Origin of the sequence: Clostridioides sp. ZZV14-6387 (assembly GCF_020657835.1) — a bacterium.
GTDB classification, from domain to species: domain Bacteria; phylum Bacillota; class Clostridia; order Peptostreptococcales; family Peptostreptococcaceae; genus Clostridioides; species Clostridioides difficile_A.
Genome location: NZ_JAGWCW010000008.1, coordinates 57,672 through 157,227, shown reverse-complemented (window position 1 = coordinate 157,227; position 99,556 = coordinate 57,672). Strand labels below are relative to the sequence as shown.

Sequence of the window (99,556 nt, the reverse complement as noted above, 5' to 3'; positions counted from 1 at the left end):
TAAATTTATGGAGTCTATCTTTTATTTATTAAAATTAATAAAAATATAGAAAAGTTTAATTAATAATTTAATTTATATAGAAAAATACTATATACACTTTTGATGATATAGTTATTATCTATTTTACAGATAAATACAAAAGAACTTATAATATAATTGTATATGTAAAAATTTGTATAAAATTTAGGAAAGAATTGGATGGAGGAATAAAAATGAAAGTAGCATATATCTTCAATAGTACTAATGTACATAAAATTTTAGACAAAATGATAATACCACAGTTAGAACAAGGAACTCATGGAGTAGATGTTCTAGGGATGTTTTTCTTTATGGATAATACATTATTCTTATCTAAAGGGAATCCAATAGGAGAAAAACTAAGTGAATTACATAAAAAAACGGATATGATAATAATGGCTTGTGACCAATGTGCTATAGAGAGAGGGATAGAGAATAACTTGGTTGATGGGGCTACGATTGGATGCTTTCCAAACTTATATGCTTGTTTAGGTAGTGCAGGTATAGACCAAGTCATAACATTATAAAACAGTGCGGTATACAATCCATGGGAAAACTTATTTTCTGTGGATTATTTTAAGTCAAGGATAAATTGTTTGAGTAGGGGATGAACAAATGTCTAAAGTTTTAGTTGAATTTATAAATACTTGACCATCTTGTGATGAGCATGGAGTGTTTATAAAAAAAATGTCAGAAAAGTATACTGATAAATTGGAAGTGAAACTGTATCAGGCAGGTAAAGATTTTTCATATGTAAAAAAATATGGAATTATAACAAAAGGAACTTTAATAATAAATCAGAAAAAAAAATATGACAGATTAAATAAAGATACAATTGAAAAGGCGATAGTAGAAGCTATAAATAATAGTTAAAAGTTTAAAATTAGGAGTATCAAAAATGAATATATTAGAAATTGTTTTAAATGGAATTAAAGAGACTATAGTAGCTTCTATAGTTACATTGAATGGAGCATCAGGATGGCTTATGATAAGTTTTATATTAGCAGGTGTACTTCACAATGTTTTAACTCCAAAAAGGTTTCAAAAACAACTTGGAAATAAGAAATTTTCTTCTTTGATTAAAAGCACTATCTCAGGAATGTTTTTACCAATATGTAGCTGTGGAGTAATCCCACTTGGTATAAGTATGTATTATTCCGGAGCATACCTAGGACCAGTGCTTGCTTTTATGACATCAACTCCAATAATAAATCCAATAGCTGTAGTTCTTTGTCTAGGTCTTTTGGGGCCTAAAGTTACAATTATTTATCTAATAGCTGGTTTTTTAGTGCCATTTTTAGTAGGATTTTTAGGAAATTGTTTTGGAAAAGAAGAATTATCTTTGCATAATGATTCAGATGAAGATGTAATAGAATTAGAAGAAGAAAAGAGAAGTTTTATAGAAAATCTGATTGATGGTCTTAAATGGTCTTTTGGAGAGTTAGCTCTTACTATTAGTAAATATGTAGTAATGGGAATGCTTTTTGCAGGTTTTATAACAACAATTTTTCCAAATAGCATAATTCAAAAATATCTAGGTAATCCAGGATTGATATCTCTTGGAAGTATAGCAATACTTGCATGTGTCATGTATGTGTGTGCAGTAGGACATATTCCATTTATAGCTGCCCTTGTTGCAAGTGGAGCTTCTCCTGGGATAGCGATAACGTTTTTAATAGCTGGAGCAGCTACAAACTTACCAGAACTTATAAGTATGTTTAAACTTATTGGGAAAAGAACTGTTATTATATATTCAGTAACTTTGACACTATCCTCAATAATAATTGGATACATAACAAATTTACTTTTAGTAAATGACAATTCAGTAAATTTAGATACAACAAATTCTTCAATACAGTTGGCAAATAAACTAATGTTAAATATACCAGATAGTTTTGAATATGTGTGTACGATTGTAATTATTTTATTTGCATTTAAATCAATAATACCAAAAATGAAAGAGGTCATAGGAAATCATGCTTAAAAAGATAGTTATAATATCCTGTATAGTAGTAGCATTAATAGTTTTATCAAAGATAGTGGATGATAACCTTGAAGAAGATGCCTCTATTCCAAATGTGAATAAAGAAACATTGGAATATTTTAGAAAAAATCATAAAGAAAATATAATAACTTGTGCTGAAGAAGATTTAAATAATGATGGGAAAAAAGATTTAGTAGTTATATATAAAAAAGGTAATAATTCAAATGAAATGGTAGTGGTAGTTTCTGACAAAAACAGTCATTACATAACAAAACCAATACCAGCACCTATAGAGAATCAAACTATAAATTTTAAAAATATTGATGATGAACCACCAATAGAAGTAATTGTGTCCGGTTCTAAGAATGGTAATGTAGGGTATGCAATTTATAGGGTAGAAGGCAACAAGTTTGTTGATTTATTTGGAGAAGATATGGACAAATGTTGCTAAAAATAAAAATAATACACAAAGGTGGGAAATTTAGATGAGAGTATCTAAGAAGATTCAAGCATTAATCTTAGTTAGTGTAATGGGGGCATCTATACTAACAGGCTGTAGTAGTAAACCAAAAGAGAAAGAAGAAGCAAAAGCTGGGAAGGATGATTATACAATAACAGTAGGGTATTATAACTGTGACCATATGACTGCTGGACCAGTAGCAGAAGCAGCTGGAATATATAAAGATTTAGGTCTTAATGTAAAAACTGTTGGAAATGGTAAAGTTCCTGAAGCTATGGCAGCAGGGAAAATGGATGCAGGTTATATAGGAACAAAAGGTCTTGTGGGGGCTATACCTAAAGGTTCACCAATAACAATAGCAGCTAATAATCATACTGGTGGTTCTGAATATTTAATAGTTTCAAAAGATATAAAAGAACCTAAAGATTTACTAGGTAAAAAAATTGCAACAGATATGAGTGATTTCTTATGGACAAGTGATTATGGACCAGAAACAGGTCTACCAACTGACCCATCAAAATATGAAATTGTAAATATGGATTCAGATAAAGATAAATACCTAGCTCTTAAGACTGGAAAAATACAAGCATTTACATCTTGTGACCCTTGGGGTTCTGTAGCTGAAAATGATGGTGCAGGAAAAATAATAGCATCTACTCAATATAAAGAAAAAGCTAATGGTAAAGAATATAACTGTTGTTCATTCTCATTAAACAAAAACTTTATAAAAGAACATCCAGATTTAGCAAAAAAATTGGTTCTAGCCCATACAAAAGCAATAGAATACATATATACAAATCCAGCTGAAGCTGCTAAGATATTTGCAAAATATTATAATGTAGAAGAAGAAGTTGCACTTAGAACTATTTATAAAAAGACAGTTGGAGAAGGTAGAACACTTACTTGGAAAGTTACAGGAGAAGAATATAAAAACAATTTACAAATGTATAAAGATTTAAAAGCACTAGATGATATACCTAAATATGAAGATACAATTGATACAAGTTTATTGGATTCTTGTGGAGCAGATGATTTTGATAAATTTATAAAAGAAAAAGTTAATCCAGAGTTTCCTGAAGGTATGAGTTATGAAGATTGGAAAGCAAAGGTATTATAAATAAATGGAGAATATAAAAAATATAATAATACTTTTTATTATTGTTTTGGGAAGTATATTTATAATATTTTTTAATTTTGAAGATAAAGAAGAAATAGAAGGAAAACTAAGAATAGGGGTATCTGATGATACCTCTGGTTTTGTAATAAATTATATGGTAAATAGAGACTACTTTGAAAATATAAAAGTAAGTGATGTAATGGATACTTTTACAATTAATGATTGTTGAGCAAGTACAATGCAATGGGCTCTGAGTTCAGAGGAAATAGATATAGCAATTATATGTAAAGATGCCGCAAAACAGTATGTAAATGCAACTAGTGGATTTGAAATTGTTGGCACAGTAGTTCAAAATTCAGATGTATTCTTATTAAGTAATAGCAATCCTAAAAAAATTGGAATCATTCAAAACAGAAATTATCAGTCAGAATTAGTGAAGAAATATTATGAAAATGTAGAAATATCTCCTTTATTAGGGACTGCATTAGCATATGGATTAGAAAGCAATCTAGTAGATGGTGTTGTAATAGACTGTATAAAATCAATCGGATTAGAAGGTACAAGAAAATCTACAACTGAATTGGGAGATTATGATACTTATGTTTTAGTTGTAAGCAAAAAATTTAAAAAAAGTAAAGCATATAGTGATTTTATAAAACTTTACAATAAAAGTGTTGATGCTTTAAATAATGAATCTACATTTAAGAATACACTGAAAGAGTACAAGAATATAAGAAATATAGATATGGAGGAAATAAGAAATTGGAAATTAAAGTTTCTAAAGATAAAAGAGATAGATTAACTAAGAAAAAATCTGATAGTAGTATGGATATTCTATACAAGATAATACTCTTAGTCATTATATTTTCAGTTTGGCATTTTGCAGCAAAAGATATAGGAAGCTCTTTATTACTTCCAATGCCAGTAGATGTAATAAAAGGTTTCTTTTATTGTGTAACAGATGTAGAGACAGTTACTAATCTTTTTATAACATTACAGAGAGTACTCAAAGGGTTTATGTATGCGCTATTATTTGGGCTTCCAATAGGGTTTATCATGGGATTTTCTAAAACTTTTGAAAAAGTTTTATCTCCAGTCGTAGATTCTGTAAGACAGGTTCCTATAATGGCATGGGTGCCTCTTACTATAGTATGGTTTGGTATAGGAGATGGTCCAACAATATTTTTAATAGCTTTTTCAGGAGTTTTTCCTATAATCTTAAATACTATTCAAGGTGTAAGAGCAATATCAAAAGATTATTATAATGCAGCTAGAAGTATGGGGGCATCGCCATTTGTAATATTTACAAATGTAATAGTGCCAGCGTCTCTTCCTGATATACTAACTGGTTCAAGAATAGCTATAAGTACAGGATGGATGTCTGTTATCTGAGCGGAGTTTATAGCTACGAGTGCCGGTCTCGGTTACTCAATGGTACAAGCTCAAACATTAATGCATACAGATGTATTAATTGGGCTTATGATATTTGCAGCTTTAATAGGATTTATAATAGATAGAGTATTAAAGTTTATAAATAAAATCCTTTGTAGATGGAGGTTTGCAGATTAATGAAGTTAAGTGTAAGAGATATAAATAAAACATTTGTAAATAATAAAGTACATACAAAGGTTTTAGAAGATATAAGTATGGATATAGAAAATGGTCAATTTGTTTGTCTTTTAGGGCCATCAGGGTGTGGAAAAACGACTCTACTTACTATAATAGGTGGATTTCAAAAATCAGAAAGTGGAGATGTTTTTATAAATGATAAAAAAGTTAAAAAACCAGGTATAGATAGAGCTTTCATATTTCAAAATTATGCTTTATTTCCTTGGAAAACTATAAGAGGAAATGTTCTATTTCCTATGAAACAACAGAAAATACCAAAGGAAAAAAGAGAAGAAATGTTAGAAGAACTTTTAGTTATGTCAGATTTAAAAGGGAAAGAAAAATTGTTTCCTCATCAATTATCTGGAGGGATGAAACAAAGGGTTGCTATGATAAGAGCCTTAGCATGCAATCCAGAAGTATTATTAATGGATGAACCATTGGGAGCAGTTGACTTTCAAATGAGACAAAACTTACAAGAAGAGCTAGAAAGAATATGGACAAAAAAGAAAATAACTGCATTAATGGTAACTCATGATGTTGACGAAGCTGTATATATGAGTGATAGAGTTATTGTAATGTCAAGAGATAAAGGAAGAGTTATTGACGATATAAACATAGATATTCCAAGACCTAGAGTTAGAGGAAGTAAAAAATATGAAGAATATAAGAATAGATTAACTGATACTTTATCGAAGTGTTATGAAGTTTAAAGAGGAGTAGATATGAGTCAAATAGAAAAATACAATAGTTTGGATAACGTACAACAAAAAATAAGACTATCTATTATGGATGTAATAATAGATAAAGGTTCTAGTGTTACACTTCAGGAAGTGATTGAATATATAAGTAAAAATTTGAAGTTAGAAAAGGAATATATAGAAAATACATTACAATATTTTATTGATAAAAATATAATGGTTGTTGATGAAGATAGTATAAATTTTATATATCCTGTATCAGCATTACCAACTAATCATAAAGTAACTTTGAGCGATGGGCGAAGTTTTAGTGCAATGTGTGCTATAGATGCTATAGGAACTTCTTGCACATTTAATCAAGATGTAAGAATAAATTCTATGTGTAGTGTTACAGGGAAAGAAATAGAAATCTTTATAAAAAACGAAAAAATTGAATACGTCAATAACCCACATTTAAGAGTGCTTCATATAAATCTTGATAAATATTCAAACTGGGCAGCAAGTTGCTGAAATATAATGAATTTCTTCTGGACGAAGAATGATTTTGATGCTTGGATAAAAGAATCTGGTTTATCAGATGACGATGATGTATATTGTTTAGATATTAATGAAGCAATAGTAGAATCATATAAAATATTTAAATTGAAACAAAAAGTATTATTCTAGATATACATATATGAAAAACTAAAACAACCTTTAGCTAAAAATATTAGATAATATTTAATCTATATACTTTTATTATCAAGTATATAGATTAAATAGAATTTAAAGCTAAAGATGTATTTTTAGTTTTTTATATGTTTAAATAGCTCTATTAAGTATATATTTATTTATAACCTTTGCAACTCCATTTTCGTTATTGGTATCTGTAACATAATCAGCAATTTCTTTTATACTATCACGTGCATTTCCCATAGCTACACCAAGACCTGCATACTTTATCATATGTTGGTCATTTTCTTCATCACCAACAGCAATAGCTTCTTCTATAGGAATATCTAAATTAGTACACAATGTCTTAAGTGCAGTTCCTTTATTAGTAGTTTTACCTAAAAACTCTAGATAAAAAGGAGCAGACCTTACTATAGTATATTTATTGAATAAATTTTTAGGTAGCTGTTGTATAATTTCTTCTAATCTTTCTGGTTCATCAACTATCATAATTTTACAGATTTTAATAGATTCATCAATTTTATCTTTTTGTATATATTTAACATCTATATCATTTAATTTAGCTTCATGAAGAGTATACTTACCAGGAATTTCGTTTGGTGTAATTAAATTGGTCATTGTATTTATGTGTATTTTGGTATTATATTTTTTACAAACGTTATTATATATAAAATCAAAGTCATCTAAAGTCATTTCCACATCATGTATAATTTCTTCACTCTTGACTTCTTGAATAACGGCTCCATTAAAACATATAACATAATCACCTTCATCTGTTAAGTTTAATTGATTTAGAAGTGCTTTTACACCAGGAAGAGGTCTGCCTGTTGTTATAACAACTTTGGCACCAGCCTTTTTTGCTTCTTGAATAGAATCAAAGACCTCAGGAGTAATCCTTTTTTGTGTGTTTAATATTGTTCCATCAATATCTAATGCGATTAATTTGTACATATCAACCTCCAGTAAATTATATACTCAATTTTCCTGTGAAAACGTTGACACAACTAGTGTTGAACAAAATTTCAGTGGAAAATATGATTAGTTTTGTATACTATTATACCAAGAGATAAGCAATTTAGAAAGTTTAATAATATTAATTTTTTGATAAAAATATTATCTATATAATATGTATATTTAAAAAGTAGATTTTTAATTGTTTTGTAAGTATCAATTATAAAAATGCTATCGTTTGCATTATTATATAAATAGAAGTATTTGTTATAAAAGCTACGGTTTTTATATGAATGTTTTTCTAATAATATACATGGTAGTTGATTTTATATCACAAAATATTGTAATTATATCAATCATATGTTATTATTCAACATGATTACAATGTAAAGAATATTTAATATATATAATAATTTATAAATTAGACTTAGGCAGTATATAAAACTATGTATATCGAAGATATAAAAGTATGATATAAAGATATAAAATAAAGTTGCAAAGGAGCGTTTTAAATGAAGTTTTCACAATTTAAGTATGAAAGACCCAATTATGATAGTATAAAAAAAGAATTTTTGGAGTGTGTAGAAGATATAAAAAAATCCTGTACCTATGAAGAACAACAAGAAAATATACATAAGATTAATTTATTGAGAAATAAAATAGAAACGTTGTCAAATATAGCATCAATAAGATACAGTATAGATACACTTAATAAATTCTATCAAGAGGAAAAAAATTACTGGGATGAATATTTGCCTTTGTATGAAGAGTTAAATTCTTATTTTTATGATGTTGTAATAAATTCAAAGTTTAAATGTGATTTAATAAAAAAATTTGGAAAACAATTTTTCATAATAATAGACTATTCTCTGAAAAGTTTTTCTAAAGATATAATAAGTGAATTGCAAGAAGAAAATAAATTGTGTTCAGAGTATACTAAACTTTTAGCATCAGCACAAATAATGTTCGATGGAGAAGAAAGAAATTTATCTAGTATGGGAAAGTTTATGTACTCTAATTGTAGGAAGACAAGAGAATTGGCCAACAAAGCATATTATAATTTTTTTGAAGAAAACGAATCAAAATTTGATGACATATTTGATAAATTAGTTAAACTTAGAGATAAGATATCTAAAAAATTAGGCTTTGAAGATTTTGTAGAGCTTGGATATATCAGAATGATGAGAAGTGACTATAGAGAAGATATGGTAGAAAATATTAGAAAGCAAGTATTAAAATATGTTGTTCCAATGGCCAATGAGCTTTATAAAAAACAAGCTAAAAGACTTGGTCTAGAAAACTTAAGTTACATAGATGAAGACGTGGAATTTTTAACAGGAAATGCAAGATTAAAAGGTGATTCAAAGTACATAATTCAGAATGGGCAAAGGATGTATAGTGAACTTTCAAAAGAAACAGAGGAATTTTTTAATTTTATGCTAGAAAATGAACTTATGGATTTAGAAACAAAGAAAGGAAAAGGAGCAGGAGGTTATTGTACCTACATACCAGACTACAAGTCACCATTCATTTTTTCTAACTTCAACCAAACTTATGATGACATAGATGTATTAACACATGAAGCAGGACATGCGTTCCAGTTATACATGTCTAGATGGATTGATATGCCAGAGATTAATTTTCCAACACTTGACAGTTGTGAAATTCATTCAATGAGTATGGAATTTATAACATGGCCATGGATGAATCTGTTTTTTAAAGAAGATACAGATAAATATAAATTTACTCACTTGTCAACAGCCGTCAAATTTATACCTTATGGAATAATTGTTGATGAATTTCAGCATTATGTTTATAAAAATCCTAATGAGGATAAAGCAAAAAGAAAAGAAAAATGGAGATATTTAGAGAAAAAATACTTACCTCATAGGAACTATGACAATAATTCTTTTTTAGATAGAGGGTGTTGGTGGTTTAAGCAAGGTCATATATTTAAAAATCCATTTTATTATATAGACTATGTACTAGCTCAACTTTGTGCATTACAATTTTGGAAAAAAATGATTCAAGATAGAGATGCAGGATGGCAAGATTATATAAATATTTGTAGAGTTGGAGGAACAAAATCATTTTTAGATATTGTAAGTGTGGGAAATCTACATTCACCATTTGATAATGACTGTGTTAAGTCTATCATAGGAGAGGTTAAATCTTGGTTTGATGAAGTAAATGATAGCAAATTATAAAAAATTATGAGAATTTTACCATATAAAAAAGAAAAATTAAAGAATATGTAAAAATCAAAGGGATGATACACAAATAGTTATATTTTTAATCAGTTTGAGAAAGTAAACCAAAAAAGGTTTGTACTTAAAAAAAAAAGAAAATACAGGAAATATGCAATATCAACACTTGGAAAAAAAAGTAAAAATGTATACAAAATACATATAAAAAAACTATTGCAAATTTTATAGAATGTTTATATACTTAAGTCAACAGAGATAGAAAAAAGCTATTTGTAGAAAACAAAGGATAAATTGCTTAATTTTCAATTTTCTGACAACTTAATAATCCGGATGAAGAGTATGGGAGACTGCTTTATAAAAAGCGACCGAAGGGACAAATTTAATCCTATTTACCCAAAAGATTAGATGAAATTCTCAGGTAAAAATGACTGTACTTGGACGGGGCTCTGAAAATGATTTTAACAGGGAAGACAAATTGGGAGATTTGTTTTTCCTGTTTTTTATTTATCAAGTAATAAATAAAAGATTGAAAGAGAGTAAAAAAATGATAATAATTACAAATAATCCAAAAGTAAGAGAAGAAGTTCAAGAAAGAGAAGTTTTGTTTAAAGACACAACTTATATTGGTATCTTAGAAGCAAGTAGAGATTTGATACATGAAGGATATGAACTTTTATCTCATCCACTCTATGGGAGTGTAAAACCAAATGAAACACCTTATAGAACTATTATACTAAAGAGAGGAAATCGTTTGGATATAAACTCTTTAACCTTAATTGAAGAAGCAATCATCACTGCAAGTAAATTTCAGAATAATAAAAAGACTCCAAAATGGACAGAAAGTGTTCAAGACGACTTTAGAGTAATTGATTATGATATATTTTATAATACAATACAAAGAATGCAGTATGAATAAAAAAAATTGTTAAAAAGTTATTAAAGCAGCCTAAATATTAAATCTAATTTAATATTAAATAAAATGAGAAATCTAATTGGGGAGGATAAGTCAAAATGGAAAATGTATATGACTTAGTAATAATTGGTTCAGGACCAGCAGGGCTTGCAGCAGGGCTTTATGGGGCAAGAGCAAAGTTGAATACTCTAATCCTAGAAAAAGACAAAACTGGTGGGCAAATTGTAATAACACATGAAATTGCAAATTATCCAGGGTCAGTTCCAAATGCAACAGGACCAAGTTTAATAGCTAGAATGGTTGAACAATGCAAAGAGTTTGGAGCAGAAATTCTAAGAGATAACATTGTGGATACTGAGCTAGATGGAGATATAAAAGTTTTAAAAGGTCAAAAAGCAGAGTATAGAGCTAAAGCAGTAATAATAGGAACAGGAGCAACTCCAAGAAAAATTGGTTGCCCAGGGGAAAAAGAACTTACTGGTAAAGGTGTTTCATATTGTGCAACTTGCGATGCAGATTTCTTTGAAGACTTTGAAGTGTTTGTTGTAGGTGGAGGAGATAGTGCATTAGAAGAAGCAATGTATTTAACTAAATTTGCTAGAAAAGTAACAATTGTACATAGAAGACAAGGATTTAGATGTGCTAAGAGTGTTGAAGAAAAAGCAAAAGCTAATCCAAAGATAGAATTCTTATTAGATACAGTAATAGAAGAAATCAAAGGTGATGGAATATTAGAGTCAGTAGTATTTAAAAACAAGATTACTGGAGAAACTCATGAATATTTTGCAGATGAAGAAGATGGAACAATGGGAGTATTTGTTTTCGTTGGATTAGATGCTCAAACTGATTTATTCAAAGGTAAAGTTGATATGGACGAAAAAGGTTACATAATAACTGATGAAGATATGAAAACTAACATACCAGGTGTATTTGCAGCAGGAGATTGTAGATCTAAAACTCTAAGACAGGTTGTAACTGCAACTAATGATGGAGCAATTGCATCTATAGTAGCTGAGAAATACATTGATGAAAAGTTTGGAAACTAAAAGTCTGTAAATTCAATTTAATAAATAATATTTAAAATAAAATAAAAATTTCAAGGGGGAAAAATAAAATGTTAGATTTAGATAAGGCTACATTTGAAGAAGAAGTTTTAAACGCAGAAGGTTTTGTATTTGTTGATTTCTGGAGTGAAGGTTGTGAGCCTTGTAAAGCTTTAATGCCAGATGTTCATAAATTAGCTGAGACTTATGGGGACAAAATAAAATTCTGTAAGATGGATACAACAAAAGCTAGAAGATTAGCTATAAAACAAAAAGTATTAGGTCTTCCAACTATGGCTATATACAAAGATGGGGAAAAAGTAGACGAAGTTACTAAAGATGATGCTACAGTTCCTAATATAGAAGACATGATTAAAAAATATCTTTAAGATATTGGCGAAATATTAACAATAAAGTAAAAATATGTTTTAGTCTGAAGATAATAAGATAAAAGAGGTTTTTATATTCAAGTTTGTTAAAAAAATAATTTTAAATAAAATAATTTTTTTACAGTAAATATTTTTTAATAATATAACAAATATTTAAGACATAAAAATACTATATTATAAAATTATCTTTAATAAAAGTTATAAAATGATATAATTTTGAGAAAAACTCAAATGCATATACACAAATTAAATAACAGGAGGTGCAAGTATGCGTCTTGAATTAGGGAAAATCTTTATAAAAGATATTCAATTTGGTGATGTAACAGAAGTAAAAGATGGAGTATTATTCATCAATAAGCAAGAGATGCTACAAGAGATTGGTGGAGATGAGCATATAAAATCTATAGATATAGAATTAGCTCGTCCAGGTGAAAGCGTAAGAATAACACCTGTAAAAGATGTTATCGAGCCAAGAGTAAAAGTTGAAGGTAATGGGGGAATATTCCCAGGTATAATGTCTAAAGTTGACACTGTAGGAGAAGGAAAAACTCATGCTTTAAAAGGTGTAGCTGTTGTAACTACTGGAAAAATAGTAGGTTTCCAAGAAGGTATAGTAGACATGACTGGAGAAGGAGCTAAATACACTCCATTTTCTAAATTAAATAATGTTGTAGTAATAGCTGAACCTATTGATGGTTTAAAACAATATGCTCATGAAAAAGCTGTTAGAATGATAGGATTTAAAGCAGCAATGTATTTAGGAGAAGCAGCAAGAAATCTTACTCCAGATGAAGTTTCAGTATATGAAACTAAGCCTCTTCTTGAGTCAATAAAAGAATATCCAGAACTTCCAAAAGTAGGATATGTTTACATGCTTCAAACTCAAGGATTATTACATGATACTTATGTATATGGAGTGGATGCAAAACAAATAGTACCAACTTTATTATATCCAACAGAATTAATGGACGGAGCAATTGTAAGTGGTAACTGTGTTTCTGCGTGTGACAAAAACCCAAGTTATGTTCATATAAACAATGGAGTTGTTGAAGACTTATATGCAAGACATGGTAAAGATATAAACTTTGTAGGTGTAATTATAACTAATGAAAATGTTTACCTAGCAGACAAAGAAAGATCTTCAAACTGGACTTCTAAATTATGTAAATACCTAGGATTAGATGCAGTTATAGTTTCACAAGAAGGTTTTGGAAATCCAGATACTGACCTTATAATGAACTGTAAGAAGATAGAAATGCAAGGTGTAAAAACTGTTATAGTTACAGATGAATATGCTGGACGTGATGGAGGTTCTCAATCACTTGCAGATGCAGATGTAAGAGCTGATGCTGTTGTAACAGGTGGAAATGCTAACCAAGTTGTAGTACTTCCTAAATTAGATAAAGTAATTGGTCATTTAGAAGTAGTAGATGTAATAGCTGGTGGTTCTGATGGAAGCTTAAAGGCTGATGGAACTATTGAAGTTGAAATACAAGCTATAACAGGTGCAACTAATGAAACAGGATTTGGTCATTTAACTGCTAAAGGATATTAAGAAGTATTTTATTAAACGATTGAGTAATGTTAATTAAACATATTATAGATAAATTATAATAAATGTTATAGATATAAAAAAATATATTAGAAATATAATAAGGAGGATTATTATGAGTTTACTTAGTAATAAAAAGGTTCTTATAATAGGTGACCGTGATGGTATACCAGGACCTGCGATAGAAGAATGTGTAAAAACAGTAGAAGGAGCAGAGGTTGTTTTCTCATCTACAGAATGCTTTGTCTGAACTGCTGCTGGGGCTATGGACTTAGAAAATCAAAACAGAGTTAAAGAAGCTGCTGATAAATTCGGAGCTGAAAATGTTGTGATTTTACTAGGTGCTGCTGAAGCCGAAGCTGCAGGTCTTGCAGCCGAAACAGTAACTGCTGGGGATCCAACTTTCGCTGGACCACTTGCTGGAGTTGCTTTAGGATTAAGTGTTTACCATGTTGTAGAAGAACCAATGAAAGCTTTATTTGATGAAACTGTATATGAAGATCAAATAAGTATGATGGAAATGGTTTTAGAAGTTGAAGAAATAGAAGAAGAAATGTCTGGTATAAGAGAAGAATTTTGTAAATTTTAATGCCTAAAAGCAAAAGGGGTGAAACTAAGAGATGGGAAAACTAAAAGCGGTACATTATATTAATCAGTTCTTTGCTGGTATAGGTGGAGAAGAAAAAGCTGATACTAAGCCACATGTGGCAGAAACTTTACCTCCAATAAGTTTACAACTTGATAAATTATTAGGTGAAGATATTGAAATAGTTGGAACAGTAGTATGTGGAGATAGCTACTTCAATGAAAATATAGACAGTGCAAGTGAAGAAGTTTTAGGAATGATAAAAGGTTTTGAACCACAACTTTTCATAGCTGGTCCTGCATTTAATGCTGGTAGATATGGAGTTGCTGCTGGAACAATAACTAAAGTTGTAAAAGATGCTTTAAATATACCAGCCCTAACAGGTATGTATATTGAAAATCCAGGTGCAGATATGTTCAAAAAAGAAGTTTATGTAGTAGAAACTTCTGATTCTGCAGCAGGTATGAGAAAAGCACTTCCTAAAATAGCAAAGCTTGCAGTAAAACTTGCTAATGGAGAAGAAATTGGAACTCCTAAAGATGAAGGATACATAGCTAGAGGAATAAGAGTTAATTATTTCCATGAAGACAGAGGTTCTAAGAGAGCTGTTGACATGTTAGTTAAGAAAATAAAAGGTGAACCATTTGAAACTGAATACCCAATGCCAAACTTTGATAGAGTTGACCCAAGTAACGCTGTAAAAGATTTATCAAAATGCAAAATAGCTTTAGTTACTTCAGGTGGTATAGTTCCAAAAGGAAACCCTGATAGAATAGAGTCTTCTTCAGCTTCTAAATATGGAACTTATTCTATAGCAGGAGTTATGGATTTAACAGAAGAGACTTATGAAACTGCACATGGTGGATATGACCCAGTGTATGCAAATTTAGATGCAGATAGAGTATTACCTGTTGATGTTCTTAGAGATTTAGAAAAAGAAGGTGTGATTGGAAAATTACATGAAACTTTCTACACAACTGTAGGTAATGGTACATCTGTTGCAAACTCTAAAAAATATGCTTCTGAAATTGGAGCAGCATTAGTGGCTGATGGTGTAGATGCAGTAATATTAACTTCTACATGAGGTACTTGTACTCGTTGCGGTGCAACGATGGTAAAAGAAATAGAAAAAACTGGACTTCCAGTAGTTCATATGTGTACAGTAGTACCTATTTCATTAACAGTAGGGGCTAATAGAATAGTTCCAACTATAGCAATACCTCATCCACTTGGAAATCCAGCGCTTGACCCTACAGAAGAAAAAGCCTTAAGAAGAGGCCTTGTAGAAAAAGCATTAAACGCTTTAACTACAGAAGTAGATGGTCAAACAGTATTTGAAAAATAAAAATAACACACACACATATATTATATAGATAAAAATATAAACACACACTAAAAATAAAAAATAACTATACACAAAAAAATAATATAGATTTCATGAATGGGTAAATTGGAGTTATTCATTCATGAAATCTTAAAAAATGCCAAAATACATAAACAATAATAGAATCAAATATACAACAAAACAAAAATAACAACAATTAGAGTCTTTAATTAAATTAAAAAATAAGTGTTCATAAAATTTATGGAGGTGCACAAAATGACTTATCCAGTTTTAAAAGGGGCAGGCTATGTACTTATTCATACTCCAGATATGATAGTGCAAAATGGAAGTACTTGTACAGTTGAAAGAGCAACAAATCCAGATTCAGAATTTTTAAAGGAAGTAAGCAATCATATAAGAAGTTACGAAGATGTAGTTAACTACATGCCAAATCAAGTTTATATAGGAAATAGAAGACCAGAGGAATTAAGAGATTTACCAATGCCATGGTGTGAACAAAAGATTGAGGGAAATAGAAATGGTAAATTTGGAGAAATAATGCCTCAAGATGAGTTCATAGCTTTAATGCAAATAAGTGATGCATTTGATTTAGTAAAATTATCACAAGAATTTATTGATGAAGTAAAACCAAAAATCGAAAACAACTACCCTGAAATTGCTTCATTTGTAGGTAAATTAAAGGGTGATGATATAGAAGAAGGTAAAGAATTAGTAGCAACACACATAGCAGAAGGATTATACCATAATGGAAAATTCATTGGTTATGTAAAAAGAGCACATGATGTAGATGTTAACCTAAATGCTCATACAATGTTTGAAAATTTAGTAGTAAAAGCATCTGGAGTTTTATCTGCTATTCAAATGCTAAGACATAGCAAAATAGACCCTGCTGAAATAGATTATGTTATTGAGTGTTCAGAAGAAGCTTGTGGAGATATAAACCAAAGGGGTGGAGGAAACTTTGCTAAATCAATAGCTGAGATAGCAGGACTTCAAAATGCAACTGGTTCTGACACAAGAGGATTCTGTGCAGCACCAACACATGCATTAATTCAAGCTGCAGCCCTAGTAAAAGCTGGAATACACAAGAATGTAATGGTAGTAGCAGGTGGAGCAAGTGCTAAACTTGGAATGAATGCTAAAGACCATGTTAAAAAAGGACTTCCTGTACTTGAAGATGTTGTTGGAGGATTTGCAGTACTTGTATCTGAAAATGATGGAATAAATCCAGTTATAAGAACTGATTTAACAGGCAAGCATACTGTTGGAACTGGTTCTTCACCTCAAGCAGTTATGACAGCACTTATAACTTCAGGTCTTGATAGAGCTAATTTAAAAATAACAGATGTTGATGTATACTCTGTTGAAATGCAAAACCCAGATATAACTAAGCCAGCAGGAGCAGGAGATGTTCCAGAAGCAAACTATAAAATGATAGGAGCACTTGCTGTTAAGCGTGGAGACTTAGAAAAGAAAGAATTAAAAGACTTTGTTTCTAATAAAGGATTACCAGGATGGGCACCAACTCAAGGACATATACCATCAGGAGCTCCTTATATAGGATTTTTAATAGATGATTTAACTACAGGTGAGAGAAATAGAGCTATGATAGTTGGAAAAGGTAGTTTATTCTTAGGAAGAATGACTAACTTATTTGATGGAGTATCTTTTATAGCTGAAAGAAATACAGGTATTACTGAAGAGACTTCAGGAATTTCTAAGGATGAAATTAAGAAGATAATAGCTGAATCTATGAAAAAACTAGCACTAGACATGTTAGAAGAATAGGGGTGAGGATATGTCAAAAAAAGTAATCGCAGATGTATTCTTAGAAGTAGCTAATGCAATAGAAAGCGGCGAATTTGGCAAAAAAGTAAAAATTGGTGTGACTACACTTGGAAGTGAACATGGTGTAGAGAACATGGTTAATGGTGCACAATTAGCAAAATCTAATTTATTTGATATAGTACTTATTGGACCAAAAGTAGAAACTGACCTTGAAGTAGTTGAAGTTAATGATGAAAAAGAAATGCATTCAAAAATGGAAGAATTATTAGATTCAGGATACATTGATGCTTGTGTTACTATGCACTATAATTTTCCAATAGGTGTATCTACAGTAGGTAGAGTGATAACTCCAGCCAAAGGAAAAGAAATGATACTTGCAACTACAACAGGAACAAGTGCTACTAATAGAATAGAAGCAATGGTGAGAAATGCTATTTATGGTATTGCTACAGCTAAATCAATTGGGAATAAATGCCCAAAGGTTGGAATACTTAATGTAGATGGAGCAAGACAAGTTGAGAAATGTTTAAAAGAATTAAAAGATAATGGATATGACATGGAGTTTGCTGATTCAATTAGAGCAGATGGTGGCTGTGTAATGAGAGGTAATGATTTACTTGTAGGTGCACCTGATGTTATGGTTACTGATACATTATCTGGAAATATATTTATGAAAGTATTTTCTTCATATACTACAGGTGGAGATTATGAGGCTCAAGGCTTTGGATATGGTCCAGGGGTTGGAGAAGACTATGATAGAAGAGTTCTTATAGTATCAAGAGCATCAGGTTCTCCAGTAGTAGCAAATGCACTAAAATACGCCTATGATGTTGTAAAGGGCGATATAAGTAATGTTGCAAGAAGTGAATTTGAAAAAGTTAAAAAAGCAAAATTTGATGATATTATAGCTTCTCTTACTAAAAAAGAAGTTAAAGCTGAAAAAGTAGAAGTTAAAATGCCAGATAAAGAGGTTGTTACTCGTCAAATAGCTGGTGTTGATATAATGGATTTAGAAGATGCAGTATCTGAGTTATGGAAAAATGGAATCTATGCTGAAAGTGGTATGGGTTGTACAGGTCCAATAGTTTTAGTAAATGAAGCTAAAGGTGATTTAGCAGTTGAAACTTTAACTAAAGCTGGATATACTGCAAAATAGGTAGGAGTATATTAAAAGATGTGATTTTCTAATTGATAAGTTGGGAAATGTTTATGTGTACTCTTTGAATATAAATTTATTTTTTAAGTGATAATTAAGTATTTATAAGGTTATGGTTTTAAAAATCATAACCTTATTTTTGTATTTTTTCTAAGAAATATATATCTATTCTTAAACTATTTTTACAAAGCCCTAAGATGTCTTTTTCTGATAAATTGTTTAATTTAAACAGTTCTATAAAAAGTAATTAGAAGTTAGACTATAAAAAGATATCTTGTTGTGGAGGATATTAATTAAGATTTATGTATAAAGAAAAATTATTTAAGTATAGAGCATTTAGTCAAAAAAGAATCAATAAATCATATCAAATAAAATTGATGTGACTGTTGACAAAGCAATATTAATATAGTACGATAGACACATCAAAATATTTTGATATGAGAGGTGAAAAATGATGATTAACTATAAAGATGATGCAAAAATATTTAAAGCCCTTTGTGATGAAAAAAGACTTTTAATTCTCGAACTTTTAAGGAGTGGAGAAAAATGTGCTTGTGTTTTAATTGATAAAATGAATATTGGTCAATCTGCACTATCTTATCACATGAAAATATTGTGTGAATCAGGAATAGTATCACCAAGACAAGATGGAAAATGGACACATTATAGCCTTAGTAAAAAGGGTAGTGAATATGCTAGTAAGCGTTTATTAGAAATCACAACACCTAATACAGATACAGAATCTTGCAAATAAAAGTCATCTACAGATGGCTTTTATTAAAAAAAACATATCAAATAAAATTGATATGAAAAATAGAATGGAGGAATTATTTTGGAAATATTACAAATAGCCATACTGTTTTTTCAAGACCAAATTCTTGGCATGAAATGGCTAAATAGTCTTATTGGCAACACATTATCATTTTTAGGATTAGATAATACTACACGACTAGGTGGTAGTGTTCAATTCTTTTTTTATGATGTTATAAAAATCACTATACTTTTATGTATTTTGATTTTTATTATATCTTATATACAAAGTTATTTTCCACCAGAAAGAAGTAAGAAGATTTTGGGTCGCTTTCATGGTATTGGAGCAAATATTGTTTCTGCTCTATTAGGGACAGTAACTCCATTTTGTTCATGTTCTTCTATACCACTTTTTATAGGTTTTACAAGTGCAGGGCTTCCTTTAGGAGTTACTTTTTCTTTCTTGATTTCATCCCCTATGGTAGATTTAGGTAGCCTTGTACTTCTTATGAGTATATTTGGTGCAAAAGTTGCAATTGCCTATGTGATAGTTGGACTATTAATTGCAGTTATTGGTGGTACTATTATCGAAAAATTGCACATGGAAAAATATGTTGAAGATTTTATACAAAATGCAAGTCATGTAGATATTGACTCACCATCTTTGACACGAAAAGATAGAGTTCAATATGCAAAAGAACAAGTTAGTGAAACATTTAAAAAAGTATTCCCTTATATTTTAGTAGGTGTAGGAATTGGTGCTATAATTCACAACTGGATTCCAGAAACTTGGATAGAAACAATTCTAGGTAGTGACAATCCGTTTGGTGTTATTTTAGCAACATTGGTTGGTGTTCCTATGTATGCAGATATTTTTGGAACAATACCTGTTGCAGAAGCATTGTTAATTAAGGGTGCACAATTAGGAACTGTACTTGCATTTATGATGGCTGTAACAACATTAAGTTTACCATCTATGATTATGCTTAAAAAAGCTGTAAAACCAAAATTACTGGCTTTATTTATAGCTATTTGTACAATTGGTATTATCGTGGTTGGTTATTTGTTCAATGTTTTGCATACATTTTTAATATTATAAAAACTAGGAGGAAATTAAGATGAAATTATTTGGTAAAAAAGAAGAAAAAAAATCATGTTGCTGTAGTGGAGATTGTACATCAGAAACTATGGAACATGCAGAAATGACAAAGAAAGAAGATGGAATCAAGGTTCTAGGCTCTGGTTGTGCAAAATGTATAGCTTTAGAAAATGCAACACGTACAGCAATTTCAGAAATGAATTTAGATTTAAATATTGAGCACATAACTGATTTTACTCAAATTGCTAGCTATGGAGTAATGAGCACTCCTGCACTTGTTATGAATGGCAAGGTTGTATCATATGGTAAGGTATTAACAATTGATGAAGTGAAATCAATTATAGAAAGGGAAAAACATGGTAGCCTATAAACCCAAAGTAGCTTTTATCTGTGTTCATAACTCTTGTCGAAGCCAAATAGCAGAAGCATTAGGAAAGAAACTAGGTTTAGATGTTTTTGAAAGTTATTCAGCAGGTACTGAGGTGAAATCACAAATAAATCAAGATGCTGTACGTTTAATGAAAAAAATTTATAATATAGATATGGAAAAAGAGCAATATTCAAAGTTATTAAAAGACATACCCGAAGTTGATATTGTTATTACAATGGGGTGTAATGTAGAATGTCCATATCTTCCATGTATATATAGAGAAGATTGGGGAATAAATGACCCCACAGGGAAAAGTGATGAAGAATTTATCTTTGTGATAAATGAAATATTAGATAAAATATTGTTACTTTCCAAAAGAATCAAAATGAATAGTACTAATTAAAATATCAACTTCTCTTTTTTATACAATTATTAATCTTGCTTATAAGCAGTAAATTAGTAATATAATATTGAACTAGATTCGTATCAAACACTAAAAAATTAGATAATGTTATTAAAATACCTGAAAATACAATAAATAAAATAGATACGATATTTTATAATAATTTTCAAATTGAAGATATGAAGAAAAAGAAAAATATTTGGAGCAAATATTTCTTAATATAGCAAATATATATTAAATAGGAGAGTTGAAAATGTCTAAAATAGTAGCATTTGTAGGAAGCCCAAGGAAAAATGGTAATGTAGATACAATAATTAATGAAATAATTAAAGGAGCAAACAAAAATAATGTTGATGTAAAAAAGTATTACTTAAATGATATGAATATAAAAGGTTGCCAAGGATGTTTATATTGTAGAAAAAATTATTCATGTTCACTTAAAGATGATATGATTCAAGTATATGAAGATATAAAAAAAGCTGAGTATGTAATTATAGGTTCGCCAGTTTATATATGTCAGGTATCAGCTCAAACCAAGTTATTATTAGATAGACTTTATCCACTTACAACAATAGATAAAGGTAAACATATACCTAGATTTGGAAATAAAAAAATAATCATGGTTTATACTCAAGCAGCACCTTTATCAATATTTTTTAAAAGATATTTTAGATATACAAGTAAGCATCTTAAAGGAATGGGTTTAAATCATTATAAAACTATAATTGCTACTAAAGCATTTGAAAAAAATTCAATTGAAAATAATCCTAAAGTATTAAAAAAAGCTTATAACATTGGATTTAAAATATCAAAGGATATTAATATATAAAATCTACTTCAGATATTAATTGAAAAACGGTAAATATTGTAATAATTCCTTATCTTTCTTATAATTATATTTGTAACTATTTTACTTAAAATTTTCATATAAAAATTTGAATTATCAACATAAACACTCTATTTATGAGCGATTTCATAACCAAAAAACATTCATTTTCAATATAGTCATAAGGAACGAGGTTTTTGTAAGTACTAAATTTTGGTTAATCCACATATATAATGAAAAAAATTCCTCATAAGTATTGACAAAACTTATGAATATATCTTAGATAAAACTAATGAAATCTTAAAATAAAGTTAGAAAGATATGAAAAAATTTTAGAAATAAAGTATCTATTAGATAAAAAAGAACACTAATTAATGATATAATATAACTGAGGTAAAATTTATTATTTGGAGGCAAAATCATGAGCAAAGTAAAAAAAGTAGTTGAATTATTGGAATCCAAAGGTCTTGATGCACTATATTTAACAAAGAAGACTAATGTAAATTATATAAGTGGTTTTCCTGATGAGGAAGCATATGCAGTGATTTGTAAAGATGGTAATTTCTTAGTTACTGATAGTAGATATATGGAACTTGCAGAAAATGTTTGCGAAGGTTTTGAAATTATAAATTGGCATAACTTTGACAGAAGTGTGGCAAAAGCAGTAAAAAGCGTGTGTGACAAAGTAGGTATAAAGAAACTTGGATTTGAAAGAACTAATATAGTGTTTGATAAATACGAGGAACTTAAAAATCTGATTGAGAAAGATAATGGAGAATTAATACCTACAGAAAATATTGTAGAGACATTAAGATATGTAAAAGATGAAGAAGAAATCAAGAATACAAGAAAAGCATGTGAGATAGCAGATAAGGCGTTAGAAGAATTGATTCCACATATAAAAGCTGGAGTTAGTGAAATTGAATTGGCTACAAAATTGGAGTATTTTATGAAGATGAATGGAGCACAAAATATAGGTTTTGAGACTATATTGATATCAGGTGCAAAGACTTCATTACTTCATGGTAAACCTAGTGATAAGGTCATAGAAAAAGGAGATTTTGTACTTATAGACTATGGAGCTATGTATAATGGTTATATATCTGATACAACTAGAACTTTTATAGTTGGAGAAGCTTCTGAAAAGCAATTAGAGGTATATAATTTGGTTAAAGAAGCACAACATGTAGGTGTTGAAAACATGAAAGTTGGTGTACATGCTACAATTCCAGATGCTGAAATAAGAAAAGTTGTTAAAAAATATGAAGATTATTATTATCAAGGTATAGGGCATGGAGTTGGTAGAGATGTTCATGAAGAGCCTTTCATTGGTAATTATGGTGATAAAACTATAGAAGAAGGATGTATAATAACAATGGAACCAGGTATTTATTTCCCTGGATGGGGTGGAGTTAGAATAGAAGATACTGTTCTGATTACCAAAAACGGACCAGAAAGACTTACTAAATTCCCTAAAGATTTGATGATTTTAGACAAATAATTTGTTTTTTATATATATTTTTACATAAAATATAACATAATCTCACCATTAAGCTCTCTTTACATATTATAGTAAAGAGGGCTTAATTTTATTGTGAGAGGTGATAATATCCATGTATAAAAAACGTAAATTTATAAAAAATATAAAAAAAGCCTGGTATAAAATCAAACTAATTGACAGATGTCTAATAATTGTAATGGCAATACTCATGTTTCAATCTATATACACTTTATTTGTCAATGAAGTAAATTCACAAGATACTACAACCATTGATGTAGTAGTAAGAACAACTTCAGCAGCTATATTTGGATACTTTTTAAGTGCTAATTTTATAAAGAGACCTTCAAGAAAATATATAAATACTGATGTATCTTCAAATCTTTTTATAGATGATAATTCATCTAATAAAGGTCAAGAATCAAGTCAAAACAATGTGATGAATGTCAAAAATACCATTGGATTTACTTCAGAGACAGATAATTACGAAAATAAAGTATCTGTTAATAAAATTGAAGGTATTGAAGAAGGAGAAACCAGTGAATTACAAATTATTATAGCTACTGTAATTTGTGTTATAGCATTAATAGTACTTTTTATCGTAAGGAATTTTGCAACTATAGCTCCAGCTTCTTTAGGTACTATTTCACAGATGAGAGATTTTGTATCCGGATGCGTGGGTTTTTTGTTAGGTTGCCCAAGTAGACCTGATTAAAAACATGATTAATAATTAAAAAAAATATTGTTAGAAGTATCAGTATAATAATATTTAGATGCAAATGTATACAATTATAATTTTATAAAAATATATCTTATTTTTATGCTGATACTCTCAAAATATTTATAGTGTTTTACTTAAATTAAATATTGTACTTATATAGTATAATTGAAACTAATTTATATGAATAGATGCCATATATTCAATAAAAAGTCTCATACTATGAGATATGTATTGATTTCTTCTCCAAAGAACACCAATATTTGCAGTAATTGCACGCTCTAATGGAATTGAACATAGATTTTCTGTATTTTGAAATATTTCTTTATACAATATTGTTGAAGCTAAGTTATTTTCTAATAAATAACGTATAGTAGAAAGTTGATTTGAATGCAAAATTATATTTGGTTTAGCTTTTTCAAGCCTTTTTGTTATAATTTTATAATGATAAGAACCTTCAGATAGTATGACAAAAGGTACATTTTTTAACATATAATTTGAAATAATAGGTTGTTTTGCCAATTCATTTTTTGGATTTGTAACTAAATACAATTCTGTTTTGTAGATTGTTTTTGAATCTATATCATCATAAATATCACTATCGATTATGCCAATACAAAAATCGAGTGAAGATTCTTCAATCATTTTAGCTCCAACAAATGTTGGAACTTCAAAGATTTTAAGTTCTATATCTGGATAAATTACATTAAATCTAGGAAGTATTTTTGAAAGTAAAAAAGTACCTAAGACTGTAGGAATGCCTATTTTAAGAGAGGCCTTTCTCTTTTTTCCTAAGTCTAGTGCATCACTTTGAAAATCTTCAAATTGTCTTGTAAAGTTTTTTGATTTGTCTAAAAAAATATTTCCTTCAGGAGTTAATTCTATTTTGTTTCCTATTCTGTAAAAAAGCTCAAAACCAAGTTCTTTTTCTAATTCTTTAATAGCTAATGTTATGGATGGCTGTGAAATATGAATACTTTCAGCAGCTTTGGTCATGTTTTTATATTTACAAACTGTTTGAAAATAATATAAATAATTTATATTCATTGGATATTAATTCCTTTCATTTATGTATTAGTGACAAGTATATAATTAACAACAATATAAGTTTTGTATATTGTTGTAAAAAAATAGAATAGTTTTAAACTATCATATCATAAGTTTTTGATATTTTCAATCTATTAAGAATAGTGATATTATTAAATTAACAAAAGAAAATAGCTGATATACTTTGATGACAATCAATTTGTAATCGAGTTATAGCAACGAATATTAAAAATTTAACTATTTAAAAATAAACAATTATTTTCGAGACGAGATTGTTAATTAAATCCTAAAGAAAAAGATTGATATTAATAAGGGAAAATTTTTTTAATTAGTAATGTTAATTTAATAACAAAATAAAGTTTTGAGGAGAAAGGAGAAATATATTTTTTAGTAATAATTGTTAATTTAATAACGATGAAAGGGAGTGATTTAGTGAAGTTTGAGTTAATGGATTTTTTAATGAATCCTTTTGTCCTTATGTTTGCTGCTGTAATTACAGGAATTTTATTTGGAAAGATTAAATTTGGGAAGTTTAATTTTGGGGTATCAGGAGCATTATTTACAGGATTATTTATTGGGTGGCTTGCATATAGCTTGGGGAATTCAGTAATAGCAAAAGGAGAAACAGCAGCAGGGTATAAGGCAGCAACTGTCATGATGGGAAATGGAATTATTTCTCCTGACTTCTTTGATTTCTTTTTGATAATATTTGTTGCAGCAGTTGGTTTATTAGCTGCAAAAGATATGAAAGCTGTATTAAAGAAGTATGGAGCACGATTTGTAGTTTTAGGAGTTCTTATAACTTTTATAGGAGGTTCTATGACTTATGCAATGACTTTACTGTCAAGTAACAAAGGAAGCAGTGCTTATGAAGTTTCTGGTGTTTATACAGGGGCATTAACAAGTTCACCCGGATTAGCTGCTGCTCTAGAAACAGCTGGTAAACATGCAGAAGATGTATCAAAGGAGTTTGAAAAAGCTTCAATAGAAGATAAGAAAGAAATTTTAAAAGTTGTTGACCCAGAAGGAAAATTAGATGTAAATACAACTACATCACTAACTCAAGAGCAAATAGATAAATATATTGCGTATGCTGAAGCAGGTGTTGGTATAGGGCATGCAGTTGCATATCCTTTTGGAGTTTTAATAGTAATATTAGGTGTAAATTTCCTTCCAAAAATATTTAGGATGGACCTTAAAGAGGAAAGAAGAAAATATGAAAAAGAAATGAAAGAAGCAAGAGATAGCGTTGCAGGTAAAACGATACCAGAAGTTCCATTTAATATAATAACATTTTTCTTAACATGTTTGGCTGGATATTTGGTAGGAGGAATACATGTATTTATGGGACCATTAGGATACTTCACATTAGGAGCTACAGGTGGCTCACTAATTGTATCTCTAGTACTTGGATATGTAGGTAAGATAGGGGCAGTAAATTTCAGAATGGAAGAAAAGGTTTTAAACATTTTAAAGCAAATAGGTCTAGTGTTTTTCTTAGCAATAGTTGGATTAAGATATGGTGGTAAAGTAGTTGATTCAATTATGACATCTGGTATGCATCTGGCTTTTGTAGCAATAGTAGTAGGTGTTACAGCTATGATGATAGGATTCTTAGTTGGTAAATATATATTTAAATTAAACTGGATTTTACTATCTGGAGCTGTCTGTGGTGGTATGACATCAACTCCAGGTCTTGGAGCAGCTGTTGATGCTCTTGACAGTGATGACCCAGCAGCAGGTTATGGAGCCACGTATCCATTTGCATTGTTAACTAAAGTTATATTGGTTATAGTTTTACACAAACTTCCAATGTAAATAAGACTTTATATGGGGGGATATTTATGAATAATGAAGGCGTATTTGAAGAATTAAGAGAAAGATTAAGAAATGAAAAGTTATGTGATTTAATTATGAATGCAGATGAAGCTGCTAAAATTGTAAATGATGGAATGGTTGTTGGACTTAGTGGATTTACACCTTCAGGTTATCCAAAAGCAGTGCCATTAGCAGTTGCAGAAAGGGCTAAAAGAGGAGAAAAGATAAAGTTAACTGTGTATTCAGGTGCATCTTTAGGCCCAGAGGTAGATGGGGCATGGTCAGAAGCAGGTATAATTGAAAGAAGGCTTCCTTATCAGACTAATTCTACACTTAGAAATAACATTAATAAAGGTGTTGTTAATTATATAGATATGCATCTAAGTCATTCTACTCAATTTTTAAACTATGGAACTATACCTAAAGTAGATGTAGCTATAGTAGAAGCACTTGCAATAACCAAAAATGGAGATATTATACCTACCAGTGGTATTGGTAATTCACCTTCTTTTATAAAAAGTGCAGATAAAGTAATAGTTGAAATAAATCTTTCAAAACCAATGGAAATGGAAGGAATGGCAGACATATATATTACAGAAAATCCTCCACATAGAAAGCCAATAGAAATAAATCATCCTAAAGATAGAATTGGAACAACATATATACCTTGTGGCTTAGATAAAATTGCAGGAATCGTAATCACTAATATGCAAGATAAGACACGTCCATTAGGTATTGTAGATGAAGCTTCAAAAAAAATATCAAATAATATTATCGCTTTTCTGAAAGAAGAAGTAAAGTCAGGTAGATTGTCAAAAAATCTACTTCCACTTCAATCTGGTGTAGGAAGTGTAGCCAATGCTGTTTTATATGGATTATGTGAATCTGAATTTGAAAATTTAACTTGCTATACAGAGGTTGTGCAGGATTCTATGTTAGATTTAATAAGAATGGGTAAGGTCACAATGGCGTCTACTACGTCTGTAAGTCCATCACCAGAAGGGTTAATAAAATTTGAAGAAGATATTGATTTATTTAAGGATAAGATTATATTGAGACCTCAAGAGATTAGTAATAATCCAGAAATAGCTAGAAGAATTGGAGTAATTGCAATGAACACTGCAATTGAAGTTGATATTTATGGAAATGTAAATTCTACTCATATTATGGGTTCAAAAATGATGAATGGAATTGGCGGTTCTGGTGATTTTGCTAGAAATGGAGCAATAACTATATTTAGTACTGAGTCAATTGCAAAAAATGGTGATATATCATCAATAGTACCTATGGTATCTCATGTAGACCACACTGAACATGATGTAATGGTAATTGTAACAGAACAGGGATATGCTGATTTAAGAGGTCTTGCGCCTAGAGAAAGAGCTATAAAAATAATAGAAAATTGTGCTCATCCAGATTATAAAGAACAACTTAGAGATTATTTAAATAGAGCCTGTCAAAATGGAGCAAAACAAACTCCTCACATATTGGATGAAGCTTTATCATGGCATAGTAAATTTATGAATACAGGTACAATGAAAAAGTCTGAAACTTTTAAAAGTGCATTATAAAAATATTTAATAAATGGGAGGCAGATTTAAAATGGAAAAAGCAATAGAAAACTTTGAAGATTTAAGTAAAGAATACATTAATGGTTATATTGAGAGAGCTAGAAAAGCTCAAAGAGAGTTTGAATGTTATACTCAAGAGCAAGTAGATAAAATAGTAAAGATAGTTGGGAAAGTAGTGTATTATAATGCTGAATACTTAGCTAAACTTGCTGTAGAAGAAACTGGAATGGGAGTATATGAAGACAAGGTAGCTAAAAATAAAAGTAAAGCAAAGGTTATATATAACAATCTAAAAGATAAAAAATCAGTTGGTATAATTGATATAGATAGAGAAACTGGAATAACAAAGGTAGCTAAACCAATTGGAGTAGTAGCGGCAATAACTCCTTGTACAAATCCAATCGTTACACCTATGAGTAATGCAATGTTTGCCCTTAAAGGAAGAAATGCAATCATTATCACACCACACCATAAAGCAATTGGATGCAGTACTAAAACTGTAGATATGATTAATGAAGAATTAGAAAAAATAGGAGCACCAGCAAATCTAATACAAATACTTGACCAACAATCAAGAGAAAATACAAGAAATTTAATTTCATCAGCAGATGTAGTAATTGCTACTGGTGGAATGGGAATGGTGAAAGCCGCATACTCAAGTGGAAAACCAGCACTTGGAGTAGGTGCAGGAAATGTTCAATGTATTATAGATAGAGATGTAGATATTAAAGAAGCAGTACCTAAAATTATAGCAGGAAGAATATTTGACAATGGTATAATTTGTTCAGGAGAGCAATCAGTGATAGTAGCAGAAGAAATGTTTGATAAAGTAATGGATGAATTTAAAAATAATAAAGGTTTTATAGTTAGAGATAATGCACAGAAAGAAGCTTTTAGAAATGCTATGTTTATAAATAAAGCTATGAATAAAGATGCAGTAGGTCAATCTGTTCATGCAATTGCAAAAATTGCAGGTGTTGAAATTCCAGAAGATACAAAAATAATAGTAATAGAAGCTGATGGTCCAGGAGAAGAGGATATACTTGCAAAAGAAAAGATGTGTCCAGTTATATCTGCATATAAGTATAAAGATTTTGAAGAAGGTGTAGCTATTGCAAAAGCAAATCTAAATGTAGAGGGAAAAGGGCATAGTGTATCTATCCATTCAAATACAGTTAAAAATATAGAATATGCAGGAGAAAATATAGAGGTATCAAGATTCGTTATTAATCAATGTTGTGCTACTAGTGCTGGAGGAAGTTTCTTTAATGGTCTTGCACCTACTAATACTCTAGGTTGTGGCTCTTGGGGAAATAACAGTATTTCTGAAAATCTTGATTATAAGCATTTAATTAATATTTCTAGAATTGCTTATTATATGCCAGAAAATGAAGTTCCTACAGATGAAGAACTTTGGGGATAGGATTTAGAAAAAAATATTAAGAAACAGACATAAGAAGGAAGTATTATAATTAACATAAATAAAAAAATTTATAAAAAAAGGAGTGGTTTTATTATGGCATTAATGACAGGAGCTCAATATATTGAAAGTTTGAGAAAATTAAACACTAAGGTTTATATGTTTGGTGAAGAGGTTAAAAATTGGGTTGACCATCCTATGATTAGACCATCTATAAATTGTGTAGCAGCAACTTATGATTTAGCTCATGACCCAGAATATGCAGACTTAATGACAGTTACTTCAAATATTACAGGCGAAAAAATAAATAGATTTGGGCATCTTCATCAAAGTACTGATGATTTAGTGAAAAAAGTGAAAATGCAAAGACTATGTGGTCAAAAAACAGCTTCTTGTTTCCAAAGATGTGTTGGTATGGACGCATTTAATGCAGTGTATTCAACAACATTTGAATGTGATAAAGCTCATGGAACTAAGTATCATGATAATTTTGTAAAATACTTAACTTATATACAAGAAAACGATTTAGTAGTTGATGGTGCTATGACTGACCCTAAAGGAGATAGAGGATTGTCACCTAGTGCTCAACCTGACCCAGATATGTTTCTTCATATAGTAGAAAGAAGAGAAGATGGTATAGTTGTAAGAGGAGCAAAGGCACACCAAACTGGTTCAATAAATTCACATGAGCATCTTATAATGCCTACTATAAGTATGACAGAAGCAGATAAAGACTATGCTGTATCATTTGCAGTTCCTTCAGATGCTGAGGGTGTGTTCATGATTTATGGAAGACAATCTTGTGATACTAGAAAATTAGAAGAAGGCGCAGATGTTGATTTAGGAAATAAAGAATTTGGTGGTCAGGAAGCTTTAGTAGTATTTGATAATGTATTTGTTCCAAATGATAGAATTTTCTTATGTGGAGAGTGGGATTTCTCTGGTATGTTAGTTGAGAGATTTGCTGGATACCACAGACAAAGTTATGGTGGTTGTAAAGTAGGTGTAGGTGATGTAATAATAGGAGCAGCAGCTTTAGCAGCTGATTATAATGGAGCAAATAAAGCTTCACATATAAAAGATAAGTTAATAGAAATGACTCATCTTAATGAAAGCTTATATTGTTGTGGTATAGCATGTTCATCAGAAGGCCATAAGACAGAAGCTGGAAACTATCAAATAGATTTACTTCTTGCAAATGTATGTAAACAGAATGTAACTAGATTCCCTTATGAAATAGTAAGACTTGCAGAAGATATAGCTGGTGGTCTTATGGTTACTATGCCTTCAGAAAAAGACTTTAAATCAGACCTTAAAGTTGGAACAAGTGGAATGACTATTGGTGAAGTATGTAATAAGTATTTTAAAGCTTCTTCAGTAGCTTCAACAGAAGAAAGAATGAGAATATTAAGATTCTTAGAAAATATATGTCTTGGTTCATCTGCTGTTGGTTATAGAACTGAATCAATGCATGGAGCAGGTTCACCACAAGCCCAAAGAATAATGATTTCAAGACAAGGAAATATAGGTCAGAAAAAAGAGTTAGCTAAGACAATTGCAGGGATAAAAAAAGAGAAAGCTCTAAATTTATAGGAAATTTACAAGTTGATATATAAAAGGGAAAAGTATATCGATTTTAATTAATGAAAAAATATATGGGATAAGAAATAATTATAAAATAGTAGTGGATTGTTAGATAAAGATATTTTTAGAAGGAGAATTTACACGATGACCTGTGGAGTTAGATTTTGTGGGGGCTGTAACCCTAGATACGAAAGAGGGAAGGCTCTTACAATAATCAAAGAGCACTTCGATGGTAGAGTAGATTTTAGTATAGCACAAGAAAATGTGGAATATGATTTGTTACTTATAATTGGAGGATGCGCAACTTTATGCGCATCCTATCAACAATATAAAGTAAAAAATGAGTGTATTAAGATATGGGATTTTAGCCATATAGAAAGAGCTATAAATATAATTGAATCAGCAATTTGTGAAACTTAAAAAAGAGCTAAATGGGGGGATTTCATTGAATTGGCAAGAATTGTATCAAAGTAAATTATGTAGTGCTACAGAGGCCGTAAAGCAGATTAAAAATGGGGATACTGTAGTATTTGCACATTGTGTAGGTGAGCCTCCTGCACTAGTAGAAGCTATGATTGAAAATGCTGAGCAATATAAAGATGTTGAGATTAAACACATGGTAAGCTTAGGTAGTGGTGGATATACTTCTAAGGGGATGGAAGCTCATTTTAGAGTAAATCCAATGTTTGTAAGTGGAAATGTAAGAAAAGCAATTGAGAACGGAGATGGCGACTTTACACCTGCATTCTTCCATGAAGTACCAAAGTTAATTAGGGAAAAAAGATTAAAATGTGATGTTGTGTTAGCACAGGTAACTCCACCAGATGAACATGGATATTGTAGTTTAGGTACATCAGTTGATTATACTTATGAAGCTATTAAAACTGCTAGAACAGTAATTGTTCAAGTGAATGACCAGTTTCCTAGAACTTATGGTGAAGTAGTTCATGTATCAGAGTTTGATTATATAGTGGAAAAATCACAACCTTTATATGAATTACAACCCGCAAAGATTGGAGAAGTAGAAGAAGCAATAGGTAAAAATTGTGCTTCATTAATTGAAGATGGTTCTACTTTACAACTTGGAATTGGTGGAATCCCAGATGCAGTTATGCTATTTTTAACGGATAAAAAAGATTTAGGTATTCATTCAGAAATGATTTCAGACGGAACTTTAGCTCTTTATGAAAAAGGTGTTATAAATGGCAAATATAAAAATTTTGATAAAGAGAAAATGACAGTTACATTCTTAATGGGTACTAAAAAATTATATGACTTTGCACATAATAATCCAGCAGTTGAAGTTAAACCTGTAGACTATGTCAATCATCCAGCAGTTATAATGAAACAGCATAAAATGGTTTCTATAAACTCTGCTATACAAGTTGACCTGATGGGACAAGTGGTTGCAGAAGCAATGGGACTTAGACAATTTAGTGGTGTTGGAGGTCAAGTTGATTTTATACGTGGAGTCTCTATGGGAGAAGATGGAAAAGCAATTATAGCTATGCCTTCAATAACTACAAAAAAGGATGGTACAGTGATTTCAAAAATCGTCTCTATTGTGGATGAAGGTGCACCTATAACAACATCAAGAAATGATGTTGATTACATTGTAACAGAATATGGTATAGCAGAGCTAAAAGGAAAATCTCTTAGAGAAAGAGCAAGAAATTTAATTAATATAGCTCATCCAAGTGTAAGAGAAAGTCTGGCGTTAGAATTTGAAAAAAGATTTAATGAGAAATATTAATAATAGAGGGGTGTTAATAATGGAAGCACTTAGAGTAGTTCCAAAAATATTTTATTTTGATACATTTAAAGAATTCAACGAAGAATTTAAAATAGGAAAAAATGATTTAGTAATTACTAATGAATTTATATATGAGCCATATATGAAGCCTCTTGGAATAGATACAAATCTAATTTTCCAAGAAAAGTTTGGAACAGGTGAACCATCTGATGAAATGATAGATTCTATGACAAAAGAAATGAAAAAGTATAATTTTGATAGAATTATCGCTTTTGGAGGAGGAACAATAGTTGACATATGCAAGATATTAGCACTTGATGTTCCAGAAAAGTCTATTGATTTATTTGAAGGAGACGTAGCACCTAAAAAAATAAAAGAGTTAGTAGTAGTTCCTACAACATGTGGTACAGGTAGTGAAGTAACAAATGTAGCCATTGCAGAATTAAAATCCAAGCATACTAAAAAAGGGCTTGCAGTAGAAGAAACTTATGCAGACTATGCAGTCTTAATTCCAGAGACAGTAAAGGGATTACCTTATAAATTCTTTGTTACAAGTTCAGTAGATGCTCTTATACATGCAATTGAGTCTTATCTTTCTCCAAAAGCAAGTCCATTTACAGAAATGTATTCTTTACAAGCAATAAAAATGATTATGGATGGGTATAAACAAATAGTTGAAAAAGGTGATGAGGAGAGATTTAATCATCTTAAGGATTTTGTTCTTGCATCAAATTATGCAGGAATCGCTTTTGGAAATGCTGGTTGTGCAGCAGTTCATGCTCTATCTTATTCAATTGGAGCAGCTTTCCATGTTGCTCATGGTGAAGCAAATTATCAGTTCTTTACTGAAGTATTTAAGATGTATTCTAGAAAAAATCCTGATGGAAAAATTACGAAATGTACAAAAATTTTAGCAGATGCTCTTGAATGTGACCCTAATTGTGATGTTTATGGAGAATTAGAAAAGTTTTTAAATAAATTAATAACTAAAAAAGCCTTAAGAGAATATGGAATGGTAGAAAGTCAAATAGATGAATTTACAGATAGTACAATAGCTAATCAACAAAGATTACTTGCTAATAACTATGTAGAGCTTAGCAGAGAAGAAATAAGAGAGATATTTGTAAATCTTTATTAATATAAATTTTCATCAATATGTATAGCAAAGATAAACAATGCTAATTATATTTATATAAAAATAAAAATGAGGGAACTTAAATTTAATTAAAGTTAAGTTCTCTTATTTTTATATGGAGTTAAATATAAGTATATTTTTAATTTAAAATATACCTATATTTAAGTCTATTACTTTATTTGAAATAATTTGTAGAAATTCAAATTCCTTGACAGTAATAAGTAAGTAATTGTATAATCAAACTGCAATATATTAATAATATTAATGAAAATGAAAGGATATAAACTATGTATAAATCAGAAAATTTTTCCAAAAAATCTGTGTTGATAAATTCATTTTTAAGTAAATTTTTAAAAATAGTTGGATGGGGTTTAGTAGGTTTATTTACATTATCTGCCTTAGTACTTTCAACTATTTCTATTATAATTGGATGGGCTGTAATACTTCCTATTCAAGTATGTGCAGTGTTTTTAATTATAGGTGGTGTTTGTATTTTTAAAGGAAAGAGATTAGGAGACCAAATTTCTCGTTATAAAAAATATTGTACAATCATAAGTAATAGGAATATTATTCCAGTAGAACTTATTGCAGAAAGTACATCTAAGTCATTAAATTTTATAATAAAAGATGTACAAAAGATGATAGACAAAAACTACTTTATAAATACTTATATTGATAAAAGAAGTAATCAAATTGTGTTGACAAATGAAGATTTTACTCCGCCAAAATATGAAGATGTAGCATATGAAGTTAAAGAAGAAGAAAAAACTGATGAAGTTAATGAAGTTGATAAAATTATAAATACTGGAATGAATTATTTAACACAAATAAAAGAAGCTAATAAAAATATTAAATCGGAATCAATGTGCAATAAAATTGTACAAGTAGAAGATGTTACAAGTAAAATATTTGATGTTGTAAAACATGACCCATCAAAACTTACTCAAATACAAAAATTTATGGACTATTATCTTCCAACTACTTTGAAGTTATTGAATTCATATCATACATTGGAAGAACAAGGTATAGATAGAGAAAATATAACAACAACTATGGAAAGTATTGAAAATACAATGAGTACAATTGTAATAGCTTTTGAAAATCAATTAGATTATCTATTTGAAGATGAAGCAATCGATATATCTACAGATATTACTGTTTTAGAAAACATGTTAGTTCAAGAAGGATTAACAAGTGGTAAATTTTAACTTCAATATAAAAAATATTCTGTTATTTTTGAACAATTAAGTAGTTATAGAGTATGGAATATGCAGTATATAAGTTAATAAGTACTTTATAAAGGAAGAGGAGAGAAAGATATAATGAATAATTTAGATGATATACCAGTTATGCCAACTTTAACACTTGACCCATTTGCAGAGGAATCAAATACAAGTGATATAAATAATTCTGACCTATTAATGAAAAAGGATGAAAAAGACCCAGAAGAAGAAAAGCTATCTGAATCTGAACGTAAGATGGTGAAGGAATTTGCAGAAAAAATAGATATTACAAATACAAATATGATTTTACAATATGGAGCTGGTGCTCAAAAAAAGGTAGCAGGGTTTTCTGAAACAGCTCTAAAGAGTGTTAAGACTAGAGATTTAGGGGAAGTTGGAGATATGCTTACAAATCTAGTTACTGATTTAAAAGCATTTTCAGCAGACGAAAAAGAACAAGGTGGTTTTTTAGGAATCTTTAAAAAGGCAAATAATAAAATCTCAAATCTAAAAACTAAGTATGATAGTGCAGAGGTAAATGTAGACAAAGTAAGTAAAGAACTTCAAAAACATCAGGTTAAAATCTTAAAAGATATAGCTATGCTTGATAAGATGTATGAGCTGAACTTAGCTTACTCAAAAGAACTTACTATGTATATTATAGCAGGAAAACAAAAGCTAAAAGATATGAAAGAATATGAAATGCCAAAATTAAGAGAAAAGGCTAGTTTATCTGGTTCAACAGAAGATGCTCAATCTGTGAATGATATGGTTTCGCTTTGTGACAGATTTGAAAAGAAGATTCACGACTTAGAATTAACTAGAATGGTATCTCTTCAAATGGCTCCACAGATAAGACTAGTTCAAAATAGTAATAATTTAATGGCAGAGAAGATTCAATCAACTATAGTAAATACAATTCCATTATGGAAAAATCAAATAGTACTTGCCCTTGGGATTTCTCACTTAAATCAAGCCATGAAAGCTCAACGTGAAGTTAGCAATATGACAAATGAGCTTTTATTAAAAAATGCAGAAACTCTAAAGATGGGTACAATAGAAACAGCAAAAGAATCAGAAAGAGGAATTGTAGATATAGATACAATTAAGAAAACTAATCAATCTTTAATATCAACTATTGATGAAGTAGTTAAGATACAACATGATGGTAGAATAAAGAGACAAGAAGCAGAAGTTGAACTATCAAAAATAGAAAATGAACTTAAAAGTAAGCTTCTTGAATTTACAGTTAAATAAAAGCTTATATTAAAATAAAAAAGTGTAGCTGATTTTATAATCAACTACACTTTTGTTTATATTATAAATTTCTATTATCTTTTAACATAACATCATGAGCTCCACCTTCAACTATACTAGTAGAAGATACAAGTGTAAGTTTAGCATTCTTTTGAAGCTCAGGTATGCTAAGAGCTCCACAGTTACACATAGTAGAACGAACTTTACTTAAAGAAAGAGTTACATTGTCCTTTAAAGAACCAGCATAAGGTACATAAGAGTCAACACCTTCTTCAAAAGAAAGTTTCTTATCTCCACCAAGGTCATATCTTTGCCAGTTTCTAGCACGTGCAGAACCTTCTCCCCAGTATTCTTTCATGTAACTACCATTTATGTTAACTTTGTTAGTTGGACTCTCATCAAAACGAGAGAAGTATCTACCAAGCATTATGAAATCTGCACCCATAGCTAAAGCTAAAGTTATATGATGGTCATAAACGATACCACCATCAGAGCAAATTGGAATATAAATACCTGTTTTTTCAAAGTACTCATCTCTAGCTTGTGCAACTTCAATTATAGAAGTGGCTTGTCCACGTCCTATACCTTTTTGCTCACGAGTAATACATATAGAACCACCACCAATACCAACTTTAACAAAGTCAGCACCAGCTTCAGCTAAGTAAAGGAATCCTTCACGGTCAACTACATTTCCAGCTCCAACCTTAACTGTATCACCATATTTTTCACGAATAAAATCAAGAGTTATTTTCTGCCATTCAGAAAAACCTTCTGAAGAATCTATACATAAAACATCAGCACCAGCTTCAACTAAAGTAGGAACACGTTCAGCAAAGTCTCTAGTATTGATACCAGCCCCAACTACATATCTTTTAGAAGAATCTAAAAGTTCAAGTGGGTTTTCTTTATGAGAAGAGTAATCTTTACGGAATACCATATAAACAAGATTACCATTGTCATCAAGTACAGGAAGAGAATTAAGTTTGTGGTCCCATATAATGTTGTTTGCTTCTTTTAAAGTAACATCTTTGTTAGCATAAACAATGGATGACATAGGAGTCATAAATTCACTAACTTTAGTATCTAAATCCATACGACTTATACGATAATCACGACTTGCGACAATACCTAATAATTTACCAGTTGAAGTTCCGTCTTCAGTAACAGCAACTGTAGAATGTCCAGTTTTTTCTTTTAATTCAAGTATGTCTTTTAGTGTATTCTCAGGTTTAATATTTGAATCACTTACAACAAAACCAGCTTTGTGAGACTTAACACGTGCTACCATAGCAGCTTCACTTTCAATACTTTGAGAACCGTATATAAATGAAATACCACCTTCTTTAGCAAGTGCAATAGCCATCTTGTCATCAGAAACAGATTGCATAATAGCAGAAGTCAAAGGGATATTCATATAAATATCTGCTTCCTCGCCTTTTTTAAATTTAGTAACAGGTGTTTTTAAACTTACATTAGCAGGTATACAATCAGTAGAAGAGAAACCTGGAACAAGAAGGTATTCACTGAAAGTATGTGATGGTGTATCAAAATAAAACGCCATTTTTTAATCACTCCTTATATTTTTATACTTTTTATAATTGATAGTATTAATTATAACTTATTCTTTAATTTTATTAAAGTATTTTGTCAAATATTGAGATTTTTGAAAAATTTAAACTATTTTAATTGAATTTGTTTAATATATATTGCTTTATAGGGTAAAATTGTATATTAAATAATGTTTAATGTTGTATAGTAGCTAATTAGAAATTAATATCTAATTAGCTATACATTGTACTTATACACCTTATGTTGAGAATATTTATATAGAGCGTACAAATTTCAAAAGCACAGGTCAAATAAGTCTATATTAGTATATCCAAAAGTACCTCTAATAAAATTATTTAATTGAATTATTATTGGTTTTTATATTAAATTTAAATATTTTATAAAAATAGTATTATTTGCAACACTAGATACTCTAAAATACTACATAAATAAAGTTAAACAAAAACTAAAATGACAAATGTCATTATCTTAAGTGACATAGAAACGATTTCTTAAAGTTGTTACTAGAAAATATAAACTCTATAATAAAAGTATAACAAAAGGGAATCATATCGATATAGAATATAATTCAAATGGAGGTAAAATTATGAGCAGTTCTAATCAATCGACAATAAAGACATCTATACAGAGAATAGGAAAATTTTTAAGTGGTATGGTAATGCCAAATATAGGAGCTTTTATAGCATGGGGTCTTATAACAGCATTATTTATACCAACAGGATGGATGCCTAATGAAAAGTTAAGTACTCTAGGTGACCCAATGATAAAATACCTTTTACCATTATTGATAGCTTATACTGGTGGTAAGGCAATCGCTGGACAAAGAGGCGGAGTAATAGGTGCAGCAGCAGCGATGGGTGTAATCGTTGGAGCTGATATACCAATGTTTATCGGAGCTATGATAATGGGACCATTTGCAGGATGGATAATCAAGAAATTCGATAAATTTGTAGATGGTAAAATCCCAACAGGATTTGAAATGTTAGTAAATAACTTTTCAATAGGTATAATAGGTATGCTTCTTGCAATATTAGGATTCTATGCAATAGGGCCAGCAATAGTAGCAGGTACAGCTCTTATAGAATCTGGAGTTCAATTTATAGTTAGCAAAAGTTTATTACCTTTAGTTTCAGCATTTATAGAGCCTGGAAAAGTATTATTCTTAAACAATGCAATAAATCATGGTATATTAGGACCTATAGGTATAGCTGAAGCAAAAGAAGCAGGTAAATCTATAATGTTCTTATTAGAAAGTAATCCTGGGCCAGGTCTAGGAGTTCTATTAGCATACTGGATGTTTAGTAGAGGAAGTGTAAAACAGTCAGCGCCAGGAGCTGTAATAATACATTTCTTTGGTGGTATACATGAAATCTACTTCCCATATATATTAATGAATCCAGTTCTAATATTAGCTACAATGGCAGGTGGAGCAGCAGGAATATTAACTTTCTCAATATTAGGAGCTGGGCTTGTAGCAGCACCATCACCAGGAAGTATATTTGCACTTATGGCACTAGCACCAAAGGGAGGATTACTTCCAGTATTAGCAGGGGTTGCAGTGGCAACAGCTGTATCATTCTTAGTAGCAGCACCATTTGTTAAGAAAGCTTCAGCAAATCAAAGTGAAGAAGAGGGTACTTTAGAAGAAGCTAAAGCAAAAATGAGTGACATGAAATCAGCAAGTAAAAATTCTGATAAAAACATTGATGAAAAACAACTTGAAGTGAATGAAATTAAGAAGATTGTATTTGCATGTGATGCAGGAATGGGTTCTAGTGCAATGGGAGCTTCTAGATTTAAAAATAGAATAAAAAACTTAGATTTAAGTATAGAAATTACAAACTCATCTGTTGATAACCTTCCAGATGATACACAGATAGTAGTAACTCATAATACACTGGTTGAAAGAGTAGCTAAGAATAATTCAAGTGTTGAGATAGTTTCAATAAACAACTTTTTAAATGACCCAAATTTAGATGAATTATTTAAAAGATTAGAGTCTAAATAAAAATAAAAAGTACCACTGATTAGGAGTGGATAATTTGAAAAAAAAGAAGATTACATCTAGACAAAAAAAGATAATACTAATGATAGTAGAAAATTCAAAAAAAAATATTCCAATAACTATCTCTGAGATTGCAGGTGAGTTAGATTTAAGTTCAAGAACTGTGCTTAGAGATATGTCTGGAATTGAAAAATGGTTTGATGAAAATGATTTTAATTTTGTAAAAAAGCCAGGTGTTGGGTTAATCTTAGAAGAAAATATAGAAAATCAAAACTTTATAATTGAGTTATTAGAAGAAGAGAAAATAGAAAAAGAATATAGTAAGGAAGAAAGAAATTTAATTATATTATCAAAGCTACTGATTTCTAACGAGCCAGTAAAATCTTATTATTTTGCCAAAATATTAAAAGTATCAGAAGGGGTACTGAATAATGATTTTGCCTCAGCAAGCAAATGGCTGGAAAGATTTGATGTTGAGCTTGTTAGAAAACCAGGGCTTGGTGTGTACTTAAAAGGTCAAGAAAAAAGCTTTAGAGAAGCTTATGTAAATCTTATATATGATTCATTCAATGAAAAAGAAATATTAGATATGGTCAGAAATATAAGTGAGAACATACAAACGGATAAAGCAATAGAAATTTTAAGTGAAAATAGACTTTTAAACTTAATGGACAGGTGCATAATAAGAAAAGTTGAAAGTACATTAACAAAGAAGCTTTCAGATTTAGATGTAAATTTAGCTGATAGTGCATATATAGGTCTTGTAGTTCATATCTCATTGGCTTTACAGAGAATAAAAAATGGTGAAAACATAACTATGGACCAAGAGTTTCTAAAAGAATTATCTATGACAGAAGAATTTAGATTAGCTCAAGAAATTGTAAAGGGTATGGAAATAGACTTTAATATGGACATACCATTAGATGAGGTTGGATATATAACTATGCATATCAGAGGTGCAAAGCAAAGGTCATCCTCAAATCATAAAGCTTTAAACTTAGATGATATAGAAGTAATGGATATTACAAACAAGATGATAGATTTAGCTGAAGATGAATTTAAAATAAGTCTTAAAAATGATGAAAGATTGTTTAAAGACTTGGCTAATCACTTAGGTCCTTCTATAAATAGATTAAATATGGGCTTAGAAATAAGAAATCCTCTTTTAGAAGAAATAAAAACTAAGTATTCATATGCCTATAATGGTGTTGAAAAAATTTCTAAAATTATAAAAGACAAGTTAAATGTAAATTCAATACCTGAATCTGAAATAGGATATATTGCAATGCATTTTGCATCAGCCATAGAAAAAAACCTAATGATGTATACCAATATAAATATTGTTGTAGCATGTCCAACTGGAATAGGTACTTCAAGGTTCTTATCAACTAAGATTGAAAATAAGTTTCCTAACTTAAACATACTTGAAACCATCTCAGCTATAAACATAGATGAAGAGTATTTAAGGGAAAAAGATGTAGACTTAATTGTGTCCACAGTTGAGTTAAATACAAACTTAGATTATATATGTGTAGGTCCATTTATGAGTTTAGAGGATGAACAGATAATCAAGGAAAAAATAAAATCTATAGCTCAAAATAAACTAATTAATTTAAATGTAAAAACCGATACTAAAAATAAGAATAAAGTTTATGAGCAGATAACAGAAAGTATGAATATAGGAAAAGATATTCTTCAATTTTTAGAGGAAGTTCAATTTGAAAAATTTAAAAGTAAAGATTTAAGTGAGCTTATTGTAGATTCATCAAAGATATTTGCAAAGTCTAGTGAAGATATAATATCTATAAAAGAAGCATTAGAAGAAAGATTAAAAATCTCAATTCCATATATAGAAGAATCAAAAATTTTATTGTTGCATTGTATGAGTGAAAGAATAGATATTATGAAGTTAGCAATAATAAAGTTAGAAAACAAAATCATGCTAGATTCAAATGAAGAAATAGATAATGTAGTCTTTATGTTGCTTCCTAAAAATTCACCTAGCTATCAAAGACAAATAATGAGTGAAATAAGTGGTTCACTAATCGACAATATAGTTTTTACTAATAAAATAAATAAATTTTCTATAGAAGAAATGATATTAGAAGTAAAAGATATAGTTTTTAATTTTTATACAAACAGATTAAAAACATTTATAGATAAATAAAATTAATATTAAAAAAGGAAGGTTGATATTATGAGTAAAGTATTAAATGAGAATAATATATTTTTAGGATTAGATAGTGTTTCAAAGGAAGAAGCGATAACTTTAGCAGGAAGAAAATTAGTTGAAAATGGATATGTAAAAGAAGAATATATACCAGCTATGTTAGAAAGAGAAAAAGTAATGACTACATATATGGGAATGGGTGTTGCTATTCCACATGGTGTAAATGAAGCTAAAAAAGAAATTTTATCTTCAGGAATAGTTATATTACAATTTCCTAATGGCATAGATTTTGATGGAGAAAAAGCTTACTTATTAATAGGAATAGCTGGTGTTGGAGATGAACATTTAGAGATATTATCTAATATAGCAATCGTTTTGGATGATGATTTAACAGAAAGACTAAAAAATTCAAATGACAAACAAGCTTTTATGGAAGCTTTTGCCAACTAATCTTAGGAGGAACTTAAAATGAAAAAGGCAATTCAGTTTGGAGCAGGAAACATTGGAAGAGGATTTATTGGAGGTTTATTAGTTAAATCAGGTTATCATGTAGTATTTGCTGATGTAAATGAAGAAATATTAAATTCGATAAATAAAGATAAAAAATATACTATACACATAAGAGATGTGGAATGTATAGATGAAGTAATTGATAATATAAGTGCAGTTTCATCTATAAAAGAAGAAATAATAGATGAAATTGTAGAAGCTGAAATAATAACTACAGCAGTCGGACCTTTAGTTTTAACTAAAATAGCTTCTACAATTGCAAAAGGTATAAAAACTAGAAAAGAAAAAGGCTTAACAAGTAAATTAAATATAATAGCTTGTGAAAATGCAATATATGCAAGTTCTTCACTAAAAGAGGAAGTTCTTAAGTATTTAAATAAGGAAGAAGTAGACTATTTAGAAATGTATGTTGGTTTTCCAAATTGTTCAGTTGATAGAATAGTTCCTCCAGGCAAAAATGAAAATCCTCTTGATGTAACAGTTGAGAATTTCTATGAATGGAATGTTGAAAAACAAGGATTTAAAGGAGATATACCAAATATAGTTGGAATGAATTTAGCTGAGAATCTTATGGCTTATATAGAACGTAAGTTGTTTACACTAAATACAGGACATGCTATAACAGCTTATATAGGATATTTAAAAGGATATAAGACTATAGAAGAAAGTATAAAAGATGAATACATTTGTAATATAGTTAAAAACGCTATGGTAGAAAGTGGAGAAGGTTTAATTAAAAAATATAACTTTGATTCCAAAGCACACTATAAGTATATTGAAAAGATTCTAAATAGATTCAAAAATCCATATCTTAATGATGATGTAGTTAGAGTTGGAAGAGAGCCACTTAGAAAATTAAGTGACAAAGATAGATTGATTAAACCTTTAATGACAGCAAAGTCATATGGATTATCAGTTGACAATCTGATTCTTGGAATAGGTGCAGCACTTCATTATAATAATAGTGAAGATGCTCAAAGTGTTGAATTACAAGAATTGATAAAGTCTGATGGAGTAAAAAAAGCCATTGCTAAAATAGCTAATATAAATGATGATGAACTTTTAGATAATATTGAAAAAAGCTATGTATCTATGGAAAATTTGTAAATTTGCTTGAAAAAATTGAATTCTTATAAATTATTTATAGGATATTATTCTACACAGTTTGAATTATTTGTTGAATAATAGAGAATTATAATATATAATTAAAAAGAATAAATTAATATATTTACCTGTATATTTTTGATAATATGGTTCAAATGTTTCTACTAAGCTACCATTAATAGCTTGACTACAGGAGTGAAGAAGATATAGTTTATACTTATTTTAAATTATATATTAAGTTAATTACTTTGAATTTTAAGCTCCTGTCTATGATATAGACAGGAGCTTTTTTAGTATTTTAATATAAGATACTGATAATACATAGCAAAATTAAAGCAAATATAATTTTTTGTTAATATAATTTTTAATTTTAGAAAGGGTTAGGTGGGAGTCCAATGAAGGCTTTACAAGAGAAGATATTGAGAGAAGGCAGTGTTTCAGGAAATGATATACTAAAGGTTGATAGCTTTTTAAATCATCAAATTGATGTAGCTTTTTTAAATGAAATAGGAAGAGAGTTCAAAGAGAGATTTAAAGGAGAAAAGGTAGATAAAATATTTACAATAGAGGCTTCAGGAATAGCTATAGCATCAATTGTTTCACAGTATTTTGACAATGCACCTGTAGTATTTGCAAAAAAATCAGAATCTAAAAACTTGGATAAAGATGTATATGAAACTAATGTATATTCATTTACTAAGGCAAAGGAATACTCAGTTAAAGTTTCTAAAAAGTATATAAATAAAGGTGAGAAGATACTAATAGTAGATGATTTCCTTGCAAATGGAAGAGCTGCTCTTGGACTTAAAGATTTAATTGAGCAGGCAGAGGCAAGCCTAGTTGGAGTAGGAATAGTTATTGAAAAAGGCTTCCAAGCTGGGGGGGCGCTTTTAAAGGCTAATAATGTAAGACTGGAGTCTTTGGCAGTAGTTGAATCTATAGATAATGGAACTGTAAAATTTAGGTAATTTATGATATTATATACTTGTGTTTAGCACGTATTTTAATTATGTAATTATGGAGGATTTTTTAATGAGATTTTTTATAGACACAGCCAATATTGAAGAGATAAAAGAAGCAAATGATTTAGGTGTGATATGTGGAGTGACTACTAATCCATCACTAATAGCTAAAGAAGGTAGAGATTTTATAGAGGTAGTTAAAGAAATAAGCGAGATAGTAGATGGACCAATAAGTGCAGAAGTAATAAGTTTAGAGCATAAAGGAATGATAGAAGAAGCAGAAAAGTTATCTAAGATACATAAAAATATAGTTATAAAAATACCTATGACAGCAGAAGGTTTAAAAGCAGTAAAAGTACTATCAAGCAAAGGTATAAAGACTAATGTTACACTTATTTTTTCTGCTGGACAAGCTCTTTTAGCTGCTAGAGCTGGTGCTACATATGTAAGTCCTTTTGTTGGAAGATTAGATGATATATCACAAAATGGTCTTGATTTAATTGAAGAAATCGTTGATATATTTAGTGTAAATAGTATTGAGGCTCAAATAATAGTTGCTAGTGTTAGAAATCCAATACATGTTTTACAAGCTGCGAGAATGGGAGCAGATATAGCAACAGTTCCTCTTAAAGTTATAAACCAAATGATTAAGCATCCTTTGACAGACAAAGGAATAGATAGCTTTATGAAGGATTGGGAAGGTGCGTCTTTAAAATTATAATTACAAAGTGTGATTATGAGTATATTAAAGAGGTTATTATGGAAATTCTAAGTAATAAGGCTAGGCTATTTTGCCTAGTCTTATTTTGGTGTATAATATATTGAAATAGATTAATTTTTTAAGTGAGGAGGCGAAAGATGGATAAAATATTAAGAGAAATAGAAAGAGAAGACAAAAAAAATCCATATACTGACCAAGAACTTGCTGAAATGTTAGATGTAGCTAGGTCTGAAGTTATAGCAGTAAGAAAAAAAAATAATATTTTAGATTCAAGAGAAAGAAGAAAAAAAATCTTAATAAAAGATATATCAAAAATTGTAAGTGAAAACCCTCAGATGTCTGAAAGAAAAATAACCGAGATATTAATAGATAATGGATATAACATATCAAGAAGTGCAGTGTCAAAATTATTAAAAGAAGAAAATTTAAATCAGTCAAAGGGTGGTATTAAAGATAAAGACTTAGCATCATCAGGAAAGTATGTAAAGGTAAGTAAAGTTGTAGAAGAAGATGGATTTGAAGACTTGATAGGTATAAAGGGAAGCCTAAAAGAAAAGGTAAACTTAGCTAAGTCAGCAATAATGTATCCTCCTAATGGTCTTCACACTATAATATATGGAGAAACAGGTGTAGGAAAAAGTGAACTAGCCACATGTATGTATAAATATGCTGTGAAAAATAATATCAAAGAAGAAAATAGCCCATTTATAGTATTTAACTGTGCAGATTATGCAGAAAATCCTAATTTACTGATAGCTCAACTTTTTGGAGTAGTAAAAGGTGCATATACAGGTGCAGATGCAAATAGAGAAGGTCTTGTAGAAAAGGCTGATAATGGAATTTTATTTTTAGATGAAATTCATAGATTGCCTGCTGCTGGGCAAGAGATACTATTTTCATTAATAGATAGAGGTGAATTTAGAAGATTAGGAGAAAGTAGTTCTACTAGAAAGGCAAATGTTCTCATAATAAGTGCTACAACAGAAAATCCAAATTCTAATTTACTTCAGACTTTTAGAAGACGTATACCAATGGTAATAAATTTACCTAATATGAGTGAAAGACCAAAATCTGAAAGATATGAGATAATAATAAAGTTTTTTGAAAGAGAAGCAAAAAGAGTAAACAAGAATTTTATAATAACTAAAGAAGTTATGTGCGCACTAATGAATTATAAGTGTACTGGAAATATAGGTCAGTTAAAGAGTGATATACAAGTAACCTGTGCTAGGGCTTTTAGTAAGTCAATATTTTCTAGTGATAAGGTAATTATAGATTTAGATAGTTTAAGGGATTATATAAAAAGTGGGTATTATGATTGTAATTGTGAAAATGAAAAGTATTCTGAGTTCTCAGTTGAAGATATATATATAGATATTAGTGAATTGGTTAGTGGAAAAAATAGAATTTTATCAGATAATGAAATAAGTGAGATATACAATTATGCAGAAAAAGAACTTAAGGTTCTGGAGAGTAAATGTTTTTCTGAAGAAGAATTAAAAAATGCATTTATAGAAAAGTTGGATAAAAAGTTTAATGCTATTAAAAATAATAAAAACTTGTCTGACAGAAGAAGCAGAATAGACTGGGGTGGACAATTAAAAGAGTCTACACTTGAGATAATGGATAAGGTAATAATATTTATTAAAGAGCAGTTTAAACATGTAAATCAGGGACTATATTTAGCTCTAGCAATTCATATCGAACATGCTATAGGAAGGATAAAAGATGGAAAAACTATAATAAATCCAAGTCTAGATAAAATAAAAGCATCAATGCCAATGGAATATGAGTTATCTAGATATATAATGGGTATAGTAGAAGACTTAACACAAGTAACATTTCCAGAAGATGAACTTGGATATTTAGCTTATTATATAAATAAATTTTGTTATAATGATGAAAGTATAAAAGATAAAGTAAAAGTAGTAATAGTTACACATGGTAAAGTTGGTATTGAAATGTCTAATGTCGTAAATCATATTCTTGGTATAGAGTGTACATTAGGTATAGAAATAGCACTTACAGATTCACCATCAGAAGGGATAGAACATGTATTAGTAGAACTTCAAAAGATAGAAGCTAGGAAAGGGATTCTAGTTCTAATTGATATGGGTTCTTTAGTAATTCTTGGTGATGAGGTTGAAAAAAGACTTGGAATTAGATGTAAAACTGTAAATAGAGTAGATACATTATTGGCAATGGAGGCAGGAAAACTTGCAACTATTGAAGGGAAAAGTTTAGATGGTATAATAGCAGATTTAAAGAAAAATAAAAATTATGCCATGATAAATACAAATAAGTTTAGTTATAGAAAAAATGAATATGGAAAGAAGAATGTAATTATTACATTGTGTTTGAGTGGTGTGGGTACCGCTTTAAACTTAAAGGAGCATATAGAAAAACAAATTAAGGAATATGATACTTCAATTGAAGTGAAGCCAATTGCTTTTTTAAATAATAATTTAGAAGAAGAGTTAAATGATATTGAAGCTGAATACAATATTATTGCTATCTGTGGAACTATTGATATAGATTACAAAAATGTACCTTTTATTTCTTATAATGAAGTACTTGGTAAAAATGGTATTAATAAAGTCTTAGAACACTTAAATAATAAACCGCCAGCTTTAAATAGTGACAATCAATTGAATAACTTAATACATGAAGATTTGATTTTATACAATTTTGAAGGAATTTCAAAGGAGTATATAATTGATACACTTGTTTCAAAGCTTGAAGAAGGTGGCTATGTAGACTCAAAGTATATCTTAAGTGTATATAAAAGAGAGGCTATGGGAAGTGTTGTGATGGGTTCAAAAGTAGCTGTACCACATGGACTTCCAGAAAACGTTATAAAACCTGCAATAGCCATAGCACGGTTAAATAAACCTATTGTATGGGATAATAAATTTATGGTAGATTTAGTAGTATTATTAGCCCTTAAAGAAAATAACAAAAAAGAGATACGAAGCTTGTTTTCAAAAATTAATGACCAGCATACTTTAGAAGTTCTATTAAATACTGAAGATAAAAATGAGATAAAAAAGATATTAAGTTAGCTCTTAATATAAAAATACAAAATAAAAATAATTAATTTTAGTAGGAGTTTGAAAAGAGATTATTCTATTTAATTAATTGTTCAACCTTAAAGTTAATACTATAAAATCAATTTATTTGATTTTATAGTATTAACCTTTTTTTATTTATGGATAACTTCTTATAAAATAATGTTTATTAATAGTGTTGTTATTTTATTTTTATAGTATTGTTATTATCTATTAAAAAATAAATATATTAATAAAATATAGGTAAATTATAAGTTTTTTGGGTATGTTTAGAAATATATGGTACATAGATTTCTAAAAAAATCAAGATATTATTATATATAAATATAAAAAATATCTAAACTATTCCAAAATTAAAATATAGAAGCTATAATAAGGATAGGTTACTATATTAAGAAATTAATGTCTAATTATTTTTAATCATTAATAGAATATTAAACAATCTTTTATAAATTATAAATTAATAAAAATAACTATTAAGCTTTTATTTTCAAAAAATGATTATTATGAGATTAGAAATGAATATATTAAATTCTTGTTTTCTTAAGTAGTATAGTAGAAGATAACGGTTTTTGTATAAATGAAGGTATTTAATTATTAATCTAAACTTGTATTATACAATAAATTACTTACTAAGTTTAAGTTAAATTCGGAAGTCTTTAATTATTAATACATATTTAGATTTATTATTCAAGGGGTATTATATGAGTGTAAAAAGAAAAACGTTAAACAGCACACAAATGGTTAGGACAATAGCGATAGTATTCATAGTTGTATGTTTTTTTATGGGTGTAATATGTTTTAAATACTATTGTAAATTGAGAAACACTGTGCAAGAAGAAAGTAGCAACTATCTTCAAGAAATATCTAATAGAATAGGTAGTAATGTGAGTAAGATTATTGATGACAGCTACTCTATATTAGATACAATAGCATTAATGATAAAAAATACAAATATAGATTCTTTTCAGAAAGCGAAACCTATAATGGATTCTCAAAAAAAATATTGGAATTGCCAAGATATTATGATGATTGATGAAAATGGAGTTGCGTATAATTCTGATGGCGAATCAGTTTCTCTTAGCAGTGATGCATACCTTCAAGATGCTGTCATAAATAAGAAAGAATCTATGTCTGTGTCACAAATGATAGATAATAAAGAATGTATAGTTTTTGCTGTCCCACTAGATAATGTGTCGATTGATAATAAAAATATAGTTGCACTTGCGATAAGTTATTCTCCTGAAGCCTTTGATAAAGTGCTATCTATGACTTCATTTAACAATCAAGCATATTCACATATTATCAATAAAGATGGTACAGTGGTAGTTCGTTCATCATCTCCTATTGCTGAAAAAACAGGGTATAATATACTGAACACTATAAGCCAATCTCAGTTAGATTCTAATAGTGACTTCAGCAAGATGAAAAATGATATAAACAATAATCTTAGTGGGCAAATTGGGTTTAAATTAAATGGTTCACACGAATATATGGTATATATTCCTATTGGACAGGAAAATTGGTATTTGTTAACTTTTGTGCCAGTATCTGTAGTAAATGCAAAATCTAACTTATTGTTAAAGATTACATTATTATTATGTGGTTTTATAACATTAGCATTTGCAATTCTTACAATAGCTTTGATAATATCTTTTTATCGACATAAGAAGAACTTAGAACAGATTGCCTATGTAGATACTGTGACTAAAGGAAATACAATACAGAAATTTTATAATATCTCAGATGACTTATTAAATCAATCTTCTGAACAATATGCACTTGTATATATGAATATTGAAAAGTTTAAAATGCTAAATGACCAGTTTGGAAGAAAAGCAGGAGATTCTATATTACGAGGAGTGTATGATGGTATAACCTCTCTTTTAGCTCCTAATGAATGTATGGGAAGATTGTTTGCAGATAACTTCTGTATACTCATATCATATAGTGAGGACTCTTCTCTTACTAGAAGATTTGAAGATTGGTATGATGCTATTATGAAAAATTCCGGAAAATATGGGTTTGAGTGGGCTTCTCTTTCCATACAATTTGGTGTTTTTATAATTACAGATACTTCTATGGAATTTCCGTACATGGCTGACCGCGCAAAACTTGCATTGCGTGATTCTACAAAAGATTTTAAAAATAATAAGATAAAGTATTCTATTTATAATGAAAAGGTTCGTCAACAATTAGTACGTGAAAAACAGTTAGAGGATATGATGGAAAGTGCCTTAGAAGAAGGAGAATTCCAAGTATATCTACAACCTAAATATATGACTGAAAATGAGAAAATAGGGGGAGCAGAGGCATTAGTTCGTTGGATTAGTAAATCAGAAGGTATGATTTATCCAGACGCATTTATCCCATTGTTTGAGAAAAATGGATTTATTGTAAATGTAGATTTATGGGTATTTGAAAATGTTTGTATGACTTTGCAAAGATGGCTAAATGAAGGTAAAGATTTAGTAAAAATATCTGTAAACTGTTCAAGGATTCAATTAAAAGATGAAAAGTTTTTAGATAAGTATTATGAAATTTTTTCACGTTATAGTGTGCCTTCACAGTATATTGAGATTGAGCTGACAGAAAATATGGTATATGAAGATACTGAACGTTTATCTGCCATTATTGATGAAATTCATTCAATGGGATTTGGATGTTCTATGGATGATTTTGGAAGTGGATATTCTTCACTAAATCTTATACAGGATATACCTGTAGATACATTAAAATTAGATAAGATATTTTTTAGAAATACTAAAAACAACTATGGTCGTACTAAGTCTGTAGTAAGCAGTATCATTGTTATGGCAAAATCACTTTCTATGACTACTGTGGCAGAAGGTGTTGAAGAGTATAATCAAGTAAAAATGCTAAAAGAAATAGGTTGTGACTATATTCAAGGATATGTATTTGCAAAACCAATGCCAATTTCAAATTTTGAAGAACTTTTATTTGGGTTACCAAAAAATGATGAGGAGTGATACTATATGTTACGATGTTTGAAGCTTAAATATTTAAGGCACTTTTATAAAATCAAACTATCTTTGGTATTAATTTTACTTAGTATTTTTGTAACTTTTATAACTTGTGGGTGTACAAAAAATGAAACAGAAGATATTCTAACACAAAAAGTAACCCAAGATAATCGAACTCCTATTACTATTTTGGTTAAGTATGCTTTTTCAATTAATAACTTTGAAAAAGCTGTTGAAAAAAAATTTCCTAATATTGATATTGTTCAAGTTGGGAACTACACAGCCAATACTACTTTAGCAGAGGAATATAAAGCACGTTTAGAGCATGATGATTTAACTGATATAGTTATGACTTGGCCACTAGATGTAGGAGAGGAATACTGGGATGACCGACTTATTGATTTATCTGGTATGACGTTTACCAGTAAGTATAATACATCAATGCTTAAGCCTATTACTAGAGATGGAAAGCTTTATTATTTACCAGGACCTGCAACTATACGTGCTATTGTCTATAATAAAACGTTATTTGAAGAAAATGGTTGGGATGTGCCTAAAAATTATAATGAATTCATTGAATTATGTCAAAAAATTGAGAAGACAGGTATGCGTTCCTTACAACTTAGTCTTGGAAATAAAGAAGTCTTGGATACACCATTTATTGGTTTTAACTATGCAAATAGCTTTAGTAAACCTGAAGATGCTAAATGGCTTGATAATTATAATAATGGAAGTGGAAGTTTTGGTGATCATTTCAAACCTTCTTTGGATGTTTTTCAAGAACTTATCCAAAAAGGGGTACTGAAGAAGAATGACTTAAATCTACACTATCAAGATAGCCAAAATATGTTGTTTACTCGTCAATGTGCTATGACAGAAGACTCTAATTTACTGGCACGTTCAGCTTTTGAACAAACTGGGTCTACTGATGAATTTGCACTTATGCCGTTTTTTAGTCCTGGTGAAGATGGAGATTGGGCTAGATTATATATGGTTTGTTACATTGGTCTTAATAAGCATTTAACTGAATCAGAAAATAAAGAAAAATATGACTTAGTGATGCAGTTGATGAATTATATTAGTACTCCTGAAGGGCAAGAAGCATTATCTAGTGATGCTGGTGGCATGTTTTCAAGTTTAAAAGGGATGCCATTACCAAGTGAATCTGAAATAGAACCATTATTACCAGCTTTAAAACATGGACGATATGCTGTTTTTCCTACTTTTAAAAATATACAAGACTCATTGCGTGAAGGTCTTGCTGGAATGATAGATGGGACATTAGATAAAAATGATGTTATAAAAATGGTTGATAAACAGAACACATCTTCTTCAAAAGCTATAAGTCCTAAAGTAATTGGAAATGCTAAAAAAGATTTTTCTATGATTGAAACAGGAAACCTTATAACAGATGCTATGTGTGCGAAAAGTGGATGTGAAATTGCATTGTTTTTAGATAATGGTAAAGATGGACGCTATAATGGTAAGGGAGTTAGTGCTAAGCTTTATAAAGGTGATGTTACAACAACAGATATACAACGAATATTTCCTGATTTAAAGCATGGAGAGACTGGAACACTATGGAAGATAAGTATGACTGGTAAAGACCTCCTTAACACTTTAGAACACTCTATAACTGTGGATAACAACAATAGTGGATGGTTTTATTATTTCTCTGGGCTTAAAATGGAGTATTCTCCAACAGATAAACCAGGTAAAAGAATTAAAAAGATTACAACAGCAGAAGGAGATTCTATAGATTTAAACAAATCATATTCAATTGCTGTTATGGATTATAGCGTTCCAGACAAATATATTAAGAAGTGTGATAAGACAAATATTAAAATTACGGATATAATAACAGAATATATAGAAAAACAAAAAGGTGTTTCTCCTAGTGAAGACCAAAGATTTGTGATAGCAAATCCTTAACAACTTAACTTAATACATATGACAAATAATAATTTTTTTATATTAATTTATAATATTTTAGAATTATACAGATACATATAATTATGGGTTAATAAAGGACAGTACTAAAAGAGAAAATATGTATTATAATAGTTTATGCATAGACCAAATAAATAGGATTATCTAGTGAATATAAGAAATTAAAAACTGTAGACAGGAAAATACCAATAATATGGTATTATAGTGATTTTCTAATATTTAAGCAGGTGTTACAACAACATAAGAGTTGGCACCTGCTTTTTATATTAGATAAATTTGTTATTGAATTTTATAACATCTATACATACTTTCACCACTTTTAAAGGAGAATTTAAAATAAATTTTGTCATTAGAAAAGTCTTTTTCCATAGCTACTAAATCCTGGCTTTCTCCAGCTTTTCCTCCAGTACCAATCAAAAACACATTTTTATCACTATCTATTTCTTGAACTGACCCCATATATTTATAGTAGTCATCTATACTATATGAATTATATTCGGTAACTTTTTTATTTTCTTCATCCAATTTTATTTTAACAACTCTTGTAGCTTGATTTTTTACGCCATTATCATATAGAGTTATGTATCCATCTTCTGTAATTCTAGTATTATGTTGTCTTGAGAATTTTTGATTATCTGTTAAGTTAAACTCATCTCCCAATCCTCCTAATGTCCAAAGAATCTCTCCTGTTTTTCTATCTAATTTTATAACTTCATCTAGATTTCTAAATGAACAAATTAAGTTTCCATCATTTGGGTCAATAGCCATAGAATTAAAATGTACATAATCTAAAGCTGAGTCACTTTTTTGGCTAAAAGTATTGTTTTCAACGCTTTCTGAATATAGTTTTTGATTGTCAGTACTTTCCCACTGCCATACAACCTTTCCATCTTTTATCTCTTGTAATACACTATTTACTACATAAGGTGAATTTCCTTTACTTAAACTTGATGGAATATTTGTTGCTTTAACTTTTTGATAACTAGAAACAATATAGTGATTGTCATTTATATATATAAAATCATGATTTTCTAATTCAGTACCAGCATCTATATTTTTACTTTTTTCCATAGTAATTTTATTTATTTCATTATAGTTCTCATCTAAGATTACAAGATAAGTTGGTGAATATCCAACAGCATTTATTCTTTTTGTTGAATCTTTATCTTGTAGTAAGTACCCATATCTAATTTTACCATCCTCTGTAGTTATTTTTTTAAAGTCAAAAGGATTTGATTCAACCTCTTTATAAAAAATTATATTTCCATCATTGTTTAATTTAAATACAAAATTATGTTCTTCGTTGTGCGTAGTAAGATAATAATCACCATCATAAGGGCTATTTGCAGTAACATTATACTTTGGAAAGTTTTTTGAAAGAGAATTTATATAATAATTTCTGTATGAACTTTCATTTTTATACATAACAGATATTTTTATTTTTGAGGAACTACTTATTTCTTTCAATTCAAAAGTAGAGTTTTTAGATATATCGATTTCTTTGTCGTTTATTTTTACAATGCTTGCTTTATCATTGTTTTTTACTGCTATGCTATTTTGGGCAGTAGAATTAAGCTGCTTTACATTTTGACTATTAAAAATGCCTTCTTTAGAAAGTGTTATATCATAACCATTTATAGAGATATATAGCGTTGGTTTTGATTTGTTTTGATTTGCAAAGACTCGATTTACAAAAATTCCGAAAATGAATAATACACTGCATAAAAATACAATCTTAAATAAATTTTTTCTTTTCATAGTTTACCACCTTTTCATATTAAGTTTTCATGTTGACATCTTGATTTTATTACATGAATAAAGAAAATAGATGAATTTATTTATGCTAAAAATGAATTTTATTGGACAATTATATGAAAATTCATTCATCTAAAAATAGAATAGATGAAGAAAATATGAAAAAATAAACTATTTTTAGAATAAATAATTACATAAAAAGATTATTAAACATAAAAAACCATTAATAAAAAACAAAAAAATCATTTCTATAACAAAAAAAACCACAAAAAATATAAAAAAGTATGGTTAGTTAAGTGATTAACAAGTAAAAATTAAAATAAAAATTAAAAAAAATTTATCAATGAAAGTTGGGTAAAATCCTATAATAGAGTAGCATTTTAGGGAAAACATTTTCTTTTGTTTCACAAAAAAAGCCACTTTTTGGCACGCGGCATGCTTTATATAAAGGCAAGAAAAACAAGATATAAGATAAGTGCAATTAGGAGGTGTAAATATGGAGTTTATAAATTTTGTAAGTGATAAAGTTATAAACCTTAAAATGGAGTGTAAAACAAAAGAAGATTTCTTTAAAGAAATACATAATAAAGTTTTTGAACTAGGCTTTGTAAAAGAAGAATTTGGAGAAAAAATATTAGGAAGAGAGAATGTATTTCCGACAGGTTTAAATTTAGGTGACTATGGAGTAGCCATACCACATACAGATGCAGAATATATAAAAGAGCAATTTATAGCAGTCTGTACTTTTAATGAACCAGTAGTATTTAGTTCTATGGAAGACCAAGATGAAAAAGTGCCTGTAAATTTAGCTTTTGTATTAGGTCTTAATCAACCACATAGTCAATTATCTGTATTAACAGAGTTGATGGGAATTATGCAAAATAAAGAGTTAGTTGACAAGTTAATAAATTCTACTGACAAAGAAGAAGTTTTAAAGACAATAAAGTCTTTATAAAAAAGAAATAAAAGTACTAAAAATAAAAAATAGAAAATAAAATCATTGGGAGGAAATAAAAATGAAAAAAATATTAGTAGCATGTGGAGCAGGAATAGCAACATCAACAGTAGTTTGTGACAAGGTAGAGAGATTAGTTAAGGAAAACAATATACAAGCAGAAGTTATACAATGCAAAATAGCTGAATGTGCAACAAAGCAAGATGGAGCAGACTTAATAGTGTCAACAACTATATTACCAACAACTTATAATATACCAGCAATAAAAGCAACAGCTTATATAACTGGAGTAAATACAGCAGCATTAGATAAGAAAATATTAGATGCTTTAAAATAATCCTATCATAAATACATTGAAATCATATTTTATAAAACAGAAAAAGGAGGATTTATAAATGGATAAATTATTAGCAGTAGTACAATACATTTTAAACATGGGACCAACAGTAATACTACCAATAACAATTGTAGTCTTAGGAATGATATTTAGAATTAAGTTTACAAAAGCTCTAAAGTCAGGTCTTACAATTGGTATAGGATTTGTGGGTATAAACTTAGTTGTAAACCTATTAACTTCAACACTAGGGCCAGCAGCTCAAGGAATGGTTGAAAGATTTGGACTTAACTTAACAGTAATAGATGTTGGTTGGCCAACAACAGCATCAGCAACATGGGCTTCACCAGTTGCACCAATATTAATACCAGTTTGTTTATTAGTAAACTTACTATTATTATACTTCAATAAAACAAAGATATTAAACGTTGATATATGGAACTATTGGCACTTTATAGTAGCAGGTGCAGTTGGATATATAGTAACAGGAAGTTACCTTTGGGCTATATTCTGTGCGATATTAATGGAATTATTAGTACTATTTATTGCAGAAAAAACAGCCAAAAACGTCCAGGAGTTTTATGATTTAGAAGGTATAGCACTACCAACTGGTTCAACAGCTTCATTTGCTCCACTTGGATATTTAGTAGGAAAATTTGTTGAAAAAATACCAGGAATAAATAAGATACAAGCAGACCCAGATTCTATACAGAAAAAGTTTGGTATCTTTGGAGAACCAATGATGATGGGTATTATATTAGGTATAATACTTGGAGCACTTGCTGGATATGATGTAGCAGGAATATTCAATGTAGGTATATCAATGGGTGCAGTAATGTTACTTATGCCTAGAATGGTTAGAATATTAATGGAAGGTCTAATTCCAATTTCAGAATCAATAAGAGATTTCTTACAAGCAAAATATGGAGACAGAGAACTTTATATAGGACTAGATGCAGCAGTAGCAACTGGGCATCCAGCAGTTATATCAACAGCTCTTATACTTGTTCCTATAACTCTATTCTTAGCAGTTATATTACCAGGAAATAAAGTTCTACCATTTGGAGACTTAGCGACAATACCATTCTATATGGCATTTATAGTATGCTTTAGAAAAGGTAATATAGTTCAGTCAGTTATAACAGGAACTATAGTAATAGCTATATCACTTTATATGGCTACAAACTTTGCAGATGTTCATACACAATTATTACAACAAGCAAACATGATGCCAGAAGGAACAACAATGGTTACAAGTATAGATACAGGTGGTAACTTGCTAAAATGGGGAATATTGAAATTATCTCAATTAGTTTCTTCATTTGGAATATTCTAATATGTAGTTAATAGAGATTACTCTTTTTTAGTAAAGTATGCGAAAATTTAACATTTAGCAGCTACTAGAAAAGAGTAATATTTTTTATAAAATTTTAAAAAATACAAAATACAAGAGGAGGAGATTTATCGTGAAAGCAGCAGTATTACATGGCACAAATGATATGAGATTTGAAGATATAGAAATAAAACCATGTGAAAGTGATGAAGTAAAAATAAAAGTTATGGCAGCAGGAATATGTGGGTCAGATCCTCCAAGAGTATTAAAACATTGGAAATATCCAGTTCCAGCTATACCAGGACATGAATTTTCTGGAGTAATTGCTGAAGTTGGTAAGGATGTAAAGAATGTAAAAGTTGGAGATAGAGTAGTTGCAATTCCTTTTATACCTTGTAATGAATGTGAATATTGCAAAAGAGGATTATTTTCACTATGTGATGACCATGGAATGTTAGGAGCTAAGACTTTTGGAGCTTTTGCAGAGTATGCAAATATAAAAGCTACAAATGTATTACCAATAGGAGACATGGATTTTGAAGATGCAGCTATGATAGAACCATTAGCAGTTGCTATGCATGGAGTACTTAATATAGGTGTTCAAGTTGGAGACACTGTAGCTGTAATGGGTAGTGGAACAATGGGACAATTAGTAATACAAGGACTTAAAATAGCAGGAGCAGGAAAAATTATAGCAGTTGACATATCTGAGAATAAATTAAGAGAATCAAAGGAATTAGGGGCTGATATAATAATCAATGCTAAAGATGTTAACCCAGTAGAAAAAATAAAAGAACTTACTGATGGAAAAGGTGTTGACATAGCTCTTGAATGTGCAGGTTCAAAAATAACTCAAGAACAGTGTTTACTTATAACTAAAAAGAAAAGTAAAATAGGATTTTTAGGAATAGCATACTCAGATATAACTTTATCAGAAGAAGCATTTGAAAATATATTTAGAAAAGAACTAGAATTAAAAGGTTTCTGGAACTCTTATTCTGCACCATTCCCAGGGCAAGAATGGACTAAAGGAATCAACCTAGTTAATGAAGGAAAAATAAAATTAAAAGAAATGGTATCTCATAGATTTTCCCTTGAAGACACTTACAAAGCTTTTGAGATGATAAGAGATAGAAAAGAAGAATTTAATAAGATATTAATTTTACCACAAGGGGTTGAAAAATAATGAAGGCAGTAGTTAAAACTAAACCAGGCTATGATAATGTAGAAGTCTTAGATGTAGAAGAGCCAAAAGCTACAGGAGACAAGGTTAAAATAAAAGTAGAATATAGTGGTATATGTGGTTCAGATATACATTCATTTAAAGGAGAATATGCAAATATAAAAGCTCCAGTAACATTAGGGCATGAATTTTCTGGAATTGTTGTAGAAATAGGAGAAGATGTTAAAAATATAAAAGTAGGAGATAGAGTTACATCAGAAACTACTTTTGCAACTTGTGAGAGTTGTATATACTGTGCAACTAAAGATTATAACTTATGCTCAACTAGAAAAGGTATTGGGACTCAAGTAAATGGAAGTTTTGCTGAGTATGTATTATCAAGAGAGGAAAGTATACATGTTCTTCCTGAAAATGTATCTTTATTATCAGCAGCTCTTACAGAGCCACTAGCTTGTTGTGTTCATGCAGCTCTTGAAAAGACCACTATAGAAAGTAATGATACAGTTTTAATAATAGGACCAGGACCAATCGGCTTATTATTAGCTCAAGTTGTTAAATCTCAAGGTGCTACAGTTATAATGTCTGGAGTTACAAAAGATAAAGAAAGATTAGAAATAGCTAAAAATCTTGGTGTAGATAGAACAGTAAATGTAATGGAAGAAAATTTAGCAGATGTAGTAAATGAAATGACTGATGGAAATGGAGTAAGTAAAGCCTTTGATTGTTCTGGATTTATGCCAGCAGTTAATGAAGCTTTAAGATTACTTAGAAAAAAAGGTACTTTTGTTCAAGTTGGAATATTTGCTAAGAAACTAAATGAAATGGACCAAGATGCAATAGTTCAAAGAGAATTACAATATATAGGAAGTAGATCACAAAAGCCTAGTTCTTGGATTATAGCATTGGATTTAATGAACAGTGGAAAATTAAATACAGAAGCTTTAGTTACGAGAACTGTTAGTTTAGACGAATTTAAAGAGGGTATTACAGCTTTAATGAACGGAGAAGAAATAAAAGTAGCAGTAAAATCTTAAAAAAACATTTGTATTATTTTAAAAAAAATTGTAAAATCTACTGTAGGATAAGAAATGTAAGGTCTTAAAAAATAACAGGAGGAAGAAAGTATGAGCACTCTTAGAGATCATTCTAATAACATTAGAAAAAACATAATAAAAATGGTTGCAGAAGCTAAAAGCGGACATCCAGGTGGTTCATTATCAATAGCTGACATATTGACAGTGTTGTATTTTGAGAAAATGAATGTATGTGTAGAAAATCCAAAAATGGATGATAGAGATAGATTTGTTCTATCAAAAGGTCATGCAGCACCAGCTTTATATGCCACATTAGCAGAAAAAGGATTTTTCCCAAAAGAAGAACTAATAACATTAAGAAAATTTGGTTCTAAATTACAAGGTCACCCAGACATGAAAAAAGTAGCAGGAATAGATATGTCTACTGGTTCTCTTGGTCAAGGTCTATCTGCAGCAAATGGTATGGCACTTGCAGGAAAATTAGATAACAAAGACTATACAGTGTATACTATATTAGGTGATGGCGAAATCCAAGAAGGTCAAGTATGGGAAGCTGCAATGACAGCATCACATTACAAATTAGATAATTTAATTGCATTTGTTGATTTAAATGGATTACAAATAGATGGTTCTAATGAAGAAGTAATGAATGTAAATCCAGTAGATGACAAATTCAAATCTTTTGGATGGAATGTAATGGTAGTAAATGGACATTCTTTTGAAGAAATAGGAAATGCAGTTGATGAGGCTAAAAAAGTTACAGGAAAACCAACTGTAATAATAGCTAAGACAGTAAAAGGTAAAGGTGTTTCATTTATGGAAAATAATGCTGCATGGCATGGAACAGCTCCAAATGCAGAACAAGCAGAACAAGCATTGAAAGATTTAGAAGGAGGTCTATAAGAATGGGAATAGCAACTAGAGAAGCTTACGGACAAGTGTTAAAAGAACTTGCAGAAAATAAAGATATAGTAGTATTAGATGCAGATTTAGGAAAAGCTACAAAAAGTATAACATTTAAAGAAGTTGCTCCAGATAGATTTTTTGATATGGGGATAGCAGAAGGTGACATGATTGGTACAGCAGCAGGTCTTGCTACTTGTGGTAAAATACCTTTTGCAAGTACTTTTGCAATATTTGCAGCAGGGAGAGGTTATGAACAAATAAGAAACTCTGTAGCATATCCAAATTTAAATGTTAAAATAGCAGCTACTCATGCAGGAGTAACAGTAGGAGAAGATGGTGGTAGCCATCAAGCTATAGAAGATATATCTCTAATGAGAGGTATACCAAATATGGTTGTATTAAATCCAGCAGATGCTTTAGAAGCAAGACAAGCTATACTTGCATCTATTGATTATAATGGACCTGTGTATATAAGATTAGGTAGAGCTGCAACTCCTGATATAAACAGTGAAAATTACAAATTTGAAATAGGAAAAGGAACTGTTTTAAGAGAAGGTTCTGATATAACAGTAATAGCTACAGGAATAATGGTAGCAAAAGCTTTAGAAGCAGCAGAAGAACTTACTAAAGAAGGTGTAAATGTAGAAGTTATCAATATGTCTACAATAAAACCATTAGATGAAGCATTGATAAAAGAAACTGCTAAGAAAACTGGAAAAGTAATTACAGCAGAGGAGCATAGCATAATAGGTGGTTTAGGTTCAGCTGTATGTGAAGCTTTAGCAGAAACTAAAGATGTAGTAATTAGAAGAATTGGTGTTAAAGATGTATTTGGTCAATCAGGTACACCAGCTGATTTATTAAAGCATTATGGATTAACTACAGAAGATATAGTAAAAAATATAAAAGAATTATTATAGATATAAATATATCTAATAATAAATTGATTTAATATAAATCAATTAAAGCTGTCTTAAAAATAGAAAGAAATTTCTACAATGGGACAGCTTTATTTTTACGGTAATTGAAAAATATTAAAAATGGAAATGAAAAATCATGAAAGAGGTGCTGTTTAATGAAGATATCTATTGGATGCGACCATGGTGGTTATGAATTAAAAGAATTTATAAAAGAAAACTTATTAAATAAAGGTATAGAAGTTGAAGATGTAGGTACAAATTCAAAGGAAAGTGTAGATTTTCCAATATATGCAAAGAAAGTAAGTCAAAATGTTCAAAGTAAAAAATCAGATTTAGGTATACTTTGTTGTGGAACAGGTATTGGTATGTCTATTGCAGCAAATAAGTTTAAAGGAATTAGAGCTGCTGTTGTTTCAGATTGTTTCTCAGCTCAAGCCACTAGAGAGCATAACAATACAAATGTACTTTGTTTAGGTGAAAGAGTTGTTGGAAAAGGATTGGCAATGAGAATTGTTGAAGAATGGTTAAATTCAAGTTATAATGGAGAAAGACATGCAAGAAGATTACAAATGATTGATGACATAGAAAAAGAAAACTTATAAGTATCTAAAATTTATAACAAGGAGGAAAGTTATGTCTATTATTTGTGCTTCAATAATGTGTGCAGACCAAATGAATTTAAAAAAGGAATTAGAAGCTCTTGAAGAAGCAGATGTGAAATTACTTCATTGTGATGTTATGGATGGAATATTCGTTAAAAACTTGGCTATGGGTCCAGAGCTATTAAAGTCAATAAGTGAAAATACAACAATACCTTTAGACATTCATTTAGCTACAGAAACTCCAGACAAGTATATCGATATGATGTCTTATATAAAGCCAAAATATATTTCTTTTCATGTAGAATCAAGTACAGATGTAAAAGCAGATATACAAAGGTTAAGAGATTATGGTATAGGGCCAGTCTTAGCAATAAGTCCTCAAACAAGTGTGGACAAAATAGAAGAATATATAGATTTAGTTGAGGGTATCTTAGTAATGACAGTAAATCCAGGATTTGCAGGTCAAAAGTTTAATCTTTCTGTATTGGATAAGTTGGATAAACTTACAGATATACTAAAAGATTATGATAATCCTCCATTTATAGAGGTTGATGGAAATATAAATAAGGATACTATCAAACTTATGAATGGTAAAAAAGTAGATATATACGTTGTTGGTACTTCAGCTTTATTTAATGACAAACCTCCAACTTCATATAAAGACAAAATAAAAGAGCTAAAGGAAAGTATAAAGTAACAATATAAATTTATAAGATGTTTCTGTTTCATAATGAAGGGCTTGAATAGAAACGATAAATTTTACAATATTTAATAAAAATTTTAGTTAAGTAAGGAGAATTTTTTATGGGAGACCTATATAAACTGCAAAATGGTACTGATATTAGAGGAATAGCATATGAAAATGATTCTAAGGAAGTTAATCTAACTGTAGAAGAAGTAAGAAAAATAGCTAAAGCGTTTCATATTTGGTTAAAAGAAAAGACTAAGAAAGAGAAAGTGACCGTTGCTATAGGAACTGATTCTAGGATAACAGGAAGTCAATTTAGAAGTACTGTTATTGAAACTTTGACTAATGACAATTGTAATGTAATTGATTGTAATATTGCCACAACTCCAGCAATGTTTATGACAACTATTATGGATGGATATAATTCTGATGGATCAATTATGATTACAGCTAGTCACTTACCATATTACTATAATGGTTTAAAGTTTTTTACAGAAAATGGAGGACTAGAAAAAACTGATATAAAAGAAATGTTGGATATAGCTGTTAAGAATGTTAGTGAAGATTGTAAAGAAGTTGGTAAAAAAGGTGAAGTTATAGTAAAAAATTTAATAGAAGACTATTCTAATTTATTAATAGATAAAATTAGAATAGGTGTAAATTCAAGTAAAAATTATGAAAAGCCTTTTTCTGGACTAAAGATATTAGTTGATGCAGGAAATGGAGCTGGAGGATTCTTTGCTGAAAAAGTTTTACACATACTGGGAGCAGATACAACAGGTAGTCAGTTTTTGAACCCAGATGGTATGTTCCCAAACCATATACCAAACCCTGAAAATAAAGAAGCAATGGAAAGCATATGTAAAGCTGTGCTAGATAATAAGAGTGATTTAGGAATAATATTTGATACAGACGTAGATAGAGCTGCTATTGTAGGTAAAAATGGAAAACCAATAAATAAAAATGCTCTTATAGCTGTTATATCATCAATAATATTAGAAGAACATCCAAAGACAGCTATAGTAACTGATTCTATTACTTCTGAAGGTCTTGCTAAGTTCATAAATGAATTAGGAGGAAGACATCATAGATTTAAAAGAGGGTATAAAAATGTAATAAATGAAGCTATAAGATTAAATAGTGAAGGCGAAGAATGCCATTTGGCTATAGAGACATCTGGACATGCAGCATTAAAAGAAAATTATTTCTTAGATGATGGAGCATACTTAATAGCTAAAATTTTAATAAAAGTAGCAAAATTATCCTTAGAAGGAAAGACTATAGAAGAATTGATAGAAAATCTTGAAGAAGCAAAAGAAGAAAAAGAAGTTAGAATAGGTATTAATAAAGAAGATTTTAGACCATATGCAGAAGATATATTAAAAGATTTAGATTCTCATGTTAGAAGTATTGATGGATGGTCTGTAGCACCAAATAATTTCGAGGGTATAAGAGTTAATTGTAATGAATCAAATGGTGATGGATGGTTTTTACTTAGAATATCACTACATGAACCATTACTGGCTTTAAATATTGAATCAAATAAGATTGGCGGAGCAGAACAAATTTATTCTAAGCTAAAAATTTTCTTAGAAAAATATGATTTAAAAGGTCTTTAGGATTAATAAAAAGCATATATTTATATTGAAGAATGGATGTAAATTTATACCTTAGATTACAAATATTACAAAATTGTAATCTAAGGTAACAGAGATGTAACTGATTATGGAAACTCTATGTGATATTATAAATACAGAGAGATGAAATACATGATGAATTATAGAGAAATATAATTTAAAATGTATTAATATCAAACCAAAAAGGTATAATCAAAAAATATGTAAATATAAACCCCAACATTTAGAAAAAGACCTCCAAGGAGGTTTTTTTCTTTTTTAAAACAAACATCAGATGTCATGATATAATAACCTTAGTAGAATGATAAGGGGATAATGATACTATGGGTAAAAGTGAATATATTAAGCGAGTTGAAGAATTTATAAATTCATATTTTGTAGAGAGAAATGTAAAAAAATGCATGTCTTTTTTTCATAAAAATATCTGTTGGTTTGGCACAGGAAAGTTTGAAGTAGGTAATAGTATAGAAGAGGTAGAACGTTTATTAGAGGCATATGTAAGACAGTCTCCAGAAGGTTTTAGCATAGAAAAATTATGGTTGGACAGTAGAGAATATTCAAAAAATTTACATATGGTATTTGGTGAATATTTGGTTGGTAAAAAAACTAAGAAAGGCTATAATTTTCAAGTAGAAATAAGAGTAACTTATTTATGTGTTGAATGTGAAGGAGAGATATTAATAAGTAGTGTTCATACTTCTGTTGCAAATGACTTACAGAAGGTAGGCGAATATTTTCCAATAAGTCTGATGGAAGCAGAAAATAATAGATTAGAAGCAATTGTTCATGAAAAAACTAAGGAAATAGAAGAACAGAAAGTTATGTTAATAGAAGCAAATAAAAAACTTCAGCAATTAGCCATCACTGATGAATTGACAGGTTTATTAAACCAGAGAGCAATTATAGGAAATATAAGAAAAATTATTAAAGAAAATTTAAAGAAATATGCAATAATGATAATAGATATAGATAATTTTAAAAGTGTAAATGATACTTATGGACATTTAGTAGGTAATGAAGTTATAAGAAAAGTAGGTCACATGGTTAAATCATTTGAATCTCATTATTTATTTTCTGGAAGGTATGGTGGAGATGAGTTTATTATCTTAACAGAGAACATAGAGAAAGCATTGTATATAGAATCTAAAGTTCATAGCAATTTACTTGAATATAACTTTGAAGGTATTGGACATAAAATAACTGTAAGTATTGGAATTTCTGAATGGGAAAATTTTAACTCCTTTGAAGTATTTTTAAGTGAAGCAGATAAGAAATTATATAAAGCTAAAAAATTAGGAAGAAATAGGACTATATATTAAAAATATGTGTATTGAGAGTGTTTTATAAGGTTGTAATTGGCAAGATAACTATCATCTAATGTGATATGATACTAGTCTGCAATTACAACCTTATATAGCCTTATATTAATTAACTTTTTTGAAAATGAGTACCACCTTAAACAAATCAGCATCAATAACTATTTGCATGTTTGCATTTTCTAATTCAATTATGTTTTGAGCTATCGACAAACCAAGGCCAGAGCCATCTGTTTTTCTAGCTATATCACCTCTTCTAAATCTTTCTAGTAGTTCTTCTGGTTTTAGATTTAGTTTATCATTTGAAATATTTTTAAATGTTAATATTATATTTTCTTTTTCTGTAAACATGTCTATATAAACTCTAGTGTTTGGCATAGAGTATTTTAATATATTATTAATTAGATTTTCAAAAACTCTCCAAGTTTTTTTCCCATCTATCATAGTAAATACAGAATGTTCTGGTGTTTTTATTATAAAATCTAAATTACTACTTTGAATTTTATCTTCAAACTCTACTGTACTTTGAATTAAAAGTTCTTTTATATCAGTTTTTGTTATATTAAATTCCACATCACCACTACTGAGTTTAGAAGCTTCAAATATATCTTCTATCAATAACTTTAATCTTTGTGCTTTTTTATCTAAAATATTTATATAGTCGTTTATAGTTTCTTTATCAAATTCATTATTTTTTAACATATCTACATAATTTAATATAGATGTAAGTGGAGTTTTTAAGTCATGAGATACATTTGTGATAAGTTCTGTCTTCATCCTTTCACTTTTTATATTAGCATCTACAGCAGTTTCAAGACCATCTGTTATAGTATTTATACTTTTGGCTAAAGTAGATATTTCATCATCTCCTATTACTTCTAGCTTGTATTTTAGATTTCCATTCTCAATATTTTTTACATTCTTTGATATATTATTTATGTAATTAAACTTAGCTGATAAAAAGTTGTATATATAAAAATGAAAAACTGTGTTTACAAGTGTAAATAAAATTACTATAGCTATTGCCTCAGCATAATATATATACATAAAGAATATCAAAACCAGATATTGAATAATAGCTTGTATAACTATAGATATTAAAAATACTAGAGCTAATTTTTTGTTTATAGTCTTTCTATTATACATACTAAGTAAGTTTGAAAAGAATACATATGTTATAGACATATCTTTTAGATTATAGTTATTATATTTAATATTTTCATATATTATGTAGACTATAGATATAATGATAAAATTGTAGATTATTAAATTAGTGTTGTAAAATATTTTATTACTTGAAAATGCATGAAACCTTAAGGCTAATAGTATCAAAATTAATATAAGTGTAAGTTCTATTTTTACCTTAGAAAAAAGACTTATGACATTTTCTAAGAATTTGACTTTAGTCTGTTTATTTTTTTTATATAATGCAAAACATAATATAGTCAATAAAAAACTTGATAATATAACACCTATACAGACAAACTCTAATTCTATTTTTGACAAATGCAAAGGCGCTCCGAAAAAATAAAAATAAGGTAGAGCAAACTCTCTATAATAATAATCAATATTATAAGTAAAATTATTATTCAAATCATAAATTGCTTCAAACAATATAGAACTTAATAGAAATAGTAATAATAATAAAATAAATTTTGCTTTAGAATCATTAATAATTAAGTTTTTCAATTTTGTAACCAATACCCCACACCACCTTTAAATATTTTGGTTCTTTTGGATTAATTTCAATTTTTTCTCTAATTCTTCTAATATGAACAGCAACTGTTCTTTCACAACTGTAAGCATCTTCATTCCAAACATTTTCATAAATCTCACGAGAAGAAAAAATTTTACCTTTTCTTGATAGAAGAAGTGTAAGTATTTTATATTCAATAGGAGTCATCTTAACTTCCTCGCCATCTAAAGAAACTATTTTTGTATCTGTATTTAACTCCAGACCACCACTTTTTAGAATATAATTAGTATCCTTTGAATTGTTTAAATTGCTAAAATCTCCTAAATTTATGTATCTTCTAAGTTGAGATTTTACTCGAGCAGTAAGTTCTAGTGGATTAAATGGCTTAGTTATATAGTCATCAGCACCCATATTAAGGCCTATAATTTTGTCCATATCTTCTGATTTTGCAGACAAAAGGATTATAGGTATATTCTTCTTTTCCCTTATTTTAAGTGTAGTTTTAAGACCATCTAAATTTGGCATCATTACATCCATTATTATTAATTTAATATCATTTTCAATTAACATATCTAATGCTTCCAATCCATCATATGCTTTTAAAATATTAAAGTTATCAGGTCTTAGATAGAATTCTATAGCATCAACTATTTCCTTATCATCATCCACGACCAATATGTTTTGAGTCAATTTATTAATCCCCCTTGAAATTTTATTTTAACCAATTTTTATTTTATACTAAAAATAGGTATTAGAAAACAGTGAGTATATTCATTATGAAATAAAACTAGTATTTTTATATTGTTAATGAATATAGTAAATATTGAAGTATAGATGTCTATGTTAATAAGAACTTAAAAATTTATGAAAGTGTCTAGTATAATTTATCACGCTCCTTACCTTGTTTTAGATTTATTAACTTCTTGGGTATAAAAATATATTAACAAATATAAATAACAAATGAGTTTCATAATTATTAAGAATTTATAACAAATAATTATTTTGATTTAGTTTGTTATAAAAATATATAAAAGACTTAAGAATAAAACTCATAGATTTTAAGGCGAATAGGGTTATACATTTTAACAGAAATGACTTTGGATGTGTTTATATAGCAGAAGCTATAGAATCGAATACAATAAAAGAAGTAAGCGAGAGAAAGTAGTATAGCACAAGAAAGTGCTATATTACAAAATCTCGAATGAATATATTTGTTATGGATTAAGTTAAACTAAATATTATAAATTAGGTGTATGAAGTATAGCAGGAACGCTTTTATCACTAAGTAATTTATCAAACGATTTATGGTCGGATTTATAACCAATACCTTCTCTACATTCTAACTCATCAACAAGCTTATATTGTTCACAAGCCTTTTTTACTTTTTCATAATCCTCATAGGAATGTGCTTTGTAAATTATCTTATTATTGAAAGTTATTTTATCAGCAAACTTAGGTTTTACAAAATATTTAACATCTTTTATTTGACCAGCATTATACAAATTTTGGATAACAGAACCATTTTTTAAATGTTGCAAATGGTCATCTAACTTATAAGTATGTGCTATATGAGTTACACTTTTAAAAATTTCTTCAAAAGTAAGAGCAATTTTCTCCATATAATTGAAGTCAGTATTACCATTTGTATTTTTTTCTGGTAATAATATTATATTTTCTCTTTTTACCCCAAGATTATTAAGTGAAGCTAAAAACTCTCTATTTCTGTACTCTGATTTTTGTATGTCTGTAAGGTTTTCATATTTTTCATATTTATCAAAAACAGATATACCACATCCAGTAGATACCAAAACAACAAATACATGATTTTTTCCTCTTTCTTTTATAGCATTTACAATAGCACTGCCAGCCCACAACACTTCATCATCTTGATGTTGAACATAAAAGACAACATAATCTTTAAATTTTCTATTATCATAATTCACATAACTATTGAAACCTGTTAAAATCAAGCATAAAACTAAAATGATAGATAAAATTCCATACTTATTTATAGTAAATTTTTTATTCTTGAGTGTCATTTAATCATCTCCTGAAAAGCTGTCTTAATTATATTATCAAACAAAATCCTAAAAAATATTTCTTAAATCTTAAAAAATATAGAGTGGATTAATGGAATAAAACTTTTTTATTAGTTTAAAATCAAAAAAATAGTTATATGTAAAACTAGTAAAAATAATAGGAAATTTAGGTATAAATATAAAAAGTGCACATTGATACTTGTGCACTCCTTATTAATATAATTGGTTATTTACTACAAAAACAGAGCCTTTTGAGACCTAAAATGTTTGATGCACCAGCTATCGTAGTTCCATAATAGTAAACTGGTTTATTTAATGACATAAAATTTACAATTGAGTTATTACATAATGTGCTTCCTGTACAAATAATTATATCAGCCCAAGATATTACATCCTCATAATCTCTTATACCATCTTCAATCTTGACATTATACTGAATAGTGTCTATAAATTCAGGGTTTAAATCTAATACTCTAGTTTCAAAAAAATCTTTAACATTATCGATTATAGCTGGTTGATATCCTATAATTGCTACTTTGGGATTGTTAAATTTACTTTTTATAACTTTAAGAAAGTTCTTTGCACATATTTCTGGCTCATTGTTTTTACAGTGAATGGTTCTATCTGTCATACCTAAGTGCCTCATAACTGCATTTAATGATGCTATAAAAAGACTTCTATCATGAGAGCTACCATGTAAATCTAATGAGAGTATTTCTTTCAAAGAACCTTCAAATATAGCTGGAGTAGAAGTAAATGCTTGCCCTTTAGCTCCTTTAAAATCGGCTTCAAGCATTATTTCTTTACCTACTATAATTGGAAAATCTTTGCGTTTAGTATTTCCAATTGCTTCTTTAGCAGATAGAGATTTAGATACAATACTTATCATATCCATATCTAAATTATATTTGTCAACTTGTTCTAATAAGTAATCTTTTAAGGTATCAAATATATTCATAGAAAAAAGATTCTCCTTTCTGTCTTACTTGTTCATTTAATTCAAAAATATGATTTATTTTTCCATCGTTCATTATTCCTATTTTATGAGCAAAGAACATTGCTTCAGAAATATCATGAGTAACATGAATAACTGTTGGCTTGTATTTTAGATAAACTTCCTTTAGTATTTTGCTTATGTGTTTTTTTGTAATATAATCTAATGAGCTCATAGGTTCATCTAGTAGTAATATATCAGGTTCAGCTATTAATGCACGTGCAAATGCAACTCTCTGTTTTTCTCCTCCACTTAGATTTTTAGGATACCTTTTTTTTATGTTTTCTATCTGCATTAATTTGGATAAATGATTAACTTTAAACATTTGTTCATCTTTATGTATTTTTCTCAATTTAAGTGGGAACCTTATATTATCTTCAACATTCATATTTGGAAATAGTTCAAAATTTTGATATACAAACCCTATATTTCTGCTTTCTGGAGGTAGACTTGATATTAGATTTTCTTTGTATGTTACATCTCCTTTAGCAAATGAGTATCTTCCTGCTAATGTTTCTAGGAATAGAGTTTTACCTGAACCACTAGAACCTAATAAAACGAAGTATTCATGATTATTAATTTTTAAACTATTTTTTTTTAACTTAAAATTAGGCAAATAAAGCGATAAATTTTTAATTTCTAACATATTAGTTTTTATCAACCTCTCTATTAAAAAATATTTCAAAAAACATCAAGCATGCAAGTGATATAAATATCAAAATTACAGCTATACCTACTGCAATATCTATATCACCAGTAGACATATTTAAATATATCGAAGTGGGTATAATTTCAGTTTTCATACGTGTAGAGCCTGCTATCATAGCCACTGCACCAAATTCACCAAGTGCTCTTGACCAAGTCATTACAGTTGCAGATATTATTCCAATTTTTAGATTTGGAAGAATTATAAATTTAAATGCTTCCCAACGGTTACATCCAAGAGTGCGTGCAACAAATACCATCTTTTCATTACCATCATTTAATGAAGTGAGGAGTATTTTAATTGTGAGTGGTAGATTTACGAATACCTGAGCCAAAACTATTCCTTGTCTTGTAAATACAAAATCAAGTTTAAGAATTTTATAAAGGGAATCTCCAATACCCATTCTACCAAACAAAAGTAAAAGAGCAATTCCTGACACTAGATGAGGAAGAGACATAGGAAGATTTATTATCTGTATAAGTAGTTTTTTAAATGGTAATTTAGTAATATGCAAAAAGTAAGCTGCTGGAATAGCTAATAAAAGACATACTATGGTAGATATTAAAGATGTCTTGATGCTAAGTACTATTGCAAATTGTACTTCTACTGAATTTAAGCATATAGGAACATAACTCAGCCCCTTAATGATTAGCATAAAAAGTGGAGATACGATAAATAAAAAGACTATAGCAAAGAATCCAGTAAGTAGCATAATAAAGATTTTATTTTTCAAATTAAACCACTACTTAACTGGTTCAAAACCATATTTTTTAAATACTTGTTTAGCTTCATCAGACGCGACATAATTTATAAATTTATTGGCTAAATCCTTTTTATCACTATAGTTCACAGTTCCTGCTGATATGATTTGGTCTATGTTTTTATCTGGAGCAATCTCTATAACTTCTACATCATTATTACCAAAAACAGAGTCTTTTGTAGCTATTGTAGCATCTGCTTTACTTGATATTAACTGTACAATCATTTCGTTTACAGTTGCAGCTGTAGAAACAACATTATCATTTATAGATTTCAAATTATTTTTTTCAAGTATTTTTTGAGTAGTCTTACCGATAGCATTAGACTCTTTATCTCCAAAAATAAGTTTAATACCTTCTTTATTTAGGTCTTCTAGGTTTTGAATATTAGCAGGATTTCCTTTAGGTACAACTATTGCAGGTGTATGATGTGCCACCGTTTTATGTTCACTTACAAGTTCTTTTTCAAATGCTTTTGAGTAGATTGGCTCAGAACCAACAATAAATGCATCGCCTTTGTGACTTGTCTCAATTTGAGCTATTAGTTGTGCAGAACCTGCATAACTATATTCAATTTTGACATTATTTTCTTTCTCAAATTTCTGAGCTATTTCATCCATTGGCTTTTTTAAACCTGCCCCTGAATAGACAAAAAGAGTTTCTTTTTCTTTTGAATCATTAGTTGTTGTCACTTTAGTATTAGCTTCATTATTAACTTTTTTGTCTTTAGAATTACATGCAGTAATACTTAACGAAATAATCATAGCTAAAGCCAATACCGAAAATTTTTTTAACACAATATATTCCCCCTTAGTAAATTAATGTAAATTCTTTTTCAGTATATCATACTAAGAAAACGATGTCTAAGTTTTTGTTGTGTTTTGTTATGTTTTATAATATTTTGTTATGTTTTATTATGTTAAAAAGATTTATCTGAGAGAATAGATATAATATAGTGGCTAAATGGTAAAGAGTTACTTTATTAATTATTGTTTAAAATTTCTAGTGTTAGCTTAGTTTATATGAATTTAACTAATAAAATATCAAGTAAGAGGTTATGTGGAATAATTGTAGCCTATTAAATAAATTTAAAAAATAAATTTATTTTTATATAATATTTTTATTATATAAATGGGATTAGAGTTTTAATATTCTATTTAATTGATATAAAATTTATTTTTATTTCTTAAAAAATTTCTTAAAAAAAAATTATGGAAGATATTTGCATATTATAATATAATAAGTCATTTTTCTAGTGTATAATATATGATATGGAATAGGTGTTATAAAGTGGCAATGATAGAAAAACTTAAGTATAGAAGTATATTTTAATTGATAATGTATATAGGAGGAGGACAAAATTTGAGTACCATTATTTATGCCTATTTGATACCATTTATAGGATTAATTTTTTTGATATTTCTTATTAAAATGAATCATTTATTTAATAAAGAGCAGAGTAGATTGTTTATAATATCAATAGTAATTAACTTAATACTTATTATAGCCACATCTACTGATTACATAATATCAAGACAGACAAATTCATCACTATGGATGATTCGTAGGATTACATCTTTTTTAAATTTTGCAATAAGTCCATTGATTCCTATTTTACTTATAAAGATATTTAAACAAAAAAAGGATACAATTATATTTTATTTGCCATTTTTGATAAATTTTATTATTTGTTTTTTTAGTATGTTTATTAAAATTATATTTTTTATAGATATAAATAATTATTATGAAAGAGGATGTCTATTTTTTATACCTTCTTTTACAGTATTATTATATATTTTAATATTTATAATCAATCCAGTTACTTCTCATGTACAAGAAAAGAAAATGGAACGTATTATTGTTACATCCATTGCTGTTACAATAATAGCAGGATTACTTTTAGAAATTTTTTATTACTATCATTTTCTAAGTTACGGATTCTCAGCATTAGGGCTTATTATTTATTATATACTACAAAATATTAATTTCTTTTCAAAAGATTCTTTGACAGGAGCATATAATCGCCAAATGTATAATTATATGCTGGATAAAATTAATAATTCTTTAAATTGTGTTATTGCTCTTTTAGATATTAACAATTTCAAATATATAAATGATAATTATGGACATGATGAGGGCGATAAAGTATTAATTTTATTTGTTAATGTTATTAATAAGAATATTAAAGATATTGCATCTCTTTATCGTACAGGTGGAGATGAATTCATGTTGATATCAACTAAAGTAACTGAAGATGTACTCTTAAATGCTCTTAATAAATCTAAGATAGAGTTAGAAAAATATGACCTAAGTTTTGCTTGTGGAGTAAGTGAATATAATAAAGAAGATAATCTTGAGGAAATACTACATATGGTTGACAAAAAAATGTATATAAATAAAAATCAAATTAAAAATCAAGAAAAAGAATAATTCAAAGTAAGAAATTATTTGAAATTCTAATAATAATTAAGTGAAATATATTTTAAATAAAAGCATGTATTTTTTAGTATGATTTTTAGTTTTTATATCATTGAGTAGTGGAAGAAAAAAATATTTTATAAAAAAGTTTCAAGTATTTAATGTATTAATAGGAAGTCCAAAAAAAATTACATAAGATAAAAATGATAAAAATACTATAAAGTATATGAAAAAATAAAATAATTTTTTTTAGATGCAGATAAATCAAATTTTTTTCTTGGTTTATCACATAAATAGGATATCAGATAATAGTCTTTAATTTAATCTCCTCATAGAATCAGTATGAGTTTAGAATACTATGAGGAGGTAATTATATTAATTTAATTTGTAGTATTTTAAATAAATTGATATAAAAAATATCACATTAGATAAGAAAAATTCATTTTTACACATCTTAAGAAATCGACTTGAGTTAAATCCAGACGATTCTAATAAATAAATTAGTAATCTAAATTATTTTAGATTTGTTATATTTCATTAAAAAATGAAAATCTGAATGATAAGAATATATATCAATTAATTTTCATTAAGTATTTTTAAAAAGTAGAAAAAACTAAAAAGGGTTTTCTAGAAAATAAAATCTATCTAATTATGTTTACTAATAGCATAACTTGATGTAAATAATTTTCAACTATTTTTATCCGCTCTATAGTATAAAATCATTTAATTGTGTATCTATAAAATCGTAATAATCATATGCACTACCAATATAGGTAGATAATATATGAGTGTATCTATCTATATTATTTGTAAATATACTATCATATCCCCCTAAAAAACTTTCATAAAAACAAAAAGAAAACATCTTTTTGGCAACTGGCTAACATAACTTATAAAAATTTTATAAGCCTTAGTCCCTATAGCTTTGCGTCACTAAATTTCTCTAGTTTTGCCGATTTAGTTTTACTCTACAATTATATAATACAACAGAATAGAGTATTATTCAATAGATTTATTTGAAAATTGAAAAAATTATAAAAATGAAAAAATTATTTTCTAAATAAAAATCAACGATTAATTAATTTTGATATAGTATTGTAAGATATAATTTATTGTGAGATATCGATGTATATAAATACAGTTATGAGCAATTAAAGAATGGTGAAAAATAATGATAGATATAATAGAAATGTTGACAAATAAAAAGTGTTATTGAAATAAGAACAACCTGAAATTAGTAGCATTTCATTTTTTGTATGAAATTTAAATGACAAATGGGAATTAAAAAGATAAAAGTGATAATATTAGGATGAAAAATTATATTCAAATAATCAAATAAAAAAAGACCCTTGAAAGAGTCTTTCCCGAAAAATCTATATATTATAATATAGTTATATTTTCTGCTTGAGGACCTCTAGCGCCTTTAACTATATCAAAGCTTACTTTTTGACCTTCTTCTAATGATTTAAATCCTGAAGTTTGTATAGCTGAGAAATGAGCAAATACATCATCTCCATTTTCTACTGATATAAATCCAAATCCTTTTTCGTTGTTAAACCATTTCACTATTCCATTATTCATTAAAAATACTCCTATTAACCTATATCAAGATATACTTGATTTAATTGTGTATCAACACAAATACTATTATATCATAATTTAATAGAGATGTCTACCTAATTATGATTTATAGTTAATATTTTATATTAAAAGGTTCTCAATATTTATTTTTTAGATGTAATTATTTCTCTAGTTTATTAAATGTAGAAAAAACTAAAAAGGGTTCTCTAGAAAACAAAATCTATCTAATTATACCTACTTACCAATACCATCACTTGATGTAGACAAGATTCTACTACATTTTCTCCATACTCTAGTATAAAATCATCTAGCTGTGTATCTATAAAATTACAGTAATCATATGAACTGCCAATATAAGCAGTTAATATATGTGTACACATATCTATTTTTTCCATAAACATTTTACATCCCCCTAAAAAACTTTCATAAAAAACAAAAAGAAAATATCTTTTTGGCAACTGGCTGACATAACTTACAAGGATTCTATAAGCCTTAGTCCCTATAGCTTTGCGTCACTAAATTTCTCTAGTTTTGCCGATTTAGTTTTATTCTACAATTAAATAATACAACAGAGTTGCTTATTATTCAATATATTTATTTGAAAATTGGATTAATTTATAGATATGAATGTTATTTTACATTAAAAAAATAGATTGAAGATGCAAAATATATGTCAAAACTTACTTGTAATTTTTGCGTTAAAAAACTTTTACTATTTATTTAAATAAATTCGATTTCAGTATAAATATTAAGAGATATTTAAATAATTTATTAACATATTAAAGAATTAAGTTACTTTTAATTTGATTTTTTTATTTTAAAAACTATGAGGTTTCGTGAATGCTATATAAGAGTTGTATTATAAGATGACAGAATAAAGTTATTTAGTAATAGATAAAAAAGATTATTAACTAACAGGAAGTCTGTATGTAATCGGTGGAATAACTTGTAATGAAATTAAAGAATTAAATAAGACTAGAGGAGAAAAATTCACTCAAATATATAGGTGAGAATATATAGGTGAGAATATATGAACAACAAGGAATAAGGCTAAAAAGTTTATAAAATAAAAGTTATAAAAGTATTTAGACAAAGAATATTAATTTTTTAAGTAGCCATTTTTAGGGAAAGGGAAACTTTTTTTGAAATATAATATAATTATAATAATAAAATAATGCTTTTATAAATATCAAGACACAGAATATAAAAATTTTATAATAATATATTTACCAAAATTATACAACATATCTTATATTATAACTATATAAATCATATAAATCAATACTTAGACAGGCTGATAGAGTAGTTTTTAAAAACAATAGAGTTATAATACAAAAACTATCTTAATATCCCTTTCCCTAAAATAGGAGATTTTTATTATTATTTAATAATGATTTTTAATATTAAAGCTAATATTCAAGTATTATTTAAAAATATTTAAGATTTAAATCCTAATTTATAATAATATTATAAAAAGTAAATTGGTATGTACTGTAATAATTAAAACTTTAGACTTTAATTAAAATACTTTTTAGTCGAGTAATCTAATGTATATTCAGATAAAATTGTTAAAGATGTAATTATGATAGTAAAAATATAGAGTTAGATTGTGTAATTTTAGATATTTATCTTTATACAGTAAATTAAAAATCAAATGAAATACAAAATAAAATACATAGTCTAAAATAATTTATATCAAAATATAAAAATCTTGGTTTTAGTTAGTAAGTGATTTTAAATAATTTTATCAAATATATATGTGAAAATAATTTACTAGGTACATACATATCTTGTGTGAATTTTAAAGTATGCAGATTGAATAAAAATATATGAAAAGAATAAAGACTATGGATTTATAGTTGTTAAAGTTTCTTATAATGGTAAAGAAATACTATTGGAAAATATACTAAAGATATTTACTTAGTTATTTATAGAAAAAATAATGATATTTAGGAGTGACTATAATGCAAACTAATGTATTGATAATTGATGGAGATAAGAATAATTGCCAAGAATTGAAACAGTTTCTAGAAGAAAAAGGCATAAATGTCTATTTAGCATATAATTGTAAAGAAGCTATTGGAAAAATATTTAGTAATAAATTTGATTTGATATTTCTAGAAATAATTTTAACTGATGGTGATGGTTGGGATTTTTGTAAAAAAATTAGAAATATAACTACTTGCCCAATTATTCATATAACTTACATAAATGAAGAACAAAGTATTTTAAATGCTTTAAATTCTGGTGGAGATGACTATTTAATAAAGCCTTTAAATTTAGAAATATTATATGCGAAAGTTAAAGCTATTTTAAGAAGATTGAATTCATATACAAACAATAAGGAAAATAACATAAAATTAGAAGAATATAATAGAGCCAGTGGAGTCATAAAACTAGAAAATAAAATGATAAAATTAACTCCAACAGAAAATAGGTTATTAAATTACTTTATGGATAATGCGGAAAAGACTCTAACAATTAAAGAAATATATGAACATGTATGGATGAATGAATATTTAGAGGATAATTATAGTGTTGTAGTTGCAGTGAATGGTTTAAGAAAGAAAATAGAGAAAGATTATAAAAATCCTCAGAAGATTATAACAATAAGAGAAGTTGGATATTATTTTAATAATATATAAAGTTTTACAAATGGAATGATAAGAGGTTCTACCTAAACATAGATTTTATTAATAGATATAGTTGATACTTTATATAAAATAATTATGAAAATATGGAAAAATATGTTTAATATGATTATGATTAAGGTATAAAATTTAATAAATAGAGTGATAAGGGGTGGATAAGATGTTAATACATGATAAGTGCTTTTATCCAAATAATATTTATCCAGCGATAGACTTTCTTAAGATAAAAAAGCAATTAAAATCAATATACAAGAATGATTTATCAGATTGTGGAAATATATGTATAATAGAAAGAAAAGAATATTCTATAAGTATAAATAGTATAGGTGAGATAAATATATATTATGATTTAGAATATGAAAATAAGATACAGAGTATAGTTGATGAGATTGAACAGTTATTCAAAACTCAAATTAAAAATTTTAGTGTATCAAAATTCAAGCATTGATGATTAAAAGGTAGCAACTATCTTCAGTTGCTACCTTTTAAAGTGTAGGTATATAAGAAACTAAGTATAGCCATTTATCAAATAGTAATGATAGTATAAAGCCTGAAAGAAATATACCTAATATGTACCATAAGAAAGTATTTAGATTTTTTTTCATAGATAATCACCAATTCATATTATATTTAATCTTCTTAATTAAAGTATAGCAATAATAAGTATAAAGAGTATATAAAATATTACAAATATTAACAGGATACATGAAACTATAGTAAAAGTTGTAATAATAAAACGAACGAAAATTATCACCATAAAAGCACTCCGATAATTTTAGGAGTGCTTTTATGATGATAATTTATTAAAATATAAATCATTAATAGCATTGTTTAAAAATATTTAAAATGCTGTAAAACCTCCATCAACAGGCATAAATATACCAGTTACATTGCTTGCTTCATCTGATGCTAAAAATAAAGTAACATCTCCAACTTCTTCTGCAGAAGCTACTCTATTCTGTGGAGATACTGTTTTTCCTGATACTATTCCATTCTCAGTATTTTTATTTCCTGTTTCTTTCCTTTTGTTGTTTAAGAATTCTAATGCTTCATGGTACATAGGAGTATCTGTAGTACCTGGATTAATTGCATTTACTCTTATGCCATTTTTTGCATAATCTAAGGCCATATTTTTTGTTAATCCATTTAAAGCATGTTTTGAAGTAACATATGCACTATGCCCAGGGAATCCAGTTAAGCCAGCAACTGAAGATACATTTATTACTACTCCTCCGTTGCCCAATTTTATCATTTCATTTATGCTAAAGTGTGAACAATGAAATGCTGACATAACATTACAATCAAAGACATGTCTAAACATTTCTTCTGACATTTCATGAACAGGAGCAGGTATTCCAGTGATTCCAGCATTATTTATTAGTATATCTAATCTTCCAAATTTATTAATTGCTGTGTCGATAACTTTTTTACAATTCTGAGAAGTTTTCAAGTCTAGTATTAAGAATTCTACATTTGGAGTTATCTCTTTTATTTCCATCAAAGTTTTTTTACCCATTTCTTCTTTTTTATCTGCTAATACTAATTTCGCCCCTTCTTTGGCAGCTCTTAATGCTATTGCCTTGCCTATTCCTCCTGATGCTCCTGTTACAATCATAACTTTATCTTTAAATCTATCTTTAATTATAGTTGACATAATAAATAACTCCTTTTATTATTTTAGTATTAAAATAACCTTTTTATATGAAATCTATTCTACTTGTGATTTTATTTTAGAAAGATACTTTTTTTTAAAACATACATATTATTACCCAAGTAAAAAAGTTTCATAAAAACAAAAATAGTATATGTTTTTTATAAGTTGATGATATAAATGATAATTTATTTTACAAATCTTAGTTCATATATATTTATGTCACTAGAGTTCTCTAATTTTAGTGATTTAATTTCATTCTACAGTTAGAAGAGTGCAATAGAACTAGTTATTATTTAACATATATGTTTGAAAATTTGATAAATTTATAGATGTGAATAATAATTTTAATATATAAAAATAAATTAAATAAGTGGGTCATATGGTAAAGTCTACCTATAGTTTTTGTGTTAAAAAGCTCCTATTATTAGTTTAAGTTATACTGAATGAGGGAGCGACATAAGATGAAAGAAGAAATAATAATAGAAAAATTATTAAGAACAGAACTAATAATAATGAAGTATTTATGGAAAAAAGATTCTAAAATGTCTAAAAAAGAAATTATAAAAGATATAAAGCAGATATATAGATGGCATAAAAGGACAATAAAAATACTACTAAGAAGATTAGTTGATAAATGTTACTTAGATAGGGATATTATAAAGTTTTAATCTCATTATAAAATAGTAATAGATAATGAAAAATATTACACTTTTAATCTAAAAGTAGACCCAACTGTCATTTTAACAACATTAAAAGATATACAAACTGTAGATAGCAAAATAGATACAACTAAAACAGAATTAACAAGCAACATAGAAACTGTTAAGACAGAGATTAATAATAAAATAGGTGATACAACACTACTTGAAACAACAGATAAAACAAATATAGTTAGTGCAATTAATGAGGTAAAAACTAGTGTAGATAGCATAGAAAAAACAATAAACTATGAACTTACAGACAATGCGATACACACACTTAAAATAGTAGTTACAGATGCAACTCTACAATATATATCATCCAAATTAGTAGAAATTGGAGAAGGATTTAAGAATGTGAAAACAAGTATTATAAATACTTTAGTGCTTAAAAATATAGATGCAAATTTAAATAATGCACTTGTTGAGTTATCAGAGAAAATAAAGACTTATTTTGATAGTTCAGAGGCTAGTGTACAGGAGTTGCAAAATAGGATAACAGAATTAACTAATCAGTTAAGCCAAAGAAAAAAATATGCCAAAGGAGGAAGAATATTTTCAGCCAATATATTGACAATAGTAGGGTTAGACTTTAAACCTAGTGCTGTAAACTTGTATTTTCAAATAGATACAACTTTCCAAGAAGGAGTATCAAATAATAATTATAAAGGAGTCAAATCGAATGGTATTTTATTAGATTTTTATGCACAAGAATATTATTATAGTGGTAGATATCGTACCTCATCTGGTTCTAGAGAAAGTTCAAGTATAATATTTACAAATAATGGATTTACAATCAAACGAGATGTGTATGATTTAAAAAAACTTACAAATGTACAATGGGAAGCATGGAGTTGATATGGATAGAGAAAATAGAATTATATATGACCAGTCAGGTAAAATATGGCTACAAACAGATGAAGCAACAGGTAATGTATTAGAACATGATACAATAATAGAACTACATTACTTGGATATTGAATACGGAAGTATAGACTATAATAAACAGTATATAGAGTCAATAAATCCAGTTACAAAAGAACTGATAATAAAAGATATACTAACAGAATAAGAAATAACAATATAAAAATTTTTAAGGACTTAATTAAACCTAAGTCCTTTTTTAGTATAAAAAATTAGGAGGTTTTCATGAATGAAGAACTTTTCAAAGACAATTTAAAACGACATGAGGTAACAATAAATAAACATAATGATGAAATAGATGAATTAAAAGTAGCAAACATAGAGCCTAAAGCAGACTTAAAGGCACTATGCGAGAATTTAAACTCGCTTACAAGCATGTTAAAATGGCTGATTGGAACAATGATTACAACACTTGTAGGATTCTTTATATTTGCAATACAGAGAGGATTATTTTAATTAGGAGGAAAATATATGGATAATTTAATAAGTTTCATACCTGAGCAGTTGCTAATTTTAGTTGCTGCTCTTTATATTTTGGGGTTCGGTTGTAAGAAGTATAAACAGTTAGATAACAAGTATATTCCAGTAGTGTTATGGATACTTGGAGTAGGTTTTTCAGTATGGATGTTAGGATTAAATGCTGATGCAGTCTTACAAGGTGTAATTTGCTGGGGTATATCAATAGGTATAAATCAAACTTACAAACAATTAAAGGAGGAAAATAAACAATGAAAATAGCAATAGTACCAGGACATACACTAACAAGTAAAGGAACAGGAGCAGTTGGTTATATAGATGAAGGAAAAGAAAATAGAATACTAACTGACTTAATAGTGAAATGGTTAAAACAAGGTGGAGCAACTATATATACTGGTAAGATAGATAAATCGAATGATTATCTATCTGAACAATGTCAAATAGCAAACAAACAAGACATAGACTTAGCAGTGCAAGTACATTTCAACGCAAATAATACAACACTAAATCCCATGGGTACAGAAACAATATATAAAACTAATAATGGCAAAATATACGCTGAAAGAGTCAATGAAAAGTTAGCAATAGTATTTAAAAATAGAGGTGCAAAATCAGATGTAAGGGGTTTGTATTGGCTTAATCATACAAAAGCACCAGCAATATTAATTGAAGTATGTTTTGTAGACAGTAAAGCAGATACAGGTTATTATATTAGACATAAAGATATAGTTGCTAAATTAATAGCAGAAGGTATTTTAAATAAAACTATAGATAATAAAGAGAATAGTGAGGGGAACATCATGTATAAACATACAATCGTTTATGATGGAGAGGTTGACAAAATCCCTGCAACTGTAGTTGGTTGGGGTTATAATGATGGAAAAATATTAATATGTGATATAAAAGATTATGTACCAGGTCAGACAGAGAATTTATATGTTGTAGGGGGAGGAGCATGCAATAAAATAGATTCTATAACTAAAGAGAGATACACTATGATAAAAGGTAATGATAGGTTTGATACACTTTACAAATCGTTAGATTTTATTAATAGATAGATTGAAGGTAGCAACTGGAGATAGTTGCTACTTTCTTTTTTTATACTTTTTTTCTTTAAGTTTTTTATTTTCCATATTATCTAATACTTGCAGCGAACTCATATAGAATTTTTGGCGACTATCCCATTTTTACTGAGCTTCACATATTAGATATAAATAAGCACTAAAAAAACTCCTATTATAGCACCAGCAATATAAAAATCTTTTATAATATTGTTGGCAAATAGACTAAAGAAAATTGATATAAATGCAGCAATAAGAGCAATTACAAATGGACTTGATGGATTATTTTTAGAATTTAAGATGGTTTTGATGCGTGTTTTTTATATTTTCTAGTGAAACCATCTCCTTAAGAGAATTATAAAATCTATAATTGCATTTATAATATTCTTCAGCTTCTTTTATGTCTGGCTTTTTTTCTTCTTGAATAATATTCAACTGCTCTATAGGGCTTTTTTTGTTAAATTTAATAATATTAAATATATCATTTAGAAATATATTTTATACCTCCATAAATTAATGTCTATTATACTTTAATTTATTAGCATATTTAAGAACTTATATCAGCAATTTGTCAAACTATTTTTAGAAGAAAATAGAGCAAGGACACAGGAGAAAAATTTACAGAGATTTATTCTTATGATGTGTGGTTAACAATGGATAAGGCTAGAGAATTTGTAAAAGAAAAATTATAAGTTTTAAAGTTTTATTTAAACAAGTATATAGATAAGAAAAATTTATATCAAAGTTTTTCTTATCTATTTTTTCTTATAAATATATTTATTAAATTTATAAAAAGATATATTTCTAGAAAAAATATGTTTTTTGACTATTTATGCGTTTTTGATGGCTAGTTAGACAGTAAGTGTTGAATATTTTGAATATTTAATTTATTATTTTAATAAATAATTATATATAAGTACACATATAATTATTTATTAAAATAAAATTAAGAGGTGATTTTATGAATTTAGATTTTCACTATTATGGTACATATCTTGCAGCTAAAATAGCTGGTTATAATGATTCTGATGCAAATACAATAGCTTATGCTGCTCAATATGTGGATGAATCAACTAAGAGTATGATTCTTGAAGATGTAAATTTTACACTACCTACAGTACAGACAACTTTAGAATTTGAAAAATATTATGCAGATTTTACTTCATGGGGCTATAAATGGAATCTTGATAGTTTGAATGAAATAAGAAAAGTATGGATACCATTTCATTTTTTACCTGGAAATTTGAACAACCAATATGAGTATAATGGAGTTAAAGAAAGCACAGGACTTACAACAAACTGGAAATTTAAAGATGGAGATGAGAGAAGATTTAGATTAATGTGTTTACCAAATAGTGAAACTGTTTCTTCTATTATAAATGACCTTATCTATTTTCATAGTACTGAGGAATATAAATTACAATTTATTGGAATGAGAATGCATGTACTTGCAGATACATGGGCACACATGTATTTTATTGGAAGACCTGAATGGTATATTAATGATGTTAAAGAATTTATAGCAGAAGAAAGTAAATACATAGAAGAAACTAAATGGACTAAAGCAGAAGAATATCGTAACGGTAGCTGGCATGCTATTAATGTTTCTGGTACTCCTGAGGTTGGTGGATATGAAGGAATTGCATATCTTGGACATGGAAGAATGGGTCATATACCAGACTATGGATATCTCAATTACAGATATGTTCCAAATTGGAGTTGTACTGATGATAAAGTGAAGATACAAAAAAATAATCAAGACAATTTCTTTAAAGCATTTTGTCAAATGGTATATGCACTAAAGTGTATTAAGAATGGTACTGATTTTAGCCTAAATCAATATGAGAGTTTAACAGAAAATCAAAAAATAGAAGTTATAAAAGTAATAACAACTAGAAAAGATGACCAGTCAGATGCATGGAAAAAAGCAATAAAAGCTTTAGGATATAGTTCTTTAGATAACTTTGATAAAAACAAATGGAAAAATGAATTTGAAAAATCTTCTAATAAGCAAAAAACAAACTATTATTATTTTAATCTAGTAGCCAAGAAACATATAGATTATGTAAATAATTTCTTAGAAGAAAATAGATTGAAATTAGATGAAATGTGTAGTGAATATTGTGAATTCAAGACTTTTGATGATAGCCAATTTGCTAAAAATAGAAATAGAGTAACAAAAATTATACTTAGAGGAGCTTTTATAGTTGATGCTATACAGTTTGTATATGATGGAAAATATAAAACTCAACTACATGGAGAACCTTTTGGGGGTAGCATAGTATCTATGGATTTAGATGTGGATGATTATATAATTAAAATAAGTGGTTCTATAGGATGGTTTACTGGTTTATCTATACCAGCTAGAACAATAGGTAAAATAACTTTTTTAACTAAAAAAGGAAAAACTATAACAGCAGGAGAAGAAAAAGCCTTTAAGAAATATGGAAACTTTACTCTGGAACCAGAATCTGGTGAACAAATATTTGCCCTTCAGGGTTCATACTCAGTATATAAATTTAGTTCAGAGTATAGCAAAAGATATTTAGATTGTCTAGGGATTGCTTGTATGAAATAATTACATGAAAGAATGTTTAAAAGCCAAATTAGAAATTTTTATTTAATAGATAGATTAGAAGGTAGCAACTAGAGTTAGTTGTTATCTTCTTTTACTATTAATCCTATTATATTTTATATAACTATATATCTTTTCCTAATTATATAATAGGATATTATTGTTATAATAGATACTAATATTACTGATATTATCGCAGTATCAAGTCTTCTTATTAATAACCCCATTATTATGTATTCCAAGCCTATTAAATATTGAAAAAATATTTCTGGTTTAGTAGCTTTTTCTCTATCTATATTACCATATTTTAATTCTAATTTATTTAAATACTTTTTCTTACAATAATTAGTTTTACCCTTGATTAAATATCCTACAGTAACCACTATTGTAAATGTTACTCCATAACTTAAAAATATAATGTTCCAAGAGTTCATAGTAGAGATACCTCCATTTAGATTTATTTCTCTTAATCAAATTATATCAGTAGTATGAACATAAAGAATGTCTAAAAAATTACAAATATTAACAGAATGAATAACATTATACAAGATTAAACAAAGAAAAATGTGGTAGAGTTAACCTACCACATTTTTACCCACTAATAAATGATGATACAAAAGTCAGTATAAAAAATGAAACAAACAATATAATGAACTTGTGCAATTTGCTTAGTTGAAATACTTTATTAGCAAAAAATAAAATTAATACTGAGAGCAATGCAAAAAGTAAATCTTTTATAATAATCATTTTATATCCTATTGATTTCTTACAGATTGTAAGTAGTATTTAGTTACATAAGCCCCGCCTTTATTATAACACATTTTTTTAAATTTAAAGATTTTCCCAGATGTTATATTTGACCCAAGATGCATTGTAATTGCTCCAACTATAGCAGCAAGATACTGACCTACACCAGGAATGGCACCAGCCAAAAGACCTGCAACTCCTGTACCAGCACCAGCTAAAGTTAATGCAACTCCTTTAGAAAGATATAAATCAAAGCCTGTCTTAGTCCAAACTATTTTATTTGTCCCAGCTTTTCTATAATATAATTCATTTTCAACAAGAGTAGTGTTAACATCGTTTTCCTTAAGGTTTTTAATTAGTTTATTCATATCTATGTATGTAACTGTACCTGGTTTAGGTAATTGAGAGTCGTTGATTTTCAAGTCTTCTATTGACGCTGGATTATTTTCCATATAATTTGGGATGTCATTTGAAAGCCCCATTGCATTGGCTGTTTGTCCAATAGGTATACCTACAAGAGCTGCTAATAATGCTACTGATAACAATTTCTTAATCCTTGGGTTTCTTAGTTTCATAAAATACATCCATTTTAAATTAGTTATATATCAAAGATATATATTATTGTTGTAGAATGTAATTCTTAAGAATTAACTATATTAAATATTAATAAAACATATAGTAAAACTTAAGAATGCATACAATAAAACTGAATATAAATTAAGTATATGAGATAAATTTCATGTAATATAAGCTTATATATTATAATTATATATAAACTTATAATATATATTGTAACAATAAAACGAACTAAAATTATCATACTAAAACATAAGACATGTTAAATTGTATTAGATATATAAATTAACATACACCAAAGCACTCCTATAAAAAGAGTGCTTATTTTTTTGGAACACATTAAAGAAAAAACTATCAAGAATATTACTCAACATACCTTAGAAACGATTTAAATAGGTCTTTTTAACAACCTAGAACATATGATATAATAAAAAAATAGAAGTGTATTTGCAGTACACTTCTATATCTGTAACTAAGCATTATCATGTCAGGGAATGATTTTTTCATTTCTCCAAACAACCTTGTTTTTTTCATCAACAATTATCTTACATATACTAGCAATAAAAAAAGACCCTAAAAGAGTCTTTCCCGAAAAATCTATATATTATAATATAGTTATATTTTCTGCTTGAGGACCTCTAGCACCTTTAACTATATCAAAGCTTACTTGTTGACCTTCTTCTAATGATTTAAATCCTGAAGTTTGTATAGCTGAGAAATGAGCAAACACATCATCTCCACCTTCTATTGATATAAAACCAAATCCTTTTTCATTATTAAACCATTTCACTATTCCATTATTCATTAAAAATACTCCTATTAACCTATATCAAGATATACTTGATTTAATTGTGTATTACCACAAATACTATTGTATCATAGATTAATAGAAACGTCTACTTAATTATATTTATTTAGTTAACATTTCTACTTATTCTTAATATTAAAAATACATTTAAGACCTTTGTATTACTATAAATTGGTACGAATGTAGATAAAGCTAAAAAAAATTCTCTAGAAAACAAAATCTATATAACTGTGTATCTATAAATTTATAATAATCATATGAACTATCAGTATAAGCAGTCAATATATGTGTATATCCATACAATTTATTTTTAAATATAGATATTATTACCCACCTAAAAAACTTTCACAAAACCAAAAGAGTATATGTTTTTGATAACTTACCAATATAACTTATAACTCATCTTACAAGTCTTATTTAATAAATATTTATACCACTAAATTCCTCTAGTTTTACCAATTTAGTTTTATTTTACAATTAAAACAATACAATATAACTAGTTATTATTCAACAGATATGTTTGAAAATTGAATAAATTTATGGATATGAATAATATTTTTTTATATATAAAAATAAACTAAAACAGTAGAATATATGGTAAATTTTACCTGTAGTTTTTGTGTTAAAAAGCTCCTATTATTAGTTTAAGTTAGACTGAATGAGGGAGCGACATAAGATGAAAGAAGAAATGTTAGTAGAAAAATTATTAAGAGCAGAATTAATAGTGATGGAATATTTATGGAAAAAAGATTCTAAAATGTCTAAAAAAGAAATTGTAAAAGATATAACGCAGATGTATGGATGGCATAAAAGTACAATAAAAACACTATTAAAGGGGCTACTTGACAAAGGTTATTTGGCTAGGGATATTATAAAGTTTCAATCTCATTATAAAATAATAATAGATAATGAAGAATATTACGCTTTTAAGAAAAAGGTACTAAAATCTAGCAAGAGTAGAAAAATAATGCGCTCTCTTACTACCATGCATAAAAATGTAAGTAAAGAAAAGTTAGATTCATTAGAAGAGTATTACAGAAACTTAAAAGAGTAATATGGTAAAAATCAGATGTATATATTTGGCTAAATTCTCTTGTCTGAGGAGTTTTATTGATGTAGAATTTGCATATGCATAAATCGGCAAAAGGGTGTAAACTATGAAAATTAGTAAATTACCAGAAGCAGAATTAAAAGTTATGAGATATATTTGGGAAGCTAACAAAGTATTAACTTCTAGAGATTTGGTTAATGTAATGAAAGAAAAAAATAGATGGAATGAATCAACTACATTTACAGTTTTAAAAAGATTAGAGCGAAGGGAATTTTTAGGTACAGAGAAAACAGGTAAACTTACACACTATAATGCAGTAGTAAAAGAGGAAAAATATCTAAGGTTTGAAACAAAATAATTTTTGAAGAATATACATAAAAATTCAATTTCAAGTTTAATATCAGTATCGCATAGTAAAGATGATGAAGTGGATGAAGATAAATTAATTGAACTCGAAGAACATTTTAAGTGTTTGAAAGAAAAAAATGACAAATAGATACATAATAAATAAAATGAAGGTAGAAAAAGTTATAATTTCATACCTTTATTTTATTTAATATTCTGAACATATTAAAAAATGAAATAGGTTTGTCTTATATTTATATAAATTTTAACAGAATATGTATGGTATATAATAGATAGTATGTATAAAAATAGAATTTAAATAAGTAGCTATTATTGCAGTTAAATAAATGCTTCTAAGCCTATTTGGGTGGAAGAATGGTGGAAGAAAACTAGTAAAATATGATTCTTCCACCATTCTTCCACCTTAAAAATAAAAACTGCTCAATAAGAATTAATATACATTAATTCAGCTGAATCCAATCAAAATACTTAAATAAAAGTAATCTGAAAACAACATAATTAAAATCAATTAATTCAAATAAACCTCAATTTATCTTAAATCTTAAGAAATATTTAAGATTTAGGATAATATTTTCTTAAGATTTATATTCTATTATATATTTATAAGGTAAAGTTACAAAAATGTAAGCCAAATTAATATAACAATTTAGTCATTGTTGAGAAAGGGAGTGAAAGATATTGTATAATAGAGATGAGTATTATTATACAATAGAGGAAGTGAAAACATGTACAACATATTAGTAGTAGATGATGATAAAGAAATCGTTGATTCAATAGAAATATATCTTAAATCAGAAGGATTTAAAATATATAAAGCATATGATGGAATGAAAGCTTTGGAAGTAATAACAGAGAATGACATTCATCTAATATTAATGGATATAATGATGCCTAAATTGGATGGAATCAAGGCAACTGTGAAAATACGAGAAGAAAGAAACATACCAATAATTTTAATTTCAGCAAAAAGTGAAGATACAGATAAAATAATGGGATTAAATATTGGAGCTGACGATTATATAACAAAGCCATTTAACTTATTAGAGCTTATAGCTAGAGTTAAATCAAACTTAAGACGTTATGTAACTTTAGGCAATTATGAAGATGCAAGTCAAGAAGTTTTAAAAAGTGGAGCTTTGGAGTTAAATACATTAACAAAAGAAGTGAAAATTGATGGTGAAAATATAAAAATGACTCCAATTGAGTACAAAATCATTAAACTTCTTTTAGAAAATAAAGGACGAGTTTTCTCAATAGATGAGATATACGAAAAAGTATGGAATGAAGAAAGTTTTAATTCAGAAAATACAGTAGCAGTACATATTAGGCGAATAAGAGAAAAGATTGAAATAAATCCAAAAGAACCAAGATTTTTAAAGGTGGTGTGGGGAGTTGGTTATAAGATTGAAAAATTTTAGTGGAAAACTTATAAAAGAAAAGAGTTTAATATTTAATTGCGTTTTGATTTTGGTCATTTTTACATTTACACAAATGTTAGGAATTCTTATATGTTTTAACTTTTTCTCTAGTAGTTTAATTTATTCTATGGGAATTATGCTTGTATTAAATTTTATATTATATAAAATACTGACAATGTAGATGAGGTGGACAAGTTGGAAAAATATAGAGCATTAAAGTTAGTCTCATTAATCATAATATCTATCTCATTTCCATTAACTATATTGTTGGTAACAATAGGACTTGCTGAACCTAAATACAATATACAAAAAACTTCTACAAAGAATGGAATTTTTAATATATCTGATGATTTTTATGACAGTAATTTGTTTGATGATGAGACAATGTTGAATTTATTATACAATTTTAAGCTATCTATAGGTATTGGGTTAAGTAGTGAAGAAAAAATAAATTACGAAGATTTTTACGCAAGAGGTAAGAGTCTAGATTCAAGTAGTAGTATTTCTGATTATAATAAAATCATGAAGAAGGTAGAAACTTCTTCTGAATATTTAAGTTCTCTAAAAAATATAAAAATGTATATTGTAAAGATAAATTCAGGCGAATTTTATACAAATACAGAATATAGTTCGTTAGAGGGTTTTAAGCAAAATATTAAAGGCTATTGTGACATAGAGATAGTAAATGATGGAGAAAGAAGCTCATATACTAAAAAAATAAATGGAGAAAAATTTGAATTAAATAATGTTAGTATGGAACTAAATGGAGAAGAGGACGCTTTTGAGGTCTATGCATCTTTTCCCAAAGAACCCACTGTAGATGATGGAATAGTATATACTAACTTTCAAGTATTTAAACAAGCTACAGAAAAAGTAAGATTATTTTTTGTAGCTAGTTTAAGTTTAGCAATTATATGTTTATTATCTATAATTTTATATAGTAGAATAAAATGTGAAGCTTTAAAAAGAAATAACATACTTTTACTAATATACAATAAGATACCTATGGAATTTAATGTAATATTGGTATCTATTTCAACCGTGTTTTTGATTATGTATATTTTTGATGTATCTTATGATATTTATGTCATGATGTTAGTTTCTGTATCCTTATTGGTAGTATCAAATAATATATTTTTTATACATGTTCAATTGAGTTATTTAGAAAATAAAATATGTATATTTAAGTCAAGTATTATAGTAAGAGTGATTTTATGGCTAATAAAGACTGTAAAGGAGGTCATTAACGCTATAAAAAAAGTATCTTTAGCAAGAAAAGTTATTATGATAGTGATAGCATCTTTAGTTTTAATCATGGCGATTAGCACTCAAAGTACAAGTTTTGGATTATTGGTTTCTATATGGATATTTTTAGGATTTGCAATATATATAACTAAAAGACTTTCCTATCTTAGCTATGTAATAGAAGGTACAGAAAAGATAAAACAGGGAGAGTTAGATTATAAGATAAAAATTGCAGGAAATGATAATTTTACATCTTTAGCTGAAAATATAAATAATATTGGAGAAGGTCTTGATAAAGCAATAGAAGAGCAAGTAAAGAGTGAAAGAATGAAGTCTGACCTTATAACAAATGTATCTCATGATTTGAAAACTCCACTTACTTCTATAATAAATTATGTAGACTTGATTAAAAAAGAAGAATCTATACAACCAGACTATATAAATGACTATATAAATGTACTTGAATCAAAGTCAAAAAGATTAAAATTATTAATAGAAGATTTATTTGAAGCTAGTAAAGTAAGTAGTGGTAATATAGAATTACAGATTAGTAAAATTGATTTAGCGCAACTATTAAGACAAAGTATAGGTGAACTTGAAGAGAAGTTGTCTAAAAGTAATTTAGATATAAAATTAAATGTCCCAAATAATAAGGTATATATATGGGCAGATGGAAGAAGAATGTATAGAGTATTTGAAAATCTTTTGTCTAATATAGCTAAATATTCTTTAGAGGGAACTAGAGTATATATTGATGTATACGATTGTGATAAAAATCTAAAAGTAACTATGAAAAATATATCTTCTTATGAATTAAACTTTGACCCAAGTGAGATTATGGAAAGATTTAAAAGGGCAGACGAATCAAGAAATACTGAAGGTAGTGGATTAGGACTTGCTATTGCAAGAGATTTAGTAAACTTACAAGGTGGAAAGTTCTATATAGAAATAGATGGAGATTTATTTAAAGCAAATTTAGAGCTTCAAAAATATGAAGAAGAAGTAACAAGTGTAGATTGAGATAATATTTAAATACACACATACTTTTATAAAGAATAATAAATTTTATCATAATAAATTAAAATCTTGCTAGTAACGATTGAAATGTAAAAAACAGAGTGGTTTAAAACTACTCTGTTTTTTATTTAAAATCAAGATGATAATAAATTAAAATTGTACATATAATTTAGAAACTATTATCTAAAGATTATAGGATAATTCCAAATAAATATATAGATATCACACCTGTAACAATAGAAATCCCAATAGATTTAAACCTATAAGCTACAAGAAGTACAACTAGAAAAGATATAATTTTAGGATTAGTCATAGATAAATATAAATTATCATCATTAAAGAATACATCTTTAGCAGTTAAAGAAGTAAGTATTGCTACAGGTATAAATTTCATGATTTTTTTCAAAGGTTCAGGCATTTCTTTTTTTGAGAAAATCAACATAGGAAGAACTCTTGGAAGATATGTGACAATATACATTCCAATTATAATACAAAGTATGTAATAATTATTATTCATAAGACTCCTCCTTTTTATAGTAAGATTCCTCTATGAAGAAACCAATCAAAGATGCTAAAATTGAAGTAACTATTATCACCAAATTATTTCTAAATAATGCATATAATACAACTGAAATAATAATTGATGATATAAATACCACAATATAAATTTTATTTTTTATCTGAGAAACTATTAGAGCTATAAACATAGAGGTCAATATAAAACCAGAAATAGAACTATCTATAGATATACTTTCTCCTAAAAATGCTCCAATAAAATTAGCTAAAACTGATGAAATTAGACAGAAGAAGTTTAGATAAAGTGCATTTTTATCAGACCAATTTCCAGTAGTAAATTTTTCGTAATTAACTGCAAACGTTTCATCTGTTATAGTATGACAAAATGGTAATATAAATTTTGGACTTTTATTTTTTATACACATATTTAAATTAGAGCTCATTAGAAAATGTCTTAAATTAACAATGAATGTAGTCAAAACAATAGATGTTATACTTGCTCCAGTAGAAATCATTGAAGCTGCAATAAATTGAGAACTTCCTCCAAATACTAGTGTTACCATTAGTGCTATTTGAAAAGGTGAAAGACCAGATTTTTGTAATAGTATTCCTCCTACTATACCTATAGGTATATAACCTAGAAATATTGGGATTGAAGCAATAAAACTTTCTCTTAGCTCTTGAGATTTTCCCATAATAAAATCACTCCTTTTGTTTTAATGTATTAAAGATTAGTAAAACAGTAAAATAGATTAGTGGTATAATTGCAATCATACTTAAAAATGAATTTGGATTAATATGTAAACTATCATATAAAATCAAGATAGTTTAAAAATACTATCAAAATCAATATACTGGTAATAATCTATATTAATCTCTATAAATTAATTACTATTTGTTGTAATTTTATTGTAACAACAAAAAAAAATACACACAATTAAAAAATTGTGTGCAATACAATTATCTTTTTTCATCCAATAATCTTTTCAGTACAGTAAGACCTGCTTTAAGTTCTTCTGTACTTTCTGTAGCACATACGGCTATTCTTATTGCAGAAATAGGTTTTTCCTTTCCAACAGCAAAACGCTCAGATGCATAAACCTGTACACCTTTTTTAAGTGCCTCCATTTCAAATTCTTCTGCCATTATATCATCAGGCAGAATCAACCACCTAAAGATACATTCATCACTTCCTAAAAGATTGTATTCAGATAAATACTGATTAATAATCTTGTTTCTTCTCCTTGCAGATTTGCGACGAGCATTGATTAATTTATCAGCTTCTCCTGAACTAATCATACGATAAGCAATTTCTGTTAAAAAATAGGATTGAGATAAATTAATATTGTATAAAGCACTTGATAACGCTTCTCTATACTGTTTAGGTGTAGAGATATAGGCCAAACGTAAGCTAGGTGCAATAATTTTTGATAAACTCGTAATATAGATTGTCTGATTTGGTATATAAAAAGCCACTGGATTTAAATGTTCCTCATTAAGTAAGCTATGAATAGCATCTTCAATAACAATTAGATTGTATTTAGATGCAATATTTGCAATCATCTTTCGCCCATTTTGTGACATTATATGTGTAGTTGGATTTTGATAATCTGGTATTATGTATAGTCCTTTAATATTTTCATTTTTACAAGCATATAATAGACCTTCTTCACTAATTTCCATATTTTCTTGTTTAATTGGAACTAGTTGTATTCCAAGCATTTTAGCTGCAGTCTTTATTCCAGGGTAAGTTAATGGGTCTACACCTATTTTATCTCCATGTTGAAATAAACCTGCTAAAATGGCTACAATTGCATTTTGTCCACCACTTGCAGGAAGTAGACTATCTGCTGTAGTTTCAAGTCCAGCTCTAAAAATTAATTTAACAATAGCTTCTTTTTGCCACTTGGCACCATCTCTTTGGCCATACTGAAATATAGTTTTAAAATCGATTTCTTTAATTATATGCTTAAACAAGGTATTCATTTCTTCTAATGTGAAATCTGGATTCATTGTACCCATTTCAATAAATGTAATTTTATTATTACTCGACATTAAGAATAAATTTGAGCGTGTATCATAAGATACAAAGGTCCCACTTCCAGTAACTCCACTTACCAATCCTTTTTTTTCACAAATTTTAAAAGCTCTAGAAATGGTACTGACATTAACATCTAAAAAATCTGCCAATTCACGTTGTGGTGGTAATTTAGTACCTGGCAACAACAATCCATTATTGATGTCTATTTCTAACTGTTCTGCAAGAGCTTTATATAATATTTGTCCTTTTGAAGGTCGCTTTGGTTTCCAGCTCATAGGATAATTTTCAAAAGAATTAATTGGCATAAATTTTCACCTCTCATTATTAGTTTAATTGCTATCTTTATCTAAAACAATGAAGCCATATTTTTAATTATTCTTATTTTCTAACTCTATTTCCAAGTTCTTTATAAATTTATTAAATTCTTCTGGATGTCTTTTTCCAAATAATATTCTTACAAGGACTGAATTAATTTTTCCAAATACATTTCTCTCACTTTCACTTTCAGTGAAAATAAGTTTTGTATTTTTTAAATCAATATGTATAAGTTCATATCTAGTGATAATACTTTCTCTGTTATTGCTTGTTTTTATCTCATATATTTTATTTTTTTCAAAATTAGTTATTTCAACCTTAAATCTTTTGTTATTTTTCTGTTGTACAAATGTACCCACTGCTTTTTTTTCATTAAAATTAGGAAAATTTAATCTTGCAGATTTTGTAAATATATTAAATATATCTTTTGCAGAATGTTTTAATAAGATTTCAGCTTTAAATGTATTCATATCGTTTTCCTCTCTGTATGTAAATTTAATACTCGTAAATTAATTTTTAAGTTAAAATAGTATAATATGCCATATAAAAGCATGTAAAAGTCATTTGTATATCCAAAACCATATGGTATAAGTATTTATACTATTATGTAAAAGTAAAATTTTAAAACAGAAAGTGTTAAAAGCATAATTTATAATAATTTTTATTGTTGAGTAGATATGTATTATTATATCTAATTAAACAAGTTTTTCAATTATAAATTTATAAATATTATTATATTATAATTCAAATAAAGGATTAAATTATTTAAATTTATAAATAGTAAATACATTTAGTAAATTACTAAATATACAAAATGTAAATGATTATCAAATTGTATAAGTACCAATAACACCCAGTTACCTACAGGGTTTGAATAGCAAAAAATATTAAATTAAGTATGGCATGATAGTTGCTTATATAATTTATCAAGAAAGGAGTTATTAAGCATGGAGTTGAGAGATAAACTTGTAAACATCATAAATACAGAAAATAAAAAGGAACCATTAACAGATGTTCAGATAGCAAAGTTTTTAAGTACAACTAGAGAGAATATAACTAATTTAAGAAAAGAGCTTAATATAAGTAATTCAAGGCAAAGAAGATATCCTTATCTAAAGTCAGCAATTTCATCTATATTACAAAAGAATAAAAATATTTCTATATCAGAAATCACAAGAGAATTGATGGCAGAAGGTTTTAATATATCAAGAAGAGTTGTAGAGGAACTTTTGCCTAATGAAAGTTTGGAAATGAATGTAGTAGAGATACCTAAAGAAGAATCAGAAGATTCATTTGAAACTCTAATAGGAAATAAGGGAAGTCTTAAAAATGCAGTGGAACAGGCTAAGTCAGCTATATTATACCCTCCAAAAGGATTGCCCACGTTGATTGTAGGAGAAAGTGGAGTTGGTAAAAGTTTATTTTCTAAGCATATGTATGAGTTTGCAAAGAAGAAAAAAGTAATAAAAGAAAGTTCAAATTTTGTTGTATTTAATTGTGCTGATTATAGTGACAATCCACAATTATTGTTATCTTTGTTATTTGGATATAAAAAAGGTGCATTTACAGGTGCTGAATATGATACACCAGGTCTTGTAGAGGAAGCTGATGAAGGGGTTTTATTTTTAGATGAAATACACAGATTGCCTCCAAAAGGTCAAGAAATACTATTTTCTATATTAGACAGAGGAAAGTTTAGAAGATTAGGTGAAACTAATGCTGAAAGGAAAGTAAGTATTATGTTGATTGGAGCTACTACTGAAAATGTGGAAACTAATTTATTATTGACATTTAGAAGAAGAATACCAATGCTAATAACTTTACCACCATTACATGAGAGACTACTAAAAGAGAAAATAGACCTTATATACAATATCTTTCAACAAGAGTGTAATAGAATAAATGCAAAAATATTTGTAGATAAAAATGTAATTGAAATACTTGCACTAAAAAAATTTAGTGGAAATATAGGGCAATTACAAAATATGATTCAGGTTCTTTGTGCAAGAGCTTTTATGAAGTTTATAAATTCCAAAGGTGAAGATAAAGAGTCAATAGTAGTAGTAGATATAAATGAAGTTCTAAAGCTTAAAGATTCTTTTAAAGATGCAGCTTTTCAAGAGGTTGAATACACAGAAATAAGAAAATATTTAAAAAATGCTATATTTATGCCATTTAATTCAGATGAATCATCAGTAAAAGGAAATTTTTTGAGTGACGAGTATATGTTACCAGAAGATATATACAAAACAATTGAAAAAAAATATTATGATTTAAAATCCCTTGATATTGAAGATATAGATATAGAGAATATTTTATGGACTTTTATTTTAAATAGATTTGCTGATTTAAAGTTCAATCTTAATAGTGATGAAGAGCTTTTTTCAATGAGTGATTTAAATAGTTTTGTAAGTGATGATTTAGTCAAGTTAGTAAAAGAACTTATGAATGATATAGTTGAAAAAAATATTAGCTTAGAAGTAAATAAAAACATGTTCAAATATCTGGCAATACACTTAGAAGAAGCTATAAAAAGAATTAAATTAAATCAAAAAA

The 99,556-nt window shown here is 28.1% G+C and carries 92 protein-coding genes, 1 pseudogene and 4 riboswitches (1 of these 97 running past the window's edge); of the genes and pseudogenes, 70 read left to right on the top strand and 23 right to left on the bottom strand.

Going from position 1 to position 99,556, the window contains the following annotated elements; genetic code table 11:
- Positions 1-212 precede the first annotated feature (212 nt).
- From saoD to saoL, 9 genes are all read left to right on the top strand, one after another.
- A complete protein-coding gene (saoD, locus tag KGF38_RS07460) occupies positions 213-545 on the top strand; it encodes a DsrE-related protein SaoD (protein WP_054270968.1) in 333 nt (110 codons plus the stop codon).
- An 88-nt stretch (positions 546-633) separates the two neighbouring features.
- Positions 634-891 carry a thioredoxin-like (seleno)protein SaoT gene (gene saoT, locus KGF38_RS07455; RefSeq protein WP_243192668.1) on the top strand — a complete coding sequence of 86 codons (258 nt, stop codon included), beginning with the start codon at positions 634-636 and terminating at the stop codon, positions 889-891.
- A 25-nt stretch (positions 892-916) separates the two neighbouring features.
- A complete protein-coding gene (gene saoE, locus KGF38_RS07450; RefSeq protein WP_054270967.1) occupies positions 917-2,002 on the top strand; it encodes an efflux transporter SaoE in 1,086 nt (361 codons plus the stop codon).
- Entirely contained in the window at positions 1,995-2,453 is a 459-nt protein-coding gene (gene saoC / locus KGF38_RS07445; protein ID WP_054270966.1) for a Cys-Cys-COOH (seleno)protein SaoC, read from the top strand. Before saoE ends, saoC begins: the two co-directional genes overlap by 8 nt.
- Before the next feature lie 34 nt (positions 2,454-2,487).
- Positions 2,488-3,579, top strand: coding sequence for an ABC transporter substrate-binding subunit SaoX (gene saoX / locus KGF38_RS07440; RefSeq protein ID WP_054277130.1), 1,092 nt, complete (start codon positions 2,488-2,490; stop codon positions 3,577-3,579).
- A 13-nt stretch (positions 3,580-3,592) separates the two neighbouring features.
- A complete protein-coding gene (gene saoB, locus KGF38_RS07430; RefSeq protein ID WP_243192749.1) occupies positions 3,593-4,381 on the top strand; it encodes an ABC transporter substrate-binding (seleno)protein SaoB in 789 nt (262 codons plus the stop codon).
- Entirely contained in the window at positions 4,342-5,148 is an 807-nt protein-coding gene (saoP, locus tag KGF38_RS07425) for an ABC transporter permease subunit SaoP (protein ID WP_243192666.1), read from the top strand. The genes saoB and saoP overlap by 40 nt, the downstream gene beginning before the upstream one ends.
- Entirely contained in the window at positions 5,148-5,900 is a 753-nt protein-coding gene (saoA, locus tag KGF38_RS07415; RefSeq protein ID WP_054270961.1) for an ABC transporter ATP-binding protein SaoA, read from the top strand. Before saoP ends, saoA begins: the two co-directional genes overlap by 1 nt.
- Positions 5,901-5,912: 12 nt before the next feature.
- Positions 5,913-6,554 carry a MerB-like organometallic lyase SaoL gene (saoL, locus tag KGF38_RS07410; RefSeq protein WP_243192665.1) on the top strand — a complete coding sequence of 214 codons (642 nt, stop codon included), beginning with the start codon at positions 5,913-5,915 and terminating at the stop codon, positions 6,552-6,554.
- A 135-nt stretch (positions 6,555-6,689) separates the two neighbouring features.
- On the opposite strand, the gene yidA is transcribed toward saoL, so the two are convergent.
- On the bottom strand, positions 6,690-7,511 hold the full coding sequence (yidA, locus tag KGF38_RS07400; RefSeq protein ID WP_054270958.1) for a sugar-phosphatase: 822 nt from the start codon (positions 7,509-7,511) through the stop codon (positions 6,690-6,692).
- 512 nt (positions 7,512-8,023) lie between these two features.
- On the opposite strand from yidA, the gene KGF38_RS07395 reads away from it, so the two are divergent.
- From KGF38_RS07395 to KGF38_RS07320, 16 genes are all read left to right on the top strand, one after another.
- Positions 8,024-9,718, top strand: coding sequence for a M3 family oligoendopeptidase (locus KGF38_RS07395; protein ID WP_074178392.1), 1,695 nt, complete (start codon positions 8,024-8,026; stop codon positions 9,716-9,718).
- A 330-nt stretch (positions 9,719-10,048) separates the two neighbouring features.
- Positions 10,049-10,159, top strand: a riboswitch (glycine riboswitch).
- Between the two features lie 103 nt (positions 10,160-10,262).
- Positions 10,263-10,634 carry a GrdX family protein gene (locus KGF38_RS07390; protein WP_054270956.1) on the top strand — a complete coding sequence of 124 codons (372 nt, stop codon included), beginning with the start codon at positions 10,263-10,265 and terminating at the stop codon, positions 10,632-10,634.
- Positions 10,635-10,729: 95 nt separating this feature from the next.
- Positions 10,730-11,677 carry a thioredoxin-disulfide reductase gene (gene trxB, locus KGF38_RS07385; RefSeq protein ID WP_021385149.1) on the top strand — a complete coding sequence of 316 codons (948 nt, stop codon included), beginning with the start codon at positions 10,730-10,732 and terminating at the stop codon, positions 11,675-11,677.
- 68 nt (positions 11,678-11,745) lie between these two features.
- The gene (gene trxA / locus KGF38_RS07380) at positions 11,746-12,063 is read left to right on the top strand and encodes a thioredoxin TrxA (protein ID WP_021385220.1); all 318 of its coding nucleotides are present in this window, start codon (positions 11,746-11,748) and stop codon (positions 12,061-12,063) included.
- 268 nt (positions 12,064-12,331) lie between these two features.
- The gene (locus KGF38_RS07375; RefSeq protein ID WP_054270955.1) at positions 12,332-13,618 is read left to right on the top strand and encodes a glycine/sarcosine/betaine reductase component B subunit; all 1,287 of its coding nucleotides are present in this window, start codon (positions 12,332-12,334) and stop codon (positions 13,616-13,618) included.
- A 112-nt stretch (positions 13,619-13,730) separates the two neighbouring features.
- A complete protein-coding gene (gene grdA / locus KGF38_RS07370; protein ID WP_079739759.1) occupies positions 13,731-14,204 on the top strand; it encodes a glycine/sarcosine/betaine reductase complex selenoprotein A in 474 nt (157 codons plus the stop codon).
- A gap of 31 nt (positions 14,205-14,235) precedes the next feature.
- Entirely contained in the window at positions 14,236-15,546 is a 1,311-nt protein-coding gene (grdB, locus tag KGF38_RS07365) for a glycine reductase complex selenoprotein B (protein ID WP_079739758.1), read from the top strand.
- Positions 15,547-15,801: 255 nt separating this feature from the next.
- Positions 15,802-17,334, top strand: coding sequence for a glycine/sarcosine/betaine reductase complex component C subunit beta (grdC, locus tag KGF38_RS07360; RefSeq protein ID WP_074178391.1), 1,533 nt, complete (start codon positions 15,802-15,804; stop codon positions 17,332-17,334).
- A gap of 10 nt (positions 17,335-17,344) precedes the next feature.
- The gene (gene grdD, locus KGF38_RS07355) at positions 17,345-18,490 is read left to right on the top strand and encodes a glycine/sarcosine/betaine reductase complex component C subunit alpha (RefSeq protein WP_074178390.1); all 1,146 of its coding nucleotides are present in this window, start codon (positions 17,345-17,347) and stop codon (positions 18,488-18,490) included.
- A 451-nt stretch (positions 18,491-18,941) separates the two neighbouring features.
- Complete coding sequence (locus KGF38_RS07350) at positions 18,942-19,244, top strand: ArsR/SmtB family transcription factor (protein ID WP_407811546.1); 303 nt, start codon at positions 18,942-18,944, stop codon at positions 19,242-19,244.
- Between the two features lie 78 nt (positions 19,245-19,322).
- A complete protein-coding gene (locus KGF38_RS07345; RefSeq protein ID WP_074178389.1) occupies positions 19,323-20,339 on the top strand; it encodes a permease in 1,017 nt (338 codons plus the stop codon).
- A gap of 19 nt (positions 20,340-20,358) precedes the next feature.
- Positions 20,359-20,709 (top strand): thioredoxin family protein, encoded by a 351-nt coding sequence (locus tag KGF38_RS07340; RefSeq protein WP_074178388.1) that lies wholly within the window; start codon positions 20,359-20,361, stop codon positions 20,707-20,709.
- The gene (locus KGF38_RS07335) at positions 20,696-21,112 is read left to right on the top strand and encodes an arsenate reductase ArsC (protein WP_054270949.1); all 417 of its coding nucleotides are present in this window, start codon (positions 20,696-20,698) and stop codon (positions 21,110-21,112) included. Before KGF38_RS07340 ends, KGF38_RS07335 begins: the two co-directional genes overlap by 14 nt.
- Positions 21,113-21,365: 253 nt before the next feature.
- Positions 21,366-21,941, top strand: a complete 576-nt coding sequence (locus tag KGF38_RS07330; protein WP_054270948.1) for a flavodoxin family protein — start codon at positions 21,366-21,368, stop codon at positions 21,939-21,941.
- A 418-nt stretch (positions 21,942-22,359) separates the two neighbouring features.
- Positions 22,360-23,439, top strand: coding sequence for a M24 family metallopeptidase (locus tag KGF38_RS07325; protein WP_054270947.1), 1,080 nt, complete (start codon positions 22,360-22,362; stop codon positions 23,437-23,439).
- A 112-nt stretch (positions 23,440-23,551) separates the two neighbouring features.
- A complete protein-coding gene (locus KGF38_RS07320) occupies positions 23,552-24,151 on the top strand; it encodes a hypothetical protein (RefSeq protein ID WP_054277117.1) in 600 nt (199 codons plus the stop codon).
- A 177-nt stretch (positions 24,152-24,328) separates the two neighbouring features.
- On the opposite strand, the gene KGF38_RS07315 is transcribed toward KGF38_RS07320, so the two are convergent.
- Entirely contained in the window at positions 24,329-25,201 is an 873-nt protein-coding gene (locus KGF38_RS07315) for a LysR family transcriptional regulator (RefSeq protein ID WP_054270945.1), read from the bottom strand.
- Between the two features lie 414 nt (positions 25,202-25,615).
- Between KGF38_RS07315 and KGF38_RS07310 the strand changes: the two genes are divergently transcribed.
- The 9 genes from KGF38_RS07310 to KGF38_RS07270 all read left to right on the top strand — a co-directional run bounded on the left by KGF38_RS07310 (position 25,616) and on the right by KGF38_RS07270 (position 36,962).
- Positions 25,616-27,019 carry a hypothetical protein gene (locus KGF38_RS07310; RefSeq protein WP_161803378.1) on the top strand — a complete coding sequence of 468 codons (1,404 nt, stop codon included), beginning with the start codon at positions 25,616-25,618 and terminating at the stop codon, positions 27,017-27,019.
- A 26-nt stretch (positions 27,020-27,045) separates the two neighbouring features.
- Entirely contained in the window at positions 27,046-28,590 is a 1,545-nt protein-coding gene (locus KGF38_RS07305) for an acetyl-CoA hydrolase/transferase family protein (RefSeq protein ID WP_054277116.1), read from the top strand.
- A 31-nt stretch (positions 28,591-28,621) separates the two neighbouring features.
- Positions 28,622-30,013 carry an aldehyde dehydrogenase family protein gene (locus KGF38_RS07300; protein WP_054277115.1) on the top strand — a complete coding sequence of 464 codons (1,392 nt, stop codon included), beginning with the start codon at positions 28,622-28,624 and terminating at the stop codon, positions 30,011-30,013.
- A gap of 93 nt (positions 30,014-30,106) precedes the next feature.
- Positions 30,107-31,603 carry a 4-hydroxybutyryl-CoA dehydratase/vinylacetyl-CoA-Delta-isomerase gene (gene abfD, locus KGF38_RS07295; RefSeq protein WP_054270941.1) on the top strand — a complete coding sequence of 499 codons (1,497 nt, stop codon included), beginning with the start codon at positions 30,107-30,109 and terminating at the stop codon, positions 31,601-31,603.
- 135 nt (positions 31,604-31,738) lie between these two features.
- Entirely contained in the window at positions 31,739-32,014 is a 276-nt protein-coding gene (locus KGF38_RS07290; RefSeq protein WP_054277114.1) for a hypothetical protein, read from the top strand.
- 25 nt (positions 32,015-32,039) lie between these two features.
- Positions 32,040-33,347 (top strand): acetyl-CoA hydrolase/transferase family protein, encoded by a 1,308-nt coding sequence (locus KGF38_RS07285; RefSeq protein WP_054270939.1) that lies wholly within the window; start codon positions 32,040-32,042, stop codon positions 33,345-33,347.
- A gap of 19 nt (positions 33,348-33,366) precedes the next feature.
- Positions 33,367-34,485 (top strand): 4-hydroxybutyrate dehydrogenase, encoded by a 1,119-nt coding sequence (locus KGF38_RS07280; protein ID WP_074178550.1) that lies wholly within the window; start codon positions 33,367-33,369, stop codon positions 34,483-34,485.
- A 284-nt stretch (positions 34,486-34,769) separates the two neighbouring features.
- The gene (locus KGF38_RS07275; protein ID WP_074178387.1) at positions 34,770-35,690 is read left to right on the top strand and encodes a 5-bromo-4-chloroindolyl phosphate hydrolysis family protein; all 921 of its coding nucleotides are present in this window, start codon (positions 34,770-34,772) and stop codon (positions 35,688-35,690) included.
- Positions 35,691-35,804: 114 nt separating this feature from the next.
- Entirely contained in the window at positions 35,805-36,962 is a 1,158-nt protein-coding gene (locus KGF38_RS07270; protein WP_054270937.1) for a toxic anion resistance protein, read from the top strand.
- A gap of 61 nt (positions 36,963-37,023) precedes the next feature.
- On the opposite strand, the gene KGF38_RS07265 is transcribed toward KGF38_RS07270, so the two are convergent.
- Complete coding sequence (locus KGF38_RS07265) at positions 37,024-38,523, bottom strand: IMP dehydrogenase (RefSeq protein ID WP_074178386.1); 1,500 nt, start codon at positions 38,521-38,523, stop codon at positions 37,024-37,026.
- 594 nt (positions 38,524-39,117) lie between these two features.
- Between KGF38_RS07265 and KGF38_RS07260 the strand changes: the two genes are divergently transcribed.
- The 9 genes from KGF38_RS07260 to KGF38_RS07220 all read left to right on the top strand — a co-directional run bounded on the left by KGF38_RS07260 (position 39,118) and on the right by KGF38_RS07220 (position 53,987).
- Positions 39,118-40,539 carry a PTS mannitol transporter subunit IICB gene (locus KGF38_RS07260; RefSeq protein ID WP_054277112.1) on the top strand — a complete coding sequence of 474 codons (1,422 nt, stop codon included), beginning with the start codon at positions 39,118-39,120 and terminating at the stop codon, positions 40,537-40,539.
- A 25-nt stretch (positions 40,540-40,564) separates the two neighbouring features.
- Entirely contained in the window at positions 40,565-42,703 is a 2,139-nt protein-coding gene (locus KGF38_RS07255) for a BglG family transcription antiterminator (RefSeq protein WP_227832276.1), read from the top strand.
- A gap of 30 nt (positions 42,704-42,733) precedes the next feature.
- Positions 42,734-43,156, top strand: a complete 423-nt coding sequence (locus KGF38_RS07250) for a PTS sugar transporter subunit IIA (RefSeq protein ID WP_021385085.1) — start codon at positions 42,734-42,736, stop codon at positions 43,154-43,156.
- Between the two features lie 18 nt (positions 43,157-43,174).
- On the top strand, positions 43,175-44,323 hold the full coding sequence (locus KGF38_RS07245; RefSeq protein ID WP_054277110.1) for a mannitol-1-phosphate 5-dehydrogenase: 1,149 nt from the start codon (positions 43,175-43,177) through the stop codon (positions 44,321-44,323).
- Positions 44,324-44,428: 105 nt separating this feature from the next.
- Positions 44,429-44,530: riboswitch (purine riboswitch) on the top strand.
- A 185-nt stretch (positions 44,531-44,715) separates the two neighbouring features.
- Complete coding sequence (locus tag KGF38_RS07240) at positions 44,716-45,288, top strand: xanthine phosphoribosyltransferase (RefSeq protein WP_054270932.1); 573 nt, start codon at positions 44,716-44,718, stop codon at positions 45,286-45,288.
- Between the two features lie 64 nt (positions 45,289-45,352).
- A complete protein-coding gene (fsa, locus tag KGF38_RS07235) occupies positions 45,353-46,003 on the top strand; it encodes a fructose-6-phosphate aldolase (RefSeq protein WP_003423115.1) in 651 nt (216 codons plus the stop codon).
- Between the two features lie 137 nt (positions 46,004-46,140).
- Positions 46,141-49,065 (top strand): sigma 54-interacting transcriptional regulator, encoded by a 2,925-nt coding sequence (locus KGF38_RS07230; protein WP_176702451.1) that lies wholly within the window; start codon positions 46,141-46,143, stop codon positions 49,063-49,065.
- Between the two features lie 710 nt (positions 49,066-49,775).
- On the top strand, positions 49,776-52,061 hold the full coding sequence (locus KGF38_RS07225) for a GGDEF domain-containing protein (protein ID WP_054270930.1): 2,286 nt from the start codon (positions 49,776-49,778) through the stop codon (positions 52,059-52,061).
- A gap of 6 nt (positions 52,062-52,067) precedes the next feature.
- Positions 52,068-53,987 carry an extracellular solute-binding protein gene (locus KGF38_RS07220; RefSeq protein ID WP_074178383.1) on the top strand — a complete coding sequence of 640 codons (1,920 nt, stop codon included), beginning with the start codon at positions 52,068-52,070 and terminating at the stop codon, positions 53,985-53,987.
- Between the two features lie 297 nt (positions 53,988-54,284).
- Here the strand turns inward: KGF38_RS07220 and KGF38_RS07215 are convergent, their stop codons facing one another.
- Positions 54,285-55,763: an arylsulfotransferase family protein gene (locus KGF38_RS07215; protein ID WP_074178382.1), complete on the bottom strand. Its 1,479-nt coding sequence runs from the start codon at positions 55,761-55,763 to the stop codon at positions 54,285-54,287.
- 493 nt (positions 55,764-56,256) lie between these two features.
- Here KGF38_RS07215 and KGF38_RS07210 point away from each other — a divergent pair, with 493 nt between their 5' ends.
- The 11 genes from KGF38_RS07210 (at position 56,257) to KGF38_RS07160 (ending at position 66,671) form a co-directional block, all read left to right on the top strand.
- Positions 56,257-56,715, top strand: a complete 459-nt coding sequence (locus KGF38_RS07210; RefSeq protein WP_021385161.1) for a PTS sugar transporter subunit IIA — start codon at positions 56,257-56,259, stop codon at positions 56,713-56,715.
- A gap of 61 nt (positions 56,716-56,776) precedes the next feature.
- On the top strand, positions 56,777-57,052 hold the full coding sequence (locus tag KGF38_RS07205) for a PTS sugar transporter subunit IIB (protein WP_021385190.1): 276 nt from the start codon (positions 56,777-56,779) through the stop codon (positions 57,050-57,052).
- A 58-nt stretch (positions 57,053-57,110) separates the two neighbouring features.
- Entirely contained in the window at positions 57,111-58,385 is a 1,275-nt protein-coding gene (locus KGF38_RS07200) for a PTS galactitol transporter subunit IIC (protein WP_054270927.1), read from the top strand.
- A gap of 130 nt (positions 58,386-58,515) precedes the next feature.
- Positions 58,516-59,568: a galactitol-1-phosphate 5-dehydrogenase gene (locus KGF38_RS07195; RefSeq protein WP_054270926.1), complete on the top strand. Its 1,053-nt coding sequence runs from the start codon at positions 58,516-58,518 to the stop codon at positions 59,566-59,568.
- A complete protein-coding gene (locus KGF38_RS07190; RefSeq protein WP_074178381.1) occupies positions 59,568-60,599 on the top strand; it encodes a zinc-binding dehydrogenase in 1,032 nt (343 codons plus the stop codon). Before KGF38_RS07195 ends, KGF38_RS07190 begins: the two co-directional genes overlap by 1 nt.
- A gap of 90 nt (positions 60,600-60,689) precedes the next feature.
- On the top strand, positions 60,690-61,502 hold the full coding sequence (locus KGF38_RS07185; protein ID WP_054270924.1) for a transketolase: 813 nt from the start codon (positions 60,690-60,692) through the stop codon (positions 61,500-61,502).
- Positions 61,503-61,504: 2 nt separating this feature from the next.
- Positions 61,505-62,425 (top strand): transketolase family protein, encoded by a 921-nt coding sequence (locus tag KGF38_RS07180; protein ID WP_074178380.1) that lies wholly within the window; start codon positions 61,505-61,507, stop codon positions 62,423-62,425.
- Between the two features lie 155 nt (positions 62,426-62,580).
- Positions 62,581-63,027: a ribose 5-phosphate isomerase B gene (gene rpiB, locus KGF38_RS07175; protein ID WP_054277101.1), complete on the top strand. Its 447-nt coding sequence runs from the start codon at positions 62,581-62,583 to the stop codon at positions 63,025-63,027.
- A 31-nt stretch (positions 63,028-63,058) separates the two neighbouring features.
- Entirely contained in the window at positions 63,059-63,724 is a 666-nt protein-coding gene (locus KGF38_RS07170; RefSeq protein WP_054270921.1) for a ribulose-phosphate 3-epimerase, read from the top strand.
- Between the two features lie 107 nt (positions 63,725-63,831).
- Positions 63,832-65,334, top strand: a complete 1,503-nt coding sequence (locus KGF38_RS07165) for a phosphoglucomutase (RefSeq protein WP_054270920.1) — start codon at positions 63,832-63,834, stop codon at positions 65,332-65,334.
- 341 nt (positions 65,335-65,675) lie between these two features.
- Positions 65,676-66,671, top strand: coding sequence for a GGDEF domain-containing protein (locus KGF38_RS07160; protein ID WP_054270919.1), 996 nt, complete (start codon positions 65,676-65,678; stop codon positions 66,669-66,671).
- Positions 66,672-66,776: 105 nt separating this feature from the next.
- Here the strand turns inward: KGF38_RS07160 and KGF38_RS07155 are convergent, their stop codons facing one another.
- The 7 genes from KGF38_RS07155 to modA all read right to left on the bottom strand — a co-directional run bounded on the left by KGF38_RS07155 (position 66,777) and on the right by modA (position 73,658).
- Complete coding sequence (locus KGF38_RS07155; protein WP_054270918.1) at positions 66,777-68,369, bottom strand: sensor histidine kinase; 1,593 nt, start codon at positions 68,367-68,369, stop codon at positions 66,777-66,779.
- Entirely contained in the window at positions 68,338-69,054 is a 717-nt protein-coding gene (locus KGF38_RS07150; RefSeq protein ID WP_074178379.1) for a response regulator transcription factor, read from the bottom strand. Before KGF38_RS07150 ends, KGF38_RS07155 begins: the two co-directional genes overlap by 32 nt.
- 548 nt (positions 69,055-69,602) lie before the next feature.
- A complete protein-coding gene (locus KGF38_RS07145; RefSeq protein ID WP_074178378.1) occupies positions 69,603-70,403 on the bottom strand; it encodes a PIG-L family deacetylase in 801 nt (266 codons plus the stop codon).
- 226 nt (positions 70,404-70,629) lie between these two features.
- Entirely contained in the window at positions 70,630-71,361 is a 732-nt protein-coding gene (locus KGF38_RS07140; protein ID WP_074178377.1) for a Rossmann-like domain-containing protein, read from the bottom strand.
- On the bottom strand, positions 71,348-72,043 hold the full coding sequence (locus KGF38_RS07135; protein ID WP_054271070.1) for an ABC transporter ATP-binding protein: 696 nt from the start codon (positions 72,041-72,043) through the stop codon (positions 71,348-71,350). The genes KGF38_RS07140 and KGF38_RS07135 overlap by 14 nt, the downstream gene beginning before the upstream one ends.
- A gap of 1 nt (position 72,044) precedes the next feature.
- Positions 72,045-72,836 carry an ABC transporter permease gene (locus KGF38_RS07130; RefSeq protein ID WP_054270914.1) on the bottom strand — a complete coding sequence of 264 codons (792 nt, stop codon included), beginning with the start codon at positions 72,834-72,836 and terminating at the stop codon, positions 72,045-72,047.
- A gap of 9 nt (positions 72,837-72,845) precedes the next feature.
- Positions 72,846-73,658 (bottom strand): molybdate ABC transporter substrate-binding protein, encoded by an 813-nt coding sequence (modA, locus tag KGF38_RS07125; RefSeq protein ID WP_074178376.1) that lies wholly within the window; start codon positions 73,656-73,658, stop codon positions 72,846-72,848.
- A 565-nt stretch (positions 73,659-74,223) separates the two neighbouring features.
- Here modA and KGF38_RS07120 point away from each other — a divergent pair.
- Entirely contained in the window at positions 74,224-75,291 is a 1,068-nt protein-coding gene (locus tag KGF38_RS07120) for a GGDEF domain-containing protein (RefSeq protein ID WP_074178375.1), read from the top strand.
- An 856-nt stretch (positions 75,292-76,147) separates the two neighbouring features.
- A riboswitch (cyclic di-GMP riboswitch) is annotated at positions 76,148-76,243 on the bottom strand.
- Positions 76,244-76,659: 416 nt separating this feature from the next.
- On the opposite strand, the gene KGF38_RS07115 is transcribed toward KGF38_RS07120, so the two are convergent.
- The gene (locus tag KGF38_RS07115; RefSeq protein ID WP_021385087.1) at positions 76,660-76,860 is read right to left on the bottom strand and encodes a cold-shock protein; all 201 of its coding nucleotides are present in this window, start codon (positions 76,858-76,860) and stop codon (positions 76,660-76,662) included.
- A 224-nt stretch (positions 76,861-77,084) separates the two neighbouring features.
- Positions 77,085-77,261 carry a hypothetical protein gene (locus KGF38_RS07110; RefSeq protein WP_054270912.1) on the bottom strand — a complete coding sequence of 59 codons (177 nt, stop codon included), beginning with the start codon at positions 77,259-77,261 and terminating at the stop codon, positions 77,085-77,087.
- A gap of 49 nt (positions 77,262-77,310) precedes the next feature.
- A riboswitch (cyclic di-GMP riboswitch) is annotated at positions 77,311-77,406 on the bottom strand.
- Between the two features lie 1,418 nt (positions 77,407-78,824).
- Here KGF38_RS07110 and KGF38_RS07105 point away from each other — a divergent pair.
- Positions 78,825-79,505: a response regulator transcription factor gene (locus tag KGF38_RS07105; protein ID WP_054277089.1), complete on the top strand. Its 681-nt coding sequence runs from the start codon at positions 78,825-78,827 to the stop codon at positions 79,503-79,505.
- Positions 79,506-79,671: 166 nt separating this feature from the next.
- Positions 79,672-79,959, top strand: a complete 288-nt coding sequence (locus KGF38_RS07100) for a hypothetical protein (protein ID WP_074178374.1) — start codon at positions 79,672-79,674, stop codon at positions 79,957-79,959.
- Positions 79,960-80,352: 393 nt separating this feature from the next.
- On the opposite strand, the gene KGF38_RS07095 is transcribed toward KGF38_RS07100, so the two are convergent.
- Entirely contained in the window at positions 80,353-81,165 is an 813-nt protein-coding gene (locus KGF38_RS07095) for an SDR family NAD(P)-dependent oxidoreductase (protein ID WP_074178373.1), read from the bottom strand.
- Between the two features lie 461 nt (positions 81,166-81,626).
- Here KGF38_RS07095 and KGF38_RS07090 point away from each other — a divergent pair, with 461 nt between their 5' ends.
- Positions 81,627-81,833 carry a BlaI/MecI/CopY family transcriptional regulator gene (locus tag KGF38_RS07090; protein ID WP_079770227.1) on the top strand — a complete coding sequence of 69 codons (207 nt, stop codon included), beginning with the start codon at positions 81,627-81,629 and terminating at the stop codon, positions 81,831-81,833.
- Positions 81,834-81,868: 35 nt separating this feature from the next.
- Here the strand turns inward: KGF38_RS07090 and KGF38_RS07085 are convergent, their stop codons facing one another.
- On the bottom strand, positions 81,869-82,096 hold the full coding sequence (locus tag KGF38_RS07085) for a hypothetical protein (protein WP_161803439.1): 228 nt from the start codon (positions 82,094-82,096) through the stop codon (positions 81,869-81,871).
- Between the two features lie 124 nt (positions 82,097-82,220).
- On the opposite strand from KGF38_RS07085, the gene KGF38_RS20570 reads away from it, so the two are divergent.
- From KGF38_RS20570 to KGF38_RS07055, 6 genes and pseudogenes are all read left to right on the top strand, one after another.
- A complete protein-coding gene (locus KGF38_RS20570; RefSeq protein ID WP_074178372.1) occupies positions 82,221-82,721 on the top strand; it encodes a hypothetical protein in 501 nt (166 codons plus the stop codon).
- Position 82,722: 1 nt separating this feature from the next.
- A pseudogene (locus KGF38_RS07075) lies at positions 82,723-82,923 on the top strand (hypothetical protein); the annotation flags it as partial.
- 89 nt (positions 82,924-83,012) lie between these two features.
- Positions 83,013-83,243, top strand: a complete 231-nt coding sequence (locus KGF38_RS07070) for a hemolysin XhlA family protein (RefSeq protein WP_074178371.1) — start codon at positions 83,013-83,015, stop codon at positions 83,241-83,243.
- 15 nt (positions 83,244-83,258) lie between these two features.
- Positions 83,259-83,519, top strand: a complete 261-nt coding sequence (locus KGF38_RS07065) for a phage holin family protein (protein ID WP_074178370.1) — start codon at positions 83,259-83,261, stop codon at positions 83,517-83,519.
- Positions 83,516-84,322, top strand: coding sequence for an N-acetylmuramoyl-L-alanine amidase (locus KGF38_RS07060; protein ID WP_074178369.1), 807 nt, complete (start codon positions 83,516-83,518; stop codon positions 84,320-84,322). The genes KGF38_RS07065 and KGF38_RS07060 overlap by 4 nt, the downstream gene beginning before the upstream one ends.
- 964 nt (positions 84,323-85,286) lie before the next feature.
- Positions 85,287-86,903, top strand: coding sequence for a DUF6765 family protein (locus tag KGF38_RS07055; RefSeq protein WP_074178368.1), 1,617 nt, complete (start codon positions 85,287-85,289; stop codon positions 86,901-86,903).
- Positions 86,904-87,016: 113 nt separating this feature from the next.
- Here the strand turns inward: KGF38_RS07055 and KGF38_RS07050 are convergent, their stop codons facing one another.
- From KGF38_RS07050 to KGF38_RS07040, 3 genes are all read right to left on the bottom strand, one after another.
- Entirely contained in the window at positions 87,017-87,334 is a 318-nt protein-coding gene (locus KGF38_RS07050) for a hypothetical protein (RefSeq protein ID WP_074178367.1), read from the bottom strand.
- Positions 87,335-87,655: 321 nt separating this feature from the next.
- Positions 87,656-88,222, bottom strand: coding sequence for a hypothetical protein (locus tag KGF38_RS07045; protein ID WP_074178366.1), 567 nt, complete (start codon positions 88,220-88,222; stop codon positions 87,656-87,658).
- A gap of 605 nt (positions 88,223-88,827) precedes the next feature.
- Complete coding sequence (locus KGF38_RS07040; protein ID WP_021384215.1) at positions 88,828-89,028, bottom strand: cold-shock protein; 201 nt, start codon at positions 89,026-89,028, stop codon at positions 88,828-88,830.
- Positions 89,029-89,707: 679 nt separating this feature from the next.
- On the opposite strand from KGF38_RS07040, the gene KGF38_RS07035 reads away from it, so the two are divergent.
- The 3 genes from KGF38_RS07035 (at position 89,708) to KGF38_RS20375 (ending at position 90,578) form a co-directional block, all read left to right on the top strand.
- A complete protein-coding gene (locus KGF38_RS07035) occupies positions 89,708-90,085 on the top strand; it encodes a BlaI/MecI/CopY family transcriptional regulator (protein WP_054270845.1) in 378 nt (125 codons plus the stop codon).
- 103 nt (positions 90,086-90,188) lie between these two features.
- Positions 90,189-90,440 carry a BlaI/MecI/CopY family transcriptional regulator gene (locus tag KGF38_RS07030; RefSeq protein ID WP_227832274.1) on the top strand — a complete coding sequence of 84 codons (252 nt, stop codon included), beginning with the start codon at positions 90,189-90,191 and terminating at the stop codon, positions 90,438-90,440.
- Positions 90,441-90,443: 3 nt separating this feature from the next.
- The gene (locus KGF38_RS20375; protein ID WP_255646113.1) at positions 90,444-90,578 is read left to right on the top strand and encodes a hypothetical protein; all 135 of its coding nucleotides are present in this window, start codon (positions 90,444-90,446) and stop codon (positions 90,576-90,578) included.
- Between the two features lie 114 nt (positions 90,579-90,692).
- Here KGF38_RS20375 and KGF38_RS07025 read toward each other — a convergent pair whose 3' ends face one another.
- Positions 90,693-90,839 (bottom strand): hypothetical protein, encoded by a 147-nt coding sequence (locus tag KGF38_RS07025; protein WP_167641110.1) that lies wholly within the window; start codon positions 90,837-90,839, stop codon positions 90,693-90,695.
- A 334-nt stretch (positions 90,840-91,173) separates the two neighbouring features.
- Here KGF38_RS07025 and KGF38_RS07020 point away from each other — a divergent pair, with 334 nt between their 5' ends.
- Positions 91,174-91,866 carry a response regulator transcription factor gene (locus KGF38_RS07020; protein WP_054270844.1) on the top strand — a complete coding sequence of 231 codons (693 nt, stop codon included), beginning with the start codon at positions 91,174-91,176 and terminating at the stop codon, positions 91,864-91,866.
- 195 nt (positions 91,867-92,061) lie between these two features.
- Positions 92,062-94,131, top strand: coding sequence for a sensor histidine kinase (locus KGF38_RS07015; protein ID WP_079770226.1), 2,070 nt, complete (start codon positions 92,062-92,064; stop codon positions 94,129-94,131).
- 187 nt (positions 94,132-94,318) lie between these two features.
- Here KGF38_RS07015 and KGF38_RS07010 read toward each other — a convergent pair whose 3' ends face one another.
- From KGF38_RS07010 to KGF38_RS06995, 4 genes are all read right to left on the bottom strand, one after another.
- Entirely contained in the window at positions 94,319-94,645 is a 327-nt protein-coding gene (locus KGF38_RS07010; RefSeq protein ID WP_054270841.1) for an AzlD domain-containing protein, read from the bottom strand.
- Positions 94,638-95,339: an AzlC family ABC transporter permease gene (locus KGF38_RS07005; protein WP_074178364.1), complete on the bottom strand. Its 702-nt coding sequence runs from the start codon at positions 95,337-95,339 to the stop codon at positions 94,638-94,640. Before KGF38_RS07005 ends, KGF38_RS07010 begins: the two co-directional genes overlap by 8 nt.
- A gap of 265 nt (positions 95,340-95,604) precedes the next feature.
- Entirely contained in the window at positions 95,605-96,990 is a 1,386-nt protein-coding gene (locus tag KGF38_RS07000) for a PLP-dependent aminotransferase family protein (RefSeq protein WP_074178363.1), read from the bottom strand.
- 63 nt (positions 96,991-97,053) lie between these two features.
- Positions 97,054-97,470 carry a DUF3284 domain-containing protein gene (locus tag KGF38_RS06995; protein ID WP_054270838.1) on the bottom strand — a complete coding sequence of 139 codons (417 nt, stop codon included), beginning with the start codon at positions 97,468-97,470 and terminating at the stop codon, positions 97,054-97,056.
- Between the two features lie 477 nt (positions 97,471-97,947).
- Between KGF38_RS06995 and KGF38_RS06990 the strand changes: the two genes are divergently transcribed.
- Positions 97,948-99,556: the 5' portion of a sigma 54-interacting transcriptional regulator gene (locus KGF38_RS06990; protein WP_074178362.1), read on the top strand. It continues 1,295 nt past the right edge of the window; 1,609 of the gene's 2,904 nt are visible here — the first part of the coding sequence; its start codon is at positions 97,948-97,950; its stop codon lies beyond the right edge, outside the window.

Excerpts from the sequence above, each read along its gene's own strand:
- KGF38_RS07040 (WP_021384215.1), bottom strand. The coding sequence starts at position 89,028 with ATGAATAATGGAATAGTGAAATGGTTTAATAATGAAAAAGGATTTGGT.
- KGF38_RS07145 (WP_074178378.1), bottom strand. The coding sequence starts at position 70,403 with ATGACACTCAAGAATAAAAAATTTACTATAAATAAGTATGGAATTTTA.
- KGF38_RS07250 (WP_021385085.1), top strand. The coding sequence starts at position 42,734 with ATGAGTAAAGTATTAAATGAGAATAATATATTTTTAGGATTAGATAGT.
- KGF38_RS07225 (WP_054270930.1), top strand. The coding sequence starts at position 49,776 with ATGAGTGTAAAAAGAAAAACGTTAAACAGCACACAAATGGTTAGGACA.
- KGF38_RS07265 (WP_074178386.1), bottom strand. The coding sequence starts at position 38,523 with ATGGCGTTTTATTTTGATACACCATCACATACTTTCAGTGAATACCTT.
- KGF38_RS07330 (WP_054270948.1), top strand. The coding sequence starts at position 21,366 with ATGTCTAAAATAGTAGCATTTGTAGGAAGCCCAAGGAAAAATGGTAAT.
- KGF38_RS07190 (WP_074178381.1), top strand. The coding sequence starts at position 59,568 with ATGAAGGCAGTAGTTAAAACTAAACCAGGCTATGATAATGTAGAAGTC.
- KGF38_RS07340 (WP_074178388.1), top strand. The coding sequence starts at position 20,359 with ATGAAATTATTTGGTAAAAAAGAAGAAAAAAAATCATGTTGCTGTAGT.
- KGF38_RS07270 (WP_054270937.1), top strand. The coding sequence starts at position 35,805 with ATGAATAATTTAGATGATATACCAGTTATGCCAACTTTAACACTTGAC.
- abfD (WP_054270941.1), top strand. The coding sequence starts at position 30,107 with ATGGCATTAATGACAGGAGCTCAATATATTGAAAGTTTGAGAAAATTA.
- KGF38_RS07220 (WP_074178383.1), top strand. The coding sequence starts at position 52,068 with ATGTTACGATGTTTGAAGCTTAAATATTTAAGGCACTTTTATAAAATC.
- KGF38_RS07375 (WP_054270955.1), top strand. The coding sequence starts at position 12,332 with ATGCGTCTTGAATTAGGGAAAATCTTTATAAAAGATATTCAATTTGGT.
- KGF38_RS07325 (WP_054270947.1), top strand. The coding sequence starts at position 22,360 with ATGAGCAAAGTAAAAAAAGTAGTTGAATTATTGGAATCCAAAGGTCTT.
- KGF38_RS07140 (WP_074178377.1), bottom strand. The coding sequence starts at position 71,361 with ATGAATATATTTGATACCTTAAAAGATTACTTATTAGAACAAGTTGAC.
- KGF38_RS07185 (WP_054270924.1), top strand. The coding sequence starts at position 60,690 with ATGAGCACTCTTAGAGATCATTCTAATAACATTAGAAAAAACATAATA.
- KGF38_RS06995 (WP_054270838.1), bottom strand. The coding sequence starts at position 97,470 with ATGAATACATTTAAAGCTGAAATCTTATTAAAACATTCTGCAAAAGAT.
- saoC (WP_054270966.1), top strand. The coding sequence starts at position 1,995 with ATGCTTAAAAAGATAGTTATAATATCCTGTATAGTAGTAGCATTAATA.
- KGF38_RS07050 (WP_074178367.1), bottom strand. The coding sequence starts at position 87,334 with ATGAACTCTTGGAACATTATATTTTTAAGTTATGGAGTAACATTTACA.
- KGF38_RS07395 (WP_074178392.1), top strand. The coding sequence starts at position 8,024 with ATGAAGTTTTCACAATTTAAGTATGAAAGACCCAATTATGATAGTATA.
- trxA (WP_021385220.1), top strand. The coding sequence starts at position 11,746 with ATGTTAGATTTAGATAAGGCTACATTTGAAGAAGAAGTTTTAAACGCA.
- KGF38_RS07230 (WP_176702451.1), top strand. The coding sequence starts at position 46,141 with ATGGATAAAATATTAAGAGAAATAGAAAGAGAAGACAAAAAAAATCCA.
- KGF38_RS07000 (WP_074178363.1), bottom strand. The coding sequence starts at position 96,990 with ATGCCAATTAATTCTTTTGAAAATTATCCTATGAGCTGGAAACCAAAG.
- grdD (WP_074178390.1), top strand. The coding sequence starts at position 17,345 with ATGTCAAAAAAAGTAATCGCAGATGTATTCTTAGAAGTAGCTAATGCA.
- KGF38_RS07070 (WP_074178371.1), top strand. The coding sequence starts at position 83,013 with ATGAATGAAGAACTTTTCAAAGACAATTTAAAACGACATGAGGTAACA.
- KGF38_RS07160 (WP_054270919.1), top strand. The coding sequence starts at position 65,676 with ATGGGTAAAAGTGAATATATTAAGCGAGTTGAAGAATTTATAAATTCA.
- yidA (WP_054270958.1), bottom strand. The coding sequence starts at position 7,511 with ATGTACAAATTAATCGCATTAGATATTGATGGAACAATATTAAACACA.
- KGF38_RS07045 (WP_074178366.1), bottom strand. The coding sequence starts at position 88,222 with ATGAAACTAAGAAACCCAAGGATTAAGAAATTGTTATCAGTAGCATTA.
- KGF38_RS07135 (WP_054271070.1), bottom strand. The coding sequence starts at position 72,043 with ATGTTAGAAATTAAAAATTTATCGCTTTATTTGCCTAATTTTAAGTTA.
- trxB (WP_021385149.1), top strand. The coding sequence starts at position 10,730 with ATGGAAAATGTATATGACTTAGTAATAATTGGTTCAGGACCAGCAGGG.
- KGF38_RS07055 (WP_074178368.1), top strand. The coding sequence starts at position 85,287 with ATGAATTTAGATTTTCACTATTATGGTACATATCTTGCAGCTAAAATA.
- KGF38_RS07205 (WP_021385190.1), top strand. The coding sequence starts at position 56,777 with ATGAAAAAAATATTAGTAGCATGTGGAGCAGGAATAGCAACATCAACA.
- KGF38_RS07310 (WP_161803378.1), top strand. The coding sequence starts at position 25,616 with ATGAAAGGGAGTGATTTAGTGAAGTTTGAGTTAATGGATTTTTTAATG.
- KGF38_RS07260 (WP_054277112.1), top strand. The coding sequence starts at position 39,118 with ATGAGCAGTTCTAATCAATCGACAATAAAGACATCTATACAGAGAATA.
- grdC (WP_074178391.1), top strand. The coding sequence starts at position 15,802 with ATGACTTATCCAGTTTTAAAAGGGGCAGGCTATGTACTTATTCATACT.
- KGF38_RS07315 (WP_054270945.1), bottom strand. The coding sequence starts at position 25,201 with ATGAATATAAATTATTTATATTATTTTCAAACAGTTTGTAAATATAAA.
- KGF38_RS07390 (WP_054270956.1), top strand. The coding sequence starts at position 10,263 with ATGATAATAATTACAAATAATCCAAAAGTAAGAGAAGAAGTTCAAGAA.
- KGF38_RS07350 (WP_407811546.1), top strand. The coding sequence starts at position 18,942 with ATGATGATTAACTATAAAGATGATGCAAAAATATTTAAAGCCCTTTGT.
- KGF38_RS07180 (WP_074178380.1), top strand. The coding sequence starts at position 61,505 with ATGGGAATAGCAACTAGAGAAGCTTACGGACAAGTGTTAAAAGAACTT.
- KGF38_RS07105 (WP_054277089.1), top strand. The coding sequence starts at position 78,825 with ATGCAAACTAATGTATTGATAATTGATGGAGATAAGAATAATTGCCAA.
- fsa (WP_003423115.1), top strand. The coding sequence starts at position 45,353 with ATGAGATTTTTTATAGACACAGCCAATATTGAAGAGATAAAAGAAGCA.
- KGF38_RS07115 (WP_021385087.1), bottom strand. The coding sequence starts at position 76,860 with ATGAATAATGGAATAGTGAAATGGTTTAACAACGAAAAAGGATTTGGA.
- KGF38_RS07305 (WP_054277116.1), top strand. The coding sequence starts at position 27,046 with ATGAATAATGAAGGCGTATTTGAAGAATTAAGAGAAAGATTAAGAAAT.
- rpiB (WP_054277101.1), top strand. The coding sequence starts at position 62,581 with ATGAAGATATCTATTGGATGCGACCATGGTGGTTATGAATTAAAAGAA.
- KGF38_RS07085 (WP_161803439.1), bottom strand. The coding sequence starts at position 82,096 with ATGCTATCTACACTAGTTTTTACCTCATTAATTGCACTAACTATATTT.
- KGF38_RS07065 (WP_074178370.1), top strand. The coding sequence starts at position 83,259 with ATGGATAATTTAATAAGTTTCATACCTGAGCAGTTGCTAATTTTAGTT.
- KGF38_RS07170 (WP_054270921.1), top strand. The coding sequence starts at position 63,059 with ATGTCTATTATTTGTGCTTCAATAATGTGTGCAGACCAAATGAATTTA.
- KGF38_RS07095 (WP_074178373.1), bottom strand. The coding sequence starts at position 81,165 with ATGTCAACTATAATTAAAGATAGATTTAAAGATAAAGTTATGATTGTA.
- KGF38_RS07200 (WP_054270927.1), top strand. The coding sequence starts at position 57,111 with ATGGATAAATTATTAGCAGTAGTACAATACATTTTAAACATGGGACCA.
- KGF38_RS07280 (WP_074178550.1), top strand. The coding sequence starts at position 33,367 with ATGGAAGCACTTAGAGTAGTTCCAAAAATATTTTATTTTGATACATTT.
- KGF38_RS07300 (WP_054277115.1), top strand. The coding sequence starts at position 28,622 with ATGGAAAAAGCAATAGAAAACTTTGAAGATTTAAGTAAAGAATACATT.
- KGF38_RS07320 (WP_054277117.1), top strand. The coding sequence starts at position 23,552 with ATGTATAAAAAACGTAAATTTATAAAAAATATAAAAAAAGCCTGGTAT.
- KGF38_RS07035 (WP_054270845.1), top strand. The coding sequence starts at position 89,708 with ATGAAAGAAGAAATGTTAGTAGAAAAATTATTAAGAGCAGAATTAATA.
- KGF38_RS07245 (WP_054277110.1), top strand. The coding sequence starts at position 43,175 with ATGAAAAAGGCAATTCAGTTTGGAGCAGGAAACATTGGAAGAGGATTT.
- KGF38_RS07240 (WP_054270932.1), top strand. The coding sequence starts at position 44,716 with ATGAAGGCTTTACAAGAGAAGATATTGAGAGAAGGCAGTGTTTCAGGA.
- KGF38_RS07030 (WP_227832274.1), top strand. The coding sequence starts at position 90,189 with ATGAAAATTAGTAAATTACCAGAAGCAGAATTAAAAGTTATGAGATAT.
- KGF38_RS07060 (WP_074178369.1), top strand. The coding sequence starts at position 83,516 with ATGAAAATAGCAATAGTACCAGGACATACACTAACAAGTAAAGGAACA.
- KGF38_RS07290 (WP_054277114.1), top strand. The coding sequence starts at position 31,739 with ATGACCTGTGGAGTTAGATTTTGTGGGGGCTGTAACCCTAGATACGAA.
- KGF38_RS07090 (WP_079770227.1), top strand. The coding sequence starts at position 81,627 with ATGAAAGAAGAAATAATAATAGAAAAATTATTAAGAACAGAACTAATA.
- KGF38_RS07215 (WP_074178382.1), bottom strand. The coding sequence starts at position 55,763 with ATGAAAAGAAAAAATTTATTTAAGATTGTATTTTTATGCAGTGTATTA.
- saoA (WP_054270961.1), top strand. The coding sequence starts at position 5,148 with ATGAAGTTAAGTGTAAGAGATATAAATAAAACATTTGTAAATAATAAA.
- KGF38_RS07165 (WP_054270920.1), top strand. The coding sequence starts at position 63,832 with ATGGGAGACCTATATAAACTGCAAAATGGTACTGATATTAGAGGAATA.
- KGF38_RS07100 (WP_074178374.1), top strand. The coding sequence starts at position 79,672 with ATGTTAATACATGATAAGTGCTTTTATCCAAATAATATTTATCCAGCG.
- KGF38_RS07020 (WP_054270844.1), top strand. The coding sequence starts at position 91,174 with ATGTACAACATATTAGTAGTAGATGATGATAAAGAAATCGTTGATTCA.
- KGF38_RS07005 (WP_074178364.1), bottom strand. The coding sequence starts at position 95,339 with ATGGGAAAATCTCAAGAGCTAAGAGAAAGTTTTATTGCTTCAATCCCA.
- KGF38_RS07210 (WP_021385161.1), top strand. The coding sequence starts at position 56,257 with ATGGAGTTTATAAATTTTGTAAGTGATAAAGTTATAAACCTTAAAATG.
- KGF38_RS07110 (WP_054270912.1), bottom strand. The coding sequence starts at position 77,261 with ATGTTTATGGAAAAAATAGATATGTGTACACATATATTAACTGCTTAT.
- saoX (WP_054277130.1), top strand. The coding sequence starts at position 2,488 with ATGAGAGTATCTAAGAAGATTCAAGCATTAATCTTAGTTAGTGTAATG.
- KGF38_RS07335 (WP_054270949.1), top strand. The coding sequence starts at position 20,696 with ATGGTAGCCTATAAACCCAAAGTAGCTTTTATCTGTGTTCATAACTCT.
- saoD (WP_054270968.1), top strand. The coding sequence starts at position 213 with ATGAAAGTAGCATATATCTTCAATAGTACTAATGTACATAAAATTTTA.
- KGF38_RS07275 (WP_074178387.1), top strand. The coding sequence starts at position 34,770 with ATGTATAAATCAGAAAATTTTTCCAAAAAATCTGTGTTGATAAATTCA.
- saoE (WP_054270967.1), top strand. The coding sequence starts at position 917 with ATGAATATATTAGAAATTGTTTTAAATGGAATTAAAGAGACTATAGTA.
- KGF38_RS07010 (WP_054270841.1), bottom strand. The coding sequence starts at position 94,645 with ATGAATAATAATTATTACATACTTTGTATTATAATTGGAATGTATATT.